Annotated in this window: 88 protein-coding genes and 1 pseudogene; 36 read left to right on the forward strand and 53 right to left on the reverse strand. The window is 45.2% G+C overall.

Going from position 1 to position 108,814, the window contains the following annotated elements; all coding sequences use genetic code 11:
• Positions 1-43: 43 nt before the first annotated feature.
• The 3 genes from MD535_RS13360 to MD535_RS13370 form a co-directional block, all read right to left on the reverse strand.
• On the reverse strand, positions 44-1,927 hold the full coding sequence (locus tag MD535_RS13360; protein ID WP_265675523.1) for a methyl-accepting chemotaxis protein: 1,884 nt from the start codon (positions 1,925-1,927) through the stop codon (positions 44-46).
• 503 nt (positions 1,928-2,430) lie between these two features.
• Complete coding sequence (locus tag MD535_RS13365; protein WP_265675524.1) at positions 2,431-4,002, reverse strand: BCCT family transporter; 1,572 nt, start codon at positions 4,000-4,002, stop codon at positions 2,431-2,433.
• 325 nt (positions 4,003-4,327) lie between these two features.
• Positions 4,328-4,801, reverse strand: coding sequence for a MarR family winged helix-turn-helix transcriptional regulator (locus tag MD535_RS13370; RefSeq protein WP_250618151.1), 474 nt, complete (start codon positions 4,799-4,801; stop codon positions 4,328-4,330).
• Positions 4,802-5,184: 383 nt separating this feature from the next.
• Here MD535_RS13370 and MD535_RS13375 point away from each other — a divergent pair, with 383 nt between their 5' ends.
• The gene (locus MD535_RS13375; protein ID WP_265675603.1) at positions 5,185-6,777 is read left to right on the forward strand and encodes a BCCT family transporter; all 1,593 of its coding nucleotides are present in this window, start codon (positions 5,185-5,187) and stop codon (positions 6,775-6,777) included.
• A 91-nt stretch (positions 6,778-6,868) separates the two neighbouring features.
• Here the strand turns inward: MD535_RS13375 and MD535_RS13380 are convergent, their stop codons facing one another.
• The 6 genes from MD535_RS13380 to MD535_RS13405 form a co-directional block, all read right to left on the reverse strand.
• Entirely contained in the window at positions 6,869-7,504 is a 636-nt protein-coding gene (locus MD535_RS13380; protein ID WP_265675525.1) for a response regulator transcription factor, read from the reverse strand.
• On the reverse strand, positions 7,504-8,853 hold the full coding sequence (locus tag MD535_RS13385) for a cache domain-containing protein (protein WP_265675526.1): 1,350 nt from the start codon (positions 8,851-8,853) through the stop codon (positions 7,504-7,506). Before MD535_RS13385 ends, MD535_RS13380 begins: the two co-directional genes overlap by 1 nt.
• A gap of 107 nt (positions 8,854-8,960) precedes the next feature.
• Positions 8,961-10,244: a TRAP transporter large permease gene (locus MD535_RS13390; RefSeq protein WP_265675527.1), complete on the reverse strand. Its 1,284-nt coding sequence runs from the start codon at positions 10,242-10,244 to the stop codon at positions 8,961-8,963.
• 11 nt (positions 10,245-10,255) lie between these two features.
• Positions 10,256-10,810 (reverse strand): TRAP transporter small permease subunit, encoded by a 555-nt coding sequence (locus MD535_RS13395; protein ID WP_265675528.1) that lies wholly within the window; start codon positions 10,808-10,810, stop codon positions 10,256-10,258.
• Between the two features lie 194 nt (positions 10,811-11,004).
• On the reverse strand, positions 11,005-12,099 hold the full coding sequence (locus MD535_RS13400; protein ID WP_265675529.1) for a TRAP transporter substrate-binding protein: 1,095 nt from the start codon (positions 12,097-12,099) through the stop codon (positions 11,005-11,007).
• 525 nt (positions 12,100-12,624) lie between these two features.
• Entirely contained in the window at positions 12,625-13,038 is a 414-nt protein-coding gene (locus MD535_RS13405; protein WP_265675530.1) for a MarR family transcriptional regulator, read from the reverse strand.
• A 229-nt stretch (positions 13,039-13,267) separates the two neighbouring features.
• Between MD535_RS13405 and MD535_RS13410 the strand changes: the two genes are divergently transcribed.
• Positions 13,268-13,945, forward strand: coding sequence for a DUF2982 domain-containing protein (locus MD535_RS13410; protein WP_265675531.1), 678 nt, complete (start codon positions 13,268-13,270; stop codon positions 13,943-13,945).
• Between the two features lie 35 nt (positions 13,946-13,980).
• Here the strand turns inward: MD535_RS13410 and MD535_RS13415 are convergent, their stop codons facing one another.
• The 8 genes from MD535_RS13415 to MD535_RS13450 all read right to left on the reverse strand — a co-directional run bounded on the left by MD535_RS13415 (position 13,981) and on the right by MD535_RS13450 (position 22,577).
• Positions 13,981-14,634, reverse strand: a complete 654-nt coding sequence (locus MD535_RS13415; protein WP_265675532.1) for an MBL fold metallo-hydrolase — start codon at positions 14,632-14,634, stop codon at positions 13,981-13,983.
• Between the two features lie 67 nt (positions 14,635-14,701).
• Positions 14,702-16,375 (reverse strand): L,D-transpeptidase family protein, encoded by a 1,674-nt coding sequence (locus MD535_RS13420; RefSeq protein ID WP_265675533.1) that lies wholly within the window; start codon positions 16,373-16,375, stop codon positions 14,702-14,704.
• 88 nt (positions 16,376-16,463) lie between these two features.
• Positions 16,464-17,567: a DUF1513 domain-containing protein gene (locus tag MD535_RS13425; RefSeq protein WP_265675534.1), complete on the reverse strand. Its 1,104-nt coding sequence runs from the start codon at positions 17,565-17,567 to the stop codon at positions 16,464-16,466.
• Positions 17,548-18,615: an imelysin family protein gene (locus MD535_RS13430; protein WP_265675535.1), complete on the reverse strand. Its 1,068-nt coding sequence runs from the start codon at positions 18,613-18,615 to the stop codon at positions 17,548-17,550. The genes MD535_RS13425 and MD535_RS13430 overlap by 20 nt, the downstream gene beginning before the upstream one ends.
• 9 nt (positions 18,616-18,624) lie before the next feature.
• Complete coding sequence (locus MD535_RS13435; RefSeq protein WP_265675604.1) at positions 18,625-19,983, reverse strand: di-heme oxidoreductase family protein; 1,359 nt, start codon at positions 19,981-19,983, stop codon at positions 18,625-18,627.
• Between the two features lie 122 nt (positions 19,984-20,105).
• The gene (locus tag MD535_RS13440; RefSeq protein ID WP_265675536.1) at positions 20,106-21,365 is read right to left on the reverse strand and encodes an imelysin family protein; all 1,260 of its coding nucleotides are present in this window, start codon (positions 21,363-21,365) and stop codon (positions 20,106-20,108) included.
• A 158-nt stretch (positions 21,366-21,523) separates the two neighbouring features.
• Positions 21,524-22,120, reverse strand: a complete 597-nt coding sequence (locus MD535_RS13445) for a GTP cyclohydrolase II (RefSeq protein ID WP_265675537.1) — start codon at positions 22,118-22,120, stop codon at positions 21,524-21,526.
• Between the two features lie 283 nt (positions 22,121-22,403).
• Positions 22,404-22,577 carry a hypothetical protein gene (locus MD535_RS13450; protein WP_265675538.1) on the reverse strand — a complete coding sequence of 58 codons (174 nt, stop codon included), beginning with the start codon at positions 22,575-22,577 and terminating at the stop codon, positions 22,404-22,406.
• 225 nt (positions 22,578-22,802) lie between these two features.
• On the opposite strand from MD535_RS13450, the gene MD535_RS13455 reads away from it, so the two are divergent.
• Together MD535_RS13455 and dbpA are read left to right on the forward strand one after the other, a co-directional pair.
• Entirely contained in the window at positions 22,803-23,279 is a 477-nt protein-coding gene (locus tag MD535_RS13455; protein WP_265675539.1) for a WbuC family cupin fold metalloprotein, read from the forward strand.
• 260 nt (positions 23,280-23,539) lie between these two features.
• Positions 23,540-24,916: an ATP-dependent RNA helicase DbpA gene (gene dbpA / locus MD535_RS13460; RefSeq protein WP_265675540.1), complete on the forward strand. Its 1,377-nt coding sequence runs from the start codon at positions 23,540-23,542 to the stop codon at positions 24,914-24,916.
• A gap of 160 nt (positions 24,917-25,076) precedes the next feature.
• Here dbpA and gyrA read toward each other — a convergent pair whose 3' ends face one another.
• On the reverse strand, positions 25,077-27,722 hold the full coding sequence (gene gyrA, locus MD535_RS13465) for a DNA topoisomerase (ATP-hydrolyzing) subunit A (RefSeq protein WP_265675541.1): 2,646 nt from the start codon (positions 27,720-27,722) through the stop codon (positions 25,077-25,079).
• Positions 27,723-28,030: 308 nt separating this feature from the next.
• Here gyrA and ubiG point away from each other — a divergent pair, with 308 nt between their 5' ends.
• From ubiG to yfaE, 4 genes are all read left to right on the forward strand, one after another.
• A complete protein-coding gene (ubiG, locus tag MD535_RS13470) occupies positions 28,031-28,741 on the forward strand; it encodes a bifunctional 2-polyprenyl-6-hydroxyphenol methylase/3-demethylubiquinol 3-O-methyltransferase UbiG (protein ID WP_265675542.1) in 711 nt (236 codons plus the stop codon).
• A 688-nt stretch (positions 28,742-29,429) separates the two neighbouring features.
• Positions 29,430-31,718, forward strand: a complete 2,289-nt coding sequence (nrdA, locus tag MD535_RS13475) for a class 1a ribonucleoside-diphosphate reductase subunit alpha (RefSeq protein ID WP_265675543.1) — start codon at positions 29,430-29,432, stop codon at positions 31,716-31,718.
• Positions 31,719-31,786: 68 nt separating this feature from the next.
• Positions 31,787-32,920 carry a class Ia ribonucleoside-diphosphate reductase subunit beta gene (nrdB, locus tag MD535_RS13480; protein WP_265675544.1) on the forward strand — a complete coding sequence of 378 codons (1,134 nt, stop codon included), beginning with the start codon at positions 31,787-31,789 and terminating at the stop codon, positions 32,918-32,920.
• Positions 32,920-33,195 carry a class I ribonucleotide reductase maintenance protein YfaE gene (gene yfaE / locus MD535_RS13485; RefSeq protein WP_265675545.1) on the forward strand — a complete coding sequence of 92 codons (276 nt, stop codon included), beginning with the start codon at positions 32,920-32,922 and terminating at the stop codon, positions 33,193-33,195. Before nrdB ends, yfaE begins: the two co-directional genes overlap by 1 nt.
• Before the next feature lie 102 nt (positions 33,196-33,297).
• Here yfaE and MD535_RS13490 read toward each other — a convergent pair whose 3' ends face one another.
• The 4 genes from MD535_RS13490 to MD535_RS13505 form a co-directional block, all read right to left on the reverse strand.
• Positions 33,298-34,146 (reverse strand): sterol desaturase family protein, encoded by an 849-nt coding sequence (locus MD535_RS13490; protein WP_265675546.1) that lies wholly within the window; start codon positions 34,144-34,146, stop codon positions 33,298-33,300.
• Between the two features lie 12 nt (positions 34,147-34,158).
• Positions 34,159-35,175 carry a DUF2804 domain-containing protein gene (locus tag MD535_RS13495; protein WP_265675547.1) on the reverse strand — a complete coding sequence of 339 codons (1,017 nt, stop codon included), beginning with the start codon at positions 35,173-35,175 and terminating at the stop codon, positions 34,159-34,161.
• Positions 35,176-35,458: 283 nt separating this feature from the next.
• On the reverse strand, positions 35,459-35,701 hold the full coding sequence (locus MD535_RS13500; RefSeq protein WP_265675548.1) for a hypothetical protein: 243 nt from the start codon (positions 35,699-35,701) through the stop codon (positions 35,459-35,461).
• Positions 35,702-35,927: 226 nt separating this feature from the next.
• Positions 35,928-37,166, reverse strand: a complete 1,239-nt coding sequence (locus MD535_RS13505) for a CinA family nicotinamide mononucleotide deamidase-related protein (RefSeq protein ID WP_265675549.1) — start codon at positions 37,164-37,166, stop codon at positions 35,928-35,930.
• Between the two features lie 162 nt (positions 37,167-37,328).
• On the opposite strand from MD535_RS13505, the gene MD535_RS13510 reads away from it, so the two are divergent.
• Positions 37,329-37,898, forward strand: a complete 570-nt coding sequence (locus tag MD535_RS13510) for a TetR/AcrR family transcriptional regulator (protein WP_265675550.1) — start codon at positions 37,329-37,331, stop codon at positions 37,896-37,898.
• Positions 37,899-37,942: 44 nt separating this feature from the next.
• Here MD535_RS13510 and MD535_RS13515 read toward each other — a convergent pair whose 3' ends face one another.
• The 3 genes from MD535_RS13515 to MD535_RS13525 all read right to left on the reverse strand — a co-directional run bounded on the left by MD535_RS13515 (position 37,943) and on the right by MD535_RS13525 (position 40,440).
• Positions 37,943-39,445, reverse strand: a complete 1,503-nt coding sequence (locus tag MD535_RS13515; protein WP_390902932.1) for an arylsulfatase — start codon at positions 39,443-39,445, stop codon at positions 37,943-37,945.
• Between the two features lie 45 nt (positions 39,446-39,490).
• Entirely contained in the window at positions 39,491-39,892 is a 402-nt protein-coding gene (locus tag MD535_RS13520; protein ID WP_265675551.1) for a DUF4345 domain-containing protein, read from the reverse strand.
• An 80-nt stretch (positions 39,893-39,972) separates the two neighbouring features.
• On the reverse strand, positions 39,973-40,440 hold the full coding sequence (locus MD535_RS13525; protein WP_265675552.1) for a hypothetical protein: 468 nt from the start codon (positions 40,438-40,440) through the stop codon (positions 39,973-39,975).
• A gap of 518 nt (positions 40,441-40,958) precedes the next feature.
• Here MD535_RS13525 and MD535_RS13530 point away from each other — a divergent pair.
• Positions 40,959-41,474: a glycine cleavage system protein R gene (locus MD535_RS13530; RefSeq protein ID WP_265675553.1), complete on the forward strand. Its 516-nt coding sequence runs from the start codon at positions 40,959-40,961 to the stop codon at positions 41,472-41,474.
• A 123-nt stretch (positions 41,475-41,597) separates the two neighbouring features.
• Here MD535_RS13530 and MD535_RS13535 read toward each other — a convergent pair whose 3' ends face one another.
• The 8 genes from MD535_RS13535 to pspA form a co-directional block, all read right to left on the reverse strand.
• A complete protein-coding gene (locus MD535_RS13535; RefSeq protein ID WP_265675554.1) occupies positions 41,598-42,278 on the reverse strand; it encodes a DNA-3-methyladenine glycosylase I in 681 nt (226 codons plus the stop codon).
• Positions 42,279-42,480: 202 nt separating this feature from the next.
• Entirely contained in the window at positions 42,481-43,092 is a 612-nt protein-coding gene (locus MD535_RS13540) for a DNA-3-methyladenine glycosylase I (protein ID WP_265675555.1), read from the reverse strand.
• A gap of 137 nt (positions 43,093-43,229) precedes the next feature.
• Entirely contained in the window at positions 43,230-46,346 is a 3,117-nt protein-coding gene (locus MD535_RS13545; protein WP_265675556.1) for an efflux RND transporter permease subunit, read from the reverse strand.
• Positions 46,346-47,434 (reverse strand): efflux RND transporter periplasmic adaptor subunit, encoded by a 1,089-nt coding sequence (locus MD535_RS13550; RefSeq protein WP_265675606.1) that lies wholly within the window; start codon positions 47,432-47,434, stop codon positions 46,346-46,348. Before MD535_RS13550 ends, MD535_RS13545 begins: the two co-directional genes overlap by 1 nt.
• Positions 47,434-48,462: an efflux RND transporter periplasmic adaptor subunit gene (locus MD535_RS13555; protein WP_265675607.1), complete on the reverse strand. Its 1,029-nt coding sequence runs from the start codon at positions 48,460-48,462 to the stop codon at positions 47,434-47,436. Before MD535_RS13555 ends, MD535_RS13550 begins: the two co-directional genes overlap by 1 nt.
• A 193-nt stretch (positions 48,463-48,655) precedes the next feature.
• Positions 48,656-49,042, reverse strand: a complete 387-nt coding sequence (pspC, locus tag MD535_RS13560; protein ID WP_265675608.1) for an envelope stress response membrane protein PspC — start codon at positions 49,040-49,042, stop codon at positions 48,656-48,658.
• Positions 49,035-49,271, reverse strand: coding sequence for an envelope stress response membrane protein PspB (gene pspB / locus MD535_RS13565; RefSeq protein WP_265675557.1), 237 nt, complete (start codon positions 49,269-49,271; stop codon positions 49,035-49,037). The genes pspC and pspB overlap by 8 nt, the downstream gene beginning before the upstream one ends.
• A 9-nt stretch (positions 49,272-49,280) precedes the next feature.
• The gene (gene pspA / locus MD535_RS13570) at positions 49,281-49,949 is read right to left on the reverse strand and encodes a phage shock protein PspA (RefSeq protein ID WP_265675558.1); all 669 of its coding nucleotides are present in this window, start codon (positions 49,947-49,949) and stop codon (positions 49,281-49,283) included.
• Positions 49,950-50,140: 191 nt separating this feature from the next.
• Between pspA and pspF the strand changes: the two genes are divergently transcribed.
• The 6 genes from pspF (at position 50,141) to MD535_RS13600 (ending at position 56,585) form a co-directional block, all read left to right on the forward strand.
• Positions 50,141-51,211 carry a phage shock protein operon transcriptional activator gene (pspF, locus tag MD535_RS13575; protein ID WP_265675559.1) on the forward strand — a complete coding sequence of 357 codons (1,071 nt, stop codon included), beginning with the start codon at positions 50,141-50,143 and terminating at the stop codon, positions 51,209-51,211.
• A gap of 140 nt (positions 51,212-51,351) precedes the next feature.
• Positions 51,352-52,971 (forward strand): ABC transporter substrate-binding protein, encoded by a 1,620-nt coding sequence (locus MD535_RS13580; RefSeq protein WP_265675560.1) that lies wholly within the window; start codon positions 51,352-51,354, stop codon positions 52,969-52,971.
• A complete protein-coding gene (locus MD535_RS13585; protein WP_265675561.1) occupies positions 52,972-53,934 on the forward strand; it encodes an ABC transporter permease in 963 nt (320 codons plus the stop codon). It abuts the gene before it with no gap.
• Positions 53,921-54,808, forward strand: a complete 888-nt coding sequence (gene sapC, locus MD535_RS13590) for a putrescine export ABC transporter permease SapC (RefSeq protein WP_265675562.1) — start codon at positions 53,921-53,923, stop codon at positions 54,806-54,808. The genes MD535_RS13585 and sapC overlap by 14 nt, the downstream gene beginning before the upstream one ends.
• A complete protein-coding gene (locus MD535_RS13595; RefSeq protein ID WP_265675563.1) occupies positions 54,808-55,803 on the forward strand; it encodes a peptide ABC transporter ATP-binding protein in 996 nt (331 codons plus the stop codon). The genes sapC and MD535_RS13595 overlap by 1 nt, the downstream gene beginning before the upstream one ends.
• A complete protein-coding gene (locus MD535_RS13600) occupies positions 55,800-56,585 on the forward strand; it encodes a peptide ABC transporter ATP-binding protein (RefSeq protein ID WP_265675564.1) in 786 nt (261 codons plus the stop codon). The genes MD535_RS13595 and MD535_RS13600 overlap by 4 nt, the downstream gene beginning before the upstream one ends.
• Before the next feature lie 172 nt (positions 56,586-56,757).
• On the opposite strand, the gene rluB is transcribed toward MD535_RS13600, so the two are convergent.
• From rluB to rnm, 3 genes are all read right to left on the reverse strand, one after another.
• Entirely contained in the window at positions 56,758-57,699 is a 942-nt protein-coding gene (rluB, locus tag MD535_RS13605) for a 23S rRNA pseudouridine(2605) synthase RluB (protein ID WP_265675565.1), read from the reverse strand.
• Between the two features lie 142 nt (positions 57,700-57,841).
• A complete protein-coding gene (locus tag MD535_RS13610) occupies positions 57,842-58,462 on the reverse strand; it encodes an L-threonylcarbamoyladenylate synthase (protein WP_265675566.1) in 621 nt (206 codons plus the stop codon).
• A 70-nt stretch (positions 58,463-58,532) separates the two neighbouring features.
• A complete protein-coding gene (gene rnm / locus MD535_RS13615; protein WP_265675567.1) occupies positions 58,533-59,405 on the reverse strand; it encodes an RNase RNM in 873 nt (290 codons plus the stop codon).
• A gap of 377 nt (positions 59,406-59,782) precedes the next feature.
• Between rnm and MD535_RS13620 the strand changes: the two genes are divergently transcribed.
• The 7 genes from MD535_RS13620 (at position 59,783) to MD535_RS13650 (ending at position 68,021) form a co-directional block, all read left to right on the forward strand.
• Positions 59,783-61,348: an anthranilate synthase component 1 gene (locus MD535_RS13620; protein WP_265675568.1), complete on the forward strand. Its 1,566-nt coding sequence runs from the start codon at positions 59,783-59,785 to the stop codon at positions 61,346-61,348.
• A 6-nt stretch (positions 61,349-61,354) separates the two neighbouring features.
• A complete protein-coding gene (locus tag MD535_RS13625; protein ID WP_265675569.1) occupies positions 61,355-61,996 on the forward strand; it encodes an aminodeoxychorismate/anthranilate synthase component II in 642 nt (213 codons plus the stop codon).
• Between the two features lie 34 nt (positions 61,997-62,030).
• Positions 62,031-63,029, forward strand: a complete 999-nt coding sequence (trpD, locus tag MD535_RS13630) for an anthranilate phosphoribosyltransferase (protein WP_265675570.1) — start codon at positions 62,031-62,033, stop codon at positions 63,027-63,029.
• A gap of 16 nt (positions 63,030-63,045) precedes the next feature.
• Positions 63,046-64,410 (forward strand): bifunctional indole-3-glycerol-phosphate synthase TrpC/phosphoribosylanthranilate isomerase TrpF, encoded by a 1,365-nt coding sequence (gene trpCF, locus MD535_RS13635; protein ID WP_265675571.1) that lies wholly within the window; start codon positions 63,046-63,048, stop codon positions 64,408-64,410.
• A 46-nt stretch (positions 64,411-64,456) separates the two neighbouring features.
• Positions 64,457-65,647 (forward strand): tryptophan synthase subunit beta, encoded by a 1,191-nt coding sequence (trpB, locus tag MD535_RS13640; protein ID WP_265675572.1) that lies wholly within the window; start codon positions 64,457-64,459, stop codon positions 65,645-65,647.
• Positions 65,647-66,453, forward strand: coding sequence for a tryptophan synthase subunit alpha (gene trpA / locus MD535_RS13645; RefSeq protein ID WP_265675573.1), 807 nt, complete (start codon positions 65,647-65,649; stop codon positions 66,451-66,453). Before trpB ends, trpA begins: the two co-directional genes overlap by 1 nt.
• Before the next feature lie 263 nt (positions 66,454-66,716).
• Positions 66,717-68,021: a dicarboxylate/amino acid:cation symporter gene (locus tag MD535_RS13650; RefSeq protein ID WP_265675574.1), complete on the forward strand. Its 1,305-nt coding sequence runs from the start codon at positions 66,717-66,719 to the stop codon at positions 68,019-68,021.
• Positions 68,022-68,148: 127 nt separating this feature from the next.
• Here the strand turns inward: MD535_RS13650 and MD535_RS13655 are convergent, their stop codons facing one another.
• A complete protein-coding gene (locus tag MD535_RS13655) occupies positions 68,149-69,303 on the reverse strand; it encodes a methyl-accepting chemotaxis protein (protein WP_265675575.1) in 1,155 nt (384 codons plus the stop codon).
• A gap of 501 nt (positions 69,304-69,804) precedes the next feature.
• Here MD535_RS13655 and MD535_RS13660 point away from each other — a divergent pair.
• From MD535_RS13660 to MD535_RS13680, 5 genes are all read left to right on the forward strand, one after another.
• Positions 69,805-70,473, forward strand: coding sequence for a hypothetical protein (locus MD535_RS13660; RefSeq protein ID WP_265675576.1), 669 nt, complete (start codon positions 69,805-69,807; stop codon positions 70,471-70,473).
• Positions 70,474-70,776: 303 nt separating this feature from the next.
• Complete coding sequence (locus MD535_RS13665; protein WP_265675577.1) at positions 70,777-71,349, forward strand: septation protein A; 573 nt, start codon at positions 70,777-70,779, stop codon at positions 71,347-71,349.
• An 88-nt stretch (positions 71,350-71,437) separates the two neighbouring features.
• Positions 71,438-71,839 (forward strand): acyl-CoA thioester hydrolase YciA, encoded by a 402-nt coding sequence (gene yciA / locus MD535_RS13670; RefSeq protein ID WP_265675578.1) that lies wholly within the window; start codon positions 71,438-71,440, stop codon positions 71,837-71,839.
• Positions 71,840-72,026: 187 nt separating this feature from the next.
• Positions 72,027-72,323: a YciI family protein gene (locus MD535_RS13675; protein WP_265675579.1), complete on the forward strand. Its 297-nt coding sequence runs from the start codon at positions 72,027-72,029 to the stop codon at positions 72,321-72,323.
• Positions 72,324-72,327: 4 nt separating this feature from the next.
• Positions 72,328-72,768 (forward strand): GspS/AspS pilotin family protein, encoded by a 441-nt coding sequence (locus MD535_RS13680; protein WP_265675580.1) that lies wholly within the window; start codon positions 72,328-72,330, stop codon positions 72,766-72,768.
• Between the two features lie 139 nt (positions 72,769-72,907).
• Here the strand turns inward: MD535_RS13680 and metE are convergent, their stop codons facing one another.
• Complete coding sequence (metE, locus tag MD535_RS13685; protein ID WP_265675609.1) at positions 72,908-75,199, reverse strand: 5-methyltetrahydropteroyltriglutamate--homocysteine S-methyltransferase; 2,292 nt, start codon at positions 75,197-75,199, stop codon at positions 72,908-72,910.
• A 190-nt stretch (positions 75,200-75,389) separates the two neighbouring features.
• On the opposite strand from metE, the gene metR reads away from it, so the two are divergent.
• Positions 75,390-76,301 (forward strand): HTH-type transcriptional regulator MetR, encoded by a 912-nt coding sequence (gene metR, locus MD535_RS13690; RefSeq protein ID WP_265675581.1) that lies wholly within the window; start codon positions 75,390-75,392, stop codon positions 76,299-76,301.
• 189 nt (positions 76,302-76,490) lie between these two features.
• Here metR and MD535_RS13695 read toward each other — a convergent pair whose 3' ends face one another.
• The 4 genes from MD535_RS13695 to MD535_RS13710 all read right to left on the reverse strand — a co-directional run bounded on the left by MD535_RS13695 (position 76,491) and on the right by MD535_RS13710 (position 81,591).
• Positions 76,491-77,984: an ArnT family glycosyltransferase gene (locus tag MD535_RS13695; protein WP_265675582.1), complete on the reverse strand. Its 1,494-nt coding sequence runs from the start codon at positions 77,982-77,984 to the stop codon at positions 76,491-76,493.
• Positions 77,985-78,384: 400 nt separating this feature from the next.
• Positions 78,385-79,338: a hypothetical protein gene (locus tag MD535_RS13700; protein WP_265675583.1), complete on the reverse strand. Its 954-nt coding sequence runs from the start codon at positions 79,336-79,338 to the stop codon at positions 78,385-78,387.
• Between the two features lie 495 nt (positions 79,339-79,833).
• Positions 79,834-80,403 carry an aldolase/citrate lyase/malate synthase family protein gene (locus MD535_RS13705; RefSeq protein ID WP_265675584.1) on the reverse strand — a complete coding sequence of 190 codons (570 nt, stop codon included), beginning with the start codon at positions 80,401-80,403 and terminating at the stop codon, positions 79,834-79,836.
• A 303-nt stretch (positions 80,404-80,706) separates the two neighbouring features.
• The gene (locus MD535_RS13710) at positions 80,707-81,591 is read right to left on the reverse strand and encodes a radical SAM protein (protein ID WP_265675585.1); all 885 of its coding nucleotides are present in this window, start codon (positions 81,589-81,591) and stop codon (positions 80,707-80,709) included.
• A 908-nt stretch (positions 81,592-82,499) separates the two neighbouring features.
• Here MD535_RS13710 and MD535_RS13715 point away from each other — a divergent pair.
• Both MD535_RS13715 and MD535_RS26190 read left to right on the forward strand, forming a co-directional pair.
• Positions 82,500-83,426: an SMP-30/gluconolactonase/LRE family protein gene (locus MD535_RS13715; RefSeq protein WP_265675586.1), complete on the forward strand. Its 927-nt coding sequence runs from the start codon at positions 82,500-82,502 to the stop codon at positions 83,424-83,426.
• 107 nt (positions 83,427-83,533) lie between these two features.
• Positions 83,534-84,325: an IclR family transcriptional regulator gene (locus tag MD535_RS26190; RefSeq protein WP_265675587.1), complete on the forward strand. Its 792-nt coding sequence runs from the start codon at positions 83,534-83,536 to the stop codon at positions 84,323-84,325.
• A 131-nt stretch (positions 84,326-84,456) separates the two neighbouring features.
• On the opposite strand, the gene MD535_RS13725 is transcribed toward MD535_RS26190, so the two are convergent.
• From MD535_RS13725 to MD535_RS13765, 9 genes are all read right to left on the reverse strand, one after another.
• Complete coding sequence (locus tag MD535_RS13725; protein WP_265675588.1) at positions 84,457-85,293, reverse strand: IclR family transcriptional regulator; 837 nt, start codon at positions 85,291-85,293, stop codon at positions 84,457-84,459.
• Positions 85,294-85,477: 184 nt separating this feature from the next.
• Entirely contained in the window at positions 85,478-90,544 is a 5,067-nt protein-coding gene (locus MD535_RS13730; RefSeq protein ID WP_265675589.1) for an NPCBM/NEW2 domain-containing protein, read from the reverse strand.
• A 186-nt stretch (positions 90,545-90,730) separates the two neighbouring features.
• On the reverse strand, positions 90,731-92,254 hold the full coding sequence (locus tag MD535_RS13735; RefSeq protein WP_265675590.1) for a CoA-acylating methylmalonate-semialdehyde dehydrogenase: 1,524 nt from the start codon (positions 92,252-92,254) through the stop codon (positions 90,731-90,733).
• A 118-nt stretch (positions 92,255-92,372) separates the two neighbouring features.
• Entirely contained in the window at positions 92,373-93,530 is a 1,158-nt protein-coding gene (locus MD535_RS13740; protein WP_265675591.1) for an iron-containing alcohol dehydrogenase, read from the reverse strand.
• 127 nt (positions 93,531-93,657) lie between these two features.
• On the reverse strand, positions 93,658-95,148 hold the full coding sequence (locus tag MD535_RS13745; protein ID WP_265675592.1) for an FGGY-family carbohydrate kinase: 1,491 nt from the start codon (positions 95,146-95,148) through the stop codon (positions 93,658-93,660).
• A 21-nt stretch (positions 95,149-95,169) separates the two neighbouring features.
• Positions 95,170-96,015: a class I fructose-bisphosphate aldolase gene (locus tag MD535_RS13750; protein WP_265675593.1), complete on the reverse strand. Its 846-nt coding sequence runs from the start codon at positions 96,013-96,015 to the stop codon at positions 95,170-95,172.
• Positions 95,999-97,771, reverse strand: a complete 1,773-nt coding sequence (locus MD535_RS13755; protein ID WP_265675594.1) for a glycerol-3-phosphate dehydrogenase/oxidase — start codon at positions 97,769-97,771, stop codon at positions 95,999-96,001. The genes MD535_RS13750 and MD535_RS13755 overlap by 17 nt, the downstream gene beginning before the upstream one ends.
• Positions 97,772-97,938: 167 nt before the next feature.
• Positions 97,939-98,925, reverse strand: coding sequence for an aldo/keto reductase (locus MD535_RS13760; RefSeq protein WP_265675595.1), 987 nt, complete (start codon positions 98,923-98,925; stop codon positions 97,939-97,941).
• Positions 98,926-98,934: 9 nt separating this feature from the next.
• Positions 98,935-99,888, reverse strand: a complete 954-nt coding sequence (locus MD535_RS13765; RefSeq protein WP_265675596.1) for a sugar-binding transcriptional regulator — start codon at positions 99,886-99,888, stop codon at positions 98,935-98,937.
• 525 nt (positions 99,889-100,413) lie between these two features.
• Here MD535_RS13765 and MD535_RS13770 point away from each other — a divergent pair.
• The 4 genes from MD535_RS13770 to MD535_RS13785 all read left to right on the forward strand — a co-directional run bounded on the left by MD535_RS13770 (position 100,414) and on the right by MD535_RS13785 (position 105,165).
• Positions 100,414-101,439: a sugar ABC transporter substrate-binding protein gene (locus MD535_RS13770; protein WP_265675597.1), complete on the forward strand. Its 1,026-nt coding sequence runs from the start codon at positions 100,414-100,416 to the stop codon at positions 101,437-101,439.
• A gap of 143 nt (positions 101,440-101,582) precedes the next feature.
• On the forward strand, positions 101,583-103,091 hold the full coding sequence (locus MD535_RS13775) for a sugar ABC transporter ATP-binding protein (RefSeq protein ID WP_265675598.1): 1,509 nt from the start codon (positions 101,583-101,585) through the stop codon (positions 103,089-103,091).
• Positions 103,091-104,116, forward strand: a complete 1,026-nt coding sequence (locus tag MD535_RS13780) for an ABC transporter permease (protein WP_265675599.1) — start codon at positions 103,091-103,093, stop codon at positions 104,114-104,116. The genes MD535_RS13775 and MD535_RS13780 overlap by 1 nt, the downstream gene beginning before the upstream one ends.
• A gap of 14 nt (positions 104,117-104,130) precedes the next feature.
• Positions 104,131-105,165, forward strand: coding sequence for an ABC transporter permease (locus MD535_RS13785; protein ID WP_265675600.1), 1,035 nt, complete (start codon positions 104,131-104,133; stop codon positions 105,163-105,165).
• Positions 105,166-105,394: 229 nt separating this feature from the next.
• On the opposite strand, the gene MD535_RS13790 is transcribed toward MD535_RS13785, so the two are convergent.
• Together MD535_RS13790 and MD535_RS13795 are read right to left on the reverse strand one after the other, a co-directional pair.
• A complete protein-coding gene (locus tag MD535_RS13790; RefSeq protein ID WP_265675601.1) occupies positions 105,395-106,405 on the reverse strand; it encodes a hypothetical protein in 1,011 nt (336 codons plus the stop codon).
• 180 nt (positions 106,406-106,585) lie between these two features.
• Positions 106,586-107,962, reverse strand: a complete 1,377-nt coding sequence (locus tag MD535_RS13795; RefSeq protein WP_265675602.1) for an aldehyde dehydrogenase EutE — start codon at positions 107,960-107,962, stop codon at positions 106,586-106,588.
• Between the two features lie 552 nt (positions 107,963-108,514).
• Here MD535_RS13795 and MD535_RS13800 point away from each other — a divergent pair.
• Positions 108,515-108,814: pseudogene (locus MD535_RS13800) on the forward strand (diaminopimelate decarboxylase family protein); the annotation flags it as partial.

Raw genomic sequence — 108,814 nt, forward strand, 5'->3', positions numbered from 1 at the left:
TCTGATGAGCCTTTTTGAGGTTCTAAATTAGCCCGTTAACTTACTAAATTTTGAATCGACCAATCTCGCGACCTAGCTTCTGCGACAGCTCTGACAACTCTACCGCTTGTTGAGCTGCTTCATGCGCTTCTTCGGCTAACTCATCGGAAACATCGCGGATGCCCTGAGTATTGCGAGTGATCTCTGAGGTCACAGAGGCTTGCTCTTCTGCCGCCGTCGCGATTTGCGTTGCCATATCACTGATTTGCCCCACCGCCGATAAGATTTGAGTCAAGCTTGCTGCTGCACTGTTGGCATCATCCACGCTGGTTTCGGCTAAGCCGCGGCTATCATTCATAATACCGACCGCTTTACCCGTTGTGGCTTGCAGTGTCTCAATAGTTTGCTGAATCTCTTGCGTAGACGCATGAGTGCGTTGGCTCAACACACGTACTTCATCAGCAACCACAGCAAAACCCCGACCTTGCTCACCCGCTCGCGCGGCTTCAATTGCTGCGTTAAGAGCAAGCAAATTCGTTTGCTCGGCAATACCTTGAATCGTCGACAAGATGGTGTTGATGCTACTACCATGAACTTCAAGCTCGCGAATCACTGCGGTTGCGACATCCACTTCTTGAGCCAGATTCTGAATTGAATGTTGGGTCGCTGATACTTGACCCGCACCGTGGTTGCTTGCCTCTACCGCCTCAGAAGAGTTATTCGCAGTCATATCAGCATTATTGGCAATTTCTTGCGTCGCCGCTGCCATCTCATTGATTGCTGTAGCAACCATATTGATTTCGTCTTGTTGCGTTTGAATACGTTGACTACGAACTCGCGCATGAGTCGCGGTATCTTTCGCTTGTTCTGACAAGGCGACCGACACATCGGTAAGCTTCATAATCGTTTCGTGCATGTAACTAACAAACGTGTTGAAGTTGCGAGCTAATTGTCCCACCTCATCGTGGCTTCTTGGTTCTAGGCGGCTGGTTAAATCCCCTTCACCAGACGCGATTTCTGCCAGTGCTTTAGACACTCGCGCTAAATCATTAATAAGGAAGCTCACCATCCAAGAGGCGATGGCGGCAACGAAAATAACGATGACAACTGAGGTAAGTATTAGCTGCGTAAGCGCGCTGTTCAGTTTCGCCAGTTCGGTTTGTTTATCTAACTCTACCGCCAGTACCCAATTAGTCTCAGGAACCTTAGTGAAGTACAACATTTTCTCCACGCCTTGAATCGCGACTTCCGTCATCTCACCACGAGACGCGAGCTCACTGATAGCAGACGTCGTCAATTCGGGACTTAGCTCCGTCATTGACTTTAATAACAACGAGGTATTTTGGTGGGCAAGGAAGGTATTATTCGACAAGTCAATCAACATCGCGCTGGCATTATGTCCCACGTTCAAACTAATGACGTCTTGCACTAACTGATCAATTAATACATCGGCACCAACGATGCCAACTAAGCGACCATTTTTCTTTACAGGTTCAGCGATGGTCACCAGCAAAGCATTGGTAATGGCATCTTGATATGCCTCAGTAATAATCTGTTTATTGGCAGACGCTGCATCCTGATACCAAGGGCGCGTTCTAGGATCGTAATCGGCTCTGTTACGCTCTGGGTGAGAACGATACATTCCACCATCTGGAGTCCCCAAAAAGATGTCGTCAAAGCCACCAGCGACACGTGCTTGTTTTAGGTAGGGTACTTTATCTTCTACTTCGGAGAATGGATTAAAAGCGGTCGCAATGTCCTTTCTCACTCCGATCCAATTTTCTATTCCTTCCACTGCCGCAAGCGATACGTTATTCGCACGACTTGAGATTGCATCATGCGTCTGTGTTGAAAGTTGTTGCGCAGACAAGATGGTTAATACCACGGCCATCAATAGTACAGCAGACAACATTGCTGTAATGAGTTTTTGCTTTAGAGATAATTTCATCGGTTATTATTCTTTTAGTAACTTAATAGTTAATTAATCATGTTAGTCATGAAAAGTACTGCGGGCAGATAATATCCAAATTCCGATGCAAAATCGACCGTCAATATTTTGTCTAGCTTTTCATTTCCGCCAAAATTATGCCGATGCGAACCGCAACCAATCGAGTCACATTTTTGACCTCAGTAAGCCAAGCATTCTCTCATTACCCCACTTTTAACACCCACGCTAAAACTTCACATTAACCATATGATTTTATGATGATTTTTATCGGTAACTTTTTATCACCTCGATATAGAGAACAGGCTGAGCAAGTAAGAGCACTGGGGGCGTGTAATATAAGATTTCAGAAGCGGAACATAACAAATTAAATATCAGTTTATAAGAATAAATAGGAAAATTTAACGTAGAAGAACATCGATTAGATCAAAAAAAGAGCAGCCTTAGCTGCCCTTTTTACGTTATTTAGAATTTACACACATCAACATACCTATAGATGCTGTTCACTATGTGCGTTCTGTTTTCATACCCATAAGTAGACTCACACACATTGCCAGTAATATAAAGGTAAATGGCAACGCTGATGAAATAGCACCCGCTTGCAATGCTTGGATAGCTTCGCTACCACCAATCCACAATAACGCAACCGCAATAGCCCCTTCCATAAAGGCCCAAAATACACGCTGAATAACAGGCGCATCAATTTTACCACCCGCGGTAATGCTGTCGATCACCAAAGAACCGGAATCCGAAGACGTAATAAAGAACACCAAAACAAGGATCACCGCAATGACAGACAGTAACGTGCCCATTGGTAGCGCATCAAACATTTCAAACATGGCCAATGGTACATCACGCAAGCCATTTGCACCCAGCGTACCCACTTGATTAACCACTTGGTCAATGGCAAGGCCGCCAAATACAGACATCCAAATAATCGTCACGGATGTCGGAACAATAAGTACCGCAGTAATGAACTGCCTTACTGTACGTCCCTTAGAAACGCGAGCAATAAACATACCAACGAATGGGGACCATGAAATCCACCAAGCCCAATAGAATACCGTCCAACCGTGCATCCACGCTTCATCATCACGACCATGAGGATTACTTAGTGGTACGATGTTTTTCAAATAAGCGAACAACGTATCAGGGATCGAGGCGAACGTTACCGCATAGCCAATTAAAGCCACTAACGCCAATAAAATAAACGCAACGATCATATTGATGTTACTGATGACCTTAACACCGCCATCAATGCCACGTAATACCGAAACAACGGCGAGCAAAGTGACAACGGCAATCACGATCACCTGCAACGTCATGCCAGATTCAACACCGAAGACATGGTGAATACCACTTGCTGCCTGCTGTGCGCCTAAACCAAGTGACGTAGCTAAACCAAACAAAGTCGCAAGAACGGCTAGAATATCAATGATATGCCCAGCCCAGCCCCAAGCTCTATCACCTAAAATAGGATAGAACACAGAGCGCATCGATAGAGGTAAACCTTTATTGTAGGTAAAGAACGCTAGAGATAAGGCAACAACACCGTAGATCGCCCATGGGTGTAACCCCCAGTGGAACATAGTGGCGCCCATCGCAAGCTCGCGAGCCTGCTCTGTGTTTGCTGCTACGCCTAGCGGGGTTTCATACCACCCCGTAAAGTAAGCCACTGGTTCGGCAACACTCCAGAACATAAGGCCAATGCCCATACCAGCAGCGAATAACATCGCCAGCCAAGACATAAATGAATAATCCGCCGTGGCATCTTTGCCGCCTAAGCGTATTTTACCAAATGGAGAAACAATCAGACCCAAACAGAAGATGACAAAAATATTGCCCGCCCACATAAATAGCCAGTCAAACTTATTAATGATCTGCCATTTAATACCGTCTAACGCACTTTTTGCTGTCTCAGCATCAACCACCACTGCCAGTACTAGTAATAACGCAATAAAACCTGCACTCCACCCAAATACTGGGTTATGCACGTCGAATCCCCATTTTTGAACATTATCTTGTCCAATTGTATAGTCAGTACTGTCAATACTGTACTTATCAATACCTTTTGTCATCGTTCCTCACCCTGACGAACTGCTATCCATCAAAATATTTTGTGTACTAAGTAATACCAAATATCCGTATGACACAGACTGCGTTATCACTCAACTTTTAGTGCTACGAAAGATTCAGTTTAGCAAAAAATGTCTGAAATATCATACAGTCTTTACCATTAGCCTGTTACTCATCGTTGGCTAAACCAAAGTATAGACTATTTAGATGTCAAATTATTGATACGAAAACCGGACCCGTGCATGCCTGATTTGCGAGCACAAAAAAAGCCCATCGTACTTTTCCAGTAATATGGGCTCAATGTATTATTTTCGCGATTAAACGACGCTAGTTTTTTGCTATCGCATCGATTTGTAATACTGGCGCAGCATCGATGCCTTCCGCATTCATCATCGATGATATTCTTTGGATAGAAGATAACAACAAGGTTTGTTCCCACGCCTCAAGACTTTGAAATTTCTGTACGAAGCTGTCTTGGAGTGGCAAAGGGGCGCTATCAAGCACTTCAGTGCCTTTTTCTGTTAAAACTGCATGAACTTTTCGCTTGTCTTGATGACTTCGTTCACGTCTTACATAATCGTTCAGCTCTAGTCGGTCGATAATAGTCGTCGCTGTCGCCTGACTAACATTGGTATAATTCGATAACTCACGAATGGTTACATTCCCTTTTTCCCTGATTGCCTTCATCAGCACCAGTTGCGGTCCAGTGAGTCCGCACTCTTTTTTTAATTTTTTCGAATGCAAGTCGATGGCTCTTATTACTTGACGTATCGCCACGAGCACTTCTTCGTGTTTTTCCAATTCTTTATTCCAAATTAGCGATTATCTGTTAATCCCTGCGTTTTAACACATTCATACCGATGATGCATCTCAATCACACCTATAAACCGATCGCGACCACCATTGACTCATTATTAGTGTTTAAAAAGGTGCGCTTGCACACTCCCTTAATAATGGACTGCAACCCTCGGTCGCACTTAAGTTTACGGGCGTTATTTTACCGATAAAAACACAGAAAAAACAGCCCATTTCATTAGAGTTAAAACCGTTAGTACTCTATACAGTTTGTCCATTAAAAATAGTCCAAAATGCGAGCAAAACAATGAATATCTTCCCATTTATAATTACTTTTGTTAGTATTCGCCCGAATTTTAGTTAGAGCTCTAAGTAGTATCAGAGGAATGATGAATAATACTAAGGACAAGTATAGTATTGAAAATACTGACTATACTGTTGGGCAAGATAATGTCCAAAAATGGGGGTTTGATGTTCATAACCCTGTCTTCGGCACCAGCGCAGCACTCATCGTACTGTTTCTCGTCGCCCTTCTCGTCGTAGACCCTGCCACCGCCAAAGCCACACTTGATGGCGCTAAATGGCAAATCATTGGCGCATTCGACAACTTATTTATGTGGGCGGGCAATATCTTTGTGATTTTCTGCCTTGGCCTTGTCTTGTCTCCTTACGGAAAAATCCGTATTGGTGGTGCAAGTGCAAAACCTGACCATTCAACCCTATCCTGGATTGCAATGCTATTTGCCGGCGGCATGGGTATTGGCCTGATGTTTTGGGGGGTAGCAGAACCTGTTGCCTACTTCACTGGTTGGTATGAGACGCCTCTTGGCGTTGAAGCTTATACTGAGGAAGCGCGTAAAGTAGCGCTGGGCGCGACTATGTTCCATTGGGGTATTCATCCATGGTCCATGTACGCCGTTGTTGCGCTTTCAATGGCATTCTTTGCCTTTAATAAAGGCCTTCCTCTTTCAATGCGCTCGGTATTCTACCCACTGTTAGGGGATAGAACATGGGGTTGGTTTGGCCACATCATTGATATTCTGGCCGTTCTCGCGACTCTGTTTGGCCTTGCAACCTCATTAGGTTTAGGTGCGCAGCAAGCCGCAAGCGGCATTGGCCACGTATTTGGTGTCGAAGCAGGTACAACATTACAACTTGTCGTTATCGCGTTTGTCACCGCATTGGCGATCTTTTCTGTAGTTCGTGGTATTGATGGTGGTGTAAAGCTACTAAGTAATACCAACATCCTTATTGCTTTTGTCCTTTTGATTGTCGTCATTGTTGCCTCGATTGCCACATTCTTTGGCTCATTAGGAACTACGATTGTCGGCTACGTTGAGAATATTATCCCGCTAAGTAACCCTCATGGTCGTGAAGACGAAGCATGGATGCACGGTTGGACAGTATTCTACTGGGCGTGGTGGATTTCATGGTCCCCTTGTGTTGGCATGTTCATTGCGCGCGTTTCTAAAGGGCGCACTGTACGTGAATTCCTGACAGCCGTTATTATTATCCCGACCACCATCACATTATTTTGGATGGCAGCGTTTGGTGGTATGGCCATTGATCAAGTGATTAACCAAGTCGGAGAGCTCGGTCAAAATGGGCTGACAGATTTAACGCTATCACTGTTCTATGCATACGAAGCTTTGCCAATGAGCACCGTTTTATCGGTTATCTCTATCATCTTGATTATGGTGTTTTTCATTACTTCATCAGACTCAGCCTCACTGGTTATCGACAGCATCACCGCAGGTGGTAAAGTGGATGCACCAGTACCACAGCGAGTCTTCTGGGCGACAATTGAAGGTGCTATTGCAGCGGTACTGTTATGGGTAGGTGGTACAGAGGCGATTCAAGCACTGCAAGCTGGTGCAATCTCTACGGCGTTACCATTTACAATTATTCTGCTAGTAATGTGTGTGAGCCTATTAAAAGGTATGCGTACTGAACTTCAAGTGCACCAACACAGCTACGCGTAACGCTATCACGATTTAAATACGTTAAGACCCGCTTTTGCGGGTCTTTTTTATCAAGCGCCACCATTAATATCAATAGTGTCCACACTCTGCCCTATCCCAAACCATGTTCCAGTGCGTACTTTGCCAATTCAGCCGTCGAGTGCAAGTCCAACTTGTGTTTAATGTTCTGCCTATGAGTTTCTACTGTACGATAAGATATATCGAGCATCTGCGCTATTTTCTTGCTGCTACTTCCTTGTGCGACTAATTTCAACACCGACTCTTCTCTACGACTCAATGGATTAGTCTTGCTCTGTGCTGGTGACACCTCTTGTGAAAATAACGTTTGCGTAACAGACTCACAAAAATACGTAGACCCTTGCTTCACCGTTTTGATGGCTTGAACCATTTTTTCTGCCGATATTTCCTTTAACATATAGCCCACAGCCCCTGCCTGCATCACTTTCATAATATATTCACGATTATCATGCATCGTGAGCATAAGCACTTTGGTTTCAGGACGTTCTTCTTTCAATAGCTGTGTCGCTTCTATGCCATTCATAATAGGCATACTCACGTCCATTAGTACCACGTCAGGCTGGTACGATTTGACCACGTCTACCGCCTCAAGCCCATTACTTGCCGTTGCAATCACCTCAATATCGGGTTCTCGCTCTAGCCGAGCGATGAAACCTTCCAAAACCACTTGATGATCATCCACTATCACCACTTTGATCGGTTCATCCATTATTCCGTTCCTTCTAACTTCAGCAAGACTGTGATTTCTGTTCCGCTTCCATAATCACTCAGTAATTCAAACTCACCACCAATAAACTCAACACGCTCTCTCATATTACGCAAACCGATTCCGCGTGCTGCCAGTGCATTGGTCACATCAAAACCAATGCCATTATCACGAATCATTAATTGCAACACACTACCAAACTGCTTTAGAAACACCGTAACTTGCGTCGCATCTGCATGCTTTTCTATATTATTCAGTGATTCTTGTACAACACGATATAAGGTCGTTGCCACCTCTGATTTAAGTTTAGATGCTTGTGTATCAAGCACCAGTTCTGTATTCGCGTGAGAGTAGGTTTTGAAGTCTTGGAGCAAACTTGAAATGGCAGCTTCCAGCCCGATATCGTCCAAGGCGCTCGGTCTAAGATGATGTGAGATTCGTCTCACTTCAATAATCGCTTCTGATAATGACGATAGAGACTTACTCAAGTGTCCAATGGAACGTACATCAATATCCTTGGTATCCATTAACTCTAAGTGACACTTACTCGAAACCAGCAGTTGGTTGACCCCATCATGTAATTCTCTAGCCAAGTGCTTTCTTTCGTCTTCTTGAAACATCACTGTTTTATGTGCCAGCTCTTTTAAGTTCTTATCGGCTAATTTATGCTCATGCCAATTCACTGCTAAGGTAAGCACAATAATAACCGCCACCGTCACCGCAAAAATCGTCACAATAGAAAACATCGTGGTTTCAATATTTTTATCGATGGCGGCTCGAAGTAGCGCGACCTCCCTAGCCACATCCTCAATATAAAGTCCGGTGCCAATCATCCATTCCCACTTGTCTAACCACGCTGCGTAGCTCAACTTAGTTACCGTTTCGCCAGTCGACGGTTTCTGCCATAAATATTGATGGAATCCTCCGCCCGCTTGAGCTTGGAACAGCAATGTTTCTATTAGGTAATTGCCGTCTTGGTCTTGTAGCTTAAGAAGGTTTCGTCCCACCAGCTCTGGCTGTATGGGGTGAACAAGATTGGTGCCTGTCTTATCGTAGGCAAAAAAGTAGCCGTCCGTGCCGTAACGTAAGCGGTCTAGAATTTCTCTAACTTGGGCCTTCGCTTCTGATTCAGAAAGATCCGGATCGTTATAAGCGTATTCGATAGCATCAAATGCAAGCTCTACGCTGTCCTTCAACGCTGACTCTTTCGAACGAATTAGACTCTCTCGGAAGATCTCGATTTCTTTTTCGCCAAAGGATTTGGCTTGATGGAGGGCAATCCAACTCACGCTAGCCGTCAATATCACTAACGGCAGTAACGTCAATAAGATCAGTTTTGCTTTGAGTGGCATAGAAGTCCCTTCTAACTGCAGCCGCCGATAAAGGCAATGCATCCCGTAAGACACATTACCACGGCGGCCAAATAAATGAACTTCCTTACGCCACAACGGTAATTAGATCACATTCCATAGAAGGATGGGAACACTAACAGTGACGCTAACACTAGGATTTGAATAGCAATAAACGGCATAACCCCACGGTATATATCTCTTGTCGTCACGCCATTCGGCGCCACCCCTTTCAAATAGAACAAGCTAAAACCAAATGGCGGCGTTAAGAACGATGTCTGTAAATTCATCGCGACGAGTATGGCAAACCACGTCATATTGATGCCCATGATCTCAGCAACGGGTGCAATCATCGGAACAATAATGAAACAGATTTCCACAAAGTCGATGAAGAAACCTAGAATCAAAATCACCAGCATGGTGATAATGAGGAAACCCCACTTCTCTCCTGGAATGGACAACATCCATTCTTCCACCAGCATGTCGCCACCAGTATAGGTAAACGCCATCGAAAACGCAGTTGCGCCCAATAGAATGGCGAACACCATCGCCGTAACCTTGACGGTCTCTTTTGATGCTTCGTAAAGCATACGAAAATTAAACTGACCATAAGCCAACGACAATAAAATCGCCCCTGCGCCACCCAGCGCCGCAGATTCTGTTGGGGTTGCCACACCAGCGAATATTGAACCCAGAACAATCACAATCAAGGCTAGAGGCGGGATAATGGCTTTTAGCGCCGTTCTTACTTCTTGACTGCGTGAAATGGACTCATCTCTAGGAATGGGCTGCGCCGCTTCTGGGTTAAGTTTTGCGTATATCAGGATATATAAAACATAAGCTCCCACTAACACTAACCCTGGCCAAATTGCCGCCTGAAACAAGTCACCAACTGGCACACCAAGTACATCGCCAAGAAGGATTAATACTATCGAAGGCGGAATGATTTGCCCCAATGTTCCTGACGCACAAATAGTACCGCACGCTAACCCTTTATCGTAATTGTACTTCAACATAACTGGTAGAGAGATAAGCCCCATCGCCACAACCGAAGCGCCAACGACTCCTGTCGACGCTGCGAGTAGCGCCCCAACTAATACCGTTGAAATCGCAATACCACCACGCACACCACCAAATAAACGCCCCATGGACTCTAGCAGTTGCTCTGCCAGCTTAGTTTTTTGTAAAACTAAGCCCATAAAAACAAATAGCGGTACCGCCATTAAAACGGTATTTTCCATAATGGACTGGATTCGATATGGCATGAACGCGAACATTTCGATGCCTTCTGCCCACACGCCAAATATTAGCGCGATGCCTCCAAACGTGAAGGCCACAGGAAATCCTAACAGTAGCGCAAACAGCGCTACAAAAAACATGACTATGCCGATCATAGAAACAATCCTTATTCTTTAGAGTCGGTTGAATTGGCGTATATCAAATGAGGGTTAACCAGCTTATTTAGAGAATGGAGCACTAGCCCGACTCCACTGATCGCCATAAAGAAGAAGGAAAGAGGGATCATGGCTTTAATGACCCAACGGTATGGTAAGCCTCCAGGATCACCTGACGTCTCGCCCAGTGCAAAGCTTTCTTTGGCAAAATCAATACCGAACCATGCCACCAATAAACAGAATGGGAAAAGAAACACAAACGTACCGATCAAATCAATGATCGCGCGTGCTTTTACCGATAATCGCTCGTAAAATACGTCAACTCTCACATGGCCTCCAGCTTTAATTGCGTAGGGAACGCCAAGTAAAAATACCGCTGAAAATAGATGCCATTCCATCTCTTGAAATGCAATCGACACGTCATTAAATACATAACGCATCACCACGTCGTACACGACATTTGCAAGTAGTAATAAAAATAAAAGACTCGACACAACTCCCAGCACATCGCTGACTTTGTTAAACAGTCTCTCTATATAAATTAGGCTTCGCATACCAGACTCCATCCCGCACTCATATAGTTTTATTTATGTGTAGAGTGCGTAAGTATTCAAAAATAGACATCGTAAAATAAAGTTTGATGACGAACGCTTCGTTCATTGGCCATCTCGTCATCTATCTTTATAAAAATTAATTAGGTGTAATTTGAATTCAGTAATCATCGATAAAAGAAGTGGCGCTAAGCGCCACTTCAGAATGATTAATCATCAAATTTATTGAGGTAAGCTTTCGTAGCAATATCAGTCCATGAACGAACCTGCTCGAGATAAGCAGCTTGAGACATTTGAATCTCTTTCGCTGTTGCATCTTTTTCAGCATGCTCTTTGAGCAACTTATCATTCGCATCACGCAGTGCATCGATAACTTCGCGTGGGAAATCCTTCACTTTAATATCAGGGTAATCCGATTGGATTGTCGCCCAGTTTTTACCACTTTCATGAGTAGACTGGATATACATATCGTACGCGGCTGTTTTCATAGCGATTTGTAGGATAGCTTTCAGGTCATCGGGTAACTTATTCCATGTGCGTTTATTCACAAGGAATTGAAGTTCCGTTGCAGGCTCATGCCACCCTGTATAGTAGTATGGCGCGATTTTGTGGAAACCCATGCGAAGATCCAACGAAGGTCCAACCCATTCAAGCGCATCGATTGTACGTCGTTCTAGAGACGTATAAAGCTCGCCCGATGCGATATTCGTTGGTTTTGCTCCAACTTCTGCCAGAATTTCACCAGCGAAACCCGGAATACGCATCTTCAAACCTTGTAGGTCTTCAACACTATTGATTTCTTTTTGAAACCAGCCGCCCATCTGTACGTCGGTATTGCCACCTGGGAATGACATCATATTATGTGGCGAGTAGACTTTTTCCATCAACTCCATACCACCGCCATGGTAAAACCACGCATACTGCTCTGGTGCAGTCATACCAAAGGGCATCGTCGTGAAATACAGTGTGTTGGGTACTTTACCTTTCCAGTAGTAAGACGCCGAGTGACCCATATCGTATTGGCCAGACTTCACCATATCAAAAACGCCGAAAGGCGCTTTATGTTTGTTTGACGAGTCGATACGAATTTGCAGTCGACCATTCGACATTTCTTCAGCCATCTTAGCCATATTTTTTGTCGCATCGCCAAAAATAGGGAAATTAGGCCCCCACGTCTCTGCAAGTTTAAGGCGGTATACTTTATCTGCCGCGCTTGCCGTTGTGGCAACAAAGGCTAAACACGTTGCCGCTACAATAGCGGTACTTTTTAATGCACGAGTGACTGATTTCTTGATTAAACTCATTTTCAGTTCCTTGAGTAGTTTCTTATATGGAGTGACATCCGAACACCCCAAGTTTCACGTTCAAGGTAACTATGAATCTAATTATCAATATCTTGTATTCGTGCGACCACGCATCCTCATCCCTACTCACTCGCAAGTTCGACCTTGGTATTACGTAATAATACGTAGGAGATTGAATGTTTAATTATATTTATAACTATATTTCAGTACTTTAAAAAATCACGACAATTTCTATAACGAGTGATTACGTACGTATTTACCCTCGCTGAAAATTACAGAAATGCTACGTAACTCACAACAAACACTAACAAGTCCCCCCAAAACGAGGCGGCATAGACAATAGGATAAGCAACAATATTGATAACAATTATAGGGTCAGAAAAAATGGCAGGTATAGGTCTGGGGAATAACGGTCCGTTTAGATACGGCGTTCGAGCAATAGATGTAAATGGGGTCAGCTACTGGCACAACAAGATCAAAAAAGCCCCTAATTCGGGGCTTTTTTGATCGTAATAAAGTGAGGCATTACTGCGCTTTGTAGATCACTTTATTACCAGCAAGCTGCTCTTTCGCAACTAAGCCTTCTTCTAGTAACTTCTTAAGAGCACCCGTTGCCCAAGATGCTGCTTTAGCGTCTTCTTGGCCTGCTTCTTGACCAATCCCTTTAGGATTAATACCGTCGGCGTGCTTTACAACAATATCCAATACTTGTTGCTGCTTAGGAGTTAATGCTACTTCCACTTTTTTTGTCGCAGTTGCTTTTTCAGCGACAGGTGCTTTTTTAGCTACCGGCGCTTGTTTCACTACAGCTTCTTTTGCTACAGATGCTTTTGCTACAACAGGCTTTTCTGTTTTTGTTGCAGCTGCTGTATTCGCAACTACCGCTTTAATGCGCTTTTGCAATTTTGATTGCACTTTGCGCTTATGAGCAAGTTTCATTGAGTTTTCTCTCCATTTCACTGCGCTGTAAGCAGTGGTCAAAATTTGAAGCGCGTTTTATACCAAAATTTTGACCACTTTTGTAGAGGCATGACACAAAGCGTCACGAAAAATGCCGACTTTCAACGTTTATGGCTATTATTTAAACAATAACAATGACATTTTGAGGGCATCCTATAACCTCATGCGCATGACTTCTTTTTGTAATTAAGGTCACGACTTATAATATATGGACACTATCCACATTAGTAATCACCATTACTCTTGGCATTCACCCATACTGCGTAAAAGTGCCGCTATCGCGGCGCTCGTAGGGTTTGCCATCGTACTTTTTTCACCGAATTGGCAACTGTCGCTTCTTGTGGTTATTTTACTCGTCATCGCCCTAAGCTTCACCTATTACACCTTAGTAAAGAGTCGAGTCACTTTTACGTTAACCGCAACCCATTTTCAGCAACATATGTTTAAAGGTGGCTGGGCACTTCGTTGGTCGGACATCGAACGTATTGGGATTTGCAGTCACCATCACGATGGTTGGCATACCCCACTTCCCTGGATTGGTTTACGAATCAACAATTACCAAGCTTACCTCAACGCTATTTGTCCACGCATCGCGACTGACTTGCTGCTTAGCCAGCGCGCGTTGCTTTATCTTGGACTACAGCAAACATCGCCACAGACGACCTTTGAGGACATCGTGCTAGATTCCACACCATTTATCGATACCGATGGTTGTGAGTATCACGGTCTTATGGCAATGCTCGCCAATCGTATGACGTATCAACGCGAGTTCTTTGGTTACGATATTTTTATTTCGGAAGCAGATTTGGACAGAAGTGGGGAGAAATTTGTAGGATTGACCCGCCGCTACTTAGCAGCAGCGGATCGTGACATGTTCGAATCGTAATCATGCCATTTTATAAGCGAAAATTAGCTTAGTGCTCAGTAAAGCGGCATCTCATCAGCAACAAATGGGTTTGATACTCTTTCATGACCAAAGGTCGACTCTGGTCCATGCCCAGGAACAAAAGCTACGTCATTACCTAAAGGCCATAACTTACCTTTGATCGACTGGATCAACGTTTCGTAGTTACCCTGTGGGAAATCCGTTCGACCGATACCACCTTTGAACAGCACATCGCCAACAAACGCTTGTTTCGCATCATTGTTAAACAGTACAACGTGGCCTGGAGTATGACCTGGCGTATGAATGACGTTTAGGGACTGATTGCCAAATGTAATAACGTCTCCATCATCAAGCCATTGATTAGGTTCAAAAGCTTTCGTCAACGGGAACCCAAACATTTGGCTCTGATTCTCTAAACCTTGCAGCCAAAAATTATCGGCTTTATGTGGACCAACAATCTCTACGCCAAGTGCCTTTGAAAGCGGCTCGGTCCCACCCACGTGATCAAGATGCCCATGGGTAAGCACCAATTGTTCTACTTGAACACCAAGCTCTTCGATAAGCACTTGCAGTTGTTCAATGTCTCCGCCTGGATCAATCAACACACCTTTCATGGTTTCATCACACCAAACAATGGAACAATTCTGTGCAAAAGACGTCACGGGCACGACTTGATACTTAAGACTCATCGGAAATCCTACTATTCAAAAAAAAGTAGCGAGACTATGACATTGTCTATAAGCGATGACAAGTCAGTTACTGCCCTCTCTCGTTTTTAATCAACGCCGTTTCAGTGACGCCCCCTCTTCTATTGTCATACTGATACACGTCGGCCCGGAAATGCGCCTTGCCATCTTCAAGCCACGCCGTTTGATAGATGATATGGACAGGAATTCTGGTTCTAAACGAAATGGCTTTATTGGCTCGATATGTTGATAAATCATCAAGTAGTTTACCCTGATGTTCTAGCAATACCTGTGCAAACTTATCGGCATGCTCAACTCGGATACAGCCTGAACTGTAAGCTCGGCTACTTTCGTTGAACAACTGCTTCCCGGGCGTATCGTGAAGAAAAATAGCCCGCTCATTGGGCGTATTAAACTTATACTGCCCGAGTGCATTCGACTCACCGGCTTGTTGCCTCATTCTATAAGGAAACTGTTTAGGCTGAACTTCTTTCCAATCGATCATTGTTGGGTCGACAGTGACTCGGTTATGCCAACCCTCTAGAATTTCGATGCGCTGTGAAAACAGATACGTAGGATCATTTTTAACTTTAGGGATGATGTCTTTTACCATGATCTTCCACGGTACATTCCATGTCGGGTTCACGATCAACGAATCCATCTTCGTTGCAAATATCGGGGTTTGACGAGTTAACCGCCCGACAATGACTCTCGATTCAAAACGGGGTTCACCTTTGCCCCAATACTTGAGCTCAAAGCTAGGCACATTAACCAAGATGATATGCTCGCGCTGCTGAGGCCAAAGGCGTGAACGTTCTGCATTTAGTGCTAACACTCTTAATTTTTCTTGTGCGGGTTTATTTAACCAATGCAATGTATTAGGTCCAATAATACCATCGTCTTCAAGACCATAGAGTCTCTGAAACTCCTTGATAGCGGACTCTAAAGAGTGGTCAAACTTCCCATCTTCTCTTACTTCAACATAAATATCAGAATCTGCGAGCCGGTCTAACAAATGAATATAGGGATCAGGCTCAATTCTATCCCCTTTTCGGGTTAGCCCTACCTGCTCGTAAGCAGTCAGCTCTACTTGGGACTTAGCCAATAGATCAATATAGACATTTTCAAAACCTGACTGTTGCAGCATTGGCGGCGACAACGACAGCAAATAATTGGCCAACGTGTTGTTCTCAATAGCAAGCAACAATTGATGGACTTCGGTTGCCGACGGTCTTGGCAATGCCTCAATTAAACTTTCGGAAAAGTACCACTGTTTACCGAGATCTGGCACAGCAGCAATATAGCTGATGTAAAGCAATAAAGTATCTGTCGCGGCACGATCGTATTCGTTAGATGCCCCCGACTGATACAAAGACTGCATGTGTTTTACTCGAAGCTCAAATAAAGGACTGAAACCTGCCAAATTAACCATTTCTAATTGCAGGGTTAACTGTGCGTTGAGCTCATTGTTGGACCAAATATTTTGACGACTCGTTTCGTTATAAATGTAATCAACTAACGAAGCATACAACAACACTTCAGTCGCTGGTTTTGTGGATATGGATGAAGATAAGGTGGGCGTTAAGGGTGTACTACGCTGGTCGTAATAGGCAGGCTGAACGTTAGACGCAATCGCGGAGACCGCATCCCTTTCATTGATATCTTGATCGGGCGCAGCCCACACCTGTGCTGCTATTGCGCACACAACTCCTGCCGTCACTACGGTAAATAACTGCTTTGACATCTAGCCACTCCCTCTCTCTAGAGTTTAAGTATGGCAGATCTCACCGTCTCAACATGACTAATTTACCGGCAACTCCCGTCCGTCTCATTTATGTGATCATCTGCCAGTGGTTATCCCACTGTGTTGGGGAGCCCATCATTTTCACTGTCAAATCAGGGGCTATTTTCACAACTTTTCCCGCACCTGAACTAATAAAAAATTGACCATCTTTAACCACAACACCTGACGCATCTGGCAGCACATTGATTTGTAACAAATTCATACTCTCTTTATCCCAAATTCCATAGCAATTACCTCTAGGTGAAGTGGCGACAATATGGTGTTTATTAGCCGCTATGCTGGCAATATAATGGTTAAATCTGGCCCAGTCTTCCGGCTCTCCGCCTAACTCTTGCATCGGTTGCCCTCGCTTGTGCAATGCGACAAGCGGGACATAAAAATCGGCTTCGCCGCGATATTGCTGCCCGGTCAGCACTACCTCATCACCATCGTGAGCCAGGTGACGAATACTTTTTCGATGATCGGTTAGACTCACCTGCTCTAACAGTTCACCCGTAGCACTTAGGTACACCAAACTCGGCCGCATCGTGGTTAAGTTTAGCGGCGTACGTCCATCAGTATGCACGCCCCCCACCCCAACCGCTAAAGTTCCATCCGCCATCACAATGACTTCATGTGGGCCTACACCAAAACCGGTGAATTCGTCGATTTTGTTATAGCCGCGCTGTGTGTCGTATACGCCAATAATACCGCGGCTAGATGAGCGTTCTCCCTCCGTTGCATACAGCCACTGACCACAAGAAGAAAAAACACCGTGACCATAAAAGTGGCGCTGCTTGGGCGCTAAGAGCAAAGACTCCATTTGACCTGATTGGTAGTTAAATACCATGGCATAAGTGCCAGGCCGTCGACCAAACATGACTGCCAGCGGTTGATGAGGATGAATCGCCACACCGTGTCCGCGACCTGGCAGTGGTAATTGATGAATAGGTTGGGTTCCACTTGCAGCGATGACGACGTCAAACTCCCCATTGTGACGAATTGAACCACCAATAAGTTGGGGAGTACGCTGCTTATCTTGCACGCAAGAATTGGCCGTACTGCAACCCGCTAACCAACTGGGGGCAATGACCCCCATCGCACCTAACCGTATTAGATTTCTCTTAGTTAAATCAATCGCCATCCGTTGCATTAAACCCTATCACTACGCCTAATTTTATCGCCGCTTCTTCACTCATTAAATATCTAAGCTGCTCAAGTTTGTTATATTGGCTGAGCACAATTCGGTAGCCATTTTTGCTTTGCAGTAACTCAAAAAGGCTGGTGGACTCGGGCCAAGTGTCCAAGATGAACCTAAACTGACGTTCAATACTCATTGCCAGTTCAGATGACCCCGATTCACGGAGTATCAAGTCAAGTCCCTGCCCATTGGCCAAATAAAGCGACTGCAACGCTTCTATATTGGCTCGTAAGTGCATCATTGATGTCTGAGAGCGCCAAGATTCAGAAAAATACGGCTTTGCTGCGCCTATTTTTGCTAAAGGTCTCGACAACTTTTTCATGCTGTAATCTAACTGATTGGTCAGCAGGGCCAAATATTCAGTCGTCCAAGCTTTGTCATCTAATGTGCTCCACGGGTTTACCGACCATGCCTGCACGATGGTTGCCGAACGCTCCGTTAATGCCCCCGTTATGGCAATAAGTAGTGAGCAGCTTGATGATAGGTTGGTTTTCAAATTGGATTTTGGATCAAATAGTAGCCATTCTACGGCACCTAATCCCTGTACTGTGACACTCTCATCTTTTATCGCAGCAACAGACCAGTGGTCACGTAGACTCGCGTGCGTCATTTTTCGTCCCGTCGTGTTTTTTTTATCTGGCCAAAACTGAATATTCCAATTTTGTTCTAACGCTTGGGTGGGACCTCTTTCTTGCCCCTGCAACCACATCCATTGCTCCATCCCTTTCTGCCATGCTCGCTCAACAGAATCGATCGCCTCATTTTGCTGGCAATATGCTTGAGACTGCTGATGCAAATTGCCCATTGCGAGGTAAAAATTAACAGCAGATTGGTGCTCAAGTTCATAAACATGTTGGCTAACATGCTGTGTCTGTTCGGGCTGAAGAGGTTCGAACGGAGAAGATGCACTCTGGTGCACCTCGCTTGTCGCGCCGCAGCCTACTAAAAGAGCTGACGACATCATCGTTAATAGACCCATAATCGATACATGGTATTTCATCACATTTCCTTATAATGAGTTCAAAAACGCAATCAACGCCTGACGCTCTTTACCACTTAGTGCCAAGAAATTCTGCTGTGTTGCTTTTGCTTCACCACCATGCCACACAATGGCTTCGGTTAAGTTTCTTGCTCGCCCGTCATGAAGAAAATACGTGTGCCCATTTACTTCTTCGGTATAACCAATACCCCATAACGGCGGCGTTCGCCACTCTTGACCTGTCGCGGCATATTCAGGACGATTATCCGCTAACCCTTCCCCCATATCATGCAACAACATATCGGTATAAGGATGAATCCTTTGCGCCGATAATGCGGGTAAGTTATTTCGAGTACCAGTTTGAATATTGGTTCGATGACAACTCTCACAACCAACTTGAGTAAAGAGAGTTTGCCCTTCAATCACTTGTGGATCTTGAGTATTTCTGCGGCTTGGTACGGCTAAATGTTGACTATAAAATTCAACAAAGTTTAGAATTTTGTCGCTCACTTCTGGTGTTCCGCCACTCACTCCATCATGGCAAACATCTTGCTGTGACGAACAGTTTTCGGAGGTAAATAGCGTACTTGTAAGACCAAGGTCTCCTTGAAATGCAGCGGCATTCTGCTGCATCAAATTTGGTTGCCCAGCCTTCCAACCAAAACGACCTAGTGCCATTTTTTGTGTCCGCACATCAAGGACATAATTAGGTTTACCTGAAACCGTCGAACCATCTTTAGCTTGTTGTTTTGCCATTTCTAGAATTGTTGATTCAGGTATGGATTCCAACAACCCAAGGCCAATCATAGGTGGTGCCACTCTTGCAGACATCATCACGTCTGGATGCATATCGCCATAAGCTAACTCGACAATCTTTAAGTTTGGTTTACGGAGAAGAACCGTCGTTCCATCGTTAAATTGAACAGGGAACTCGCTGTACGTAATGTTTATCTGGCCTTCTGGCGTCATGTTAGGCAAAGCGAAATCTTGCAGCTGACCACCATATGTGGGCTCTGGGATTACCCCTGAGCGCTTAATTTGACTTTTCTGTGCTTCTGTTTTGGCGGGTATACTTAACCGTACCAACATTGAAACTGCATGCCGATCATTTGCCTCAGGTGGATGCCCTCTTCCATCTTTAATGTGGCAGTTTTGACAACCATTGGTATTAAATAGTGGACCAAGGCCATCTCTTGCATCGGTTGATGCGGGCGCTTGAACCCAAGGGTTCCGGAAGAAACTGTTTCCCACGCTAAAATCCAACCGCTTACTCATCGGTAGGTTTGCCGCGGGAAGAGAAAACGCGTTAGCACCTTGCTTATTAACGGTCGTTTTACCACCAGAATACTTGCTAATTGGCTGCTCGGCATAGCTCAATAAAGACATCATGGCAAAGGTGGTGGGCAATAATATTTTCAACATTCAACACTCACTCATATCTGATCAACAAAGGGGGTTCATCCCCCCTTTTTTATTATTATCTGTGAAACACTAACGAGAACTTAGAGAGACTAAAAGTCATGATCTGCCGTATCAGGATTTAAGCTTGTGATGCCAATAATTCCAGCTGCACGCTCAATAGAACCGGTCTGCGCGACTAGCGCGACGATCGTATCGTTGACCAATTTATTACCTTGAGGGTTGTTTGATGCGATAAGCTGATCAAAATGTTGGTTATCGTTTTCAGCAGAAGAAACCAGTTGACCAACTTGAGCACGAGTCACGTCGAACTGCTTTTGAATTTCTTTCGCGGCCATCTTATCTTTTTGTGCAACAAGATCCGCGATGCTTGGACCGACAACTAAAGTCCCATTGGTACGTACATACGTTCCGGTATACACGTTGTAGATACCTTGCTCATTGTAGTAATGTGAGTTGTGAGTATTATCCGAGAAGCAATCGTGCTCATCTTCAGTCGAGTTTGCTTCTAATGCCACTTTCATACGCTCTCCTGCCAGTTCACCCAGCGATAACGAGCCCATACCGAACAACATTTTTCTCACGCCGTTAACTGGTTTATCTGCCAACAGCGTCGCGCGGTAATTATTTTTCTCTGAATCCGACCACTGTTTTTCCATCCATGCCAAATCTTGAATTAACAAGCTAGACGCCGCCTGTAAATACTCAGCACGTCGCGCACAATTGCCGTTGCTACAGCCTTCACCCACTACATAATCCGTGTAAGGACGCTCGCCAGCACCCGCATTTGTGCCGTTAAGATCTTGTCCCCACAACAAAAACTCAATGGCATGATAACCCGAAGCAACATTCGCTTCTGAGCCACCGACTTCGTTCAAATCGGCAATCAATGCCGGTGTAATCGCTTTAGTATCGAGCGTGTTTGCACCGATTGTTAGGCTTTCATTCGCCACAATATTGGCTTGCGCACCATCATTACCTAATTCGTATTGGTAGTCTGAGCTAACATAATCAATCAGACCTTCATCCAGCGGCCAAGCGTTAAGTTGCCCTTCCCAGTCATCAACGACGGCATTACCAAATCGAAATACTTCCGTTTGTTGATAAGGTACGCGAGAGGCGATCCATGCTTGTTTTACGTCAGACAAGCCTTTTTCTGAAGGGTTGGCTAGAAAAGTGTTAATAGAGGTGTCTAACGATTTAGCCGTAATGACGGCATCGGAGAAAACGGCGTGGGCTAAATCGGCGTAATGTTCGACGACTTGTTGTTGCGAAACTGCCGATAACGCAGTCGTTGAAGTCAGTACTAGAGAGGCAGCCACTGCACTCTTCACAAAAGTGGTTACATTCATTGAAGCATCCTTGTTGAGCATAATTATTATTGTGTAGTGCGAATTATTATCATTAACACTATCAATGGGCAATAATACTCAGTTACAATTTATTTTCAATGACTAATACAAAAAAACCCCACTTTCGTGAGGTTTCTTAACAAATTAAAAACGCATGGTCAGAATTTCAGATTGTGCTTACCATGAGACACTTTCGCTTTTAAGTAACTTTCGTTACCGTCTTTTACATGAGCGTTTGTGTTCACGACCTCTTTAATAGTGATGCCATGCTCTTGAAGCTCACGGACTTTCTTCGGATTATTCGTGACCAATTTAATCGCATCCATACCCAGCGCTTGTAGCATTTGCGCTGCTTCAGAAAAGTCTCGAAGATCATCGCCAAAACCTAGATGATTATTGGCTTCATAGGTATTCATACCTTCCGACTGCAGCTTATAGGCATCAAGCTTATTATATAAACCAATACCTCGCCCTTCTTGGCGTAGATATAGAATAATGCCGCCTTCAGCACCCATTTTTTGTATGGTTTCTTCCAACTGCTCTCCACAATCGCAACGAGATGAGTGGAAGACATCGCCAGTTAAACATTCCGAGTGCATTCTCACCAAAGGGATATCTTGTTGCTGATCAACGCGCTTAAAGATTAGCGCAACGTGCTCTTTGTCTGTGCTAAGTCCACGAAAGGAAAGCATCTCAGCTTGGATATCACTATTAAGTCCAACTTTTAATTCTATTCTGGCTCGTACTTCCGCCATAACTTCTCTCACTTGATTTTTTAGGCCAATATCAATGTCGTCTTAGCCAGTTCACACTACACTCTACCCTTGACTATGGGGGTTGGTCACTGAGTTTTCAATGATAACTTTATTATAACAGTTGTTATAATATAACAATCCGTAGTGTGAAGACACTAAAAAACCCTAAGTGCTTCCACCTAGGGTTATAACAATGTGACCTGTTTGATCGTGTCGTCTAATGGTTGAATTATCGCTTTAACAATGAAATCGCAGTCATTAAATTGAGCGAAAGCGGTGAGCTTTATGCCTGCGTCTGTTTCCAAACTGCCAATTGAATCCAAACATTTTCAAGCTCGGCTAGTTCGTCTTGAGTTAAAATAGAAAGGGTTTTAAAGCCATTTGCTGCTTTCGGTTCCTGATACGACTTTAGGTGAGCGTAAAAGTCCTTTTTTAACTGGTTAATTGCTGCTTCCACTGCGTTATCCACCATCGTAACTGGTTAATCTGTAATCATAAAATGATAATAGCATCATGACGTTTTCGTACACTTTAATTCGATCAAACTGGAATCATAATCACACTTTGGTGCCACTAGGTTAGAATCGATTTAAATAGAAACATGACAATGTAAATTTTGTTGCTGCACATTTTGTTCAAAGCTTTAGAATACGCGGTATAGTTCACTTTACAGAGCCTCGCAATGTTAAAAATAATCAGTAATCAAGACTTTGATACGTTTTCAAACAACGCAAAATTAGCACCTCGCCAGCGCAGCCACCATAATTTACACGAGCAACTAGACGCGAACGTACAGCGTTTATTCATATCAACAGAACCCGATACCTATATGCGACCACATCGCCATAGTGAATCCCATAAATGGGAATTGTTCTTGGTGCTAAAAGGTCAGCTTGATTTGTTGATTTTTAACGACGAAGGCCAGTTAACTCAGCGTCATAGCCTTTCTCCTGATACTAACCGTGCGATTGAAATTCCGCCAGGTACATGGCATGGCTATGCTTGTATGAGTGAAGGCACGGTTGGGTTAGAAATCAAGGAAGGGGCTTACCTTCCAACACAACCGCAAGACTTTGCTTCTTGGTCACCAGCAGAAGGCGAAGATGGGGCAGACGCGTATCGTGACTGGATGAGAACCGCTCAACCTATTTCAGAGTAGTATTCATTTAAGCCTCAATAACGTGGCCAATATATTCAGCTTGTTAAGCATCAATGCTATGATTCTCTCTAAAGAGTCATAGCATATCTCCCTATTGTAGCCATGTCTTGTTGCCTGCTATACCACTTTTTCTATAGCCAACGATTGATTCAGCTCGCATAAAAAGACATCTCTCAGTGATATCAAATTCACTTTCTGCTGGTATCCCAGACAGATATGTTGATAATACCCCCTTGCCCTATGACCACTAAGGATCGCTCTTGAACAGTTCCACTTTCTCTACCTTAAATCTATCCCCTTCTTTATTAAGCAATTTGGAAGGACTTGGCTTTACTAACATGACGGAAATTCAAGCACAATCGCTGCCTCTGATTCTTGATGGTAAAGACGTTATCGGTCAGGGAAAAACCGGTTCAGGTAAAACAGCTGCATTTGGTCTTGGATTACTCTCTAACCTGCGCGTTAAACGCTTTCGAGTGCAATCACTCGTGCTGTGCCCTACTCGTGAGCTTGCAGACCAAGTTGCAAAAGAAATACGTAACCTTGCTCGTTCTATTCACAACATTAAGGTACTGACCTTATGTGGTGGTACGCCTATGGGCCCTCAAATCGGTTCACTGGAGCACGGCGCGCACATCCTAGTAGGCACACCTGGTCGTATTCTTGACCACTTAGAAAGAGGCCGAATTGACCTAAGCGAATTAAACACTCTAGTACTAGATGAAGCCGATCGCATGCTGGATATGGGCTTCCAGGACGCATTAGACGCGATTATTAGCGAAGTACCAAAAGAGCGTCAAACCTTGCTCTTTAGCGCAACGTTCCCTAAGCAAATTGAAGCGATTGCTTCTCGCATCATGAATAAACCAGAAGTGGTTAAAGTTGAAAGTAAGCATGATCACAGCAGTATCCAACAGTTCTTCTACAAATTAGATTCGCATGAAGACCGAGATAATGCATTAGAGAACTTGCTACTGACTCACCAACCTGAGTCCGCTGTTGTATTCTGTAACACTAAGAAAGAAGTTCAAAATGTTGCCGATGAGCTTCATCACCGCGGCTTTAGCGTCATTGACCTTCATGGCGACTTAGAGCAAAAAGAACGCGACCGCGCATTGGTTCAGTTTGCGAACAAAAGTGTTACCGTCCTAGTAGCAACGGATGTTGCTGCGCGTGGACTCGATGTCGATAACCTCGATGCCGTGTTTAACTATGAATTGTCACGAGACCCAGAAGTCCATGTTCACCGTATTGGCCGTACTGGCCGAGCTGGTAACAAAGGGCTTGCGTTTAGCTTCTTTAGCAGCAATGAAATGCATCGTGTGGCACTCATCGATGAATATCTTGATATGCCGATTGAGCCTAGTCAATTACCAGCACAATCATCAAATCAACCTTATCAGGCAAAAATGGTCACGATCCAAGTATCTGGTGGTAAAAAGCAAAAGCTACGTCCAGGTGATATTCTTGGTGCGCTAACGGGCGACAAAACCATTCAAGGTGCACAGATTGGTAAAATCAACATGTTCCCTATGGCGTCATTTGTTGCGGTTGAGAAAAAGATTGCTAAAAAAGCACACGGTAAGATTGAGAACGGCAAAATGAAAGGCCGCAGTTTTAGAGCTCGTATCCTGTAACGCGATCCCAGCCTCTAGATTAATTGTCATCTACGATTAATCTAGAACGGCTGTCTTAACTAGATAACTGCATCTAGGCTCCGAAATAAGATAGACACAAAAAAGCCGAGCATAGCTCGGCTTTTTCTTATCTTACTTCAGAAGATCTTAGCTTAGAAGATTACTCTTCATCGCCTGCTTCGTCTTTAGGTTCCGCATCCACTTGTGGCGCTTCCTCTACAGGTGCAGTAGTCGCTGCTGCTTCACCTTCAAGAACTTCTCCTTCAGGTAAGTCAGCTTCTTCTACTTCATCAATGCGTTGAAGACCAACCACTGATTCATCATCCGCCGTTCTAATCAGTGTCACACCTTGCGTATTTCGGCCAACTTGGCTTACTTCCGCAACGCGTGTACGAACTAACGTACCTGCATCAGTGATCATCATCATTTCGTCGCCAAGTTCAACTTGAACCGCACCAACTACAGGGCCATTTCGCTCTGAAACTTTGATAGACACAACGCCTTGAGTTGCTCGACCCTTAGTAGGGTATTCTGCAAGCTCAGTTCGCTTACCGTAACCATTTTTCGTTACCGTTAAAATATCACCTTCGTTTGAAGGAACAATCAACGACACGACTTGGTCATCATCAGCGAGCTTCATACCACGAACACCTGCTGCAGTACGTCCCATAGCACGAACTTTATCTTCACTAAAGCGAACCACTTTACCCGCTTTAGAGAACAACATGATGTCGCTATCGCCATTGGTAATATCAACGCCAATCAATGAATCATCATCACGCAAGTTAACAGCAATTAAGCCATTCGAGCGCACGTTAGAGAATTGATCCAACGACGTCTTCTTAACCGTACCGTCGCCCGTCGCCATGAAGATGAACTTCTCTGGACTAAATTCGCTGACTGGCAGAATAGCAGTAATACGCTCGCCTTCTTCCAATGGAAGTAGGTTAACAATAGGCTTACCACGTGCAGCACGGCTCGCTAGAGGCAGTTGATACACTTTCAGACGGTACGTTTTACCGCGAGTAGAGAAGCACAAGATGTTGTCATGAGTATTCGCAACAAGCAGACGCTCGATGTAATCCTCTTCCTTCATCTTAGTGGCGCTCTTACCTTTACCACCACGACGTTGAGCTTCGTAGTCGCTTAGGATTTGATATTTCACATAGCCTTCGTGAGATAGGGTCACGACCACATCTTCACGAGCAATTAGCTCTTCCATATCAATATCGTGCACAGCGGCAGTAATTTCACTACGACGCGCATCGCCGTAAGTCGCTTGAACTAATTCAAGCTCTTCACGAATCACTTCCATCAAGCGCTCTGTGCTACCCAAAATGTGCAGCAATTCAGCAATTTCTTCTAGAAGCGCTTTATATTCATCAAGAATCTTCTCATGCTCTAGACCGGTTAGACGGTGTAGACGAAGTTCCAGAATCGCTTGTGCTTGTTGCTCTGTTAGGTAGTAAAGACCATCACGGATGCCGTATTCATCTTCCAGCCAATCAGGACGAGCAGCGTCAGTTCCCGCTCTTTCAAGCATAGAAGCAACATTACCCAACTCCCAACCACGTGCCACAAGACCAACTTTCGCTTCCGCTGGCGTTGGTGCGTTACGAATCAGTTCAATGATTTCATCGATGTTCGCTAATGCAAGAGATAAAGCTTCAAGGATATGAGCACGGTCACGTGCTTTCTTCAGTTCGAAGATAGTACGACGCGTTACGACTTCACGACGGTGATCAACGAAGCACTTCAACATTTCTTTCAGGTTGAAAAGCTGTGGTTGGCCGTTGTTAAGCGCAACCATGTTGATACCAAATGTCGTTTGCAATTGAGTTTGCGAATAAAGGTTATTAAGAACAACCTCACCCACAGCATCACGCTTACATTCGATAACAATGCGCATGCCGTCTTTATCCGACTCATCACGCAGTGCGCTAATGCCTTCTACTTTCTTGTCTTTAACAAGTTCAGCAATTTTTTCAATCAGACGCGCTTTGTTCACTTGATACGGGATTTCAGTAACGATAATGGTTTCTTTACCATTTTTCTCTACTTCAATATCCGCTTTCGAGCGCATATACACTTTACCACGACCCGTTTTGTACGCATCAATGATGCCTTTACGGCCACTGATTAACGCCGCTGTCGGGAAGTCAGGCCCAGGGATGTAATCCATGAGCTCGTCAATCGTAATCTCTTCATTAGCAATAAAGGCCAAACATCCATCAATCACTTCATTTAAGTTATGTGGTGGAATATTTGTTGCCATACCTACCGCGATACCAGACGCACCGTTAACCAATAGGTTAGGGATCTTTGTTGGTAATACTGCAGGGATTTGCTCGGTCCCGTCATAGTTGGGAACGTAATCAACCGTCTCTTTATCAAGGTCTGCCAACAGTTCGCCAGCAATTTTCGACATACGTACTTCGGTGTAACGCATGGCCGCTGCTGAATCACCATCGACCGAGCCAAAGTTACCTTGGCCATCGACCAGCATGTAACGAAGCGAGAATGGCTGTGCCATACGAACAATCGATTCGTAAACTGCACTATCACCATGTGGGTGATATTTACCAATAACATCGCCTACTACACGAGCAGATTTTTTGTATGCTTTGTTCCAATCATTGCCTAGCACGTTCATCGCGAATAAAACACGACGGTGCACTGGTTTTAGGCCATCACGCACGTCAGGAAGAGCACGACCAACGATGACGGACATCGCGTAGTCGAGGTAAGAGCCTCTCAGCTCATCTTCTATATTTACGGGCGTGATCTCTTTAGCTAGATCGCTCATAGAGCTAACATTCCTCTATATATTGATCGTATATTCGATACGTATAAGGTCAGAAAATATAACACAATAATACGTGGTTCGGCATCACTTTCACGCGGCTTTTATCATGTTGTGACCTTTGTTACGATTCAACTGTCCACTATTTGCACATTTCCAAACCATCACATTGAGAAGTGGTGCAAAAACCGCCACTATTTGGCTGAAATTTGCCAAGGTAGCCAAAAACACATAAACCCACTTCATGGTATTCGTAGTAAAAAAGATTTGCGGTATACTCGACGGAAAATTGGAAATAGGCATTGCTCAGTATGGATAAGCACCAAAACGTCGATTTAGACGAAATCAAAAAGTTTGAAGACATGGCAAGCCGCTGGTGGGATCTGGAGGGTGAATTCAAACCTCTTCATCAAATTAACCCATTACGACTTAATTATGTTCTTGAAAATGCCAATGGGCTGTTTGGCAAAAAAGTCCTCGATGTGGGCTGTGGCGGCGGCATACTCGCCGAAAGTATGGCGGTCCAAGGCGCAACAGTTACCGGCCTAGATATGGGCAAGGAGCCCCTAGAAGTTGCAAGATTGCACGCGTTGGAGACTGGCGCCAAACTCACTTATGTTCAAAGTACTGTCGAGCAACATGCGAGTGAGCATGCCGGTGAATACGACGTGGTAACCTGCATGGAAATGCTAGAACATGTCCCAGACCCCGCATCTGTCATTGCTTCATGCGCAAAACTTGTAAAGCCCGGCGGACAAGTCTTTTTCTCAACGCTGAATCGTAATCTACAGTCTTATCTATTCGCCATTGTAGGCGCAGAAAAACTTCTTAAGATTGTGCCGGATGGGACTCACGACCACGAAAAATTTATCAAGCCATCGGAGTTGATAAAAATGGTCGACAGGACAGAGTTGGTTGAAAAAGGAATCACTGGCCTTCAGTACAATCCACTAACAGACAGCTATAAGCTCGGTAAGCGTGTCGACGTCAACTACATTGTCTACACAGAAAAAGCCAAGTAGTCGATTGTCATAAGCACAAAGGGTAGAGTTCACCTTCTACTCTTTGGCTAATGAGCGCTCCAATCGTGATGCCCAATCATGATAGTCTTGCGCTCGTTTCCCTACACGATGCCAGCTTGACGCCCTGTCGTTTTCTAAGGGCGACACTAAGCATACTTTTCAATAGTTGACACTACATCTAGTAGCATCTCCCTATCCCGACCTACTACAAAAATCTCACGACCAAACCCTTGCATTGCACAAGGTTAACCACGTTAATTTTTCGACACAAATACGCTACAAAAACAAGACAAACCTGTGCGTTTTGCAGCCTAATATCGCACTTTTAATTATCTACTCAATACCGTCCAGAAATTATCAAAGATCAAGGAATTTTTTTTTGAAATGGTTAAAAGAAAACCGTTTTGCTAGCACGCAAATTTCACCGCTAAGTCTGCTCTATCTTCAATGGTTAGTGTCTACTAACTGTTTTTTCCTGTCCCCTGCTTATCCACAGTTCAAACAAATATGTGAACTTGAAAATTTTGGCTTATAGCACTATCTTGTAAGCCGGAATGCAAATTACCCCTATATCTTGTGTTAACAACAAAAAGCCATAGGGCGACTTGGATCACGAAGTCATCGCTAAGACTCAACAAAATTTCATAAAAGCAAGACTTCATATTGTTTTGTTAGGGAACACCTCAGAATGAACCAGCAACTAACCGTTACCAAACGTAATGGCCGCAAAGAAACTATCGATCTTGAGAAGATTCACCGTGTTATCGCATGGGCTGCAGAAGGTCTTCAAAACGTATCAGTCTCACAAGTAGAGTTAAAAGCTCATATCCAGTTTTATGACGGGATAACAACGTCTGATATTCACGAGACCATCATTAAGTCAGCGGCAGATCTTATTTCAGAAGAGACACCAGATTATCAATACTTATCTGCTCGCTTAGCTATCTTCCACCTTCGTAAAAAAGCGTATGGCCAGTACGAGCCACCAACGCTATTTGACCAAGTGTCTAAGATGGTTGAAGCAGGTAAATACGACAAGCACCTTCTTGTTGACTATACCAAAGCTGAATTTGATGAGCTCGATAGCTATATTGACCACACGCGCGATCACGATTTCTCCTACGCCGCTGTTAAACAGCTGGAAGGTAAGTACTTCGTGCAAAACCGCGTAACGGGTCAAATCTTTGAAAGTGCACAGTTCTTGTACATTTTGGTTGCCGCTTGTTTGTTCGCAAAATATCCAAAAGAAACGCGTTTGGATTATATCAAGCGATTCTACGATGCAACTTCGACCTTCAAAATTTCTCTACCTACACCGATTATGTCTGGTGTACGTACTCCTACCCGTCAGTTCAGCTCTTGCGTACTGATTGAGTGTGGTGACAGCCTAGATTCTATTAACGCGACAGCAAGCTCTATTGTTCGTTACGTTTCACAGCGAGCTGGCATTGGTATCAATGCAGGCCGTATTCGTGCTCTAGGTTCGGAAATCCGTGGCGGCGAAGCCTTCCACACTGGCTGTATTCCTTTCTACAAATACTTCCAAACAGCAGTAAAATGTTGCTCTCAAGGTGGTGTTCGTGGCGGTGCAGCAACGGTGTTCTATCCAATGTGGCATGGTGAAGTTCAATCACTACTTGTACTAAAGAACAACCGTGGTGTTGAAGAAAACCGTGTACGTCATATGGACTACGGTGTTCAGCTCAACAAGCTGATGTACTCACGTCTTGTAAAAGGTGGCAATATCACCTTGTTCTCGCCGTCTGACGTACCGGGTTTATACGACGCATTCTTTGAAGATCAAGACGAATTTGAGCGCTTATATGTTCAATACGAAAACGACCCTTCAATCAAAAAAGAAACGGTTAAAGCGGTAGAACTTTTCTCCTTGCTGATGCAAGAGCGTGCTTCAACGGGTCGTATCTACATTCAGAATGTCGATCACTGTAATACACACAGCCCATTTGACTCAAAAGTTGCACCAGTGCGTCAATCTAATCTTTGTTTAGAAATCGCACTACCAACGAAACCGCTCAAAAATGTAGAAGATGACGAAGGCGAAATCGCACTTTGTACTCTGTCTGCATTTAACCTTGGCGCCATCAATGAACTTGATGATCTTGCTGAGCTTTCTAACCTTGTGGTTCGTGCGTTAGACGCACTGCTCGACTACCAAGATTACCCGCTACCAGCAGCGTACAAGTCCACTATGAACCGCCGTACGTTAGGGGTTGGTGTGATTAACTACGCTTACTACTTAGCGAAAAATGGTGTCAAGTACTCAGACGGGTCAGCGAATAATCTGACACACCGCACGTTTGAAGCGATTCAATATCACCTATTGAAGGCGTCTGTTGAGTTATCGAAAGAGCAAGGTCGTTGCCCTCTATTTAACGAAACCAACTACGCGAAAGGTTTGTTGCCTATCGACACTTACAAGAGTGATATCAACTCTTTATGTGACGAGCCACTGCATTACGATTGGGATAAACTGCGCGAAGAAATCATGGAGTTTGGCCTTAGAAACTCAACATTGACTGCACTTATGCCGTCAGAGACGTCATCTCAAATTTCAAATGCGACCAATGGCATTGAGCCGCCTCGTGGCTACGTTTCAGTAAAAGCCTCTAAAGATGGTATTTTGAAGCAAGTTGTGCCTGATTTTGTCAATCTTAAAGAGAACTACGAGTTACTTTGGGAGATTGGCAACAACGACGGTTATCTGCACCTTGTGGGCATCATGCAAAAGTTTGTTGACCAAGCTATCTCAGCTAACACAAACTACGACCCAAGCGTCTATGACAGCGGTAAGGTTCCGATGAAGAAATTACTTCAAGACCTTCTGACTGCCTATAAGTTCGGTGTAAAAACTCTGTACTATCATAACACCCGAGACGGTGCAAAAGATGACCAAGGCGATAAAGGCGTGGTGGTTGAACAAGAAGATGATTGTGCAGGCGGCGGTTGTAAGATTTAACCGTTCATACGACAAATTAGTAACACAGCCCTTTCCTTAGCGAAGGGGCTAAAAAGGATTGCAGCACCATGGCTTACAGTACTTTTACTCAAACAAAAAATAACGCCCTAAAAGAACCAATGTTCTTAGGCCAACCGGTCAACGTAGCGCGTTATGACCAACAAAAATTCGAGATTTTCGAAAAGTTGATCGAGAAACAGCTTTCCTTTTTCTGGCGACCAGAAGAAGTTGACGTATCCAGCGATCGTATCGACTACAACAAGCTACCAGAACATGAAAAGCACATTTTCATCAGTAACTTGAAATATCAAACGTTACTGGATTCAATTCAAGGTCGTAGCCCTAACGTTGCGCTTTTACCATTGGTGTCACTTCCAGAGCTTGAAACTTGGATTGAGACATGGTCGTTCTCTGAAACGATCCACTCTCGCTCCTATACACACATCATTCGCAATATTGTCAATGATCCAAGTGTCGTCTTTGACGACATCGTGGAAAATGAGCACATTTTAAAGCGTGCTAAAGACATTGCGCACTACTACGACGACCTCATTCAAGCAACAAATGACTACCACCGCTACGGCGAAGGTACGCACGTTCTGAATGGTGACGAAGTTAACGTTAGCCTGTATGAGCTTAAGAAAAAACTCTACCTTTGCTTGATGTCAGTGAACGCGTTGGAAGCGATTCGTTTCTACGTAAGTTTTGCTTGTTCATTTGCTTTTGCGGAGCGCGAGCTGATGGAAGGTAACGCAAAAATCATTAAGCTGATTGCACGTGATGAAGCATTGCACCTTACTGGCACGCAGCACATGGTTAACATTCTTCGTAATGGCCAGGATGATTTCTCATTCATGCAAATTGCAGAAGAGTGCAAGCAAGACTGTTTCGACCTGTTTAAAGACGCAGCAGAACAAGAAAAAGAATGGGCTGAATACCTATTCAAAGATGGTTCAATGATTGGCTTGAACAAAGATATCCTATGCCAATACGTAGAGTACATCACTAACGTGCGTATGCAAGCTGTTGGCTTGGGTGTGGCATATCCGGAAGCGACATCGAACCCGATCCCTTGGATTAACGCTTGGTTATCTTCAGATAATGTTCAAGTTGCCCCTCAAGAAGCCGAAATTAGTTCTTATCTTGTTGGTCAAATTGATAATGAAGTAAGTGCGAACGACTTCGAGGACTTCGAACTTTAATGCCAACCATTAAGATAAACGCTATCACGACCATTGAATCTAACCCTTCTAATACGGTCTTAGAGACCCTAGAACAAGCGGGGTTAGAACCAGAGTACAACTGCCGAGACGGTCATTGTGGCGCTTGCCGCTGTACGTTGGTTTCTGGAGAAGTGGAATACGTAGGGTTTGCAATGGCTTACACAAAAAGTAATGAAATATTACCTTGTATCTGTCGGGCGAAAACGAATATTGAACTCGGCGATATTGCGCATCAAGTAAAGAAGCGAGCATAAACAAGCTCCCTCCTCTTTAAACGGCTCTTCAGGAGCCGTTTTTTATTGCCGCTCATTTAAATCTGTCGTTAATTTTGTTCTATACCAGCGACCCTAATTGCCTTATTTGTTATCATTCGGCGGCGATAGCATGGTAGTAAGCCGTTGCTTTAACGTTTTGTCTGGTGCAATAACATCCCGCCACATGTCTTTCCACTCGGCAAATGTCACTGTAATGGGATTAAAGCTCTCGACTGGCTTGCTGATGCCATATCTTACCGTCTCCACTTCAGGCTCAAACGTGCCAAATATCCGGTCCCAGACTATCAGCACTCCGGCATAATTTTTATCGATGTATTGCGAATTCCGGCCATGATGAACACGATGATGCGAAGGCGTATTAAACACCCATTCCAACCAACCGAGACGCTTGATCCATTGAGTATGCACGAAAAACTGTAACCCCAAATTCAACAGCACAACGAACACTACCCACTTAGGGTCAAATCCTATGACAATCAGTGGTAACCAGAATAACCACATCCCGGCTAATGGGTACATTAGGCTCTGTCTAAAGGCAGTACTAAAATTCATGCCCTCCGAGCTATGATGAACAACATGTGCCGCCCACATCCAACGAACTCGATGACTCGCTCTATGGAACCAATAATAGAAAAAATCCTGCAAAATCATCAGTAATAAAAACGTTGATAGCGACATTTCTATATCAAACAAGCGCCAGCCAAATACACTCAAATATAAATAGGAAATAAGTAGACCCGCAAGCAGATCAGACAACTGATGCAACCCGGCCAAGCTAAAATTGCACATGAGCTCTTTTAACGAATAATGACCCGACTTAGGTAACCGCCCTGCACGCTGCCCAAATGCATATTCAAGTGCCATCATTGCAATAAAAACAGGGGCAAGCAGCAGTAATAGCCACTCTGGGTTATCAACGATATCAGTCACGCTAAGTTCTCCTTACCATTTTGCATAATGATCTTCCGTCAAACCGAGCACACGGTCTAATGGATAGTGATTACCTTCCAGATCCGTTAATACACCGGAAAAGTAACCGACATACTGGCGAAAATTGCTCTTCAATAGCCCAAAGTTGAGCTTTTCTGACCTTAATTGAAGGGGTCGAAAGGTCAGATCGATGGCACCGTCATCCCCATAGATCCGCCATGGTTTATTCGAGTCCAACCGGTCAAAATCAAAATGCACACCATTAAGTAGATAACGTTGTCCATCGATCCATAACGTGTTTTCCGTCGCCCCTGTTTCGTTGACACCAGCCGCTAGATTTACACCGATTCGACGCTCATTGACTATCGCATTAAGACTGGCCCAGCGCCAACTGGTCTCTTGCCGCATATAGCCTGCAGAAAAATCATAACCAGCAAGACAAGTCGACACATCAAGCGCTTTACCTTGCACCTTTATACGGCCTGTTACTGCCAAAGCATTGTGTTTTTGCGTATACGTCCAGCCTGAATAACCCGTAGGCGTACACAGCATAAGCGGGCCTCCCACACTAGGAGGGTTCAATATGATATCCATATCAAGTAACTCAGAATCAACGGTGACCCGCCATAACCCCGCCTCGATTTCAATCCGTGTTCCCAAGGCATTAAAATAGCTGATGCTTTGCCATGGCGAAGGCATTAACTGATAGCGATAGCCCAAGGGTTGGATTGTTTTCGCTTCTATAAGCTCATTGGTGGCAATGTCATAGACATAATAGAAACTGTTGCCAAGGTAACGTATGTCAGCCATCGCCACCCCTATGATGTAATCTGGCGTACTAATACTGACAAATTGAAACTGCTTATAATGAAAATACTTCGCCAAGCGATTTGCCGTTTTGTCCATTGTGGTGCGATACACAAAACGTTCTAAACCAAGGTATTTAGGGATAGCAGTAAGGTGACCAAATTCTGGTTCCCCGTTATCGTTAAATAGGCTTTCGATTTCCACCAGCGATGATGCACTCATAATAACTTCATACTCTAACCGTAATAGACGTGTTACATCGAGTATGAGCCATGATTTATAATTGTGATTAAAATTAGAGCAAAAGCACAAAATAGATCACATTTGATGAATGCATTAGTTAATAACTACTGGCTTATCATTCGCTATAGATCACGAACCTACGATAGGTGTCAGACAGCAGAGGTAATAAGAAAAGGGCAGAAATAAATGGCTGAGCATGCCACTACAAAAAGAAAAGCCGGTTTAATAAACCGGCTTAAAAGAGAAAATACGATGTAGACGGCTAATCAACCGTCGCTAGAATGCTATCGGCGGTACCCATCGAGACGGCTTTATCCGCTACGTGACGACCACCATCATCATAAAGTGAAATCTTAAATCCTTCTTCATCAGACAAAAGGTCTTCCATCGGTGCTTTCAACCACATCGCCGCAATATCACCGCATGTTTTACTAAAGGCTTCGCCTAACATGATCTTCTCATTTGCGACTTGGTATACCACACGAATCTTTGATTGTTGAATCATTGCTTCCTCCCTAGACACCACTGTTTCCAGAGTGAACATTGATTCTAATCAATTTTTTAAGAAGAGCTACTCTCAAAAATGAGAATCTAAACTTTTGCTTTAAGATCAATATACTGTGACATAGATCTTATATTTATATAGTGATAACCAATTGGCATATACGCACTTAATTGAATAGCTTTCATGAGGGCTATACGAACCAGAAAAAGTCTAACTTACCCGGCCCTTACAGCACACTAGAAGGCACGTAGATCTCCTCTTTACGATTCACGTAGCCATAATCGGGAAACATTGGCTTGCCATCTAAGTAACGTCGTAACATGTCCCCAGCGACCGTGGCAATGATCGTTTTTACATCCTTCGAGCTATACTTGCGCTGTAATTGGAGAATCTGTCCCCACTCTCCTTTTGGTGTCGCAATCGCAACTGAAAATACACCCGACTCAAACTTTCCCGTCGCCAAAGCAATATCCGCCTCGCAATTGCTTTTTGTCGCAGCAGCCAATGCAAGGACCGCACCTAGAGGTTCACCTTCTTTCGTCAAAGGTGAAGACGTCTTGTCGCCTAGTATCCATGTTGCACCGCAATAACGAGCTAATGACTCATCATCTTGTAGCCATGCCGACAAGTACCCTTTAGTCGCATGTTCAGATATGGCGAGCGTCGGCTTATGAGTGTCCACTAGGTGGCTAATACGAGACAACATTGGTTCATCAACACTGACCACATTTTGATGCAGTAATTTCTCTATCATCGCGAGGAGGCGCACGCCTTTCTCTACATCTTGAGAAGGACCAAAGAGCTTTACTTCAATAAAAGGTAGGTACGAACGATAACCAAGCTCATAGCCGTCTGGCAAAGCAATTACAGACAAGGTATCTGCGATACCTGACTCGGAAAGGCCAAACGTGTACAAACGGCGACAATCTCGGCCCGCTGACTGTCCAAACTGTCGCTTCAAATCTGGTAATATTTGCTCTGTTGCCATCTTTTTAAATTCGCTTGGCACACCAGGGGTAAAGTAAAACAGGCAATCATTGATCATCATTTTAAAGCCACACGCGGTGCCAATTGGGTTATCGACTACCACTGCTCCCTCAGGCAACATCGCTTGTTTGATATTGCTGTCAGGCATGGATTTACCACGTTGAGCATAAAAAGCTGTCAGCGTCTCCAACCAATCTTGGTTCAACACCAAAGGTTGATCCGCGGCTTCGGCAGCCACTTCAGCCGTGAGATCGTCAGACGTAGGGCCCAAGCCACCATTGACAATCACCACATCCAAATTCAAACTCAGCATGACCATCTCTTGTAGCAATGCAGTTCGCTGATCTCCTACCGTTGAGCGCTTCGACATGGAAAACCCATGCTCATAAAATAGACGGCTGAGCCATGCAGCATTGGTATCAACAATATCGCCATACAATACTTCTTCACCAGTACTCAACATTGCAATTTTAAGCATGATCTCTCCTTGTAGGTTTTTCCATAAGGATGACATGAGTTGTTGAAATAGCAATAGCGATTTCGTGGCAAATCACCCGATTAACGATGCTAACGCTACTAGACTGTACGGTCTGTTTGTTCAGGGTTACAATAGTCACCGATTGCAACAAATGGTGGACTTATGGCTGATTTAAAACAAACACTTCTCAACGCTGGGTTTGAGCTCATTAGCGAACACGGATTTGCTGGTATTGGTATTATGAAGATCATTCAACAAGCGAACGCGACGAAAGGCTCTTTCTACCACCATTTCAAATCGAAGGAAGATTTCGGTCGTCAGTTATTAGAGGACTATTTTAAGGACCATCTAAACACGCTCAGTCAATATCTTGAAGACAGCGCCATCACCTTTGAACAGCGAGCGATACGTTATTTCGAGTTCTGGTCAGAATCAAAAGTGACTGAGGACTTTCAGATCAAATGTTTGGTGGTGAAATTGTCCGGAGAAATATCTGGAACATCATCGAGCATGCAAGCCGAGTTAGATAATGGCGCAGAGAAGGTCATCAATCGTATGGCGGGTTACTTCACATCTGGCAACGAGCAAGGTCTGCTGACCATTGAAAACCCTTACATGGCTTCGCGAACACTTTATGCTAAGTGGCTAGGTGCCACACTACTGTGCGCCATGCAAAAAGACCGAACGCACTTAGAGCAAGCCATGACCGAAACTAAGTTACTGATAAAATAAGGGCTGCAAGCAGCCCTTTAATAACTAAGCTAATTAACAACCATTTAGCGCCCTATTCCGGATACATCCACCGCATCCGGCTCAAAAGTGACAGGAGGCCACTCTTTAAAGCTCTCTAAGTGTTGCTGTACCGTCGCCTGAGCGGGACCAAACGCCCACATTTTCTTACCCATCCAGTTGATATACATACCAGACTCCTCGGCAGCACGCTCGTAAGGGTCACGACGTAGATTAAACAGCAGCGGTGCGTTGAGTTCTTCTTTCGGTCCACTCCAACCGTGGTTTTGCACCACAAAGTGAGCTTTCCAATCACCAACCCGAACCGCTTGGAGTCGATCACGCTCGTAGTATATGATCTCTTTACGGTTTGACGGAGCTAACTCGGTTAGCATTGCTGTTTGATTGTAACCATCCAAATGCGCTTTAAAGCCTTCATAACCAGTCAGCATTTGTTGTTTAAGATCGCTTGGTCCCCCCGCCGCTTCAACAAGCGTAGGTAACCAATCCATACCGTCAAACATGCCGTTGTGTATTTGTCCGGCTGGAATCTTACCTGGCCAGCTCACGATCAGAGGCGCACGAACCCCCCCTTCCCATGTCGAGCCTTTTTCACCGTGAAATGGCGTCATACCACCATCAGGCCAAGTCATGATTTCTGGCCCATTATCCGCCGTAAAGATCACAATCGTGTTATCGGCCACGCCCAACTCTTCTAATTTGGCAAGCATCTCACCGACATGATCATCAAGGTCTTTCATCACAACTTCTTGCAAGCCCCAACCGTTTTGTCCAAGCATGGCTTCGTATTCTGGGGACAAGTGGGTCCAAACATGGCCTCTTGACGGGCAATACCAAGTGAAAAAAGGTTTGTCTTGTTTCACCGCATTTTCAATGAAGTTGATCGTATGTTTATTAACCTCATCGTCTAAAGTACGCATGCGTTCGATGGTCAAAGGTCCATCATCTTTGATGGTTTGTCCACCCTTGCCATCTGACTTGGAATGAATCACATTCCGTGGTGCAAATTTCTGGAACGCTTCGTCTTTTGGCCAATCAGGGTCTTCAGTGTATTCCATCGCATTAAGATGGTATAGCCAGCCCCAATATTCATCGAAACCATTCATTGTCGGCAGCACTTCATCTCGATCACCTAAATGGTTCTTACCAAATTGACCCGTTGTATAGCCTAAAGTTTTCAATATTTCAGGCAGTGTCGGTGTATCAGCATTAAGCCCTACCGGACTACCTGGAAGGCCAACAGTATGCATGCCGGTACGAACGGGAAACTGTCCGGTAATAAATGCTGAGCGCCCTGCGGTGCAAGAAGGCTGAGCATAATAGTCCGTCAGCAACATCCCTTTCTCGGCAATACTATCAATATTGGGCGTCTCACTACTCATTAATCCCCTATGGTAAGCACTAAGGTTAGAGATACCAATATCATCAGTAAAAATAACAAAGATATTGGGTGGCTTTTCATTCGCATTCGCAAGTGCACTCCAACCCAATAAACTCACCACTAACCATTTCATTAATATACGGTGCATCCTGCCTCCTAATATATTCACGCGACATTATTCATACGACACTATTCATGCGACACGTTTGGTTTTAAAATCATCTTTTTGGAGAAGCACAATCCCTACCACTCCAAATCCTATTTCGAGGAGAAGATATACGACTAACAGCCCATTTGGTATCCCATCAACGACCATGCTTATAACACGACCTAAACCCAGCCCCCACATAAAGACAATCAGACTTTGTAGTGCAGAGCGCGCCATTTTTGGTGTCCCGAAAGCCCCCATCAGCCAATAGACCGCCAATGCAAGATAAAGCCCCATTACAGCACGAAAGATATGACTCACATTCGTCGGTGATGCATCAATATCAAACAGGAAAGGTAAGGTGATACTAGGTACCAACCCATACATTAAAGCAATTGGGATTAGCCCAAGTACCGCCATTAACAAGAACTTTTGTGTATGTGTCATGTTGCGACTCCTGCTTGCTCTTACAGACTAGTTGTTGGTATCCATAAAGCAAACTTTCAGATTTAATAAAGTAAGTTAACTCAAAGCCCTATCTGTGTGAGCAAGCCTTGTAGATTGAAGTGTGTACTGAGATCTAATGCATTGACGAGGCTATAGCTCAAGCCACTCCAACACAAAATAGACGATGACAATAAAATGAAGGTTGTCACTCGATCTTGTCTAAGCCGCCTTGCGACCAAGGTATACAATGGAATGCCAACTAGAACAGGAGCAAGTGTCGCCATTGTTTTATTGCCGTATCTTTTCCATGCCGCAACAAAGCGCCTCAGCTTAGGCCTATGAGGATGAAAGTTCTTTCTTGCATAAAGATAAAAGGAATATCGCCCAATAAACCATCCAAAACAGCCTGCCATCAATGCTGGAAGCACATTAAACAACAACATTTCAGGATAACTAAAACCAACAAAGCCTGCTAATGCCGGACCAGAGTATGTTTTCCAAATACTAAGCAAAGCCATGGCCAAGCCCAGTAGTAAATAACTATCCATATTGCCACCCATTCAATGTACATGCGGTTTTCACCACACTATTTGGCTTAAGTATATGTCCGATAATTGGCTCAATATGATGAAATATTTGTTGCCCGTGTTGGTACACATAATTGAGTTCTGGATCCCCGTATTTAGTGAGCACTTCGTGACATCCAGTAGACCATATCCGGTACCCTAAGATGGTATTATTCCGCGGATTTGCCAATCCAACTCATCGTTACGATATGGTTATCCTCCTAAGAAAGTAATCACACAATAACCAAAACAAACCGGTCGGTCTAGTTGTTAAATGTTAGAGAACGGTAAATTAGATCTGCGACAAGAAGGGTATTATAGCTAACTCTTTGTTGACCAAATAAAAACCATGTAAATTGTGCGCCTAATTACAGTTCAATGATCTTGTTTTAGTTTTAGAGTGAATACTTGACGTTCATCATGCGGCGGAACTGTTTTACATCTAAACTGGAATTAACTATTCAATTAGTTATCGGTTTTAAACCCGTGGAGGGAATCTTATGAGCAGTACTACTTTCATCGTCAGCTTTGTCGGTCAAGCCACCCCAGCCACCATCAAAAACTTAGCCGCGATTACTCATGAAAATGGTGGAAAATGGTTGGTGAGTAAAGTGAACTTCCTCGAAGATCATGTTGCGGCCGTCATCAAAGTCGAGCTTCCTAGCGAAAATCAAGCCATCGTCAAACGAGCTTTTGAAGATCATACTAATCTCACGGTTCAGATCACCGATACCGAAAGACATATCCACGATCAAGAAACTATTTATCACCTAAGATTGGATGCTAACGATCGAGCCGGTATTGTGAATGAAATTACTCAATACCTCGACGCACAAGATATTCGCATTTTAGACATGGACTGCCAGCGAGTCTTCCTAGCTGGCGGCGGCGGCATTAGCTCGAGCTTATTCACCGCAAATATCGCCCTTAAAATCCCGCAAGCAATGAAAATTGCCGATATAGCCAATGAATTAGAAGCGCTCAGTGAAGACACTCGTGTTATTTTGGAGTCTTAACCGTCTCCGCAGTATGCTGACTCTTCAAAACCATCGCCTCTGCGATGGTTTTCTTTATCCGTATAAACAGCTAATAGAACAGCGGCTTGAAATTGCAGAACTTACGCCCTATAGATGAACAAGTTAGACCCTGTTTTCTCCAAAACCATAGGCTATGATTTGGCTAATTTCTGACAGCGATCGCCCTGACTCTTGCTGCCACTCTGCAAAAGCCACATTGGCCGCCTTAAGCGCCCGTTTTGTTCCTCTTCCTGAATCCAGCACTTTTGTGTTTCTCAGATAACCTTCTACATCCGAGGACAAAATAAACGTGTCAACACCAAGCTGACGCAATGCATAAGGTCCGGTATTTCCCCCTAATCGGGCGCCATGTTTTTTCAAATGCAGCCACAGCTCCGTCACAGAATCCGCAGGCCAGTTAGCCACCATCTCGGCGAAAGAAGCATGCTCAAAACGAGCAGATTGAATCATTCTCGCGTTGCTAGGAATCGACATCACCTTAGTCAGATGTCGAATAATGCGCGGGTCTTGGGCTTTTTGCTCCCAGTGTTCATCTGACAACATCAATAACGGCTCGACTCGGAACTGGAAAAATACGTCTTCAAAGTTATCCCATTTATTACGCACCACTTGCCATGAGATACCGCATTGGAACACCTTCATTGTAAACGCAGCGAGCCATCTATCATCCGATATCGCCAATAATTCTGCTCGCGTAAGGGGCTTGGTAAGCAGAGACTCCAACGCATCGTCACCGCCTTTACGCTCTGAAGCACGAGCGTAAATAGAGGAAAATTTTTCCATATTATCCTTCGTCTTGTCCGACATTTTTTCCACACTATTTTCAACACTATAACACGCTTGATTAAACCGCTTCTATCTACTCCGCATGCAGGTGACAGCGTCACTCAATAACTATCGCTATTCGCGTTACTGCTGATACTGCTGATACTGCTACCACGAATAGCGATCACTCGGATTAATATGGCTAACCACTCGCCAATCGTTATTGATTAGACATAACGTATTTCACCCCTAGTGATGAGTAGCTATCGATGATTTGTTGGCGGCGGTAGCATTGTTGGCTATGGTCGTTGATCAAGCCCGCGGCCTGAAGGTAGGCATAAATAATGGTAGAGCCGACAAATTTAAAGCCACGCTTTTTCAAATCCTTACTCAAAGCGTCCGATACAGGTGACGTGGCAGGATAGTCTTCTAAACACTGCCAGTTATTGACGATGACCGCATGTTCAACATATGACCATAGGTATTGACTAAACGAACCAAACTCTTGTTGAATCTGAATAAAGCGTTGGGCATTCGTGACGGTCGATTTGATTTTTAACCTATTACGAATAATGCCCGTATCTTGCATGAGCTGCTCTTCCTCTTGTGGGGAAAACTGCGCTACTTTCTCAACATCAAAATCGGCAAAAGCGCGTTGATAGCCTTCACGTCGTTTCAATATCGTGTACCAGCTTAGGCCAGCTTGAGCCGATTCAAGAACCAAAAACTCAAATAACGTTTTATCATCAAATACCGGCACACCCCATTCGTTATCGTGATATTCGACATAGTCACTCTTTGTTTCATCTAACCACGGACAACGCTTGCACATACTCACATCCTTATTGTTATCAGTATTACAAAAATGCTGTCACCGCAGCGGGTGACAGCATGCCATTTAGAGTGTTAATTTCCGATAAATACCGAGATTGAGACTTCCTATCACAGCATATCTGTCATTACATGACGTTAACGCGGTGGAACAATAACTCGATGAAATAATCGATACAGCACTGGGACAACAATCAACGTCAGTACCGTCGCAAACCCAAGCCCGAACATAATGGTGACCGCCATCGGTTTAAAAAAGATATCTGGCAATAATGGAATCATACCCAATATCGTTGTGATGGCCGCCATACACACCGGACGAACACGACTCAATGCCGCATCAACGACCGCGTAATACGCTTCTTTACCCGATTTAATCTCAATTTCTATCTGATCGAGTAGTACGATACCATTTTTCAAAACCATTCCTGATAAGCTGAGAAAACCCAGTAATGCCATAAAGCCAAACGGAGTATTCAACGCCAGTAACCCTGTCGTAACACCAATAATGGCAAGCGGTACCGTCAGCCACACAATCAACGCCTCTTTCACGGCATTGAACAGAAATATAGTGATCAGGAACATAAACAAGTAGCCCATTGGCATCGTTTGGAACAGTGACGCCTGCGCGTCTCCTGATGACTCATATTCCCCCCCCCACTCCAAGAAATAGCCAGGTGGAAGCGCTATGGCCTCAATCTGAGGTTGAATACGTTTTTGTAATGTTGCTGCGGTTTCTTCACCAAGAAGATCAGGATCCGCCATCACCGTCAACATGCGCTTGCGGTTCTTGCGCACAATGATTGGGTCCTCCCAGCGAACATCATAACCCTGAGTCACTTGCTGGAATGGAATAAACTCGGACAGAGCTGGGCTCCATATCATCATACCCTCAATATTACGGATATCCACCCGCTCGTCATCAGGGAGACGGGCGACGATAGGCATAAGCGTTGTTCCGTCGCGATATAGCCCAACCGATTTCCCAGAAAAGGACATCATCAACACATCATCAACATCAGACTTAGTAATACCGTAGCGTCTTGCTTGGCTTTCATTAAATACTGGTTCAAGTACTTTGGTTCTCTCTCGCCAATCATGACGAATATTAAATGCGCCAGGATCGGCGTACATAATATCCATGACTTGAGTCGCAATACCACGTAATACCGTTGGGTCCGAACCGATAATGCGCGCCTCAATCTTCGCCCCTCCACCAGGACCAAGTTCAATCTGTTTAAGCTTATAATTGATCTCAGGGAAAGTGCTATCGACATAATCTCTAAAACGATTCATTAAAGGTTGGAGTTGCTCGTAACTTTTCGCTCTTGTGGTGATTTCACCATAGGCGGCATAACTCTTTTCGGGCGCGTAAGTCAGCATGAAGCGCTGTAAGCCTTTACCTGCTGTCGTCGTGATGTGGTCCGTTTCCGGTTGTTCCGCTATCCAATTTTCCAATACTTTTAACTTAGTATTGGTCGCTCGAATGTCCGTACCTTCCGGTAGCCAAACATCCACTTGAAACATCGGTGTTGTCGATGCAGGGAAGAAGGACTGCTTCACTAAAGTAAACCCGTATAAACTTCCACCAAGACACACAATGAGAAAAGCGACGGTTAACCAAGCGCGGTGCATACAAAATTCCAGAAACTTTCGATACATCACAAAGACAATGCCATTATAGGGGTCACTGCCCTCTCCACCGTCTTCGCCCCCTTTGATTTTCTGACCCTTAAAGAACATGTCTGCAAAAAATGGCGTAAGCGAAATTGCCGTAAACCAACTTAACATCAGAGAAATAAGCAATACTGTGAACAAGGTGCCACAGTACTCACCGGTGGAATCTTGCGACAAACCAATCGGCGCAAATGCGGTGACTGCAATCACCGTCGCGCCTAATAATGGCCACTTAGTTTGAGTGACAATGTCTGTCGCGGCTTGAAGCCGCGTCTTCCCTCGCTGTGTACCGATTAATATCCCTTCAACCACCACTATGGCATTATCTACCAGCATCCCTAACGCGATCACCAAGGCACCCAATGAGATTCGCTGCAAATCAATCGCCATGTATTGCATGAAAATAAAGGTGCCAAGTACCGTCAGTAACAAGATCAAACCGATCAATAAGCCCGATCGCAACCCCATAAAAAACAGCAGAACGATAATAACAATCGCAACGGCCTGCCCCAAACTCACGACAAAACCACGAACGGACTTGTCCACTTCCTTTGGTTGGCTATACACCTCTGCGATCTCGATGCCAACAGGTTGCTGAAACTTAAGCTCTGCTAGTCGTCGGTCAAACCGCTCTCCAACCTCTACTACATTCACCCCTGTCGCAAATGATACCCCCACATTCAACGCCACTTGGCCATTAAAGTTGATGATATTCGTCGGCACTTCGATAAAGCCGCGTTTAATGTCAGCCACATCTTTTAGATAGATGAGCCCATCAGCTCCACCTTCTGTTAAAATTAAATCGCCGAGTTCACTGACATCGGTAAATTCACCCGTTGGCTGAATACGAATATACTCACTACCAATGCGAGTCGCGCCTGCGTTAGACACCACATTCTGCGTTTGCAGCAAATTAAAAATCGTACTGGGCGCAATGCCTAAAGCACTAATTCGTTTAATCGAAATTTCAATAAAGACTTGTTCTTGCTGCTGCCCCGTCACCGACACTTTACTGACACCATCAATAAGTTCGAGCTCCCGCCGCAAGTAATCCACATAATCAGAAATTTCTTTATAGCTGTACCCCTCGCCTGTTAACGCCAGTAATACGCCATAGACATCACCAAAGTCGTCTATTACCGTTGGGTCGTTGACGCCTGGTGGTAATGACCCCTTTAAGTCATTCACTTTTCGGCGTAACTCATCCCAAATTTGCGGTAAATCATCAGGCCCATAGTTATTTTTCATGGTGACGGTTATTTGAGACAAACCACGGCTGGAGATTGAATTGATTTCATCGACATAGGTCAGCTGTTGAATCGCTTTTTCTATGGGATAAGTCACTTCTTCTTCAACTTGTTGCGGTGTCGCCCCCGGATAAGAGGTGACCACCATGGCATCTTTAATGGTAAAGGCAGGATCTTCCAAGCGTCCTAAGCCAAAAAAGGCGGATACACCTCCAATAAGGAAAATCAGCGAAACCATCCAACTGACCACTTTGTTACGAATAAAATAGGCGGCTACACCCGTGATATCATCATCACTTTGAGGCAAAGACTTCTTTTCTTCTTGGCTCATTAGTTCGCCTCCTGCGCGAGAACTTCCACTTCCATGCCGTCACGTAATCGGGCAATACCTGCAATGACTATCTGATCATTACTCTCTATTCCATCTAATATTTGAATGGTAGAACGAGAGACTTTACCTGTGAGTACCTTTTGCTTGCTTACCGTTGCCCTGTTTCCATCATCAGAGACAACCCAGACATATTTTTCAAGATCGCCCAATCCATCGCCATCTTGGTTAAACACCGACTCAATCGGAACACTCACCCCCAAGTCCAACTTGAGTCCGACATCTTTCGCCTTGGAGGTGACATCCACAGCCATGCCATCCAAAACAAATTCCGTCGCAGGCATTGGCATCACTAAGGTGGCGGTAAACGTACCAAGCGCAGGATCCGGTTCAGTAGTAAACTCTTTTAGCTGCGCTTCATATTCGTTGCCAGAAGGTACTCGCACAAGCGCCCCAATGTGGCTTATATCGTTACTTTTAGGCTGATTTAGCGAGAAACTATCAGGCATCTGCATAATAATTTCCACCTCCTCAACGCTATGAATATTCACGACTTGCTGGCCAATTTGGACATTTTCAAATTGCTCCGCGGACACCCTTGAAATAACGCCATCCACAGGTGCAAGCAACTGAGTAAACGACAACCTTAACTGAGCCAACTCTAGCTCTGCTCTTGCATAAGCACGCTGCGCCGCTATTTCATCAAATTGTGACTTCGCCAACAGTCCTTTTTTCACCAATGGACTCGACCGGCGATACTGGCTGTCAATAACCGAGAAGCGAGCCTGGGCATTATCAACATCTAGCTTGTAATCCGTTGGGTCGAGGGTGGCGAGAATATCGCCTTTTTTTACAAAATCCCCTTCTTTAAGCGTGATGCTATTGATCTCTCCCGGTACTCGAAAACTCAAATGCGAGCGATCTGCCGCGGTTGCTAATGCTGGAAAGTACAACTTATCTTTTAGCTCAGCTTTACTGATCGTTGTCGTTCTCACCTTCGGAATTTCATTTCTTGCTTCTACCGGCGCTTTATCGCAACCAGCTAGCAGCACAGCGATAGTAAGTAGACTAACGAGGCGAACATTCATCATCATAGCCCTCTTTCCTTAATCCACTCACGAACCTTAATGCCCGCTTCTATTCCTTGAACACCTGAAATGACGATCTTGTCACCATCTTCAAGCCCGGTGATTACTTGTCTTTTTTCATTGAGCTCCACCGCCACCTTCTCAACAATCCCATCGTCACCCACCTTCCACACGCATTGCTTATCATTTTCGACAAACAAGGCAGACACCGGAATCACCGTCGCCGCTTCACTCTTGGCAATCACGCTAACTTGCCCTGCCATACCAGGCAAAATACCGATATCAGTCGGTCTCTCCATGACCATCGTTACTTTATAACTGCCCGTTTTAGGATCTGCTTCCGTATCAATCTCTTGAAAAGTCAGCTCATATTGGTTACTTGGAAACGCATCAAACGCCATAGATGCATCAATCTGATTTTTACCTTGAAAGCGATTAAGTAGGTAATCCGGCAATTGGAATATGACCTTGAGCAGCTGATTAGACTGAATATTCATAACCCCTTCTTTAGCTTGAATATATTCAAAGTTATCGGCAGGAATAATCGAGATGGTGCCATCGTACGGTGCGACTAATTGAGCGTAACTTAGGTTCGCTTTGGCTTGCGACCAGCTCGCTCGGGCAGACTTCATATTGGCATTGGCTTGATCATAATCTTGCTCAGATACCACTTTTTCTTTACGTAACTTTAGCGCTCGCTGATACTGCACATCTGCAAGCCTAAAATTTGCTTTTGCTTGTTTTTCTAATAGGAGATATTCGTCGGGATTAAGGCTGGCAAGTAAGTCGCCCTTGTTTACTGTCTGGCCCGAGCGCACCGCTATTTGTTCTAATTGCCCGGGCACTCTAAACGCCAGCACCGCTTTATCGCCCGCTTCAGACGTTGCAGGAAATGAACGCTCGAATTGACTATTTCCAACCGATACCGAAAATAATTTTGCCGGGCGAGATTCCGGCTCGGGAATGGGAGGGGGAGCTTTGCCACATGCACTAAGCACTGCTACCACTAAAAATAATGCTGACCACTTCATGTTCATTTCTAACTACCCTGTTTAACTCGTAGTTAAAAAGATAGTCTAGAGCACACCGCTCTGCCAGCAAGTGACTAATTATTAATAAATTTTATCAATTAACTGGTGATTTATTGCTCAATATTATTCTTAACAGGCAACAAAAAACCCAGTAACCGAAGACAACTGGGCTTTAGCATTATTTCAACATCGCCTACAACTTACTAAACTCTCGATTCACGGCATACGCATCCGAGGTAACGTAGGCCTCCATACTACGAAGCGACCCTTCCATTTTATCCATGTCGTTTTCAATAGTATTGAGTAAGTCTTTGGCATTTTGCCCCTGCTTCCAAGGCTTACTTTTGAGCGAGTGCTCTTGTTTCGACCTAAGCTCTTCAACAAAATTATCTGGCTGCTTCTCTAACATCAAACTCATTGCGACATAAGCCAATAACACTAAGAAGCTTCCTCCTAGCAAAGCGGCGGAAATAACCAAAATCCGAACTAACCATACCTCGACACCAAAATAATTCGCAATCCCGGCACAGACCCCTGTGAGCTTGCCGTTGATCGGGTCCTTATATAGGTCTTTATGCATCATAATTTTGCCTCCACTTAGGTGACTCCGCATCTAAGATTCGCTCTAGACTCTCAACACGGCGCTGCATATTTTCCGCTCTCGCTGACAACGCTTGTAGCTTCTCGAACTCTTTTGAAGACAACCCAGATTCGGACTTACGCTTGCTTCGGTAATGAAGGAACAACCATAGCGGCGCCACGAATATTAGAAATACAATAACGGGTCCAGCAATGAGAAATGTCGACATATTCGTCTCCTATTTATTTTTATTCATCTGCTCTTTGAGCTTAGCCAGTTCTTGGTCTATTTCGTCTTGCGCTTGTAGCTCAGCAAACTCTTGATCTAATGACTTAGCATTGCCGCTATTGGCATACAGATCCGCCTCGGCTTCCAGTTCATCTACTTTACGTGAGTACTGTTCAAATTTCGCCATCGATTCATGAGTGCGACTCGTATGCAGGTGTTTTTGCACATCACGACGGTTATTAGCGGTCTGTGAACGAATCATAAGTGCTTGCTGCTTAGAGCGTGTTTCCATAATTTTTGATTCAAGTTTACTGATTTCATTAGTCAGCTTATCAATCGTTTCTTCGACCAATGTTTGTTCATCATGCAAACCTTTAACGATTTTCTCTACTTTTTGCTTTTCAATCAACGCCGCACGAGCCAGTTCTTCTCTTTGCTTAGTCAGTGCTAACGTCGCTTTATGTTGCCATTCAAGCACTTGCTCTTCTAATGCTTTGACCTTGCGAGCCAATTCTTTTTTATCCGCTATGGCCTTTGCCGAGTTAGTGCGAACTTCCACCAAGGTGTCTTCCATTTCTTGGATGATCAGGCGAATCATTTTCTCCGGATCCTCTGCCTTGTCTAAAAGAGCGCTAACGTTAGAATTTACGATATCAGCGAAACGAGAAAAAATACCCATAATACATCTCCTAAAAAAATCACGTGGTGTCATCATTCAATCATGTGCCACCTAAGACAATCCAAGTTTCATGCCAGTTTTACAAAGCCTACATTAACAATATGTTAGCTCAATCATTCGCATTTTATTAGTAGACTGCTAATATGATTCACCAATAGTTGGTAAAAAAAACCACATCTAAGGACTGTAACATGGCGCAAAACCTCATTGGCGAGTCTCCAAGCTTTTTAGCCGTTCTCGATAAAGTTTCAAGGCTGGCTCCCATTAATCGCCCCGTGCTGGTCATTGGTGAAAGAGGAACAGGGAAGGAGCTCATTGCCCAGCGTCTTCATTACCTATCCACACGCTGGGATCACCCTCTGATTTCACTTAACTGCTCGACATTGAGCGATGGGTTAATCGACTCTGAGTTATTTGGCCACGAGTCTGGTGCATTTACAGGCGCAAAAGGGCGCCACCTTGGGCGATTCGAACGTGCCGAAAATGGCACACTGTTCTTAGATGAATTGGCCACGACGCCGCTATCGGTTCAAGAGAAGCTATTGCGCGTCATTGAATATGGTCAATATGAGCGTGTCGGCGGAGCAAAAGCATTAGAAGCCAACGTAAGGTTAGTGTGCGCCACCAATGAAGATCTGCCAACCTTGGCGCAAAAAGGGAAATTCAGAGCGGACTTATTGGATAGGCTGGCCTTTGATGTTATTCAGCTTCCACCGCTAAGAGCCCGCCAAGAAGACATTGCGCTGCTGGCCGAGCACTTTGCAATAAAAATGTGCCGTGAACTAAGTTTACCTCTATTTGTCGGTTTCAGTTCCCAAGCTTGGCGCAGCATTCATGAATACCCATGGCCAGGAAATGTTCGTGAACTCAAGAATGTCATCGAACGTGCTGTCTATCAGCACGGTACGAACTCACACCCTATCCATTCGCTCACTTTTAATCCGTTTAGCAACGAGTTTCCGACATTAAACTCAGCAAAAGAGCCTGCTACAGATGCGGACGAAACGTCAGAACACACCGCATTGGAGAAACTCACCCAAGCAGTGACATCCGTTAATGCCCCCCAGCAGGCATCCTCAGCACCGCTCATTGATAACCTGACCTTTCCGATTGATTTTAAATCTTGGAAAGAAGAACAAGCCATCATTGTTATTCGCGCAGCATTAGAGCAAGCACAATACAACCAAAGAACCGCCGCTAAAATGCTGAGCTTAAGCTATGATCAGCTAAGAGGGCTGGTTAGAAAGCACAAACTCATATGAAAGCGCTCAAAGAGTCACCATTAAAATAAATAAAATCGTCGATAACTACTTGTCGTTATTGGTTTAACAATCAAATTAGTGGTAAATTACTCTGTTCTCAATACAGATATTACGTTCACTAAAATGAATGTAGCGTGTTTATGAAGGCATTACTAAAACTATCCATTACACTTTGCAGCATTGCGCTAGTCGCTGGCTGTGAGGATACGATCGACCATACAAAAGTTCGACAGGACGGTTTCGTGTACTGCGACCAAGGTCGCCCGAGTACATTTAACCCTCAATTAGTCGACGGTGGCATTACTGTCGAAGCGATCGCGCCTCAATTATATGACACGCTACTCACGCTAAATTCAGGGACTCATCAGCCAGTACCCAATTTGGCAAAAAGCTGGACGGTCGATGAAAGCGGTACCGTCTACACCTTTAATCTGCGTGATAATGTTGAATTTCATACCACAGATTGGTTTACCCCAACTCGAACGCTCAATGCTGACGATGTGGTGTTCAGTTTTGAGCGTATTTTAGATACTGACCACCCTTATCACCAAGTGGGTGGCAGCGTGTATCCATGGTTTGCTGGCATCAACTTTGCTTCGCTGGTCACCCGTGTTATTGCTATTGATGATCACACGGTTCAATTCACGCTTTCGAAACCAGACAACTCCTTCTTATCTAATATTTCGACCGCCCACGCTCCCATATTCTCCGCAGAATACGGTAAAATATTGCAGCAGGAAGAGAACAAGCTCAATCTCGACACACACCCTGTAGGGACAGGTCCATTCTATCTCGATGAGTACCAAGTCGCCGATTTAGTGCGCTTAAAGCGTCATAACAAATACTGGCGCGGTCCCGTTGAAATGGACCAAGTTGTTTTCGACATCTCCCACCGAGGGGCTGGTGCGTTGGCTAAGTTATTACGTGGTGAGTGTGATGTTCTCAATTCACCAGTATCGAGTCAAATACCCATTATTCTTAAAGAAGATTCTGTCGTACTGCAAGCAAAGCCTGCGATGAACGTGTCATTTATCGCACTCAATACCCAGCATCCAGCGCTCAGTGACCAACGCGTGAGAAAGGCCCTTAATTTAGCAATCAACCGTGACAATATTCTCGAAGCGGTCTACTACGACAGCGGTGAAAAAGCCTATACGCTCTTACCACCAAGCTCTTGGGCCTATCAAAAAGATCAAACTCAAGTTCGCTATGACCGCAATTATGCCATGGCGCTACTTCGCGACGCAGGCTATGACAAAGGCTTAGAGCTCACAATGGCGGTGCCACTTGAGCCTCGAGTATATAACCCAAGTCCGAGAAAAACGGCGGAGCTTATCCAAGCAAATCTTGCCGATGTCGGCGTCACATTGAATCTGTTAACCGATGAACGTGTAGACCGAATTGAGTTAGCTAACATCCAAGAAGTCGATTTATTACTTACGGGTTGGGTCGGCAATACTGGTGATCCCGATAACTACTTAAGACCCCTGCTGTCTTGCTCATCGAAACGGGAAGGACTGAACCTTTCAATGTGGTGTAATGACGACTTTGATTTTTTACTCGATCTCGCTCTTGAAGTAAGCGAACCACGCTACCGTGTTAACTTATATCGACAAGCTCAGAACATTCTGTTCGAACAAGTTCCGGTCATTCCTATTGCGCATGGACAAAAATATCAAGCGCACAATGATGATCTGACCGGCTTTCGCACAAGCCCATTTAACGCCCAGCCGTTTGACCAAGTAGTGAGGTTAAAATAGATGTTCTGGTATGCGATTCGCCGCCTCAATTTGTTTGTCATCACTTTGCTTATCCTAACGCTGGTCGGCTATAACTTGCTGCGCTTAGAGCCCGACTCCTTTTGGGCAAACCAAACGTTTTTCCAAGGCTGGATCCACTATGTTGGGCAACTCACAAAGCTAGATTTTGGATTAACGAAAGCCGGTGTCCCAATCATTGATGAGTTGACCGCCGTCCTGCCTGCCACGTTAGAACTGTGCTTTGCCGCTTTTACCATCTCCGTATTTATCGGCATTCCTGCAGGCACCATCGCAGGTATGAAAAAAGGCAAGTGGCTCGATAACATCATCTCTTTTTCATCGATGGTGGGCTACGCTGCCCCGCTATTTTGGATTGCACTATTGATGATTATGTATTTTTCACTTAATTTTCAATGGTTCCCGGTCGCTGGTCGCTATGACTTACTCTATGAAATCGACCATGTGACTGGTTTTGCGTTGATCGATGCCTTGCTCTCGGATGGACCATACCGACGCGAAGCGCTGCAAAGCGTTATCGAGCATATGATTCTGCCTTGTTTCGTACTGGCGCTATCTCCTACGATGCAAGTGATACGAATGATGCGCACCTCCGTGACAGAAGTGATGGCACAAAACTACATCCGAGCCGCGCGGATCAAAGGTTTATCCAATTACGAGATCGTGATAGAGCACGTTCTTCGTAACGCCATACCGCCAATAATACCGAAATTAGGTGTTCAGCTGTCGAGCATGATTACCCTCGCGATTATGACGGAATCCATTTTTAACTGGCCGGGTATCGGTCGTTGGCTCTTAGATGCGCTATCAAGTCAGGATTATGCATCAATACAAGCTGGCGTAATGGTGGTTGCGACCATTGTGCTTGCGGCAAGTATCTTGTCCGATATTATCGGCGCGATGATCAACCCGTTAGTTAGGAAGGAATGGTATGCTGTCAGATAACATCTATCAGGAAGAACGCATTCCAACCCAACTCGAACGCTTTTGGCGAAGCTATCGAAGTAATAGCCTATCCATGTTTGGGCTATGGTGTTTTGGGCTAATCATTCTCATCACGCTCGCCTCGCCATGGCTTGCCCCATATGACCCAATGGAGCAAAGCTCTTTTCTGCTTATTCCGCCATCTTGGGATCCTGCGGGGACGGTCGAGTTCTTTTTTGGTACCGATGATTTAGGTCGTGACATCCTTTCTCGAATTATCGATGGCTCTCGCCTATCCTTCGGTGCAGCGGTCATTATTACCGTTATTTCAGCGTTAGTGGGCTGCTTTATTGGTATTTTAGCGGGTATGACAAAGGGCTTACTATCCAGTATCTTGAACCACCTTCTTGATACCGTGATGTCAATTCCATCGCTGTTACTCGCCATCATTTTTGTGGCATTTTTAGGTCCTGGCGAATACAACATCCTGCTTGCTATCTGCCTAGCCCTAATCCCGCGCTTTGTTCGTACCGTTTATGTAGCGGTGCACACCGAAGTAGAAAAAGACTACATCATGGCGGCTCGTCTCGACGGGGCCAATGACTTCTACTTATTGTGGAACTCGATTTTGCCTAATATTCTGTCCATTATTGCCGCCGAATTCACCTTCGCGCTATCCATCGCAATTTTAGACATTACCGCCCTTGGCTTTTTGGGGCTAGGTGCTCAAGCCCCTAGCAGTGAATGGGGAGCGGTATTAGGTGATGCCGCCGAGCTTCTTTATCTCGCACCTTGGACTGTGGTCTTACCCGGCCTAGCCATTTTATGTGTGGTTGTCGTCATCAACATCGTTGGCGAAGGCGTGCGCAGCGCGTTAAACGCGGGAGTGGAATAATGCCTGTATTAGATATTCGTCATTTGACTATCGAAATTGAAACCCCACAAGGATTAGTTAAAGCCGTCGACAGAATGAGTTTTACCATTAATGATGGGGAAATTCGCGGTCTCGTTGGCGAGTCTGGATCCGGAAAAAGCTTAGTTGCCAAAGCGATCGTTGGCGTATGCAAAGACAACTGGCGGGTGTCTGCCGATCGTATGCGTCTTGGTAACATCGACCTATTGCAACTCACGCCACGGGAAAGACGTCGCGTCATCGCCCGTGATGTGGCGATGATTTTCCAAGAACCGTCTACCTGCCTAGACCCATCAGAAGAAGTGGGTCGCCAGCTTATTGAATCGATTCCTTCACGCTCCTTCGATGGAAAGTGGTGGGAGCGATTTAAATGGCGTAAAAAGCAAGCTATTGCCCTGTTACATAAGGTCGGCATTAAAGAGCATACTCGAGTCATGCACAGCTATCCGTATGAGCTCACCGATGGTGAATGTCAAAAAATCATGATTGCTATGGCGATCGCCGCTAAGCCCAAGTTATTGATTGCCGATGAACCGACTAACGACTTAGACCCTATCACTCAGTCGCAGATTTTGCGTTTATTAAGCCGTATGAATCAGCTCCATAACACCACACTGATCCTCATTGGCCATGACCTCACCACCATTACCCAATGGGCAACGCGTATTACCGTCATGTATTGCGGCCAGTCCGTTGAGTCTGCTGATACCAAAAAGATCTTGGACATGCCCAAGCACCCTTATACCGTCGCCTTATTGAAAGCGATGCCTGACTTCGGTGACTGGATCCCGCATAAAGAGAAGCTACAATCTTTGCCAGGTTCCATTCCACCACTTCAGCATTTGCCGATAGGCTGCCGACTCGGCCCTCGCTGTCCTTACGCGCAAAGGCAGTGTGTTGAAATTCCACCCGTCAAACGAGTCAAGAACCATAAATACAGCTGTCACTTCCCGCTGAATACGGAGAAAAAAGCATGAGTGCATTGTTAGAAGTCACAGGACTTAAAAAGGACTTTGTGACTCGTTCAAAGCTTTTTCAGAAGAAAATTCAGCATGCGGTTAAGCCCGTCAGCTTTAGCCTAGAAGCGGGTCAAACCATTGGTTTTATTGGCAAGAATGGCTCAGGTAAATCTACGCTTGCTCGTATGCTAGCAGGCGTTGTCGAACCAACAGCCGGAGAAATACGCGTCAATGGTGACTTGCTAGAGCATAAGGACTACTCCACGCGCTGTAAGCTTATCCGCATGATTTTCCAAGATCCTAATACCTCTTTGAATCCAAGAATACAAATTGGTCGCATTCTGGAAGGGCCACTGAAACGAAATACTAACATGCCACCAGAAGCGAGAATGCGACGTGTCAAAGACACCCTAGTACGAGTTGGCTTGCTACCAGAGCACGCTTACTTTTATCCACAGATGCTTGCCACAGGCCAAAAGCAACGTATTTGTTTGGCACGGGCACTCATCTTGCAGCCTTCTATCATCGTCGCTGACGAAGCACTCAATGGCTTGGATATGGCGATGCGATCGCAAATTATTAACCTATTTCTAGAACTACAAGAAGAAATGGGCGTAGCTTTTGTCTATGTATCACAGCATTTAGGCATCGTAAAACACATTACGGACAAAGTGATGGTGATGCATGAAGGTGACGTGGTTGAATACGGCGACACACAAGACATTCTCACTAAGCCTCAGCATATTGTGACGCAGCGAATGGTCGAGAGCCATTTCAATAAGAAGCCTGTTTATCGCTAATGCTGATGGAGGCGTATTTTTAGGTCATCGCTTAAAATACGCGTGTCCAACTAAGTAGGCCTAAGGTAAACGCTATCAAGATATCAACAAAAAAGGCCCGTTAGTTTCACTAACGGGCCTTTTATAATTTGTTTCACTCTCTTAACGACGTAAGAAGTGATAGCGTTAGCAATTAGCGACGTCCGGTTTTCGCACGAGAACCCGCTTCACCAGCACTCTTTTTGTTGCGACGTTGTTGGTTGCTGCGACCTTTTGACGGAGTACTAACGCGCTCTTCGTGACGGCGAACCGCACGACGGATTTTTTGACTGCGAGAGCGCTCACGCTGGCGAGAAGTGTTCGCGCTGTTCTGATCAAGAAGCGTTTCTTTTTCAGGTTTTAGCTCTACCAATTCACGTAAGTAGTTCACGTCTTTTAGCGTCAGTTCAGTCCAACCACCACGAGGCAGTTTTTTATCTAGGTAGATATCACCGTAACGAACACGTTTCAAACGGCTTACAGTCGTCTCTTGTGATTCCCACAAGCGACGTACTTCACGGTTTCTACCTTCGTTAATCGCAACGTAGAAGGTGTGGTTCATACCTTCGCCACCCGCATACACAACATCTTCAAAACGTGCCATGCCGTCTTCAAGTTTTACGCCGTGAACTAGGTTACGAATTTTGCTTTCAGTCACATCACCAAACACACGAACGAGGTATTCACGTTCAACTTGGCGACTTGGGTGCATCAAGCGGTTTGCTAGTTCACCATCGGTAGTAAACAACAAAAGACCAGATGTGTTTGCATCAAGACGACCAACTGAAATCCAACGTGAACCGCGGATTTTTGGCAGGCGATCAAATACCGTACGACGACCTTCAGGATCGTGACGTGTACAAAGCTCACCTTCGGGCTTGTAATACGCCAATACTCGACAAACCACTTCTTCTTGTGCTTTAGCCGATACAGTATGCCCGTCAATACGAATGATCGCACTGTCGTCTTCAAGGCGCTCACCCAAATTTGCAACCTGACCGTTGACACTCACTCGTCCTGACTTGATCAATGTTTCAAGTTCACGACGTGAGCCGTGGCCTGCGCGGGCAAGCACTTTTTGTAATTTTTCGCTCATCTACCTACCTATAATGTCGTCTTCACAGACGTCGAAACCAGATATTGCGATCGTCAAAATCGCGGTCGCGTATTATCGCAGAGAAACTGGCTAGAATCACCAAGTTTCTCAGGTTATTTCATCGCACCATCTGGTTCGATGTTTATTCGAATGGTGCAGGATCGCCAGCACCGACACGGAGAACTTTTGGTTCATCGTCGCTAAAATCAATAACCGTGGTCGGTTGCTCACCCAAGTAACCGCCGTTCAAAATAACATCAACGGCATGCTCGAGTTTGTCACGGATGTCTTCTGGATCCGACTCGGTTATGTCATTACCCGGAAGAATCAATGACGTCGACATCAGTGGCTCGCCCAAGGCTTCAAGCAGATCAAGGGCAATTCTATTATCCGGCACGCGAATACCAATCGTCTTTCGCTTGGGGTTCATTAAGCGACGCGGTACTTCTTTTGTGCCTTTGAAGATAAAAGTAAACGGACCTGGCGTGTTGTTTTTTAGCAAACGAAACGCCGTATTATCGACGCGTGCATAAAGCGAAATTTCCGACAAGTCACGGCACAAAAGTGTAAAATTATGTTTGTCATCAAGACGACGAATCTGACAGATCCGCTCAAGTGCTTGTTTGTTTTCAAGCTGGCAACCCAGTGCATACCCTGAATCTGTTGGGTAAATGATCACTCCCCCATTACGAACAATCGCAACGGCTTGACTGATCAAGCGCGCTTGAGGGTTATCTGGGTGTACATAAAAAAATTGGCTCATTGTTATTCCTTCAGCTAAATACTCTCGGCACAACTTTCCTTGTTGTTCCACATCAAGAGCTTAAATAATACTAATTGTCGGCACTCTGACTTTCGAGCCTTGTTGCCGTTTGTAATGATAGACGATCCCATACTGGCTCTACGCCCGATGGCAGCCATAAGTTTCGACCCAGTTCCGTCCAAGGCGATTGATAATGAAAGTCGGAACCTTGAGAAGCTAATAGATTGTATTGTATCGCATAATCTGCAAGGTTGCGTCTTTCTTGCATACTTTGTTGTGGTAACGCCACTTCCATAGCGTCTCCACCCGCTTCTGAAAATGCAGCAAGTAGCCGTTTTAACCACTTGGCCGTAAGCTGATAGCGGCCTGGATGCGCAAGCACAGCCACACCACCTGCAGCGTGAATGGCATCGACAGCTTCACTCATCGTGCACCAGTTAGGCGGCACATACCCGGTATTGTTTCGAGTGAGGTACTTCTTAAATACCTGCTGCATATTCTTGGCGTACCCGTTTTCAACAATCCACTTAGCAAAATGAGAGCGTGTAATTGGTGCACCACCCGCCATCACCTGCACCTCTTCCAGTACACCCGGACGCGTCGCTTTTTCCAACCGCTGTGCCATTAACTCAGCGCGCTCTGCCCGTCTTGCTTTTTGCGCGGCGATAAGCGTTAAAAGCGCCTCGTTATCGAGCGCCACACCTAAGCCAACAATGTGAATGTCTTTATTTTGCCAAACGGTTGAAACTTCAATGCCATTCACCAGCTCAATCGGCCATTCACGCTCCTCAATTAGACGCTTAGCTTCTGGCAATGCATCCAACGTATCGTGATCGGTGATGGCGATAATTTTCACACTAAATTCAATCGCTCGCTCTAAAAGCTCTTCAACAGAGAGACGACCATCTGATGCCGTTGTGTGACTGTGTAGATCTATCTTCATTTTATTTTTAATATCGGTTGACTTTCACACCCCGAACTAGTTAACTAGTACGCAGGTACAGAATTAGAGTAATGCACGTATGGTACAAGAAATTGACCCAATCCAAAAACCCCAAATCGCAGTTAAACGCTCTGCGGGAAATTGGTGGCGCACATGGAATGATTCCAAGTGGGCTTTTTTACGTGCGTAAAAGATAAGTAGATTTAATACTAGCCCACTCAAATGAGTGGGCTTTTTTATTTTTTGGTTTAACTGATTAACTATGCGGCAATTTGGGCAGATTCAACGTTGGGCAAACGTTTTAATTGTGCGAGTATGGAACACATAGTTTTCAGGGTAGATACTGCTAAAGCAGATTGATGAAGAGAGGAGGTTTTGTGAACAAAGCCATTACTATTCAAAAACAAGGTCGTTTAGAGGTACTTTCACTACAAGTCCCTTATTCAAAAGACCCGACAGCACTTTTTCACACGCTTTGTGAAAACAAAACCGACAGCCTACTGCTTGAGTCCGCCGAAATTGACTCAAAACAAGATCTACAAAGTTTATTGATCGTCGACTCCGCCGTTCGTATTATTTGTGAAGAACACATTGTCCGTTATGAAGCCTTAACGACAAATGGTGAAAATTTACTGGTCATTTTAGCTGGTAACTTATCCTCTGGTATTCATTACACACTGAGCAAAACAACGCTGACCGTGCATTTTGAGATGCCCGATGACCAACTTGATGAAGACTCCCGACTGCGTGAAGCGTCTTCATTCGATGCATTGAGATTAGTTCAACACAGCTTTGACGTTAGCGGATTAAACAAAAATGCGATTTTCATGGGTGGTTTATTCGCGTACGACCTCGTTGCTCAATTTGAACCTTTAGGTAACGCCAAGCAGTCCAATCGCTGCCCTGACTACGTCTTTTATGTTGCTGAGAGCCTGCTTGTTGTCGATCACCAAAAAGAATCATGCGACCTACAGACCACCCTCTTCAATCATGACGACAACGAACTTGCTCGTATTCGTGCGCGTATTCAAGACATCAGCCAACAATGCAACAACCTTAAAGCACTGCCTACCGCACAAGTTGTCAAAGACAATCAAGAAGTCGCCAGTGTCTCAGATGAAGACTTTTGCCAAACGGTACGAGATCTAAAAGAATACGTCGTACGCGGCGATATTTTCCAAGTCGTGCCTTCGCGACGTTTCACACTTCCTTGCCCCTCACCTCTAGTGGCTTATAAAGAGCTCAAAAGAAGTAACCCAAGTCCTTACATGTTTTACATGCAAGACGAGTTGTTTACGCTTTTTGGTGCTTCACCGGAAAGTGCCTTGAAATATTGTTCGCAAAGCAATCAGATCGAAATCTACCCAATCGCCGGAACACGTCGCCGCGGCAAAAACCCTGATGGCTCGATCAACCAAGATCTCGATAGCCGCATGGAGTTAGAGCTTCGTTGTGATATGAAAGAAAATGCCGAGCATATGATGCTCGTCGATTTGGCAAGAAATGACGTAGCTCGTATTTCCGAACCGGGCACTCGCCACGTTGCAAGCTTGCTACAAACCGACCGTTATAGCCATGTGATGCACTTGGTCTCTCGTGTCGTCGGTCAACTGCGTCTCGATCTTGACGCGCTGCATGGCTATCAAGCCTGCATGAACATGGGCACGCTAACGGGCGCACCAAAAATTCGTGCGATGCAACTCATTCGCCAGGTGGAAGGTCAGACTCGAGGCAGTTATGGCGGCGCTGTCGGCTACATGAATGGCGTCGGTGATATGGATACCTGTATCGTTATTCGTGCAGCCTACGTAGAAGACGGCATCGCACAAGTACAAGCTGGAGCTGGCGTCGTATTTGATTCTGATCCACAAGCAGAAGCCGATGAAACCCGTGGCAAAGCACAAGCCGTGATTTCCGCTATCAAAACCGCGCATCAGGGGTAGACACGTATGAGCGACCAATCTAACACTTCAAATCTGACCAATGTTTGCTCGACAGATAAAGCAAACATCGTCTTTGTCGATAACTTCGATTCGTTCACATACAACCTAGTGGATCAATTTCGCAGTTTAGGCCACAACGTAATCATTTATCGTAACCACATCGCGGCGCAAACCATTGCCGACGCAGTACTAAAGTTAACAGACGCAGTTGTCGTATTATCGCCTGGACCTGGCGCACCATCAGAAGCTGGCTGTATGCCCGCTTTAATTCAGCAACTCAAAGGCAAAGTGCCTATGATCGGCATTTGCCTAGGACATCAGGCGTTGGTAGAGGCTTACGGTGGCACCGTGGCAGGCGCGGGTGAAATCATTCACGGTAAAACCTCAATGATGGCGCATGATAACCACGCTATTTACAGCGGACTGCCCTCTCCTCTCGCCATCGCACGCTATCACTCGCTCGTGGCGACTCACGTGCCTGATAGCCTTGCTATTACCGCAGAAGTGGATGGACTAGTGATGTCGATTGCCAATGAGCAAGATCGAGTTTGTGGTTTTCAATTTCACCCTGAGTCCATCATGACCACACATGGAGCGGCATTACTGGCCAATGCCATCGATTGGGCAAGAGCGGGTTCACTTCGTTAACTCAAATAACTCATAAATTTAAGGAATCGTAATTATGGAAAATATCATCAACAAACTTTACGACCAGCTCTCGCTTAGCCAGCAAGAGAGCCAAGAGTTGTTTGACACCATTATTAAAGGTGAACTTGACCCTATTCTTATGGCAGCGGCTCTAACGGCGCTTAAAATCAAAGGTGAGACACCTGACGAAATTGCAGGAGCAGCGAAAGCGTTACTGGCTAATGCCAAAGCTTTTCCTCGACCAGACTACGACTTTGCCGACATTGTCGGCACAGGCGGAGACGGCTCGAATACGATTAATATCTCCACGACAGCCGCATTTGTTGCTGCAGCCTGTGGCTTAAAGGTAGCGAAACACGGTAACCGCGGCGTCTCAAGCAAGTCAGGGTCATCTGACTTACTTGACTCGTTTGGCATCAACCTCGCCATGAGCCCAGAAGATACTCGCCAAGCCGTAGACGACTTAGGCGTGGCATTCCTGTTTGCTCCGCAATATCACGGTGGCGTGAAACACGCGATGCCGGTTCGCCAAACCATGAAAACGCGAACACTGTTTAATATTTTGGGTCCACTTATCAACCCAGCCCGTCCCAACATCGAGCTGATGGGCGTTTACGACGCGAAACTGGTTCGCCCCATCGCTGAGACCATGCTACAAATGGGAATGAAACGTGCGGCTGTAGTCCATGGTAGCGGTCTTGACGAAGTGGCCATTCATGGCGATACATTAGTCGCGGAAATAAAAGATGGCGTCATCACCGAATACACATTAACGCCTGAAGATTTTGGCGTGAACCGACACCCTCTCGAAGCAATCAAAGGTGGCGAGCCAGAAGAAAATCGCGCCATCATTACCAATATGCTGACCGGTAAGGGAACAGAGGCTCAGCTAGGCGCGGTTGCCGTTAACGTCGCACTACTCATGAAGCTTTTTGGCTTTGAAGATTTAAAAGCAAACGCACAACAAGCGATCGACGCCATGAATTCTGGTAAGGCTTACGAGCTTGTAAAACAACTCGCAGCGCGCGGTTAAGAAATAGGAACTAGCAATGGAAACGGTACTAGCAAAAATCGTCGACGACAAACGAGTTTGGGTAGAAGCCCGCAAACAGTCACAGCCGCTTGAGAGCTTTAAGGCACAATTAACGCCCTCTGATCGATCTTTTTATGACGCCCTTTCAACGGGAAAAACCGCGTTCATTCTAGAATGTAAAAAAGCATCGCCTTCAAAAGGGCTGATTAGGGACGATTTTGATTTAGACTATATCGCCTCGGTTTATAACAATCACGCTAGCGCGATCTCTGTGTTAACCGACGAAAAATATTTCCAAGGCAACTTTGACTTCTTGCCACAAGTTCGTGGTCAAGTTAAGCAGCCAGTCATCTGCAAAGATTTTATGGTGGATACGTACCAAGTCTATCTTGCTCGCCATTATCAAGCCGATGCTATTCTCTTAATGCTATCGGTGCTCAATGATGACGAGTATCGTCAATTAGCCGCGGTTGCCGACTCACTCGACCTAGGTATTCTTACCGAAGTGAGTAATGAACAAGAGCTCGAGCGTGCCATCAAGTTGCAAGCCAAAGTGGTTGGCATTAACAATCGCAACTTACGTGATTTATCGGTTAATTTAGATAGAACCAAAGAGCTCGCTCCCAAGCTACCCGCTGGGACCATCATTATCTCTGAATCAGGCATCTATAATAACCAGCAAGTTCGTGACCTTTCACACTACGCAACAGGCTTTTTAATTGGCAGTTCGTTAATGGCCGAAGACAACCTTGAGTTGGCTGTACGCAAAGTACTACTTGGTGAGAATAAAGTCTGCGGGTTAACCCACGCCGATGATGCAGCAAAAGCGTATCAAGCTGGCGCTGTTAAAGGTGGATTGATTTTTGTTGAAAAGTCACCTCGTTATGTAGATTTTGAAGCGGCTCGAATGGTCATGAGTGGCGCGCCACTAGAATATGTGGGCGTGTTCCAAAATCATGACGTCGACAGCGTAGCTCGTACTGCTAATGATTTGAGTCTATCTGCAGTTCAGTTGCATGGTGATGAAGACCAAGCTTACATTGATGCGCTAAAACCTCAATTGCAAGCTGGCATTGCTATTTGGAAAGCGCATGGCGTCAAAGATGTACTGCCTGATCTAACCGCAATCCATGCCGACCGACATTTGCTTGATGCACAAGTCGGTGAGCAAACAGGTGGAACGGGTCAACGCTTTGATTGGCAACTCCTTAACAATACTAACGACATTATGCTTGCCGGAGGTTTGTCTCCAGACAACATCAAGCAAGCAAGTAAATTGGGCTGTATCGGACTGGATCTAAACTCTGGTGTGGAATCTGCACCGGGTAAAAAAGACATCGATAAACTGAACAAAGCCTTCGCACTATTAAGAGATTACTAATACTTGCTCACCAGCGAGTCACCAGAATTAAAGAGAGGAAACAACCATGGCGAAATTGGATGCCTATTTTGGCGAATATGGTGGGCAGTTCGTACCACAAATTCTTGTACCTGCGCTTGATCAACTTGAACAAGCTTTCATTGATGCACAGGAGGACGATGAATTTCAGGCGGAATTCATGGGACTGCTGCAAGAATACGCTGGACGCCCAACCGCATTAACGCTTACGCGCAACTTAACGAAAGGGACAAAAACAAAATTGTACCTAAAACGTGAAGATCTGTTGCACGGTGGCGCGCATAAAACCAACCAAGTGCTTGGTCAAGCGTTACTCGCAAAGCGCATGGGGAAAAAAGAAATCATCGCAGAAACCGGTGCAGGTCAACATGGCGTCGCCACCGCTCTAGCCTGTGCCTTGCTCGGTCTTAAGTGCCGCGTTTATATGGGGGCTAAAGACGTTGAGCGTCAAAACCCGAACGTTTTCCGTATGCGTTTAATGGGCGCGGAAGTGATTCCTGTGCACTCCGGCTCCGCCACACTAAAAGACGCCTGTAACGAAGCTCTACGTGATTGGTCTGCCAGCTACGAAGACGCGCATTACCTACTCGGTACGGCAGCGGGGCCGCACCCATTCCCAACCATAGTGCGTGAATTTCAACGCATGATTGGTGAAGAAACCAAACATCAAATTTTAGCACGTGAAGGCCGCTTGCCAGACGCCGTCATCGCCTGTGTTGGTGGTGGCTCAAATGCTATTGGTATGTTTGCTGACTTCATCGAAGAAGAGTCAGTTCGTCTGATCGGTGTTGAGCCTGCAGGGCTTGGTATTGATACCGACCAACATGGTGCACCACTTAAGCACGGCACGACTGGCATATTCTTTGGCATGAAAGCGCCATTAATGCAGGACCCTCATGGTCAGATTGAAGAGTCTTATTCGGTATCTGCGGGACTTGATTTCCCATCTGTTGGTCCGCAACACGCTCACCTAAACGCCATTGGTCGTGCTGAGTATGGCGCAATTACCGATGATGAAGCACTAGAGGCCTTCCAAATTCTTGCTCGTCAGGAAGGTATCATTCCGGCTCTAGAGTCGTCTCACGCACTCGCATACGCGTTGAAAATGGCGCACGATGAACCAGAAAAAGAACAGTTGTTAGTGGTAAACCTCTCAGGTCGTGGAGACAAAGATATCTTTACGGTACATGACATTTTGAAAGAAAAAGGAGCGCTATAATGGACCGTTATCAAGACATGTTTCGTCGCCTAGCAGAAAAAAAACAAGGCGCTTTTGTCCCATTCGTGACCATTGGTGATCCCAATCCTGAGCTGTCTTTACAGATCATGGAAACCCTTGTCGATGCAGGTGCCGATGCACTTGAACTAGGTATGCCATTTTCCGATCCTCAAGCCGATGGTCCAACCATTCAAGGGGCGAACATCCGCGCGCTTGAGGCGAAAACCACGCCACCTATCTGCTTTGATTTGATTGCGAAAATCCGCAGCAAGTACCCGGAACTGCCTATTGGTCTGCTTATGTACGCCAACTTAGTGTACTCAAAAGGTGTTGATGCGTTTTACCAACAGTGCGCTGCCGTTGGCGTAGACTCCGTACTCATTGCCGATGTACCAACTAATGAAAGTAAAGAGTTTGTTGCAGCAGCGCATAAACATGGTGTACACCCTATCTTTATTGCACCTCCAACAGCGACAGAAGACACGATCAAGCAAGTCGCTGAGCTCGGTGGAGGTTACACCTACTTACTGTCTCGCGCTGGCGTGACAGGTACTGAAACCAAAGCCAATATGCCAATGACCACGCAATTAGACAAATTGATCAAACATGACGCTCCACCGTCATTACTAGGCTTTGGTATCTCTGAACCGCAGCAAGTTAAAGATGCGCTTGCCGCAGGCGCAGCGGGTGCCATTTCAGGTTCGGCGGTAGTCAAAACTATCGAGCGTAACCTCGAGAGCCCAACAAAAATGCTTACTGAACTCAGTGAATTTGTTGCATCAATGAAAGCAGCTACTCAACACTAAGTTAATTGTTATCAGTTCATAAAGGTTGCACTTGCGTGCAACCTTTTTTTTACATTCCAACTTATCAACCCATTCAAGCTTTGTATCTTTTCTCACGCTCCCATGATAAGAGCTCAACGCAAACGTTTGCTATCGATGGTAAATTCGCCACTTGGTACTCACTTTGTGCATTATTCTGCATTATTCGTTTTCTAACAGTTGCTAAGAGTGCTAATAAAGTGTAAAAAATCACTCGAAATAATAGTCTGACATTTTCCGTTCTAATGGAAGACTATACTGGGATATTAAAATTTTACAGCACAGAGGTTAAGGAAGTGTTAAAAGACAAGTCAATGATAAAAAATATCGGTGTCCAAGTCGTTATCGCGATGATTCTCGGCACCGTAATAGGGGCAATAATGGGTCAGTCAGCGGCGATGTTTGCACCGCTCGGTACCATTTTCATCAATTTAATTAAAATGCTCGTTATTCCACTGGTTGCAGTAGCACTTATTTCTGGTGCGGCTGGACTAGGTAACAGTAGTAACGCAGGCAAAGTTGGCGCTACTACGCTGGCGTTTTTTGGCCTGACTTCAGCACTTGCTGTTGCACTGGCTCTATTCATGGGTGAAATTTTCGAACCAGGCGTCAACATCGACACCGCTGGTATCGAAGGCATGTTCTCTACTGAATACGCTTCAAAAGGTGATCTACCTTCTTTCTGGGCGACCCTAACCGGTATGATCCCGACCAACGTTTTCCAATCACTGAATGAAGCAAACATCCTGCAAATTCTCGTTTTCTGCTTATTCTTTGGTATTGGTTTATCAAAGCTTGAAGTATCAAAGCGCGACCCTCTTCTTAACGGCGTAAATTCAATTGTTGATGTCATGGTTTGGATGATCAACAAAGTCATGATCATTGCTCCAATTGGCGTATTTGGTCTAATGGCTGAAGCTGTGGGTACATTTGGTTTTGGTGCCCTAATGGTTGTGTTCAAACTGTTCGTGGTTTACACCGCAGCGATTTTGATATTTGGTTTTGTGGTTTACCCATTACTTATCCAAGTGTTCACCAAAACGTCAGCTAAAAAATTCCTTAGCGTAATGAAGAAGCCACAAGCGGTTGCCCTATCGACAGCCTCTTCTATGGCAACACTTCCTGTCACAATGGAAGCATGTGAGAAAGAGCTAGGTGTACGTAACTCAACAGCCTCTTTTGTTCTGCCGCTAGGTGCAACGATTAACATGTCTGGTAATGCGATTTACTACGGCTTGGTTGCTATTTTCTTTGCTCAGCTGTTCAACATTGATTTATCAATGGGCGCGTACGTCGCAATCATCGTGACATCAACACTTGGTGCCGTAGGGCAAGCGGGTGTTCCAGGTCCTTCGTTCCTAGTGGTTGCCGTATTGCTTGCAGCAGGCATTCCAATTGAAGGGCTACCACTTCTGTTCGCTCTTGACCGTATCTTCGATATGATCCGTACTGCGCTTAACATCACTGGCGACGCCGCTTGTGCTGTTATCGTTGATGCGCTTGTTGAAGAAGAAGCGAATGCGACAGAACTGAAGCAACAAGAAGCGTAAACATCTAAAACAAACGTACTGCTTTATTAAACCAAAAAGTAGTCACGATAGAACCCAAAGCCGGTCGAAATTCGATCGGCTTTTTAATACCTACCCTATCCAATTTCGCACTAGAGCAGTCTCACATTCATACCCGCGCAATCATATTGTCCATGTTTGTCGATAAGGTAAGTAAGGTATTTTTGTAGTCCACGCTTTGCTCAATATTGTTCACGCAATCCTTCAGTTTAGTTTTAGATAAACTTAGGCGCTGAGCATTATTATTCGTTAACTCAGAGAGCTGTTCGGATTGGGCTTTGACTGCGCGGCCAAAATGAACAAGTTGACCAATATCATCGGAAATCTCAACAAACTTCACTTCCGACTCACTGCAACGCGACATCAGTGCCGTAATCTTGTGATTACTCTGCTCAATTCTCGATTTAAGAGCGTCAGAGACGTGCATCAACTCTTGATTGATGTCTTTAATGTCTAACACCGAGCAACGCGAGGTTTCCGACAATTCACGAACCTGCTCTGCAACCACGGAAAAGCCACGCCCCAATTCACCTGCCCTCGCCGCCTCTATTGCTGCATTCAATGCTAGCAGATTGGTTTGATCTGAAATCTTCTCTATTAATGCGACGGATCGACTCGCCTTTTCAACCGCTATCATCATCTGCTGACTAGCATTAGATACGACCTTAGAATCAGCAGTAAGACCTTGTACACCGTTAGCGATGCTCGAAATATTCTTGCGCACCACTTGAAGACTACTCGAAAGCGACTCAATTGAGACAAGCGCCGTTGAGGCGCTGTGAGTATTACACTCAGCTGCCTGAGCCATTTTCCTGATTTCTGCCGCGGTTTGATCCACATACTCACTTTGATTTTTAACATTCCTCAAGGTGTCAGCAGATAAACCATCGAGGTTGTAAGACAGTTTTCTAAGTTCACTGACCGCCTCAGACATGTCTTTTAACAACGTGACTAATTTATCCAATGTTGCATCCGTCGCTTCACCTATTTGACCAAACTCATCAGAACCTGAAAAACCAATTCGAGCCTCTATGTCGCCGCCGTTAACCGCATTCATTACGATTTTCACATGTTGCAATAATGGTAAGATGCTGTTTTTTATCAGCCATGACAACGCAAAATTCATCAACATAGACAACAACAACACGGTAACTAACATCTGATCGTTATACGTCAACGCCTCCGCTGTCATTACGATATATAGTGCAGCGATGCCTATCACTAAACAGGCAACCACACTCGGTATCATAAGCTTCCAATTCATACTCACATTCATTAGTACTCTGTCGACAATCCCTATCTTGACCACATCCATTTACGCTCTCCTATAAAAAACACCACTATATTGTAGATACCCAAAAGCCAAATTGTACACAATAATTTAAAACATCGTACACACAATTAAGTTTAACGTCAGCTCGAACACCACTCTTTTCGCCCTCATGTTGCGGGTAATATCAGCCTTTCAATAGAGATACGGTTGCGCTTATTGCGTGGCATAAGTCGCAGATTACAATGAAACGCAAAAAAATCGCTCATCCAATCTTTACAAGAAGATCATTAAACAACGATTAATCAAAGACTTACGATCAACTCTAGATTTTCATTATCTGCCCAATTCGTATAACCAGCTCGTCTTCTACTATGGTTAACAAACCACTGTTATCGAACTACAGCTTTACAGCACCTTGAAATGCGTCATTAAGGTTCAAAGGTATTTCATCGGTCGATAACAGAATGTTTAGGAAAGGAACTCGAGGACACTATGGGAAAAATCATTTTTTACATGCCCACGCCCACAACGGATGCTAGAGCATGGCTAGAATACGGTGACTATCAAGACGAACATGGCACTTACGCCACCAGCCTAACAAGACGAAAAAACCATCGATGGATTCAACATTTATGGACAGAAAAACAAAAAGAAGCGATTCAAGTGTGGTATCAACCTGGAGTGAAAGTGCCCGATCTGGTGAATATCGCCAATGACGACCAAATTTATATTCGGGGTCATGGTTTCCCCGGTACAGAAAGTATTTCTATGGCAAAAAGTTGGGGAACAAAAGTTGGCCATCGGTTTGTCGTGGATCGTCTAAAGGAGAATGGACTACCTAAAACCTTTACAGGTAAAATTAAGTGCTATAACTGTAACAGTGCATCATGGTTTGATGGTAATCGGAGTTTTGCACAAGCATTGGCTGACTATATGTATGGCTGGGGCTATGACAAGTGCACGTACTATGGTTATCGCGGCAAATTGGATTCCTATTACAAAGAAGGACTTGCCGGGCTTCACAAATACGTTCGAGCCAACGGCGGCGATACTGATGGCGTTTGCCGGGCCAGTGATGCACGAGTGCAAATCAAACCACAAGACTTACACCCGCCGCAATACGCTTCCATTTCGGGGCTTAAAAAACCTATCGCGCAATAATCAAACCTATCGCGCACTAATCAAAACAATCGCGCACTAATCAAAACAATCAAAACAATCAAAGGTGATGGCGCATTGCCTTTGATTACCATTCGTTCTAGTTAATTTCTCTTCATTTAGGCGTGATACTGGTTCGCTAGGTATAAGCGGCCCCTCTCTTTATTTTAACGACGTGCCATTTACTTTATCGTGGTAAAGGGCTAATGGCGGAACGTTATTGTTTCTAATTGTCTCAAATGGTTTTGTATTCTTTAAGTTTTGGTTACACTGTCGTCAATTATTACTGCAAGGTTTGCAAGAAACATGAAGCAACTTATTGATTTTATTCCCCTGATTATTTTCTTTGTGCTGTATAAAATGCAGGACATCTATGTCGCAACAGGCGCACTCATTGCTGCGACAGCAGTACAAATTGTCTTAACCTACTTCCTTTATAAAAAAGTAGAAAAGATGCAGGTCATCACCTTCCTAATGGTCGCGGTATTTGGTGGCATGACTATCTTCTTACACGATGACAATTTCATTAAGTGGAAAGTCACCATCGTGTACACTATTTTTGCAATTGGTCTAGCAGTCAGCCATGCCATTGGCCGTAGCGCTATTAAAGGCATGCTTGGCAAAGAAATTACCTTACCTGATCACGTCTGGGCGAAGGTGACTTGGGCTTGGGTAGCGTTCTTCTCGTTTTGTGCAGGCCTAAACGTATATGTCGCTTATGAGTTTCCACTCGATGTATGGGTGAACTTTAAAGTCTTTGGTCTATTAGCTGCCACGCTCGGCTTTACGGTTGTAACCGGTGTCTACATCTACAAATACATGCCAAAAGACGAAGACGGAAAACCAACCAAAAATGAGAATGAAGATCACATGTCTTGATTCGCTGTGCGGATTTTGTATACTCCGCACCATATCTGAATTGCAGCGACCTTAGGGTCGCTGTTTTGCTTTTTGGAAGCTTATCATCATGACAAATACAATTACGACCACTCCTAAAGGTCAGTTAATCATCCGAACGCTGGCAATGCCGGAAAACACCAACGCTAACGGTGACATCTTTGGCGGCTGGATCATGTCTCAACTCGACTTAGCTGGCGGTATTCTTGCAAAAGAAATTTCTCACGGTCGAATCGCCACGGTGTCCGTATCAGGCATCACATTTAAACATCCAGTAAAAGTAGGTGATGTGGTTTGCTGCTATGGCGAGTGCACAAAAATCGGCAACACCTCAATGTCTATTAACCTTGAGGTTTGGGTTAAACCAGTGACGGTAGAAGGTGTTGGCGAGCGTTATCAAGTCTGCGAAGGAACATTTCATTACGTCGCCATTGACGGAAATGGGAGACCACGTCCAATTAATCCAAATTAAGCATCAGTGGACGATGACTTTTACGCTAAAAAGTGACATCGTATAGCCATAGGTATCGTGCGCGTTATTTTTCTCTGTACGTTAGCAAAAGCCAAGTTACGTTTCCGTCGTCAAAGAGCGGAACGACCCATCGCTAACAATATAACCGCACCATTTGTCACGACTTAATGATTTGAAGGAACCAAATATGTGGTATGTCATTTTTTCTCAAGACGTAGAGAACTCACTTGAGAAGCGTATGAGTGTTCGTCCTCAACACCTCGCTAGGCTGCAACAACTTCAAGATGAAGGACGCCTGTTAACTGCGGGGCCAATGCCGGCTATTGACAGCGATAACCCAGGCGATGCAGGTTTTACTGGTTCCACCGTCATCGCAGAGTTTAACTCTTTAGCAGATGCACAAGCGTGGGCCGACAGTGACCCGTATATCGATGCTGGCGTGTACCAAAACGTCATCGTAAAACCTTTTAAAAAAGTATTCTAATATCATGAAATCTCTTTTAAAAAGTCGCGTCATCTGGTTATCACTTGCTGCCCTTACCTCACTTGCTGGCTGTTCAAGCAAAGGTGACGATGAGCAACGTCAGTTAGAAATGCTCGCGCAAAGCCGAGCCAGTATTTTATCTTCTGGTTTACCGATCGAGCATGGTCCTCTTTCCATCATGAAAGCTTCCGCGAATAAAGGCATGGTTGAGATTATGATGCTCTATAACACGGATGCTCGTGGTGCTAAGCCTATTGATGAAGTCTTGCATAACAGCATGAACTTTTACTGTACCGACAGGGAAGTGAAAGCCAATCTCGACTTAGGGCTGACTTATCGCATTATGATGCGGAATACTCGCGGACAAATGATGGTCGACCAAGTCGTGACTAAGCAATATTGTAACCAACCGTCCAAGTCTGCTGCTCAACCCGCAACAAAATAAGACGGTTGGCGAAATGCTTAACGAGCTAATGACTAATAGCTAATAAGCTTGCTTAATGGCGTGTTTGAAATACCAATAAAAACGGCTTGCAGATGCAAGCCGTTTTTAATTTTACGATATAAGCATGACCGAAACCTCGCTATACCAGTGTCGTACGTAAACGCTTCGCGGCTTCCACTAGATGCTTCAACGACGTTTCCGTCTCTTGCCAGTTACGCGTTTTCAGCCCGCAATCTGGGTTTACCCATAAACGTTCGACCGGAATACGTGTCGCCGCTTTTTCAATTAACTGCTCAATCCATTCCACGTCAGGCACGTTAGGCACGTTAGGTGAATGAATATCATAGACACCTGGACCAATTTCATTGGGGTAATTAAAGGCTTCAAACGCATTTAGCAGTTCCATATTGGAACGAGACGTTTCAATAGTAATTACGTCAGCATCCAAAGCGGCGACCGAATCAATGATTTCGTTGAATTCGCTGTAGCACATGTGTGTGTGTATTTGAGTTTCAGGCTTCGCACTGGCCGCTGAAACTTTAAAAGCATTTACCGCCCAGTCTAAGTACTCTGCATGATCTCTGGTTTTTAACGGTAACCCCTCGCGAATAGCGGGTTCATCAATCTGAATGATATTGATGCCCGCGGCTTGAAGATCGGACACTTCATCTTGCAAAGCAAACGCCAACTGATTGGTAATGGTTTCTCTCGTCACATCTTCACGCGGGAACGTCCAGCATAAGATGGTGACCGGTCCAGTTAACATCCCTTTCATCGGTTTTTCCGTTAACGACTGCGCATAGCAAGTCCAATCCACCGTCATTGGGGCTTCACGCTCGATATCAGCAACGACAATGGCCGGCTTTACACAACGTGAGCCATAGCTCTGTACCCAACCAAATTGCGTGGTTTGAAAACCAGACAAATTTTCTGCAAAATATTCCACCATATCGTTACGTTCAGCTTCACCATGAACCAGCACGTCCAAGCCTATCTCCTCTTGACGCTTCACGGTGTCTTGGATGCACCCTTGAATCGCCGTTTTATATTGTGCTGACGTAATGTCACCTCGCTTAAACGCGGCCCGAGTTTGCCTAACTTCACTGGTTTGTGGGAATGAGCCAATCGTGGTCGTTGGCAGCAATGGCAGTTGAAGTACTTCTTTTTGGTGATGAGCACGCTCTGCGTACACCGCACTACGTTTGGCATCGTTCGCGTTCAACCCAGCGAGTCTCTGCTGAACACTTGCCTTATTGACCCAAGTAGAGAGCTCACGGTCAATAATTGGCTGACTGTACTGAGCACAATATTCAACCGCTTTTTCATCGCCTTCAAGCGCCCTAGAGAGCCAACTGACCTCCGCCACTTTTTGTTTAGCAAAAGCAAACCAGTTTTTCGTTTCTTCCGATAATTTAGTCTCAAGGTCTAAATCTACCGGGCTGTGTAACAAAGAACACGACGTTGCTATCCAGAGTCGCTCACCCAGTTGCTGTTTCGCATCACGTAAACCATTCAGCTTACCATGAAGATTCGCTCGCCAAACATTGCGACCATTGATCACACCGGCAGATAGCACCCATTGGCTTGGCAATGCTTTCACGACGTCATTAAGTTGCTCAGGCGCGGCCGCTAAATCAATATGTAGGCCATCAACATCCAACTTGGTAATGGTTGGTAGTACATCAACAATAGAATCAAAATACGTAGTGAGTAGCACCTTTACATCGCTTCTAATGACTTGATAGGCCAGTTTAAAACTATCTAACCACTTGGGCTCAAGCTCAAGCGCCAATATAGGTTCATCAATCTGTACCCATTCCACACCCAACTTTTCAAATTTGGTGAAAATAGCTTGGTAAGCGGTAAGCAGTCTTGGCAGCAGCGCTAATCGGTCAAAGCCCTCTTCTACTTCTTTACCAAGGTACAAATAACTCAACGGCCCAAGCAATACTGGCTTAACATTATGGCCTTGCTGCTTCGCTTCACTAATCTCATCAAATAACTGAGTCCAGCTCAATTCAAACTTATCATCGGCAGTGAATTCCGGCACGATGTAATGATAGTTAGTGTTAAACCATTTGGTCATGTCTGATGCGGCTTCACCTGAGCACCCACAACTGGCTTGCGACTGGCCTCTACCAACGCGAAATAGCGTATCAAGATCAGGGAAGCCCCGTTGATGGCGCTTAGGGACATGACCCAACAACAAGCTTGTTCCTAATACATGGTCATACCAAGCGAAATCACCCACCGTAGCAAACGACAGCTCGTTATTTTTCTGAAGTGACCAGTTCTTTTTACGAATCCCAGCCGCCACTTGTTGCAGTTCTTTCACGTCAGTCGCACCTTTCCAATATTGTTCAAGTGCAAATTTCAGCTCGCGTTTTTCACCAACTCGTGGGTAACCCAAAATATGTGTGGTTGTCATGATGGTAGTCCTTATTAAGCAGTCCAGATGTCTAAACTATCCCGCACCACCCAATATGAAACAACTCCAATTAATTCACCTTGATTATGAATTATTTTCAACACCATTAGGAATGAGTTATAGCCGTCTAGACGTTTACTTATAGAAGAAATCGCGTTAAGTTAGTCCACAGGGATAAAGATTAGGGACAGTCATGATAGAGCTTAAGCATCTAAAAACATTAGCAACATTGCGGGATACAGGGTCGCTTACTGCGACAGCAACCTCACTACACCTGACTCAGTCCGCACTCTCCCATCAACTTAAAGATCTAGAAACAAGGATCAGTGCCCCGCTGTTTATTCGAAAAACTCGCCCGGTGAAATTTACTTCAGAGGGCGAGATTTTGTTAAAGCTCGCCAATGAAATATTACCGAGATTCGCGCAAGCAGAAGGCGAATTAGCGGGATTAAGAGAAGATATACATGGTCGTCTACACATGGCTATTGACTGCCACTCTTGCTTTCAATGGCTCATGCCAGCACTCAAAGAATATCAGCTTGCTTGGCCACACGTGGAGTTAGATTTTTCGTCTGGTTTTGGCTTTGAGCCTCTACCTGCATTAGTCGCAGGCGAACTCGACCTTGTTATTACCTCCGATATCCAACCACGATCAGAAGTGCACTACGAAGCCTTATTCGATTTTGAAATGCGCTTGGTGACATCAATTTCACACCCTCTAGCCGAGAAAGATCGCATTGAACCCAATGACATTGCCGACCAAACGTTGCTCACTTACCCTGTGCAGAAGCAGCGTCTCGACATTGTGAAGCACTTCCTTACCCCCGCAGGGGTAGAACCACAACGATGGAAACAAGCAGACAATACCTTAATGCTGATTCAAATGGTCTCTGCAGGCCTTGGGGTGGCAGCGCTACCAAATTGGGCGGTGAGCGAATTCTCAAGACAAGGGTTAATTACCAGTAAACCACTTGGCGAAGGACTCTGGCGAAGGTTGTATGCGGCGGTTAGACACAGCGAAAAAGACAAGCATTACCTGCAAGCGTTTTTTTCCACCGCTAGACAGCAATGCCAGCAACACTTAGAAGGGATCCGCGTCGCGTAAACAGACACCTAAACAGACGGTTTCCTCCTTTAAAGCTTCATCCTTAAAAACTGCACGAAGACACGCGCTCAATACCGTTAGCAAGGAACTGAAGAATCCATAGATACAAAAATGGCTCGTTATTTAAACGAGCCATTTTTACTTTCCGTATCTATTCTCTGTCAGTATTCATGCCGCTATTGCATCGATTTACTGCGGCTTTACCACACCAATACAGATCGGCTCTTCTGGCTCTTGTGGTGAGTCTTGAAATATCACTTCTTTTTGAACATCAACGGCAAACTGAGGCCATTCATTAGTGAATCGAGAAAACGCCCCATCATGACAACCTTGTCCGGCATAACCGAGTAGCAGCACACCTTGCTCACGAATTTTATCTGCAGTGATGTGGCGGTTATAAACGTTGGGTAACGTGTCGTTATTCCATTGATTACTCATTTTTGGATGTGGCGCGATATAAAACGTCAGCCATTCAGAAAGCTCACTGCCGCCCACTAACGTAAGCTCTGAGTCGCTATTTTCATCCCAATACTGCTTTGCTTGATTGCTCAGTGTCTTAATACCAATAAAGTCTTGGCCAGCATTCTTCACGTTAAAGATCATCACCGACGCATAACCGGTAATAATCACTAGCGCCATAACAGACAGGACTTTAAAAGCCCCGCGCAGTTGACCGTGAATTTGCGTTGATAAATAAGCCACTAACACAGCAGGTGCAGGCATGAAGAATGGGTGTAACCATTCCACCAAACGTCCACCTTTATGGAAGGTGAACCAACCCATGATGACAATTAACGGCGCAAGTAATACAAATGTGTTTAACCACACTTTCTCCGGAATGGAAGATCGCAAGCGAAACGCGTTCTTCCCCAACAGGCCAGCTAGCAGAATAAATGGATAAAACACAGAAAGCAGTGCCAACCAACTACCAGGGCTTAACTGGGCCGACACCTGCCCGCTGACCCATTTAAGTGAAGAGAAGTTATTAGCAAATAACCAGAAGAAGTTTGGCAGTACTAGAGCAATAAACGCCGCAATACCTGCATAAAACATCGGTTGCTTCCACGCCTTACGTACACTTGGTACTGCTAGGCTCACAATAAATACCATCGCGACTGGCGCGAAAGTGGTGTATTTCGCCATTGCAGAGCAACCAGCCAAAATACCAAAAGGAAGCCACCACTTTGGATTCTCGTATACCGCTTTGGTAAACATCAACAATAACCATGACCAAGAGCCAAACAACAAGTAATTGTCGTTATATGGGATTGCCTCAAAGTTAATGACACCAGAAAGATTCAGCGTTAATAGCCCCAACCATGCTAGAGCGACGGAATCGGTTAGTTTGTACGCCAATCGGTAACAACCTAGCATACCTAAAGCAATCACACTGAAATGACCGACATACCAAAACGCAGAGGCAAACTCGGTTGAAGGAGACACGAGAAGAACACGAGCAAAAAACCCAACAAACCACGGGTTGTTTGGGCTCCCCCACTCACCGTTGCTAGCCCAGTTTAAGGCTTCAACCGCATCATAAGGTACGGCAGGATCGAGTTGATAAGAAACTAAAGCCCATGCAACCGCATACACGAAGCACCAGATACCCGCCATTCGGTGTGAACGCTCTACCTCCGAGGCGCTTACCCCTTCTCGATCAAAACTTAAGATTGTTGTTAGCATTGGCTGAACTGACTCCCGGATATCTTTCATATCGCTGTTATGTTTTTGGCTGTGAACTTTACGCAAAATAAACTCGAGACTAAACGGCAGTACGTCAATTCTCTGTAAATATCAATACGATATATAAGCCTTTAAAATATAGACGTAAATATTATAAAAAACACAAATAAAAGGCAGGTCTTTACGTGTATGGGTTTGTCATAGAGGGGGCATGTATGGGATGTTGTGGCAGGCTGTCATCAGCGGTTAAGTTCTTGTTCAATCGATCATTTACACTCAATGTACCAATTCTGCTCCTTTAAGCACACTCGGGTTGATTATGATCATCTAACCCACACGGCAAAACCATGGTCGTGTCACCATTAGGAGAGGGTAAATATTGAGGCTAAAAAACACGACACTAGCGGCATAATTGAGACCAAAAAGACCGGTTTGGGTCTAACTTTTCAGCCCACGTTTGATCCTCACGGGCCTGCAAATATAATTGAATACTATCAAACAATTGAAACGCTCTCGGGCCACCTAAGTGCTCATGCTCTTCGAAAAAGCAATCTTCAAAGCGCGACAGTTCATTAAGTGTCGTGATTGCCCGTCCCATCACCCATGTGATAGCTTCAACTTCAATCACTGCACTGTTCAATACAACCGGTCGAATCGCACCAATATCCACATCATTCACCCGCGAGTTTGATAGCGTTGCGACTCTGTCTGTTTCTCTGCGTTGTTGCTCCACCTCACGTAGCAATTGGTTTCTTCGTTTTTTTGTCGGCCTTGGATTTAACCGTGTAATTCGTAAACCGTATTCAAACTGCTCCTTACCAAGAATATCGAGCAACCCTAACAACAACGATTCATCTAGCCCTTCAGATTTAACATAGTAAGCCGCCGCTGACTCGACACTTAGAAACCGAGTGCCTTGAAACTCAAAAAAGAAGGTGTCATCCAATGACTCAACGGCGTTACCATCCACTGTCAATGCCCAGCCTTGGAAATCAATTCTTTCACGAGCTATTTCATACATTTTCCACGCGCTGGCTCGAAAACCTTCAAAAATCGCCCCTTCTAATTGCGACTGCTCTAGCTCTTCTTTAGTCCAAATTACACCGATACCAAGGTGTTTCGCATATTTATTAAGAAGACGGTCTTTAATATGTAGACGAAGTGGCCAAATCGTCATATCGGAACGTTTGTCTACAAAAGATACGCATTCGGTACACACTGGCAGCTCAAGGCCATTTAGCTGAGCATGACCACCAGACTGAGGACACCGCAACGTCCCATTGCTAGGTTCGCCACAAAACCAACACTGATATCGTGATTCAAAAGGTATATCAATGGTTACATAATCGGTCACGATATGGGTTCCTGAAACTGTGAAAATGACGGACGAAACACGGCGTTTTTTAATAAGTGCGAGAATACAGGAAGATGGCCGGACATGTCGATGTGATTAGGAGATTTAACAATGCGTAAACTTCAGGGGACCCAGCTGATACTTAGTTTGAAACCTGAACAAAAATCAACCTCCTTCCGCATCTGGATACGAATGAGCAAAAACAATAAAAATGAATTAAAGATCAAACTGTTAATAGCCATCCTTAGATAAATAAAACATTTCAACCGAGACACTAAGATTACTTTTTATACATCAACCTTCACATTTAATGGTTTCACAACAAAAGTCCAACATGCAACTGATTAATCAACGTCTTTGCTTTGTTATTGCTCTTCAACACTAATCCTCTGGCAAAAGCGTTGGTAATAAACAAAGAAAACAAACCAAAGAAAGGAGCCAGAAAAAGATTCTTTGGCTCCTTATGAAACAACATAGCAATAGATTGAATAAATATTAGAAGGAGAACGCAAACCCTAAGCTGTAATCTTCACCGTTTTTCGCGGTGTATTCTTTGTCTTCATTGCTGGCTTTCGGGCGACACTTTTCATCCCCTTTAACCAAACTTACCCAATGACGAAGTCCTGTGCCATTATGCCCTTCCGCTTGTCCAAACGTGGTACAAGTTTCAAGTTGAACATCATCAATAGCAACTAATTCAAGGCGCCCAGTTCCTGTACGGCGACCCATCGTCACTTCAACATGAGTACCGCTTTCGTCTCGAAGTAAAATGGAATCTGGTGAGCATTTATCACCGGCATAAGCAACAAAGCGTCTAGCGTGCTTTAGACCACTGTGCTGACCATTTTTAAAGTAAGCCTGTACATGGCGGTAGTCGATTTCATAACTGACTACATCTTCATGAGATCCATTTTCCAGTGGAAACAACGTATCAAGAAGCTGTTTCGCTTTTATTTGTTTTTGTGTCTGCTCGTTGGATTTGACCATTTCCACGGCAAACACGGCTTCAGCGATAAAATTATGTGGGTTGTTTTGTTCTGTTTTATCGAATGTCTGCATATTCATAGTCTATTCCTTCAAAGCTAATGGATAACACCTTAAGCAAGTACCCTCAACGCTTGTCTCTCGTCTACGTTATTGCTTGTTAAACAGCATAGCGCTTTTTAAGTAACAATTTCACAACGAAATTTTCACACTGTCAATTTTACAAAAAACAGATTGTAAAATTAACGAAATAACAATCAGAAAGAAAACACATCAACTTAAAAGATCAATGACTTAACAGGAAATACAGGGCAATTAACGCAACACAGCCCTTAAAAAAGGGCGGTGTAAAAACCGACATAACAGTAAGTAAAACTCTCTCACCTACAAACCTCGCTGCCATTCCTGACGCAGTGGAATCTGATCGGGGTGATTAATGGCTAACTCAACTTTTTGCAACAAAGCTTGCTTATCCCGCCCCAGAATACCTTTCAACACCAAGTAATTGGACGCGTGATCAGAGCGAAAAATCGTCTTTTCTAAGGTTAGATTTGTGAGTAATAGCTGAATTTCACTAAACAGCTCGGGTTGGGTCAATTGGCGAAACTCACCATCAAAACCTGCAGCAACACGCTTGTCCCCTAATGGAAATGAGACCACCAAGGTTGACAGATAGTCTGGTTGAGCAGCATTCATCAATTTGGCGGAGTTCAACGCATGCTGCTTACTTAAATTAGCACCGCCAAGACCATTCAAAATCATCACCGAACTTTTCATTCCCGCCGCTTTGATTTTGTTAAGCGCGGCTAATGATGAATCAAAAGTCTCTCCTTTTTGTACTTTTTGTAAGACTTCATCATCACCACTTTCACAACCGATATACATTAAGCTCAATCCTAACGCCCGCAATTCAGTTAATTGCTCTACCGTCTTATTCGTTAAGTTGCGCGGCAAACAATAACTGGAAATGCGTTGCACCTGAGGCAGGGTTTGATTGATAAGTTGACAGATTGCTTGCAAACGATGGAACGGTAATGTCATGGCATCACCATCAGCTAGGAAGACCCGATGCACTCGAGCGCCAGATTGAGCGATCGCTTGTAACTCTTGCTCAATTTCTTCTAGCTTTTTAGGTCGGAATTTCTTCTGTGGCTGAGTGTACATATCACAAAACGTACATCGATTATGACTGCAGCCATTCGTCACTTGCAGTATTAGCGATTTCCACTCGGAAGGCGGTCGAAATACAGGTTCAATATAGTTGAGCATAAAGTCGGTCTCTTTGAGTCACTGCGTTGAATGACATCTATCGTACTTTTTATTGCTAGAATAACAAACCCAACCGCATTGAAACATCCAAACCACTCTGTTAAAAATAACAGACAAAGAAAAACCCCGAGACCTTGTGGTCATCGGGGTCATAACGTTTACTCGCAGCAGTCCAGCTACTTAATGGTGCTCCCTGCATCAGTCCATGATAGTAGTGCTAAACTCCGTTAGCTTATTCCATTCATCGCCATCCTAGCGGTGTCCAACTTTGGTTGTCCTAACCGACTAACAGTCCTCGTTAGCCTGCCTCACTCAATCCTTAAGTGGTGTCCTTTGCATCATTTCAATGCGATCCCATCACTTCATCCAGAAGTTTTCCACTGCCTTCCTTAGAGCGCTACTCATCCTTGTAAAACAGCTTCCTTTCAATATCCTTTACGAATTCCGTTCTTGGCTTTTTTCCTTTTAAAGCCATCTCTTCATCCTGAAGAGGCTCAATCCTTAAGCAATTCCTGTTCCACCATGGTCGTCATCCTGTCGACAAGAGATATAATAACGACAACCCCCTCTTTTTGCTTGTTAGTAGATTGTAAAAAAAACAGTTATATCGTATCACTTTGAAATTAATCCTTATAAAACAGAATAATACATATCGTCAGGGCGATTTCACTCCCCCCAAAATTCATTTAGGATTACAACTTTGTGAGAGATCGCTTACCCGCCATGTAGACAACTCATATCGCTATGGTCATTCGCGTTATTTCGTTGTTATCACGCATTCACTTGGCGCATTACTTGGCATCCCATATTTTCGCTCTGCGCGGCTTCGCACATTCTCCAATCAAGCTTGCCATAAACATAAAATCAGCTATATTGATACGATAAGTATCAATATATGGAGATTTATAATGCGGCCGCTAAAAGGAATTATGACAACCATTGGTGAATCCCCCATATGGAAATCCGACACCAAGAGCGTCGTTTGGATAGAAGCCGCAGGTCGGGTAATCTACGAATACGTGCTCCACACCAGCGCAATCACGACAATTAATGTTCCATTCGATATTACTGCTATTGCCCGTTGCGATGACAATGGATGGGTCTGCGCAAGTAAGCAGGGGCTGTTTTACTGCTCAATGAACTTTGAAAAATTGACGCCTATTGCCAATCCCTGTTTTTCGACCGCTCACCTCCACCTTAACGATGCCGTAACCTCACCAACTGGCACTTTATGGTTTGGATCTATGAATCATACCCAGCTTGACGCACCTGATGGGAAGCTCTATCAATTAACTGATGGCGTGACGAAAGAAATGGACACGGGATTTAGTGTGGCTAACGGTATTGCATTCAACCCCATACTAAAACGCGCTTACTGTTCCAACATGTTTCAGCGGAAAGTATATGAATACCAATTAGATGAAAGCATGAGTCGAATTCTCAGCAAAGCTGTTTTTATCGAGTTTAACGAAAACCAAGGGTATCCAGACGGACTGAGCGTCGATCGTCAAGGTAACCTATATATCTGTCATTGGGATGGTGGCATGGTCTCTTATTATACCGCGGACTCTCAACAGATTGGCGTTGCCACACGGATTGGCGAAATCAACCTTCCAGTAAAACACGCGACTCGTTGTACGTTTGGAGGTGACAACTTCGACACTTTATTCATCACCACCGCGAGTTTTGAACTCACCGTTCAAGAAAGAAGCCAATATCCTTTATCTGGACAATTGTTAATGATGGACTCACCAACCACAGGACGAGAAGAATATTTGATTAATTCGATCGCATTACCTCATTTGAACCACACGATCGAACCGCTAACCAGTTGAAAGTCAGTGAAGACTCTGGGACTATAAAGCGCTTCTGCCCACATGGCACACTGTGACACATTATTGTCAGATGTTATTTTAGGGCTCGCCATTAAAAGGAAATAAAGGTGTCAGAAAAAGTAAATTCAGTTGATCGTCTTATCAACGTTATTGAGCGTATTGGTGAAGCAAAGAGCCCTATTGCAGCCTCCGATATCATCTTTGAGTCTGGTATTCCAAAGCCCACTTGCCATCGTTTACTTCAACAGCTTGAAGAAGCCAACTACGTTCAACTGGATGAACGTGGTCATTTCTATCCCGGTTCCCAAATGCTGTCGATTGCGTTGGACGTAAGATTGACCAATCAGCACAAATTACAACGCCAAGCAATACTGCATGGTCTATCACGTAAACTTGAAGAAACCTGTGGTCTGGCGCTTGCCAACGACGATCCGAGCCCACATATGGTGTATTACGATCGCATCCAAACCAATTGGCCACTGCAAATCGTTATCCCTGTTGGTTTTCCAACCCCGCTATGGGCATCAGCAAGTGGTAAGTTATTTTTGAGTACGCTGACACCGCCGCAGCTTCGCCGTGTTTTAAGTAAGTTAGAGCTCTCTCAATGCGCGAAAAACACCATCGTCGATAACCAGAGCCTTAAAAAAGAGCTCAATACCATTCAACGACGTGGTTACAGTGTTGATGATGAAGAATTTATTGATGGCATGGTGGCCATTGCACTGCCGCTTTACGATCAATTCGGCCACTTTATGGCCGCATTATTCTGTCATTGTCCGAAAAGCCGTAAGAGCGTCACTGAGCTTGAAAACTACTTACCTATTTTACGTATCGCGCAACAAAGTTTAGAAGCCGTATATCAAGATATGAAGTTGTCTGCGGATCGCAAAGATGACTAAATTGGCAGGATTGAAAAGCGCTGCTGTAGTTGATTCAATACCTACTAGGCTTTAGGCTTTAGGCTTTAGGCACTAGGCACTAGGCACTAGGCACTATAAAGCAAGCAGTAAGACCATACACATCAAAGATGCTACGCTTGACCTCGCTTTAGTTCCTCTAAAGTAAAATCCAATATCTCTTTCGCCGCAGACTGCAATTCTGGTCGATACGTTTTTAACTTCTCTAACGAAGTACGAAAGCTCGGGGCGTGGCAAAACAAGTAACCAAAGCTGAGCTCATCAGAACCAATAGGTACCGATATAGCAACCATGCCATCGACAAATTCTTCGTTGTCTTCACCAAATCCCTGTTCAGAAATACGTGCTAGCTCTTCAAGAAAAAGACCTTCGTGAGTGATGGTTTTCGGCGTGTATTCCGTTAGTCCCATATGCTGTACAACGTTTTCGCGAATTGTACTATCAAGCGATGAAAGATACAGTTTGCCAGAGGCTGAAGCCGCAATCGGTGCTAAGCTGCCTTCTGCCAAGTTAATTTGCAACGGCCAGTTGCAATTCACGCGTTCGAAATAAACCATCTCGATGCCATTCGGCACTGAGATTCCACACGTTTCACCGATACGGTCAGATAAATCTTGCAGCACCGATGTGCGCTGCTCAGAAAAACGCTGATTCTTTAAAATATCATGCGATAACGATTGGAGGTTGGGGCCTGCAATCACTCGACCGATGATGTTTTCTTGCAGGTGGCCTAATGAAATAAGCTGATTGATTAGTTTATTGGCAGAGGCAATCGGCATAGAAAGCTGCTCTGCTATTGATTCTCTATTGAGCTGACCACGACTTTTGGCAACAACCGCTACCACTTGCAGCACTCGCTCTAAAGTCGACCCTTTGGTTGCATTTACTGAGTGCGCTTTTTCTGAGCTGGATTTTGACGAATGAGAGGTTGCCGAGTTAGAGGTTGCCATAAAACTGAATTCTTCCTTGAACGGTATTCAATATGCTCTAGATAGCCTATTGCTTTTGTTCAGTAAGTGCAACTTAACACTTGCTCTAATCCGCTCTTGATCTAATCAATACTCGCTCTAATCAACAACCGTCGTATGTAGATAAAATAAAAACGAGGGCTTACCTAAGCAAGCCCTCGTGAGTTTAGTTTTGAAGAAGTGCAGCGTTCCCCCAGCTCGCATGGTCGTGCCCGTTACCATCACCGGCATCGTTTACTTTGAGAGTCAGAGACGTCGCATCGGCTGGGATATCAACTGACACGACCTCGACACCATCCGTTCCCGTGAGGGTTGCGCTTTGATAATACAACACACCATCCAATTCCACTTGGAACACGACCGAGCCTTTATTACCCACTTCATCATCAATGCCAATATTGGCTGAGAAACGACTGTACTGACCCGCAGGCAGGGGATAACTAATGATAGCATTGGCATGAACACCAAGCCCTTTAGCAAAGCTTTGCCCACCAATCGAGATTGTCGTTCCGTCCTGCGTGGCTTGCTCTCCATTACTCATATCTTTTTCAAACGTCCCCCAACCGTTAGTCGACGAGTCCTCTTGTAGGTCACTCAAATAAATCAACGTTGACGGCGTTGGGTTGCTACCCGGGTCTTCGGTCATAAATAAGTGACCAGTGCCATTATCCGATGGATGAATCCAATTGGTTCCACCATCGGGATCATACGCAAAGGCAAACCCATTATGAGGTCCATTCCCTCCACTTCCGTTACTCAATCTGAGTTCGAACTGATGCCATCCAGGAGCAAGGTTCAGGTTAGCGGTGGATACTCTGTCACTCCATAAATCGCTACTTAATACCAATTGGCCATCTATCCAAAGGCGCGTCTTGTCATCGTTGTTCTCACTAAACGAAATTTGCCCATCAGCATCGTAGATATAACCGGTATACACCTCTGTAGTATTGCCTGCAATGGCATCTTCGGTTTCACTCAAGTTGGTTGTAATGGCGGATTTAGGATTGGGATCCGTATCATTGATATTGCCAGAAAGCGTGCCATAAAACAGACCAGGAACTGCGGAGCTAGTACCATCACTAGGGGTACGCAGCTTTGCATCTCCCCAAGAACCATGATCACTGCCAACGCCATCACCCGCATCGCTTACCACCAGCTTTAACTCTTGCGCGCTACTACTTATATTCACTGCCACATACTCAGCGACATCGCTACCACGTAGAATACTACTTTGGTAGGCCATGACGCCGTCAAGCCACACTTCAAAGACCACCGAACCTGAACTGCCCGTTTCATCATCCACGCCAATAAAAGCCGTGAACTGGTCGTAATTGCCTCCGGTCAGACTATAGGTAATTTCAGAATGGGCATGAACACCAAGGCCTTTTTTAAATTCACTCCCCCCAATAGAGATTACTTGCCCATCTCCTGCGGCATTTTCCCCTACGCTGGTATCTTTCTCGATCGGCCCCCAACCATTCGTTGCCGCTGATTCATTTAAGTCACTTAAGTAGGTATAAGCTGTCGCTTGTGGCGGCTCTGGGACGACAATGTCTGGCCCTTCATATTCAATCTGCTCAAGATATGCGACAAGTGCTGCTCTTTCGGTACTATTGGACACCGTATGCTGTGTCCCGATTTGCAATACATCATCAAGTGTCGCAGCCTGTCCGTTATGGAAGTACGGCGCACTACTCCAAACCCCAATAAGACTTGGAGTATCAAAGCCAACTCCAGCTAACGGAGCATTGATACCTTGCCCTGATGACGCTTCAATGGTGCCAACATCATGTCGCTGCATGTCGGTAAAATACACGCCAGAGTGACAGCTATCGCAACTTTTCGAACTAAACAATGCTTCGCCAGTCAATGCATCAGCCGTCAATAAACCCGAAGGCTCTCGATGCGGACTTTTCGGAAATTGGTTTAAGCTGCTCACATAGAACGCCAAGTTATCTAAGTCTTCACTTTTGCCCGATTTAGATACGCCTAGAGGGTTTTCTGCCAGAGTAAACAAGGCATCCACCATAAAGCCGCGTCCACCAAACGCATAACGGATATCGTTTTCAAAATCTTGAATCTCATCGAAATTGGCAGTCCAATGCACTCGACCGTTACCAGTCCCTGTTTTACCTAGAAGTGAGATAGTATTTCTTAGCCCCTCACCTCGATCTGTGAAATCCCATACTCGATGATCACTATCGCCATCAGCGTGACAACTTGCGCAAGAAATATAGCCATCTTGCGTCATTCTGGCATCGGCGGCGTTATAGAATATTTGTTTCCCTCGCAATACTCTTGGATGTAACGCTTCATTAGCCACAACCGAAACCTGAGCGAGTGTTGAAATATCACCTCGGTCAGAAAGAAAGGTGGTGACATCGTGGACAGACACCGTTCTTGACATAAAGTTATGGACAAATAGTGTTGAGCCAGATAGCAATAATCCACGTGGTGCAAGCCCGGTATCGAAGATCTCCCCCGCTCGATTTAGATTAAAGGTATTACGAATTTCAATACTATTTTGACCTTCAACAGCAATAAAAACCAAGTCGCCAATATCACTAAATACGGCGGCTTTGGGTTGCGCTCGGTCATCGATATCAAGCGCATTCGCCATCACTGTATTGGTATTAAGATCGAGTCTATTCACGACCGCCCTTACCGTCGTCTCAAAGGTTAACGCTTTCGCGTCATCCCCCTCAAGATACGCACCGCGATCGACGTTAGCTTTGTTGGATGGTAACCAAGCACTGTAGCCATCAGGAGAAATCGCTACCGAACCTAGGTAATTCGCAATGCCTCGGCTTCTGTCTGGTCCATCAACCGTGGTGGTATCTTTGCTAATGAGGTAACTCTGGTCAACGGTCATTGTTGAGGCATCAACAGCAACCACTTCAGCGTTAGATTGCGGAGAAATAAAGCGGGTCACTAAAACCCGAGAAGAAGCACTGTCTATCGCTAATCCACGAGCGCTATGCCCCACATCAGCCGTCGCCACGATACTTTTCGAACTTGGGTCAATTTTAACCAGTTGGCCACTCGCTTGAAGAGAAACAAAAGCGTTGCTTCCATCTGGGGAGAATGCAATACCATAGGGTTGTGAGCCTCGTGGCAGAGCAATATTTTCAACAAATAGTCCGGCGTTAGTCACGATAGAAATCGTAGCGTCTACTTGATTCACCACCCAGAGATTGCCATTAGGTGCTACCGCCAAGGTTCTTGGCTGATCACCGACTGCGGTTTCCCACAACTTAGCATAAGGCGCCACATTACTGATCGCACTTATCGTGTCATTATCTTCATTGACCACCACCACTTGGCCTGCCGACTCAACAATAGTAGAGGAGGCAGTGGGTGAGGTAGCGGTTGGCTCTCGGTACACCGTAATCGGTACCGATTGGCTACTTTCAAATACCCCGTCAACCGTGGTTTCTTTGACCGTCACAACTGCCGACCAATGATTCGGCTGACCATACACATAATCGGCATTCCCACTCGCAGAGAACGGCGTCGAATTCCCTCCATCACCAAAGTTCCACGAATACTCTATAGTGCCACCTAGCAAAGGGACGGTTGAGGCAGAAACACTCACGCTACTGCCTAACGTCACTTTATCGTTCGCCGACACCGAAACGTCATGCCCGACTTGAGAGCCTGTAGCAAATCGATACTCAGTGCGCGCCATTGGATTGCCAGCAAAGTCTTCGATCCCTTCAAGCACAACTTCATAAATGCTATCCGCCTCTAGGCTTTGCGATGGAGTGAAGTGAACAAAACCTAAGTTGGTGCTGTATTGGCCTTGAAGGGGTGTCACACTGCCAATTTTTGTTACGGTAAATGAACTACTATTGACTGATTCCATTAGCACACTGTCTGACAGTGCAACACCAATCCGGGTTGATAGTGGTTGCAAGGTCGAATCAATCGCTGGATTGGCCGCAGAAATATAAGGCGGCACCTGGTCGGCGGTACTTTGATGAGCAATCAGCCCACTTCCCGACCCATGGTCATTCCCCACCCAGACTAGGTTACCAAATGGAAACACTTGCCCATGATCGGTGTTACTGCTCGTCGCATTAAGAGAACTTCGCCCTAGCTCGCGAATGTTATTGATATCACTCACATCTAACACCGCGATGTCGTCTTGATTACCCAGAAACAATTTATTGTCTTGCACGTTGCAGTAAAGGTTTTCAAAGCCAGTAAGCTTTTCGTTAACCAAACTCATTGGGTTGGTGGTCGTATCATAAACGCGCAATGCATCATTGGTACTTCGAGCACCAAAATAGGCGTATTTGCCATCCCAACAGGACGCATAGTATTTTTCAGGAAGTCGATTCACCGTCTTCACTAACGTGGGATTGACTGGATCATCGATATTCAGCATAGAGAAACCTGCCGTCCCTTCCATGCTTGAGATAAACATACGGTTACCCAACGCAAACAATGGTCCAATATTAAAGCCACCCAGTTCAGAGTTTGCGACCGTTTTCACTAATGTGGGATTGCTCATGTCGCTGGTGTTAACGATACTGAGCCCAGCATTACCACGAGCGATATAAAGGTAAGGTGCTTGCCAGAAAAGTTGCCACGACACATTGTTATAATCACCAAAGTTCACCCCTGATATCGCGAGCTTTGATAAGCGAATTGGGTTTGCAACATCAGACCAATCCCAGATTTCAATACCCTTACCCGTCTGAATAGCAATCGTATTGTTTTCACCTAAACCAAACGAATGTGGCTCTCTAAACTCAGCCGTTCTTAATCCATCTCCAGTGCGGTTCAAATTAGCTAAATCTGGCTCATACACCGTTTTCACTAACTGCATGGATTTTGGGTTAGAGACATCCAGCGCAATCCACCCACCGGGGCCACCGCCACTGTCGGGGGCAAATACACCAACCATATAACCATTAAGCATGGTCATAACGTTGACACCGTAATGTTTTCGTCCAGGGTAATCAGGTGGCAAAAAGTTGGTGGTATCATCGACAAGCGGACTCGATACATGAGTAAATGCTTCAGATGAACCATAACTTAGATTACCTAAGCCGGGTCCTTGTGCAGCATACGCTGCGGCGATAAACGAGGTACTGCATAACCCCGCTAAAACACTGCTTACAACAGGGCGACGCCACGTCTCTTTAGACTTATCCAGACTAATGGCTGGTTTTAAGCTAAGGGACTTTATTAAGCTAAGGGACTTGATCAAGCTAATGGCTTTCATCGCCTTCTCCTTGTTTTTATGGTCACTAAAAAAAGCTCACTTTTCTACGAAAAGTGAGCACTTAAAAACATGAAGAGGACAGGATCGCCAACCGATTCAATCCAAACTCAATTAGCCAATCTAGTGACCGCTAACTCAATTTAAGCAAACCTACCGCACCCCTCATCACGTCAATGCGTTATCTCGCTATTTCATAGTCGGCATGACGAATTCGGCTTGTGATGGGGTCGTCTCTTTAGAGCCAACTTTGACATCAGACTCAGGCCAGCGAGTGGTGATGGTTTTCATTCGAGTAAAGAATCGAACGCCATCTGGGCCATGCATGTGAAGAGGGCCAAATAATGAACGTTTCCAGCCGCCAAAGCTATGGAAGGCCATAGGCACAGGAATTGGGACATTAACCCCCACCATACCGATTTGAACATTGGTGCTAAAATCACGCGCGGTATCACCGTCGGCAGTGAAAATGGCCGTCCCATTGCCATACTCGTGGTCATTGATGATCTTCAACGCCTCTTGATAACTGTCGACTCGAACAATGCACAATACCGGACCAAATATCTCTTCTTGGTACACCGTCATGTCCGTGGTGACATTGTCGAATAACGTCCCACCAACGAAAAAACCGTCACTGGATTTCGCCAGCTCCAAGTCTCGACCATCCACCAATACACTCGCGCCTTGCTCGACCCCTTTTTGGATGTAACCACAGACTTTTTGTTTATGTTCTTTGGTGATAAGCGGCCCCATGTCGTTTTCAACCGACTGGCCGTAACCAGGTCCAACCTTGAGCGTGGCGAGTTTATCCTGCAGATGGCGACCTAAGGCATCCCCTGTTTCTTTGCCTACGGCAACGGCAACCGAAATCGCCATGCAACGCTCCCCCGCGGCGCCATACGCTGCCCCCATTAATGCATTGACTGCGCCATCAATATCCGCGTCAGGCATCACCACCATATGGTTTTTTGCACCACCTAAGGCTTGCACTCGCTTGCCATATTTTGCGCCTTCCGAATAGATATATTCAGCAATTGGGGTTGAGCCAACAAAGCTCACGGCTTGTACTCGCGCATCTTGAAGTAGTGTATCTACGGCTTCTTTATCGCCTTGCACCACATTAAACACCCCGTCAGGTAAACCCGCTTGTTTAAGTAATTCAGCAAGAAACAATGGCGCAGAAGGGTTTTTCTCTGACGGTTTAAGAATAAAGGTATTGCCCGTCGCAATGGCGATAGGAAACATCCACATCGGTACCATCACTGGAAAATTGAAAGGAGAAATACCAGCCACCACACCCAATGGCATCATTTGAGAGTGCGAGTCCACACCAGTGCCGACATTTAAGCTGTGCTCCCCTTTTTGTAGATGGGGAATGCCGCATGCAAACTCAACGACTTCTAAACCGCGGGTAATTTCTCCTAACGCATCACTAAACACTTTACCGTGTTCACGGCTGATGATATTGGCCAGTTCCTCACGATTTTCCTCAAGTAACGCTTTGAATTTAAACATCACTCGAGATCGGTTAAGTGGCGTTGTTGTCGACCAAGAATGCAGAGCCGCCTCTGCGTCTGAGATAGCTTGCGTGACCTCATTACGGGAACTGAGCACAACGTGGTCTTGTACTTGCCCTGTGGCGGGGTCAAACACTGGCTGCTGCCTTTCTGACTGACTTTCAACACGTTGGTTGTTTATGAAATTGCTGATCATTTTGTCTTCCTTGTCTGTATTTTTAGGCTTAACTTGAAATGGGCTCATTTGGGATTGGACTATTGGACATAGACACAATTACCTGGACATAGACACAGTTACCTGGACATAGAAACAGTTACCACGCCGCCTTATATAGCTCGATAACGGCCTCTTTATCTGGAATTCTTGGGTTGTTATTGGGCGAACCGGACGCCAATGCTTGTTCGGACATGATGTCGAGATTTGACCAAAACTCCTGTTTATCGATACCAAAGTCACGCATCGAAGGGACAGACAGGTCTTGGTTGATTTGTTTCAGTTCTTTCAATAATGCCTTCACCGCATCATCTTCATTGGTTGAGGCATCAACCACTCCCATCGCGCGAGCACACTCGGCGTATCGAGTTTTCGCAGCAGGGATGGAATATTCGGTCACCGTTGGCAATAACATGGCGTTACTCATGCCATGAGGCACATGAAAATGCGCGCCAATCGGACGACTCATACCATGCACCAGCGCAACAGAGGCATTAGAGAAGGCAATACCCGCTAATGTCGCACCGAGCATCATCTGCTCTTTTGCGTTTTTGTTATCTGGGTTATTTACCGCTTCACGTAAGTTTGGCGCGATGAGCTTCATCGCCAACAACGCTTGCTGGTCGGTAAACAAACCCGATTTTCCGCTGACATAGGCTTCAATGGCATGCGTCAGTGCATCAATTCCCGTATCTGCCGTGATTCGTTCTGGGGCTGTCATGGTTAGAGTGAAATCGATAATGGCAGCGGAAGGAATTAGGCCAGGTCCCATACACAGCAATTTTTCATCATTAGACTCATCGGTAATAATGGTCACTTTGGTTACTTCAGAGCCGGTTCCAGCCGTAGTTGGAATAGCAATAAGCGGCATGATGGGAGACGTAACGATATTAGGTACGCAGTAATCACGAATTCGCCCTTGGTATTGGGCCAACAAAGCAATGGCTTTGGCGCTGTCGATAACACTCCCTCCACCCAACGCAATCACCCCATCATAACGACCATCGATGACCTTACTGACTGCGGGCAATATCGACGCTTCCGTCGGCTCAGGAATCGTATCGGTAAACACATCAGCCTCCACGCCAGCTTGATTGACTATCGACTTAAGTTGCTCGACTTGCCCAAGCGTTTTCATCACGGGATCGGACACAATCATGACTCGCTGGCAACCAAGCTGAAGCGCAATCTCTCCTGTTCGCTTCGTGGCGCCCTCACCCACTTCCAAAAACTTCGGTAAAACAATAGATTGACTCATAACTCACCTCATAATTTATATCGATACAATATGTATCATTATTTGAAAATCCATATTCTGGGCGTAATAACCCCGCCACCGTAATATCGTGGTTGAACTAGAATTAGCGTTATTTATTCGCTCGTGATTAGCTTAACAAGGTCAGCGCGTCTCTTAGCAAGCCATATTTTCGGTATCGCGCCGCAAAAAATTCGCCACGCTTGTGGTTTGGCTCAAATCGTCGTTGAGTCACTTGATCTGCTTGAGCGCGCTTATCACTTTTATCGGTATTCGCTACGCTCGCAAGCGCTAACATCGCGACCCCTTTTGCGCCCACTTCATCGCAGCCACCAGGGATGACGGTAACGCCTAGCACATCGGCAAATAGCTGACACCAATACTGACTTCTCGATGCCCCGCCACTTATTGCAATACGATCTACTTGATACCCGGTCTCTCGTAAGCGCTCAATATGTTCAAGATGAGCAAAAACGATCCCCTCATAAAAGGCGTAAACGATGTGTATGTCTTGATGCCAGCCTTTAAGTCCAAACAAATTGGCGGATTGGTTATCTTGATGGGTTGACCCATATAGATAGGGATGAAAGATTGGCAGAGAATGGGTCAGTTCAACGTCTTCGAGCTGACGATTAAACTGTTCGAAAATAGTAGTGCCCAACTCCGCTTCACGGGCTCTTTTATCAGAGAAGAAACGCTCAACCAGCCATTCTAGATTTGAGGCCGAACAGGTACTGGACTCAATCGCCAAATAACGGTCTTTAGAAAACTTGCACGCCATGAAGATATTCGCAGGAGGCAACGAAGCCGTCACAACCTGATTAATATTCCACGTTCCCGCCACTACAGACGTCGCACCAATTTGACTGGCCTCGCAACCGTAAGCACAAGCGACAACATCAAACAATCCGGCAATGACAGGCGTACCCGCTTTGAGTGCCGTGACACTGGCTGCGCTATCTGTGACCTGACCTATCACCTGATGGCTTTCATAGATTGCCGGCAGTTTGCTGCGAATATCCATAAGGTCATAGTAATCGAGCAATTCATCTGAAATTTCATCACGCTCGAAATCAAACAAGCCCGACGCGGTAATGTCCCCCCATTCGGTTGCACACTCACCCGTAAGGTTATAGTTAACGAAGTCTTTGCAAAATAACACCTGGCCAATTTGCTGATATACGCTGGGTTGATGCTGCTTTAACCAAAGTAACAGTGTCGCCGTTTGCGATGACCATACACCTTGACGGTTTCTGGTTTTAATTGCGTGGAAAGACGTCGATTGTTGCAGCGCTTGTACCAATTTCTCTGCGCGATTATCCAACGATTTGATCGCAAGCAATGGTGAGTCTTCATGATCGAGTAGATACAATCCATTGCCATGCCCACTCGTGCCTATTGCAGCAATCTGTTCGTTATCAATGCCAGTTTTCTCAATGAGATTGGCGATAACGTTGGCACAGATCTGCCAACATTCATTCATGTCTGCTTCGGTATAATCGGGGCTGGGGATATGAGTCGGATAATTGCTCGCGACCGTCGCTATTTCATGACCATTTTCATCAAATAGCGCCGCCTTTATCGCGGTGTTACCACAATCTATTCCTATTGCGTATGACATCTTATCCCCCTCCTAAACTGACTATTTATCACCAATATAGATATTCATTGCATCTGTCGTGGATGCGTCGTTGTGAATCATTGCCATCAACGCATCAACCACGCGGCTTGGGTTCGGGTGTTGATAAATATTACGTCCATACACCATACCCAGAGCGCCTTGGTCGAGCAGTGCTCGTGCTTTACTAAACACAGACTCTATATCTTCACGACCTCCCCCGCGAACGAGTACCGGACAACGCGCCGCTTCCACCACTTTATGGAAATCATCCGCCTGCGCAGTAGGATCCGCTTTGATAATATCGGCACCTAACTCGCGAGCCATACGCACGAGCGTTACAATTTTTTCGCAATCGCCATCCACCATATAAGCCTGACCTTGCCTATTGGGTTGCATCACCAAAGGCTCAACCATAAGCGGCATCCCATACTTCTCACATTCCGCTTTAACTCGGCTAATGTTCGCCACACATTGTTTAAATAAGTCTGGCTCATCAGGCAGCATAAAGAGATTCACGACCACGCACGCGGCATCCATTTGAAGCGCCTGAATCAAAGGCTGCTCTGAATTTTGTAACAGCGCCCACATATGGCGATGGCGCTCGGCATTGTATGGATTACCTAAATCAATGCGCATCACTAACGCAGGCTTGTCTTTACCGTCTACGTTTTGCAACAGATCGGCTTGGCCAGCATTCATCTGAATCGCATCAGGTCTTGCCTCAACGAGCTGGTTAACCACAGATGACATATCTTCAAGTCCATCTAAAAACGATGGCTCATTGCAGACACCGTGATCAATAGCAACGTCTAGGCAACGTCCTTGTTTAAACAGGCGATTCATCCTGACTTTACTGGTTAAATACATACTCTTCTCCATCTAGTAATTGTTCATTTTCCGTAACGGTAGGTGGCAATTGTGTTTTCTGGGGGCGCGCGACAACATCTAACGTCACACCATGGAACTGCAATAGCACTTGTTTACTTCGAGTTCGATCTAAATCGCGCTCACTTTGCTGCCAAGAAAAATAGTCAGCAACAAAGTCTGATACTTCATCAAAGCTGTGTTGGGATAGCTGGCCTTCGATAGCAATAGAGGTGCGACGTAGCAATACATCTAACGAGGTCGAGACAGACTCATGTGCCAAGATGTAACTCATCTCGCCTTTTGTATACGATGGCAACGAAATAAAAGCGGCATCATTGAAGCCTTCAAGCCAAGCCAGTAATGTCGCACTGTGAGTGCCATAACGCTGAAACCAAGTCTTAATTTGTTGACGAGAATACTGAGGGTGTTTTGCGACCAACTCATCAATGTAGTCTTGCTGAGCCGCCTTGGTGACAGGGTAACCAATACCACCACCAATGGCTTTTTGCTTGGTGCTGCATTGTCTTTGCTTTGCTAACGATGTGAGTAAGTCGTCTGCGACTTCTTCACCGAAAGCTCGAAACGTTGTCCACTTCCCGCCAATCAGCGAAAGAATGTGGACGCCGTCCACCTTATCTTTTTTAACCGAGTGGCTACGGGGAATTTGCCCTGTCGTGGATGTGTTAACTGACGGCAACGGTCTTACGCCACAAAACTGATAGACGATTTGCTCTTTGCTAATCGTTAGCTTAGGTAGAACCCCTCTTAGGGAATCTAAGATGTAATCTATTTCTTCATCCGTACAGCGCACTGACTCTGGGTCACTGACGGGGATATCTGTCGACCCCACTAAGACCTTGTCAAAATACGGGAATAAAATGCAAACACGACCTTCGCTGTTTTCATAAAACAGCATATTGTCATCGAGCTCTGCCAGCAGTTCAGGGTTATCAACAATAATATGAGAACCTTTCGTCCCTTGCATATATTGGCTTGGTGCCGCCAATAACCCGTTGGTGAAATCTACCCAAGCCCCAGTGGCATTAACGATGTGCCCTGTAGTGATGGTAACGGACTCCGCCAACTTCTCGCTTTCAACGGATAACTCACCGTTTTCAAACTGTGCAACCTTGCAGTAGTTCAACGCGATTCCACCAGCCTCTACCCCCTCCTGAATCAGCTCTATGGCTAACCGTTCAGGTGAACGAATCCATGCATCAAAGTACGTAGCACTGCTTTTCGCCCTAGCAGCCATCATTGGCCAGCGCTGATCCGTTGATCTCGCAGAGTGCATTTTGTGATTGGGCATCAATTGGTCACGTTTGGTGAACCAGTCATACAAACTCAGCCCTAATTTAATCACCACGGAGCCACGCTGAGACGGCTTGTCTTTTAAACCAAGAAACTTGAACAACCCATCAAACAACCCTGACCATGTCGAATAGATAGGAATGGTGGTTTGCAAAGGGGCAACAAAGTGTGGCGCATTGTCGAGCAGTCGATTTCGTTCATATAGCGCTTCTTTGACCAAACCAAACTCACCATTTTCTAAATAGCGTAATCCCCCGTGAATCATCCGCGACGGTGCCGCACTGGCCTTGGAGCAAAAGTCATCCTTTTCTACCAATAAAACTTTTACGCCCTGCAGCGCAAGCTCACGAAATACACTGATACCATTAATTCCACCGCCAATCACGACGACTTCAAACTCATCGTTATCGGTTAATTGCCTAAAGGCTTCTGCGCTACTCTTCATTGTTGCTCCCTGCCAACGGTTTTTGCGTCCATGCTTCCTTGTCCCTATACCTTGAACCTTGCTCTGTGACATCCACTCAATAAAGCCCGCGTTTTAACATCAGCACCATATAGAACCTGCGCTACATAGAACCTACGCTATAACACCAGCGCTATAACATAGCCTTACTACGCCAATTCCAACTCACCAAAAAACTCATGAGATTTGGCATCAATGAATTTTATTTCCTCTTGGGATAACACCACGCTGCCTGCTGCCGCATTTTCAATCGCTTGTGCAGCGTTACGCGCGCCACACAACGCATAAGTAATGCCAGGTTGCTGCAATGTTGCTGCAATCACGAGCTGTGCGACACTGACATTTTTTTGGCGGGCGATCGGCTCGATAGACTGACAAAATTTTTGTACCCAACGACGATTTTCGACGGTAAACATAGGGTCAGTAATACGTTGGTCATCACCGGTAAATAGACGCTCTGGTGTGACCTTTCCGCTCAGTAAGCCCATGGCGAGAGAAGAATAACTCAGGCAAGAGACGTTGCTCTGAATAGTGCTCGGCAATAGCGTTTTTTCCAACTGACGCTCAATCAAGTTGTATTTTTCCTGAACCGCATCCACCACACCACTGTGTTGATATTGCTCTAGATCGATTTGATTGGCGTTACTGATGCCAATCGCGCGGATTTTGCCGGCTTTTTTTAGCGCGAGTAATGCCTCCATGGTTTCTTCAACTGGCGTCGTTGGATCCTGCCAATGCGTAATGTACAAATCGAGATAGTCGGTTTGAAGACGTTTTAGGCTCTGTTCAACTTCATGTTGAATGGCATCCGCGCCGAGGTAGCGATGGACAGGCTTGCCATTTTCATCAAAGAAATGATTCCCCTTATTGGTGTGCCATACCAGCCCACACTTTGTCGCTAGGACCACTTGGTCTCGTCGCCCTTTAATGGCTTTACCCACCAATTCTTCAGACACCCCTAACCCATAAGCCGGCGCCGTATCAATCAGGGAAACCCCATTATCTAATGAAGCGTGAATGGCATCGATAGAGGCTTTTTCATCCGTCCCTCCCCACATCCAACCGCCCATTGCCCACGTTCCTAAACCGATGACGGAGGCTTCAATTCCTGACTGACCAATTTCTCTTGTTTGCATGTTCATTCCCTATTCTGCTTGTTCTAAAACACTGGCGACCGTGTCTTCATCTGAGACCAGTCCATTAATCAGCCCGCCTCTTAAGGCCGCCAACACAGCCGACACTTTAGATCGCGTAGCCGCCACACCAAAACTGTGCTCAATATTGCTAAGCTCTTGTAAATTAAGACCAATCAATTTTTGATTAATATGCTCTGCGCATTTATCTCCGTGCACATCATAAAGATGCGCTAACACTTCACCTTTACATTGCGCACTGATCATTAGCTCTGTTTCATGGCCACTGAGCGATCGTAAATCATAATAACTGTCACTTTCACTGGCCACCGACCCTATGCCGACTAAAGCAATATCAGCGCTACGTGCTAAATCGAGTACTTCCTTTACGCTACGCATCTCCATTAAGATGGTTCGCTGCTCGTCGGTATCAACAAACAGTGGAGCGTGTAACTGAGTACTGGTTCCTCCCAGCTTTTCTGCAAGTTTGCTCGCAAGATAATTCACATCGGTGAAGTGATGACCCTGAATTCCCCCCGTTGCCGGTACAACGCGAACTTTTGGGAAACTCATCGGTTTTATTTGATCGACAATCTGCGCCATGGTTTTGCCTGCACTAATGCAAATAACGCTATCTGGTTTAATGGTTTCGATCAGTAATTCCCCCGCCGCCTGCGCCACTTGGCGTGTCACGACTTCATCATCTTGGCTAAGACTCGGTTGAATCACCGCCGTCTTAATACGGAAATGTTCAATTAAACGCTGCTCAAGGGTGTGCGTTCGTTCCTGAGGAAGTTTTAAGGTAATTTCAACCAAGCCGTCATCATGGGCCTGTTTTATGACTCGATTCACTTTTGCCGTGGACAACCCAAGCTGCTTTGCAATATCTGATTGACTGCGATTTTCCATATAACGCAGTGTCAGAACCTTTGCAGTTTGTCTTAATATGTCGTCACGTTCGTTCATCGTCATATCCCTATCTTTATTGACTTCATCATTAACTCTATCGCGTCTTTAATAACTTCATCTCATCTTGAGTAACACCTCACACCCTAACTTTGACGGCTCTTTATCTAGAGATTCTTAGTATCTGGAGAACCTTAATATCTAGAGAATCTTAGTTAACAGAATGTGAAATTTATTTCATCTGAGTAAAAAGTAATCATAGAAAACAACTTTTACAAGTTAAAATGATACCAAACGTATCGTTTTGATGATTTAAGTGCGACAGATCACAAATAATAACCAAAATGATACGTATTGTATCGATATGGGATTGACCGGTTACATTTTGTTCACTACCTTTTAACACGTGAAATATATTTCAACAGTCTGAAAGATAATTCACATCATCAAGAACAACGTGTTGTGCTGCTTACTGCTGATAAAAGACAAAACATAGCTTGCTAAAGCCAAAGGTGTTTTTCCAAAGCAAAGCAGCAGTTGCTCCTAAGACGACGAGTGAATACCCAATAAAAAATGGAGAAAATTATGAAGTCAGTGACTTTGAAAAAGATATTTAATAAGGGACTTATTACTACGAGTATTATTGTCGCTTCAAGCCTAGCTGCCACAACACAAGCGAATGAACGAATCGCATTTTTCGTTTCCGACTTGTCGAATGTTTTTCACCAATCTCAAGCGACGGAAGCCAAACGTTATGCAAAAGAGAAGTATGGTGCAGAAGTGGTCATCTTCGATGGTAAAGCCGATTCTGCCGTGATGACGCAAAACGTCGACCAAGTCGCAGCGGGTGCGTTTGATGGCGCCTCTTTACATATTTGGGATGGCGAAGCCGCAACGCCAGGCGTGGAAGAAGCTCTAGAAGAGAACATCGCAATGACCTCTTTCTTTAGCCCAATTACCGCGACAGGCATTCCAACGGCACGTAGTGATGAAGCAACGGTGTCGTTTGATATGGGCGCGCAAATGGCAAAAGCGTGGAAACAAGCTAACCCGGATAAGCCTATTGTCATGGTTCAACTCGGTTGGCCTAACCACACAGAAGTCAGCTCAGGTCGAACAAATCCATTTGCCGAAGGTGTGTTATCGGTGGATCCTACCGCGAAAAACTTAGGGGCTCTAGATGCCAGTGGCGGTCAAGAAGCGGCCAAACAAATCGTAGTTGACCTTCTAACTCAACAACCAGAAGTTAACCTCATTTACTCCGAAGCGTCTAACTTAACAGTAGGCACAATGGCTGGCTTATCACAACTCGGTCGCGGTAAGTTTAAAGATGGTAAGCCGGTTACTGAGATTGTGGCGAGTGTGGATTTTGACTCGGTTGAGTTTGGTCAAATCTACGACCCAGAATCGAGCCTAAAAGTGTCTATGGGGCTACCACCCATTGAAACCGCTCGCGGTCGTATCGACTTGGTGATGGACGTCATCAATAAGAAAGTTAAACCCACTCAAGCTGAAGCGCAAGAGTTCTTCTACAAGGCGTATACCATCTCATATTGGTCAATGCCAAAACCTGATGCAGAACAATGGCTTGATGCTCAATTTAGCAACTAAACTTCACCCAAGGTCGGTCGTAGAACGGTCGGCCTTGGTTCTTTTCATATATTCAAAATCTCAGTGTTAAGGAAAGACCGACTTCATCTGCCTTGTCTTTAAGCAAGCAGTAAGAACGGGAAGCAACTGAAGGAGAGATCATCTTGAATAGTCACAATTCAACACCCGCTCTGTCTATTGAAGGGCTTATTAAAGACTACCCCGGTGTGAGGGCGGTGAATGACGTTAGCTTTTCCATTGAGCGAAGTACCGTTCATTGTTTAATTGGCGAAAATGGTGCCGGTAAATCAACGTTAGTCAAAATGATAACAGGTGCCATACAACCCACTCAGGGTACGATGAAAGTCAATGGCCGAGATTACAAGCCAACGGGTACTCAATCTGCACGTGAATCTGGCATTGCGACCCTATTTCAAGAGCTGCATGTGGTAGACGAACTAACGGTGCTTGAGAATCTAACGTTAGGCATGGAACAAAGTCGATTTGGTTTCCTCATTAAATCCGATCTTGAGCACCGAGTCATCGATACACTTGCCACTATCGAACCTTCCATTGATCCCTACGCGCGCGTATCAACCTTGGGTGTGGCGCAAAAACAGATCATCGAAATCGCACGCGCCGCGTCATCGGGTGCCAACGTTATTATTATGGATGAGCCCACCGCTGCTCTTTCTGAAAGAGAAGTCGAAAGGCTATTTACTGTTATTCGACGCCTGCAAGAGCAAAGCGTGACAGTGATTTACATTTCTCACAAACTCGATGAGATTCTCGCCTTGGGTGATCAAGTAACGGTGATGCGCGATGGCAAACACATCGCGACAAAGCCGATGCCTGAAGTCAAAGGACGAGCCGAGCTGATTGATATGATGATCGGTCGTAGCATCATGCATGATTACTCTCCTCGTGACGCCATTACCAATGACGTATTTTTAGCGGCGCAACGCCTCAATAATCATCGACTGAAAAATGTGTCGTTTGATATTAAAAAAGGGGAAATCGTCGGATTTTATGGGCTAGTTGGCGCTGGCAAAACAGAAATTGCCCGCGCAATTTTTGGTGCCGATAAAGTATCTGGCACCATTCGTCTCAACGGAAAAGACGTCGGCAACTCACCAAAAGAAGCCATTGCTGCAGGTATTGCGTTAGTACCCGAAGAACGCCGAACGCAAGGTCTATTCACCAACTTAACCATTCGCGAAAATATTCCGGTGATGAACTTACCGCGAATGTCCGATTTTGGCGTATTTAGAGAAAACGATGAGCTCAACGCCGCCATGGACTATGTTGAGAAGCTGTCTATCGCGACCAGCTCTATCGAAAAACATACTGAAAAACTGTCCGGCGGCAACCAACAAAAAGTCGTGATCGCCAAATGTCTTTTTTCTCAAGCCAAGTTACTACTGCTCGACGAGCCTACACGCGGTGTTGACGTTGGTGCCAAGAAAGAAATTTATGATTTAGTCAAAAACTTAGCCGACGAAGGCAATTCGGTCGCAGTATTTTCCACAGAGCTTGAAGAGATCCTTGGCGTGTGTGACCGGATTTTCTTGCTCTACGATGGCGCGCTGGTTTCAGAGATTCAAAACGGACCCAATGTAGACACAAACTATATTTTGAATGCCGCCACGGGTGGCCTTGAGGAGGCAGTATAATGAACACGTCGGTTAAGCGTAATCCCTCTCCCGTCGAATATCGACGGACAAGCGACCAAATGTACATTACCTTACTGGTTGCCTTTGTCGCTATCGGACTCTTTTTAGTGGCCTCTGCTTTTGTACCTAACTTCTTCCAAGTTCAAAACATGTTGAATTTAATCACCAATAACTGGGCGGTCATATCGCTTGGGGTTGGCGTTTCTTTCTTGCTTGTTTCGGGCAACTTTGACCTCTCCGTTGGCGGTATTGTGGCACTTTCAGGGGTACTATCGGTTTGGTTTGCACAAGCCATTGGTGGCGGCTCTGCGCTATCAACCGGGCTTGGCTTACCCTATTGGATGGCCATTGTCGGGGCACTGCTAGGGGCACTCGCCATCGGCGGACTCAATGCGCTGTTTGTGGTGAAGTTCCGCATCCCGTCAATCATTGTCACCTTAGGCACAATGATGGTCGCACGCGGTATCGCACAAGTCATCACCCAAGGCTCGCAACGTAATACTAACCTTCCTGAAGAATTTGGTGTGCTGGGCAATCTAAAAGTGTTCGATACCTCTATGCAGTTCCCTGTGTTATTCATGTTAATACTCTTCTTCGTCGCAATCTTTATTGAGCGCAAGACCGTCTTTGGTCGCATCACCTACTGGATTGGCGCCAACCCAGAAGCGGCAAAGCTGTCTGGCATCGATAACGCTAAACACATCACTTACTTGTATCTGTTTAGCGCGTTGATCGCAGGCATTGTAGGCGTTTTATTGTCTTCAGAATTCAAATCTGGCTTTTCTAATCGAGGGCTTTTAATGGAATTTGATGCATTAGTGATTGCACTACTTGGCGGAATAGCGATAGCAGGTGGATTCGGCTCGGTTATTGGCATGTTCTTCGGCGCTATTATTTTAGCCGTGGTGACCTCGGCAGCGACCGGGTTAACACTCTCGCCAGATTGGCAATTCATTCTTAAAGCGGTCGCGGTATTTCTAGCGATCACCGCGCAAACATGGGCGCTGTCCCTCAGAAATAAATAAGGAAGGTGAGGGTTATGTCTGATTCAACTAAATCACTGAGTATGGCGCCCACGTTTAGTGGACAACTGGTTAAATTTATTGCCAATTACTATATCTATTTTGTACTGGCGGCGATCGTTATTTTCTTAAGTAGCATCAACCTAGAACAATATGCGTTGTTTGAACGTGGCAACTTTCTCTATAAGAAAAATGTCATCAATATTCTGCGTGTGTCTGCGCCCATTTTAGTCTTGGCTGGCGCATTTACGTTACTTATGGTCTCGGGTTATATCGATTTATCGGTTGGCAGCACCATGGGCCTCACTGCGGTTATCTACGCGCTACTGGCCATTAATGGCGTGCCTTTTTGGGCGGCATTTTCCATTACTGTTTTTTGTGGCGTATTACTGGGGGCATTTAATGGCTTATTGGTGGTGAAGTTTAATATCACACCGGTGATTGCCACACTGATTACGCTCAGTTTGTACAAAGGCATAGCGTTACTGTTAGTACAAGATGGGGTGTCCGCCATCAAATCAATAGGCGACTTAAAAATGCCAGCATGGTTCAACGACTATGGTCGTGATGCTGTATTACTTGGTCTGCCGATGGCATTTTGGGTTGCCGTGGGCGTCACCGCGTTATTAATCATCCTGCAAAACCGCTCATTACTTGGCAAGTACGCGGCGGCAACAGGTGGTAACCCAACCGCGGCTAAGCTTTCTGGCATTAAAACCGGGCTTGTGGTGTTTAGCTTATACGCCATAGTAGGGGCAACGGCCGCACTTGCTGGGATTGCACGTTCTAGTTTCATGTCTTTAGGTGATCCACTGTCTGGCGATGGCATGGAGCTGACGGCCATTTTGGTGGTTCTCATTGGTGGCACCGCTTTTAGTGGCGGCGAAGGAAAGGTATTACGTTCGTTTGTAGGCGCGCTGATCATCATGACGCTGACTGTCGGTATGCTAACGCTGGTACCTGCCTATTACCAAACACTCGTTATTGGTGGCGCTTTGCTTGCGGCGGCGGCCTCTAACCATTTGGTGAGCCGCAAGCGAAACGAAGCCTAACCAGACTATCGCCCCATGATATGTAAGCGCGAAGATAAATATCATGGCTATGTCTTCACTGTTATCAAGCGAGCTAAAAACAAAAAAGGTTAGCCTATCAATAGGCTAACCTTTTTTTCTATACCCTGTCTAACTCTATGTACTTATCATATTTTTATCAAAATATGGCTCATGATATATCAGCTCACTATGACCAGTAGCGACACCATTAACCATGAGATTCCGTTGGCTAGTCCTCTCTCACCAACGCAGCGTGGCTGCAACGCATACCACCACCAGTCGCGTGGTTGGTTTCCGTCATATCCGAGTAAAGGACTTCAATACCTTTGGCTTCTAACTGCTTACCAATATGGGCAAACTCTGGTGACATCGCGTAAACACCTTCGCCAAGCGGCAAACCATTACAGGCATCTATGCGTGCTTCTTCTAACGTGCAGTCCACGATATCCCAATCTTTAATCAGTTCCGGTAGACCATTTGGAAAAGCATCACGACACACCAACGCTAACCCTTCTCTAGGTAAAGAGAGACAGCAATCTAAGTGCATCACTTCCGGGCTGTATTCAACAAAATGTACCGTCCACCCTTCTGAACTCAATAGATCAGCCGCCCATTGCAGCCCTAGCATATTCGAATCGACACCATTATAACCAAGCAACACGTTGTTGTTCCCCATGACAAACACATCACCACCTGTCAAAAATGGGCCTTTGCCACCTTCTACGCAATGGGTGTCCGTTTGAGGGGTTGGTATGGTTACCCATTTGGCGTCAGTGCCGCTAATACGCTCGTTAAGAATATGACGATAAGTAAACACATCTTTATGGCGCATAGGAAAACGATTAGCCCCTTCTATCACCACCTTGCCGACAACAGAGAGAGGGTCTTTGACAAACAGCGCCCCAACACCGGGCTCTTTATATTGTAATTCTTCTGCTGTTAGTAGCCTTGGTCGATGCACCTTAATACCGCGACCTTCAAGCAGATTAACCCAGTCTTCGACTTCTTTTAGAATTTTCTTAAAGCGCACGGGATCGGCTTCGGCGTACGGCTTTCCTGCGTTAGCCAGAATCTTATCGCGATCTGGCTTATTGAATATCCCCATACGGGCAGCCAACGCTTTACTAATTGTCGGGTATGCGAGCTGATCAACCCGACCAATGATCACTTCCTTGAGCACGCCCCACTCAGAGCCAACCCAAATATCGGTTGCCGTTGTTTCGTTAAGTTTATTTTGCATGATATTCACCTTATTGCCTTATGCATTGCTATCTAAGGTCAGCATGTCATCACTGTTGGATACGGCATAATCAGACTCTGATATGACAGCCTCTGCGCAGATTGCTCTTCCAAACAGACCACTTTTAGGCACAAAAAAAGACGCCAAAAGGCGTCTTTTTTAAAACGGTAAATCGAACCATTAAACGATACGTAGACCGCCTTGAGCGATAGCAAAACGACGAGCACGCGTGTAAGACAGCGCATTGGTGATGCCTTCACCTGTTGGGCCTGCTATCGTGAACGTTGACGTGCCTTCTGCGTTGTAACCCACACCAGAGAGTGTTGGGCCATTGTGCGCAAAGATAGTGGTGTTAACCGCGCGACCAAACTTAGTCACGTTGTCAATGTTACCTGAGTAGATGCAAGAAGAATGCTTGTTACCACGCTCTGCAGCGACAGCGCGCTCAACCGCTTCATCGATATCTTTACAGATAACCACTGGCAGTACTGGCATCATTTGCTCAACGTGTACAAGTGGGTGATCATTCTCAACAAGCATAACCGCAAGACGAGTATCCGATTCAACACCAATAGACTTCAGGATGTCGCCAGCGTCTTGACCAACATGCTGCTTCACCGGGTGCCACACGCGTGCAATTTCATGTGCAGTACAAGGTTTAGCGCCTTCAAATTCATCAAGCGTTAGAATTTGCTCGGTTAGCTTCTCTGCTTCTTCTGCTGATAGAACGTAAGCGCCAACTTCTTCTAGCTTGTCTAAGAATGCATCCGCCACAGACTCTTCAACAAAGACTTCTTTCTCACCGATACACAATAAGTTGTTATCAAACGATGCGCCACCGTATACGCCAGCAGCAGCAAGGTCTAGGTTAGCAGAAGCGTCGACGATGACAGGTGGGTTACCTGCGCCAGCGCCAATACCTTTCTTACCAGACTGTAGAATCGCCTTAACAAGACCCGGACCACCCGTGCCAACCAACATGTTGATAAGCGGTGATTTAGCGATTTCGTTTAGTGTTTCTAGCGTTGGCTCTTTCACCATAGTGATAAGGTTTTCTGGGCCGCCCGCTTCAACGATCGCCGTGTTTAGCATGTCAATCATGACCGCAGACACCACTTTAGAAGAAGGGTGAACGTTAAACGTCACTGCGTTACCACCCGCTAACATAGAGATAGCGTTATTCACAATGGTTTCTGTTGGGTTAGTCACTGGCGTTACTGCGCCAATCACACCGTATGGTGCGCGCTCACCCAAAGAGATGCCGTTGTCGCCCGACCATACTTCTGTATCTAAAATTTCAGTACCAGGCGTTTTCATCGCCGTTAGGTGATGCTTAGCGATTTTGTCTTCAACGCGGCCTAATTTCGTCTCTTCACGTACCATCTTCGCGAAGTCTTCTGCACGCGCTAACACTGCGCCACGAATAGCAACAATAATGGCTTCGCGATCTTCTTTAGTAGAGTTCACATAAAACTCTTGTTGAGCTTTGTGGGTTGCTTCAATCGCAGCGTCCACTGTCGCGAATACACCTTTAGCGTTATTGATATCAAAAGACATGATGATGACCTCGTAAAATTGGGTACTTCGAAGAGCCAGAAATAGTTTTATCTCTCTTCAACTTATTCGCTGAGATTTTATTTAGTCGGACTCGGCCTACAGGGGAAAGCGTCGTCGGACTCACAGCGTCTTCTCAAACGGCTATAATCTAACCTGATTATTCACCAGAACACTGTCACTGGGCGTCAGCTTATTTGACCAAGAACCCGAACTTTATCAAGCATGTTACTTGACTCCCCCCTTCGCAAATTCAATGTGTATCTAAAGATCAGCACCTTACCTCACTGACCTGCCCGGTAGCGTCTATTTGAAGGGCGATGTAAGTTACGTAAATAACCCTAGCGCTTTGCTGTCACCTAGGGTGCCGCTACTCAATCATTTTGGTGTCCAGAACAATAAAACAGCGATTATTCATAGCGTTAACACCAAGCGTAAGATTAATTGACCCTGAGTGACGTGTTGAGTTTTTAGCCGCCAGATAAACTAGTGGTCATCAAGCAATGCTTACAAACAGCATGCCTACCAATTGAAACGATCTCGTGAGGAACGAATATGAAAAATCATGCGCTTTTAGAAGAATCTGTAAAGCAACTGAGCACTATTTTAGAGACTCAGCAACAACTGTTGGACGAGCATAAAGCGAACCAAAACTATGCTGAACGCCTCGAAAATATTCTTACTCCTACTGACGAGCTAAGCACTCAAGGCGACGACTTATTCATCGGCGGTTGCAAAGCCTCTGATCTTATCGAGCAATACGGTAGCCCGCTATTCGTACTAAGCGAAGACACACTGCGTAACAACCTACGTCGTGTTAAGAACGCTTTCGGTAACTACTGGCCAAAGCCGGTT

This window comes from Vibrio qingdaonensis (genome assembly GCF_026191675.1).
GTDB lineage: Bacteria > Pseudomonadota > Gammaproteobacteria > Enterobacterales > Vibrionaceae > Vibrio > Vibrio qingdaonensis.

Coding starts and splice junctions, on each gene's coding strand:
- MD535_RS13360 (WP_265675523.1), bottom strand. CDS start 1,927: ATGAAATTATCTCTAAAGCAAAAACTCATTACAGCAATGTTGTCTGCT.
- MD535_RS13365 (WP_265675524.1), bottom strand. CDS start 4,002: ATGACAAAAGGTATTGATAAGTACAGTATTGACAGTACTGACTATACA.
- MD535_RS13375 (WP_265675603.1), top strand. CDS start 5,185: ATGAATAATACTAAGGACAAGTATAGTATTGAAAATACTGACTATACT.
- MD535_RS13380 (WP_265675525.1), bottom strand. CDS start 7,504: ATGGATGAACCGATCAAAGTGGTGATAGTGGATGATCATCAAGTGGTT.
- MD535_RS13385 (WP_265675526.1), bottom strand. CDS start 8,853: ATGCCACTCAAAGCAAAACTGATCTTATTGACGTTACTGCCGTTAGTG.
- MD535_RS13390 (WP_265675527.1), bottom strand. CDS start 10,244: ATGATCGGCATAGTCATGTTTTTTGTAGCGCTGTTTGCGCTACTGTTA.
- MD535_RS13395 (WP_265675528.1), bottom strand. CDS start 10,810: ATGGAGTCTGGTATGCGAAGCCTAATTTATATAGAGAGACTGTTTAAC.
- MD535_RS13400 (WP_265675529.1), bottom strand. CDS start 12,099: ATGAGTTTAATCAAGAAATCAGTCACTCGTGCATTAAAAAGTACCGCT.
- MD535_RS13405 (WP_265675530.1), bottom strand. CDS start 13,038: ATGAAACTTGCTCATAAGCGCAAAGTGCAATCAAAATTGCAAAAGCGC.
- MD535_RS13410 (WP_265675531.1), top strand. CDS start 13,268: ATGGACACTATCCACATTAGTAATCACCATTACTCTTGGCATTCACCC.
- MD535_RS13415 (WP_265675532.1), bottom strand. CDS start 14,634: ATGAGTCTTAAGTATCAAGTCGTGCCCGTGACGTCTTTTGCACAGAAT.
- MD535_RS13420 (WP_265675533.1), bottom strand. CDS start 16,375: ATGTCAAAGCAGTTATTTACCGTAGTGACGGCAGGAGTTGTGTGCGCA.
- MD535_RS13425 (WP_265675534.1), bottom strand. CDS start 17,567: ATGCAACGGATGGCGATTGATTTAACTAAGAGAAATCTAATACGGTTA.
- MD535_RS13430 (WP_265675535.1), bottom strand. CDS start 18,615: ATGAAATACCATGTATCGATTATGGGTCTATTAACGATGATGTCGTCA.
- MD535_RS13435 (WP_265675604.1), bottom strand. CDS start 19,983: ATGATGTCTTTATTGAGCTATGCCGAGCAGCCAATTAGCAAGTATTCT.
- MD535_RS13440 (WP_265675536.1), bottom strand. CDS start 21,365: ATGAATGTAACCACTTTTGTGAAGAGTGCAGTGGCTGCCTCTCTAGTA.
- MD535_RS13445 (WP_265675537.1), bottom strand. CDS start 22,120: ATGGCGGAAGTACGAGCCAGAATAGAATTAAAAGTTGGACTTAATAGT.
- MD535_RS13455 (WP_265675539.1), top strand. CDS start 22,803: ATGTTAAAAATAATCAGTAATCAAGACTTTGATACGTTTTCAAACAAC.
- gyrA (WP_265675541.1), bottom strand. CDS start 27,722: ATGAGCGATCTAGCTAAAGAGATCACGCCCGTAAATATAGAAGATGAG.
- ubiG (WP_265675542.1), top strand. CDS start 28,031: ATGGATAAGCACCAAAACGTCGATTTAGACGAAATCAAAAAGTTTGAA.
- nrdA (WP_265675543.1), top strand. CDS start 29,430: ATGAACCAGCAACTAACCGTTACCAAACGTAATGGCCGCAAAGAAACT.
- nrdB (WP_265675544.1), top strand. CDS start 31,787: ATGGCTTACAGTACTTTTACTCAAACAAAAAATAACGCCCTAAAAGAA.
- yfaE (WP_265675545.1), top strand. CDS start 32,920: ATGCCAACCATTAAGATAAACGCTATCACGACCATTGAATCTAACCCT.
- MD535_RS13495 (WP_265675547.1), bottom strand. CDS start 35,175: ATGAGTGCATCATCGCTGGTGGAAATCGAAAGCCTATTTAACGATAAC.
- MD535_RS13500 (WP_265675548.1), bottom strand. CDS start 35,701: ATGATTCAACAATCAAAGATTCGTGTGGTATACCAAGTCGCAAATGAG.
- MD535_RS13505 (WP_265675549.1), bottom strand. CDS start 37,166: ATGCTTAAAATTGCAATGTTGAGTACTGGTGAAGAAGTATTGTATGGC.
- MD535_RS13510 (WP_265675550.1), top strand. CDS start 37,329: ATGGCTGATTTAAAACAAACACTTCTCAACGCTGGGTTTGAGCTCATT.
- MD535_RS13515 (WP_390902932.1), bottom strand. CDS start 39,445: ATGCACCGTATATTAATGAAATGGTTAGTGGTGAGTTTATTGGGTTGG.
- MD535_RS13520 (WP_265675551.1), bottom strand. CDS start 39,892: ATGACACATACACAAAAGTTCTTGTTAATGGCGGTACTTGGGCTAATC.
- MD535_RS13525 (WP_265675552.1), bottom strand. CDS start 40,440: ATGGATAGTTATTTACTACTGGGCTTGGCCATGGCTTTGCTTAGTATT.
- MD535_RS13530 (WP_265675553.1), top strand. CDS start 40,959: ATGAGCAGTACTACTTTCATCGTCAGCTTTGTCGGTCAAGCCACCCCA.
- MD535_RS13535 (WP_265675554.1), bottom strand. CDS start 42,278: ATGGAAAAATTTTCCTCTATTTACGCTCGTGCTTCAGAGCGTAAAGGC.
- MD535_RS13540 (WP_265675555.1), bottom strand. CDS start 43,092: ATGTGCAAGCGTTGTCCGTGGTTAGATGAAACAAAGAGTGACTATGTC.
- MD535_RS13545 (WP_265675556.1), bottom strand. CDS start 46,346: ATGAGCCAAGAAGAAAAGAAGTCTTTGCCTCAAAGTGATGATGATATC.
- MD535_RS13550 (WP_265675606.1), bottom strand. CDS start 47,434: ATGATGAATGTTCGCCTCGTTAGTCTACTTACTATCGCTGTGCTGCTA.
- MD535_RS13555 (WP_265675607.1), bottom strand. CDS start 48,462: ATGAAGTGGTCAGCATTATTTTTAGTGGTAGCAGTGCTTAGTGCATGT.
- pspC (WP_265675608.1), bottom strand. CDS start 49,042: ATGCATAAAGACCTATATAAGGACCCGATCAACGGCAAGCTCACAGGG.
- pspB (WP_265675557.1), bottom strand. CDS start 49,271: ATGTCGACATTTCTCATTGCTGGACCCGTTATTGTATTTCTAATATTC.
- pspA (WP_265675558.1), bottom strand. CDS start 49,949: ATGGGTATTTTTTCTCGTTTCGCTGATATCGTAAATTCTAACGTTAGC.
- pspF (WP_265675559.1), top strand. CDS start 50,141: ATGGCGCAAAACCTCATTGGCGAGTCTCCAAGCTTTTTAGCCGTTCTC.
- MD535_RS13580 (WP_265675560.1), top strand. CDS start 51,352: ATGAAGGCATTACTAAAACTATCCATTACACTTTGCAGCATTGCGCTA.
- MD535_RS13585 (WP_265675561.1), top strand. CDS start 52,972: ATGTTCTGGTATGCGATTCGCCGCCTCAATTTGTTTGTCATCACTTTG.
- sapC (WP_265675562.1), top strand. CDS start 53,921: ATGCTGTCAGATAACATCTATCAGGAAGAACGCATTCCAACCCAACTC.
- MD535_RS13595 (WP_265675563.1), top strand. CDS start 54,808: ATGCCTGTATTAGATATTCGTCATTTGACTATCGAAATTGAAACCCCA.
- MD535_RS13600 (WP_265675564.1), top strand. CDS start 55,800: ATGAGTGCATTGTTAGAAGTCACAGGACTTAAAAAGGACTTTGTGACT.
- rluB (WP_265675565.1), bottom strand. CDS start 57,699: ATGAGCGAAAAATTACAAAAAGTGCTTGCCCGCGCAGGCCACGGCTCA.
- MD535_RS13610 (WP_265675566.1), bottom strand. CDS start 58,462: ATGAGCCAATTTTTTTATGTACACCCAGATAACCCTCAAGCGCGCTTG.
- rnm (WP_265675567.1), bottom strand. CDS start 59,405: ATGAAGATAGATCTACACAGTCACACAACGGCATCAGATGGTCGTCTC.
- MD535_RS13625 (WP_265675569.1), top strand. CDS start 61,355: ATGAGCGACCAATCTAACACTTCAAATCTGACCAATGTTTGCTCGACA.
- trpD (WP_265675570.1), top strand. CDS start 62,031: ATGGAAAATATCATCAACAAACTTTACGACCAGCTCTCGCTTAGCCAG.
- trpCF (WP_265675571.1), top strand. CDS start 63,046: ATGGAAACGGTACTAGCAAAAATCGTCGACGACAAACGAGTTTGGGTA.
- trpB (WP_265675572.1), top strand. CDS start 64,457: ATGGCGAAATTGGATGCCTATTTTGGCGAATATGGTGGGCAGTTCGTA.
- trpA (WP_265675573.1), top strand. CDS start 65,647: ATGGACCGTTATCAAGACATGTTTCGTCGCCTAGCAGAAAAAAAACAA.
- MD535_RS13650 (WP_265675574.1), top strand. CDS start 66,717: ATGGAAGACTATACTGGGATATTAAAATTTTACAGCACAGAGGTTAAG.
- MD535_RS13655 (WP_265675575.1), bottom strand. CDS start 69,303: ATGAATTGGAAGCTTATGATACCGAGTGTGGTTGCCTGTTTAGTGATA.
- MD535_RS13660 (WP_265675576.1), top strand. CDS start 69,805: ATGGGAAAAATCATTTTTTACATGCCCACGCCCACAACGGATGCTAGA.
- MD535_RS13665 (WP_265675577.1), top strand. CDS start 70,777: ATGAAGCAACTTATTGATTTTATTCCCCTGATTATTTTCTTTGTGCTG.
- yciA (WP_265675578.1), top strand. CDS start 71,438: ATGACAAATACAATTACGACCACTCCTAAAGGTCAGTTAATCATCCGA.
- MD535_RS13675 (WP_265675579.1), top strand. CDS start 72,027: ATGTGGTATGTCATTTTTTCTCAAGACGTAGAGAACTCACTTGAGAAG.
- MD535_RS13680 (WP_265675580.1), top strand. CDS start 72,328: ATGAAATCTCTTTTAAAAAGTCGCGTCATCTGGTTATCACTTGCTGCC.
- metR (WP_265675581.1), top strand. CDS start 75,390: ATGATAGAGCTTAAGCATCTAAAAACATTAGCAACATTGCGGGATACA.
- MD535_RS13695 (WP_265675582.1), bottom strand. CDS start 77,984: ATGCTAACAACAATCTTAAGTTTTGATCGAGAAGGGGTAAGCGCCTCG.
- MD535_RS13705 (WP_265675584.1), bottom strand. CDS start 80,403: ATGAATATGCAGACATTCGATAAAACAGAACAAAACAACCCACATAAT.
- MD535_RS13710 (WP_265675585.1), bottom strand. CDS start 81,591: ATGCTCAACTATATTGAACCTGTATTTCGACCGCCTTCCGAGTGGAAA.
- MD535_RS13715 (WP_265675586.1), top strand. CDS start 82,500: ATGCGGCCGCTAAAAGGAATTATGACAACCATTGGTGAATCCCCCATA.
- MD535_RS13725 (WP_265675588.1), bottom strand. CDS start 85,293: ATGGCAACCTCTAACTCGGCAACCTCTCATTCGTCAAAATCCAGCTCA.
- MD535_RS13730 (WP_265675589.1), bottom strand. CDS start 90,544: ATGAAAGCCATTAGCTTGATCAAGTCCCTTAGCTTAATAAAGTCCCTT.
- MD535_RS13735 (WP_265675590.1), bottom strand. CDS start 92,254: ATGATCAGCAATTTCATAAACAACCAACGTGTTGAAAGTCAGTCAGAA.
- MD535_RS13740 (WP_265675591.1), bottom strand. CDS start 93,530: ATGAGTCAATCTATTGTTTTACCGAAGTTTTTGGAAGTGGGTGAGGGC.
- MD535_RS13745 (WP_265675592.1), bottom strand. CDS start 95,148: ATGTCATACGCAATAGGAATAGATTGTGGTAACACCGCGATAAAGGCG.
- MD535_RS13750 (WP_265675593.1), bottom strand. CDS start 96,015: ATGTATTTAACCAGTAAAGTCAGGATGAATCGCCTGTTTAAACAAGGA.
- MD535_RS13755 (WP_265675594.1), bottom strand. CDS start 97,771: ATGAAGAGTAGCGCAGAAGCCTTTAGGCAATTAACCGATAACGATGAG.
- MD535_RS13760 (WP_265675595.1), bottom strand. CDS start 98,925: ATGCAAACAAGAGAAATTGGTCAGTCAGGAATTGAAGCCTCCGTCATC.
- MD535_RS13765 (WP_265675596.1), bottom strand. CDS start 99,888: ATGAACGAACGTGACGACATATTAAGACAAACTGCAAAGGTTCTGACA.
- MD535_RS13770 (WP_265675597.1), top strand. CDS start 100,414: ATGAAGTCAGTGACTTTGAAAAAGATATTTAATAAGGGACTTATTACT.
- MD535_RS13780 (WP_265675599.1), top strand. CDS start 103,091: ATGAACACGTCGGTTAAGCGTAATCCCTCTCCCGTCGAATATCGACGG.
- MD535_RS13785 (WP_265675600.1), top strand. CDS start 104,131: ATGTCTGATTCAACTAAATCACTGAGTATGGCGCCCACGTTTAGTGGA.
- MD535_RS13790 (WP_265675601.1), bottom strand. CDS start 106,405: ATGCAAAATAAACTTAACGAAACAACGGCAACCGATATTTGGGTTGGC.
- MD535_RS13795 (WP_265675602.1), bottom strand. CDS start 107,962: ATGTCTTTTGATATCAATAACGCTAAAGGTGTATTCGCGACAGTGGAC.